This is a genomic window from Paractinoplanes polyasparticus, from assembly GCF_019710575.1.
In the GTDB taxonomy this organism is placed as follows: Bacteria; Actinomycetota; Actinomycetes; order Mycobacteriales; family Micromonosporaceae; genus Actinoplanes; species Actinoplanes polyasparticus.
This window is the reverse complement of record NZ_JAHWFK010000007.1, coordinates 1-111,536: the sequence shown is the minus strand read 5'-3', so window position 1 is coordinate 111,536 and position 111,536 is coordinate 1. Positions and strand designations below refer to the sequence as shown.

Sequence of the window (111,536 nt, the reverse complement as noted above, 5' to 3'; positions counted from 1 at the left end):
CGGCCCTGATCGGGGTCAACAAGAACTTCTTCCAGACCGCGCTGGGCGGCACCAGGCTCGAGACCAAGACCTTCAATGCCGGCCCGGCCGCGATCGAGGCGCTGTTCTCGGGCGCGATCGACGCCACGTACATCGGCCCGAACCCGGCCATCAACGGCTGGGCCCAGTCCAAGGGCACCGGCCTGAAGATCATCGCGGGCAGCACCTCGGGCGGCGCCGGCCTGGTGGTCAAGGAGGGCATCAACTCCCCGGCCGACCTCAAGGGCAAGAAGATCGCCACGCCGCAGCTGGGCAACACGCAGGACGTCGCGCTGCGGGCCTGGCTCAAGGAGAACGGCCTCAACGCCGACCAGCAGGGCGGCGGCGACGTGTCGGTGCTGCCGCAGGACAACGCGACCGCGCTGCAGGCCTTCGCCCAGGGCGCAATCGACGGCGCCTGGGTTCCCGAGCCCAACTTCAGCCGGCTGATCCTCGAGTCGAAGGGCAAGGTGCTGGTCAACGAGAAGGACCTGTGGCCGAGCGGGCTCTTCGTCACCACCCACCTGATCGTCACCCAGGAGTTCCTCAAGAAGTACCCGGCCACGGTCAAGAAGCTCCTGCAGGGCCACCTCGAGTCGCTCGACTACATCGAGAAGAACAACGCCGAGGCCCAGACCGCGGCCAACGCCCAGCTCGAGGCGCTCAGCGGCAAGCCGCTCAAGGACGAAGTGCTCAAGTCGTCGTTCAAGAACCTCACCTTCACCGCCGACCCGGTCGCCTCGTCGCTGTTCACCAGCGCGAAGCACGCCGAGGATGTCGGCCTGCTCAAGCCGGTCGACCTCAAGGGCATCTACGACCTCGGGCCGCTCAACGAGCTGCTCAAGGCCGCGGGCAAGCCCGAGGTCAGCGACTCGGCCGCCTGAAGGGCCTGAGCTCATGAGCCTCCTGCAACAGAAGACCGGATCGGTCGTACGGCTGGAGAACGTCTCCAAGAGCTACGGCGATCTGCTGGCCCTCGACCGGGTCTCGCTCACGGTCGCCCCGGGCGAGTTCGTCTGCCTGCTGGGCGCGTCCGGCTGCGGCAAGAGCACGCTGCTCTCGCTGGTGGCCGGGCTGGACGGGATCACCGGCGGCACGCTCGACACGGGCGGCCGCAAGGTGTCGCTGATGTTCCAGGAGGCCGCGCTCTTCCCGTGGCTCTCGGTCCGGGGCAACGTCGAGCTGCCGCTGCGGCTCCAGGGCGTGTCCCGGTCCGAGCGCCGGCAACGGGCCGAGGACCTGCTCGGCATCGTGCGGCTCACCGGCTTCGCCGACAAGCGGCCGCACGAGCTCTCCGGCGGCATGCGCCAGCGCGTGGCCCTGGCCCGCGCGCTCGCCCAGGACGCCGACATCCTGCTGATGGACGAGCCGTTCGGCGCGCTCGACGCGATGACCCGCGACATCCTGCACGACGAGCTCGAGCGGATCTGGCGCGAGCAGCAGCTGACCGTCCTGTTCGTCACGCACAACGTGCGGGAGGCGGTACGGCTGGGCGACCGGGTGATCCTGCTCAGCAGCCGCCCGGGCCGGGTGATCGAGGACTATGCGATCACGCATGCCCGCCCGCGCCGCATCGACTCCCCCGAGGTGTCCGGCCAGGCGGCCGAGATCACCGACCGTCTCCGTGCGGAGGTCGCCCGTCATGCCCACTGACACCGCGGTCGAGAGCGCCGAGGTCGCCGGCCTCGACGCGCTCGAGCTGCAGCCCAAGCGCGAGAAGGGCGCCCTCGGCAAGCGCGTCTGGCGGAGCGCCTGGCCCAAGTTCCTGGCGATCGCGATCGTGCTGCTGATCTGGCAGGCCGCGGTCTGGTCGGAGTGGAAGCCGATCTACGTGCTGCCCTCGCCGGCCACGGTCTTCACCGACCTGGGCAACGTGATCACGACGGCCGATTTCTGGGACGGCGTACGGGTGACGATGACCCGCGCGTTCACCGGCTTCCTGCTGGCCGTGGTCATCGGCACGATCATCGGCGCCCTGGTGTCCCAGTTCGCGCCGCTGCGGGCGGCCATCGGCTCGCTGATCACCGGCCTCCAGACGATGCCCTCGATCATGTGGTTCCCGCTGGCCATCCTGCTCTTCCAGCTCAGCGAGAGCGCCATCCTGTTCGTGGTCGTGCTCGGCGCCGCCCCCTCGGTGGCCAACGGGCTGATCAGCGGCATCGACTACGTGCCGCGCACCTGGCTGCGGGTCGGGCAGGTGCTGGGCATGCGGGGCTTCGCGAAATACCGGCACCTGATCCTGCCGGCGTCGCTGCCCTCGTTCATCTCGGGCCTCAAGCAGGGCTGGGCGTTCTCGTGGCGCAGCCTGATGGCCGGCGAGCTGCTGGTCATCGTGCCGGGCGCTCTCTCGATCGGCGTACGCATGCAGCAGGCCCGCGACCTGAGCGACTCGAGCCTGGTGATCTGCTACATCATCGTCGTACTGATCATCGGCATCCTGATCGACGTGCTCTTCAACACCGCCGACAACGCCCTGCGCAAGCGCTGGGGTTTGCTGGGTAGCTGAGCCAGCTGGCTCCGCTTCGCTCCGCGGGCGAGCGCCTCTTCAGCTGGCGCTACATGGGGCGCACAGACGCGAGTACCTCGTCGATGATGTAGTCCCACTGTTTGTGGGTGCCCGGGATCGAGATGTAGAGGACGGCCGCGGTCGTCTTGCCGACGTCGATGACCGCCACCGCGGAGAGCTCCTCGGTGGCGGTCAGCCCGGGCGCCTGGAAGCGCAGGCGGAACTCGCTCACCCAGGCCGGTCGGCCGCCCAGCTTCGTCAGCTCGTCGCGGATCGGGTCCATCGTGTTCGGTTGCGGGTAGTACTCGGCCCGCACGTCCGCGGCCACCTGCCGTCCCACGCATTCGAGATTCAGCGTCACCGCGTCGTTGTCGGCCGCCGGCACCGCGGCCGACAGGATCGAGGCGTGATAGCTGCCCCCGCTGTACTGCTCGGTGACGAAGTGCTGCCCCTTGCGGTAGGGCACCTCGAGCGTCCCGGCCCGCCACACGTCGGTCCAGGGCACCCAGGGCGCGCCGTAGGCCTTGTACGAGATGCCGGCCTCGTCGTCGGTCGTGCGCGCGCCGGACGGGGGCGGCGGAACGCTGGGCGTCCGGGTCGGGCCCGCGCTCGGCGAGCCGGTGGGCGCCGGGCAGGCCTGGGCCAGCGGCGGGCGCACGTCGGTCGGCGCCGACTCTTTCGAGCCGAACGGGTCGCCCTCGGACGAGAACACGAGGATCAGCACAACGGTCAGACCGATGGCCAGGATCGCACCGGCGATGCCACCGAAGATCTGCATCTGCCGCCGGCGCCGCTGCGGCCCGTCAGGCGGCGGGGCGGCCGGGTCCGGCGGGGGCGGCGGCTTGACCGGAGGACCGCCGGGAGCGGTCGTGACCAGCCCGGAGCCGATTCGGCCGCCCGCCTGCTGCCAGGAGAACGGTTCCGGGGTCTGCTCGGACATGAAACCCAGTGAACACCACGATGGTGGCGATCACGTCACGGCAGGGGCGCGGTGTTCTCCACAACCCCGCTGAGCAGGGCACTCACCTGCTGCCAGAGCGAGGGACTGACCTCGGCCGGATGGGCGCCGACCCCCGGGTACCACGGCGCGAAGGCCACCACGAGCACGAGCGCGACGCCGAAGACGGCAACCGCGAAGACAAAACCGAACTCCCGGCGGGCGGATGGTCCGCGCATGCCGGTACCTCCAAAGTCACGTCCGAGAGAAAAGGGCCGATAGTTCTTAGACGCGCCAAGCGGCCCGGACGTTGCACCGTCCCAGGAGAAGTTCAGCGACTTCGGCTACCGTCTTGCCATGGAACTCGTGTATCCGCCGGTCGTCACCCTCGCCAAGACGATGTTCCGGGTGCTCGACCTCAAGATCGAAATCGATGGCGCCGAGCACATTCCGGCCACTGGCGGGGCCGTGCTCGCGAGCAACCACGTGAGCTACCTCGACTTCATCTTCTGCGGTCTCGGTGCTCAGCCGGCCAAGCGCCTGGTGCGCTTCATGGCGAAGAAGGCCGTGTTCGACCACCGGATCAGCGGCCCGCTGATGCGCGGCATGCGGCACATCCCGGTCGACCGGGACGCCGGCGCCGCCTCCTTCCGCGCCGCCACCGAGGCGTTGCGCAAGGGCGAGGTGGTCGGCGTCTTCCCCGAGGCGACGATCAGCGAGTCCTTCACGGTCAAGGAGCTCAAGTCGGGTGCCGTCCGGCTGGCCCGCACGGCCAAGGTGCCACTGATCCCGATGGCCGTCTGGGGTCCCCACCGGCTCTGGACCAAGGGCCACAAGAAGGAGCTGACCAAGCGGCACGTGCCGGTGCTCATCAAGATCGGCCAAGCCATCGAGATGCCCAAGGGCACGTCGCCCGACGCCCTCACGGCCATCCTCAAGGAACGCCTGAGCGGCCTGCTCGACGCGGCCCAGCGCGCCTATCCCAACAAGCCCGCGGGCCCCGACGACCGCTGGTGGCTGCCGGCCCACCTGGGCGGCACGGCACCGCTGCCCGAGGCTGCCCCGGTCTGAGAAACGGCCGCGTCCCCGTCGGCCGCTGACGCAGAAGCGCCGCACCCTTACGGGTACGGCGCTTCCGACAGGTACTTCAGATCCGACTAGTTACTTCAGAGCGGACGGATGTTCGCGGCCTGCGGGCCCTTCTGGCCCTGCGTCACCTCGAACTCGACCCGCTGGTTCTCGTCCAGGCTGCGGTAGCCCGAGGTCTGAATAGCGGAGAAGTGGGCGAAGACGTCGGCGCCGCCGTCGTCCGGGGTGATGAACCCGAAGCCCTTGTCCGCGTTAAACCACTTCACAACGCCGGTAACCATGATCGTCTCCTCGACGGTCGATCGCTCCGACCCAACATGGGCGGAACGAGGTAGTAAGACCCACACTTCGTGAGTCTCGTGTCGCCGTACTGATCGCCCGTACCGGAGGAATCCGGGTTACGACAAAGAGCGCCTGGGGCAGACTTCCCCACAGGCGCTCCTGAGTACTTGGGAACCAAACTGACAACGGGCAGAGCTTAACACGTCGAAGGAGGTTCGCCGGTGATCGGCGTTCAACTGGCTCAGCAGCTCAGAGAGGCCGGACTGACCTGGAAACCGGCCCTCGGCGACCGTTTCGCCATCCCCGACCGGGACCTCGACGACGAGGTGTTCGTGCTGAGCAACATGACGGTCGAGGTGTATGCGATGCCGGAGGGCCGGGTGATCGGCTTCAACGGCACCACCGAGTGGGCCCTGGACGACGTGGAGCTCGACGAGACGGTCTGGTTGCCCCGGGAGGACCAGCTGCGCGAGTTGCTGGGCGGCACCTTCCGGACGCTGCGGCGCGGACCGGCCGGCTACGAGGTGACCATCGACCTGCTCGGCGAGGAACGCGCCTTCGCCGACGGAACGACGGAGGGCGCGTACGCGGCGGCCCTGCTGCACCTTCTCGCGGCGGCGGGCGCGGACGAGGTCTAGTTCACCCGTTCGGGCAGTCGCTCGATGAGCGCGGCCAGCTGCGCGGCGTCGAGCAGGTCGACCGGCCGCACGGTCACCTGCTCGCGTACGTAATGGAAGCCCGCCCGCACCCGGTTGAGCGGCACGCCGGCCAGCGAAGCCCAGGCGAGCCGGTAGGCGGCCAGCTGCACGGCGGCCGCCTCGGCGTCGGCGCCCTCGGGCCGCCGGCCGGTCTTCCAGTCCATGACGTCGTAGCGGTTGGCCGTGTCGGCGTAGACCGCGTCCATCCGCCCGCGCACGACCACCCCGGCGATCGTGGTCGCGAACGGCACCTCGACCTCGATCGGGGTGCGGTCGGCCCACTCGCCGGCCAGGAACGCCTCCTGCAGGGCGAGCAGCTCGGCGTCGTCGGCCGCGTCGTCGTCGGCGGCGCCGGGCAGCTCGTCGATGTCGATCAGCCGGACGGCGCCGAACCGCTGCTCGAGCCAGGCATGGAACGCCGTGCCCCTTCGGGCATGCGGCAGCGGGCGATGGGGCAACGGACGGCGCAGTGAACGGGCCAGGGCCTGGGGGTCGCGGCGCAGCACCACCAGCTGCGAGACCGACAGGTGGGCGGGCAGCGCCACCTCGATCGGGCCGTCCCGGCGGCTCCGCTCGTCCCGTTCGGCCAGCAGCAGGGCGGCCTCGCGCCGCCAGCGCTCGATGTCCGGATCGCGGCCGGCGGGGATGCCGACCAGCTCGGCGGCCAGTCCGGCGCGCTCGGCGACCTCGGGCTCGGCCCCGGCCAGCTCGGCGAAGGCCTCGGCGGCCTCCGCGTCGGGAGCGGCGATCATGCGGCGGATCAGGTCGGCCGCGGTGGCCATGGCCGGGCGGCGCAGACCCAGCGGGTCGAACGGCCACTGCGCGGACGGCACCACCTCGGCCGCCGGGTTGGTCGCACCGGGGGCCGGCTCAGGCGTCCACGCGTCGACCACGCCGGCGCCCTCGTCACAGGCCGCGCGGATCTCGGTCAGGAAGACGGACGGGCCCCGTGGGCGCTTGACGCCGTCACCCCACCAGTAACCGGAGGCCAGCAGCAGACGCCGGGGACGGGTCACGGCGACGTACGCCAGCCGGCGCTCCTCCCGTTCGTCGTGCTCGCGCCAGGCCGTGCCGAACGCGTTGACCGCGGCGAGCACGCCCTTCTGGTCGGCCGCCTGCGAAAGGTCGAGCCGGGGCAGGCCGTCGGAGTCGCCCCGCAGCGGGAACGGCAGCACGCCGATGCCCATCAGGTAGTGGTCGGAGTTGCGCGAGATGCCCGGCCAGACGCCCTTGCTCAGACCGGCGACCGAGACGACGTCCCACTCCAGGCCCTTCGCGGCGTGCGCGGTGAGGATCTGGACCGCGCCCTCGACCACGTCGATCTGGCCCGGTTCGAGGCCGCGTTCCTCCTCCTCGGCCGCGGTGAGGAAGGCCAGGAAGCCGGCCAGCGTGCCTCCGTCGGTCTCGGCGCCGTAGCGGGCCGCGGTGTCGGCCAGCGCGTCCAGGTGACCCCGGGCCAGACCGGCGTCCCCGGCCGCCCAGCCCCGCACGGCCACCTCGACGTCCAGGCCGATCGTCCGCTCGATGTCGGCCACCAGGTCGGGCAGCGGCTGGTCGAGGCGCTGCCGCAGGGCACTGAGTTCCCGGCTGTACGCATGCAGACGCCCGTAACCCTCGGCCGAGTACTGCTGCGGGGCGCCCAGATCGGCCATCGCCTCGACCAGGGTGGCGTCGTCGAGCCGGTCGGCGACGATGTCGTCGGGCTCGACGCCGGCCACCACGGCGGCCCGGGCCGCGGCCAGCCCACGGGCGCGGCGGTGCAGGGCCACCAGGTCACGCGGGCCTATCCGCCAGCGGGCGCCGGTCAGCAGGCGCAGCAGCGACGCGCCGTCGGTCGGGTCGGCCAGCACCCGCAGCGTGCAGACCACATCGCGTACCTCGGGGGTGTCGAGCAGACCGCCCAGGCCGACCACCTCGACCGGCAGGCCGCGGGCGCGCAGCGCCTCCTCAATGGCCGGGATCTGACTGCGTACACGAACCAGGACGGCGCTGGTGGGGCGCTTCTCGACCGGGATCTCGCCGGGTGTGGCGCCCGGCATTCCGGCCGTGATCCGCCACGCGGTGAGCATCGAGTCGCCGATCCAGGCGGCCTCGTCGGCGAAGGTGGGCAGCAGGGCGCAGGCCACCGTGCGGCCGCCGACCGCGCCGGAGACCCTTTCGGCCGCCCGCAGCTCGGTGACGCGGGCGCCGAAAGCACGCAGCGGGGCGGAGAGCGTGTTGGCGACCCGCAGGATCTCGGGCCGGTTGCGCCAGCTGCGGGTCAGGCTGCCCGTCCGCGCCGCCTCCCCGCCGGGCCGGACGAACTCCTCCGGGAAGCGGTCGAGGGTGCCCGCCGAGGCTCCGCGCCAGCCGTAGATCGACTGGCACGGGTCGCCGACCGCGGTGACCGGGTGGCCGCCGCCGAAGAGCGCGTTCAGCATGGTCACCTGGGCGTGGCTGGTGTCCTGGTACTCGTCGAGGAGCACGATCCGGAAGCGGCCGCGCTCGATCTCGCCGACCTCGGGATGGTCGCGGGCCACCAGCGCCGCCCGGGCCATCTGGTCGCCGAAGTCCATCGCCTCCAGGTCGAGTTTGCGCTGCTCGTACAGGCGCACCAGGGGCAGCAGGGTGAGCCGCTGCCGTTGCCGGGCGAGCACGTCGGCCACGTCCTTGTAGACCTTGCCCGGCAGCTCCTGCACGTCGGCGAAGAAGCGGCCGGTCCAGGCGGCCAGCTCGTCCGGGGTGACGAGGTGCTCGGCCAGCTCGCCGGCCAGCGCCAGCACGTCGTCGGTGACCGTGGTCGGCGCGCGGTTCACGCCGGTCATCTCGCCGGTGTACGAGCGGACCAGCGAGTCGACGATCTGCCAGCGGGCGGCCTCGGTGAGCAGGCGGGCCGACGGCTCGTAGCCGGCGCGCAGCCCGTGTTCGGTGACGACCCGGGCCGCGTACGAGTGATAGGTCGAGATGGTGGCCTCGCCGGCGAACGCGTCGTCCCGGCCGAGCCGGCGCACCAGCTGGCCGAGCCGGGTGCGCACCCGGTGGGCCAGCTCGCCGGCCGCCTTGCGGGTGAACGTGAGACCGAGGATCTCGTCGGGGTGGGCGTAGCTGTTGGCGACCAGCCACACGACCCGCGACGCCATCGTCTCGGTCTTGCCCGAGCCGGCCCCGGCCACGACCAGCAGCGGCTCCACCGGGGCGGAGATGATCTCGGACTGCTCGGCGGTCGGCCGGGGCAGGCGCAACAGCCGGGCCAGTTCCTCCGGGGTGTAGCGGGGCCCGGAATCGGCACGGCGGCGAGGCGTCGCCGACTCGTCGGCGAAGAGGCTCGGTTGGGTCACTGGCCCTGCTCTACGACTTGACGTCCCTTGCCCGAGACCGGGCAGCTGGTGCGTACCGGGCACACCCGGCAACGGCTGTTGGCGACGGCCGAGAAGGTGGCGGCGGCCATCGTGTCGGCGGTGCGACGGACCATCTCGTACGCCCATTGCGGGTCGGCCGCCTCGGCCAGCGGCAGCTGCATCTGCTCGCGGGCGTCCTTGCCCGGGCCGAGCTGCACCAGCGCGGCCCCGCCGCTCTCGGCGCCGTGGTCGGCGAACGCGCCGGCCTGGACGGCGGTCTGGTAGCCGGCCAGCTGGGCGTGCTCCTCGACCTCGGCCGCGGCGACTGCGGTGCTCTTGCCGGTCTTGAGGTCGATGACCACCAGACGGCCGTCCTCGTCGATCTCGAGGCGGTCGACCCGGCCGGTGAGCTGGATCGGGCGGGACGGGTCTTCGAGCCGGACGCTGAACTCGTGCTCGATCGCCAGCAGCCGCCGCGGGTTGACGGCGAGCCAGCGCAGCAGTTTGTCCACCATGGCCTGGGCGCGGTCCTGTTCCGGGCCGGCCAGCCAGCGGGCGGCCAGCTCGATCGCGTCGAACCGCGCGCTGACGTACTCGACCAGCTTCTCGCGGTCGGCGTTGGCGTCCTCGGCGAGCATGGCGGCCGCGTGCACCAGGTTGCCGACCCCCTGCGCGGGCCCGGCCGGGGCCGCGCCGCCGTGCCGTTCGAGCAGCCAGCGCAGGCTGCAGCGCAGCACGCTCTCCATCGACGAGGGCGTGACCTTGACGGCTTCCCCCTCGTCGACCAGCGGCCGGTCGTCGGACAGTGGGCGCAGCCCCCACCACTCGTCCGGGTGGGCCCCCGGCACTCCGGCTGCGGCCAGCCGGGCCAGTTCCGCCGCGGCGGCATGCCGTCGCTCCGGCGTCTGGTCGGCGCCGACGACGACCGTACGGAGTTCGGCCACCAGGGCCGGCAGCGTCAGAGCACGCGGCGGCCGCCCGACCGGAATCTCCGCCGGATCGTCCACCGGCTCGGCCTCGCCCGGGTCCTCATCGGGCGGCTCCTCGCTCGGCCACTCCGCGGGGTCGTCGCTGACGAGCACTCCCTGGATTCCCGCGGCTTCAGTGGCCGGCGAAGCGGCGGCGGCAGCACCGGGGCTTCCCGCGCGAAGGTCCTCCTCGGCGACGACCGTCCCCTCGCCGCCGGCCGCGTCCTCGCCTCCTGCCGCGTTTTCGTTGCCTGCCGCGTTTTCGTTGCCGGCCGCGCCGGGGTCGTGTGGGCCTCGGGGGTCGGTGTCCGGCCGGTCGGGGCCGGATGGGGGCGGCCCGGGGGGTGGGGGTGGGCCGGGGTCGTCGTCCGGGATGCCGAGTTCGGTGAGGAAGCGGCTGGGCTGTTCCTCGCCCTGGGAACCGCCGACGCCGGCCGAGGCGATCGCGGTCACGATGAGCTTGCGGCGGGCGCGGGTGGTGGCCACGTAGAACAGCCGCCGCTCCTCGTCGAGCAGGGCGGACGTCTCACCCACGACGGCTGCCTGCCCCGACGCGGCCCGGCCGGCCAGCACGTCGACCAGTCGCTCGGAGCCGAGCAGGCTGCCGCGCAGCCGCAGGTCGGGCCAGATGCCCTCCTGCACGCCGGCCAGCACGACCACATCCCACTCGAGGCCCTTGGCGGCATGGGCGGTGAGCAGGCGCACGGCCTCGCCCCGGTCGGCGCTGGGTGCGATCGAGTCAGCCGGCAGGTCCTGGGCGAGCACGTGGTCGAGGAACACCTCGACGCGTGCGCCGGGCAGCCGGTCGACGAATCGGGCGGCGGCGTCGAACAGCACGACCATCGAGTCGAGATCCCGGTCGGCGGCCTCGGCACGCCACTGCCGGGCCCGGCCGACATCAGTGTTCTCGGGGGCGGGCCCGGAGCGGGTGCTCATCGCGTACCACCGGTCGGCGAGCCCGCTGGCCCGCCAGATCGTCCACAACACCTGCTCAGCGGTGGCCCCCGGCGCTGCGGCGGCCTCGCGCGCGGTGGCCAGCAACCGGGCGACATTCTGGGCCGGCTGGGCCCATCGCCGCTCGACCATGTCGAGGCCCGCTGGGTCGCGCACCGCGTCGACCAGCAGCTCGCCGGAGGGCCGCCTGTCCCCCGCGGCCAGCGCCAAGGCCCGCAGCCCCTGCCGGAGGCGGCGCTCGGCCAGCGGGTCAGCTCCGCCCAGCGAGGAGTGCAGCAGCGCCACAGCGGTCTCTTCGTTCAGCGCCTGGGGGTCGAGCGCACACCGCAGCAGCAACAGGAAGGGCGCCACCGCCGGCTGGAGGTGCAGCGGCAGGTCTTCGGCGTGCGTCACCGTCGGCACGCCGGCCGCGGCCAGCGCTCGCTGCAACGACGGCAGCTGCAACGACGTGCTGCGCAGCATGACCGCCATCCGCGACCACGGCACGCCGTGCAGCAGGTGCGCCTCGCGCAGCGCATGAGCGACGTAGGCCGCCTCAGCGGTAGCGGCCCGGAAGATCCGGACGACGGTCTCAGCGCCCAGCTCACTCCGCCTCTGAGCCGGATCTGCTGCGGGCAGGCCAGGCGCTGCCGCAGCGCCGGCCGAGCCGGCGGTGGCCTCGGCCGAGACGGAAGCGGCCCCAGCCGACGCGGGGGCGGCCCCAGCCGACGCAGGACCGGCCCCAGCCGGGGCGGGAGCAGCGCTGGCCGGGGCGGGAGCGGCGCTGGTCGGGGCGGGGGTATCCGGTTTGGGTGAGCCCGCGGCGGCCGGTGCGGGTGGGGGTTCGGGACCCAGCACCGGGGGCGGCGGATGCATCGGGCGGTGCCGGATCGGGCCACGCATGCGGCGGGACACCCGAGAGGTGGCAGAGAGCAGCGGTAGCTCGGCGCGGTAGTTGGTGTGGAGGGTCAGCGTCTCGGCCAGGGCGCCCGACGCCGTGCGGAAGCGGGTGGGGAAGCCGGCGACCGCGCCCGGGTCGGCGCCGCGGAAGCCGTAGATGGAGGAGTCGGGGTCGCCGAACGCGACCAGGGGCTTGCCGCCGCCGGCGACCTGGGCGAGGAGGTCGATCTGGGCCGGGTCGGTGTCGGCCAGCTCGTCGACGTAGACGTAGGCCAAGCGGCGGCGCTCGGCTTCGAGCAGGTCGGCGTTGTCGGCCAGCAGGCCCGAGGCGGCGCGCACCAGTTCGGCCGGGTCGTAGGCCGACGAGCCGCGGGTGGTGACGTCGCGCAGGGCCAGGACGGCGACGTACTCGCGCAGGAAGCGGGCGGCGGCGGGCCAGTCGTCGCGGCCCAGGCGCTCGCCCAGGCGGGCCAGTTCGACCGGGCCGACGCCGCGCTCGGCGGCCCGCTGCATGAGGTCGCGCAGCTGCTGGGCGAAGGCGCGGGTGGGCAGCGCGGGGCGCAGCGCGGCCGGCCAGCCGATCGGGTCGGGCGCGTCGACCTCGCCCGAGGCCTCGAGCAGCTCGCGGATGATGAGGTCTTGCTCGGGGCCGGTGAGCAGCCGCGGGGACGGCTCACCACGGTCGGCTGCGGCCCGCCTGAGCAGGCCGAACGCGTACGCGTGGAAGGTGCGCACCAGCGGCTCGTGCACGATGCGGCCCGGGTCGGCCGCGATGCGCGCCTCGATACGGTCACGCAGGGCCGTGGCGCCACGCCGGCCGAACGTGAGGACGAGGATGCGCTCGGGGTCGACGCCCTCGGCGATGCGCGCGGCCACCGACTCGACCAGCGTGGTGGTCTTGCCCGTGCCGGGGCCGCCGACCACCAGCAGCGGGCCGTCGACGTGGCCGGCCGCGTAGCTCTGGAGGGGGTCGTCGAGCAGCGCCGGCTGCACTGCGGCGGGACGCCGGACCAGGCGGTACGCCGGGCGGCGCACCGCGGCGGGGGAAGAGGCCGGCGTGCTCACGGCAACAAGGAAACCACGAGGGTCCGACGTTAACTAACGGGTGGTTTGGCCATCGAGGCCCGGCGCCGCACCGGCATGGGCAGGCGCAGCACCGCGGGGTCGGACTGCGGGCCGAGCAGCTTCTCCACCGCCTGCCACCCGAGCTGGTAGTGCGGCAGCGAGATGCTGGTGAGCTGTGGCCGCAGCCACGCCGCCAGGTCGGAGTCGTCGAACGAGAGCACCGACACGTCGTCCGGAATGCGCCGGCCGGCCTCGCGCAGGGCCTGGTAGGCGCCGAGGGCGATGCGGTCGTTGAGGCAGATCAGCGCCCGCGGTCGCAGCCCGGCGGCGAGGCTGGCGGCCACCGCCTCGTATGCCGAATCGGGCCACCAGTCGCAGGCGACCGTCCCGGCCAGGCCCGTGCCGGCGGCCCGCAGCCCCTCGTGGATGCCGGCCATCCGCTCCCGGCCGGCGAAGACCTGCTCGTCGGGAGTACCCACCAGGTAGATGTCGCTGCGGTGGCCGGCCTCGAGCACGGTGGTGGCCGCGCTCCACCCGGCGGCCAGCTCGTCGGGGATGATCTGGTGGTGCGCCGGCCGGGCCCCGCGGGTGAGGCAGTTGAGCAGCACGACCGGGTGCCCCTTGAGCTGCTTGGGAAGCCGCACGTAGCGGGTGAACATGCTCGCGTAGACGAACGCGTCGACCTGCCGGTCGAGGAAGTCGGCGATCAGCCTCTCCTCGACGACCGGGTCCCCCTCGGTCTCGCCGATGAAGAGCAGATGGCCGTGGGCGACGGCGGCCGCCAGCGCGCCGTTGATCGCCTTGCCGGCGTAGGGGTCGGAGGCGAGGGTGTCGGAGACGAGGGCGATGGTGCGGGTCACCTTGGTACGCAGGCTCCGCGCCATGAGGTTGGGCCGGTAGTCCAGCTCCTGGGCCGCCCGGAGCACCCGTTGCCGGGCGTCCTCCGAGATCCTCATGTCCAGATGGCGTCCAGCGAGGACGAAGGAGGCCGTGCTGCGGGACACGCCGGCCCGCTGTGCGACCTGAAGGAGAGTCGCCCGTTGCGGGGGCATGACCGCAGTCTTCCACGATCCCCCGAACGGGCACCATGCGAATGTTCGCAGATGCCACGTTGACGTCCGGCGATCTCCCGGCGCACTGTCGGCGCAACCGATCCAGCGCGTGCCCCGGCGGGCGCGACGCCGCCGGACGGCCGGAAGGTGTGCACCGGCGTGTCCCGGTGAGAGCGCGTTCGGCGCGCCCCCGAGCCGGCCGGCGGGCCCGCCGGGGCTTCCGGTCACGCCGGGTGGGTGTGGTGACACCCACCCGGCGTGACACCTCAGGTCCCGGTTACCCGTTCCTCGATGGCGTCCAACGCCGAGCCGATCGACTTGACCACGATCACCCGATCGAGCGCCGACGAGCGGACGAAGGCGGTGTCGGCGAGCTGGCCCAGCCAGGCCAGCAGGCCGTCGTAGAAGCCGTCGGGGTCGAGCAGCACGATCGGCTTGTCGTGCAGGTCGAGTGTTGCCGTGGTCCACACCTCGAACAGCTCGTCGAGGGTGCCGAGCCCGCCCGGCAGCGTGAGGAACGCGTCCGACCGGTCGATCATGATGTTCTTGCGCGAGCCCATGTCGCCGGTGACGATCAGCTCGTCGGAGGCACGGTCGGCCACCTCGAGGTCGACCAGCGACTGCGGGATCACGCCGAGGGTGTGCGCGCCGCCGGCCCGGGCCCCGTCAGCCACCGCGCCCATCATGCCGACGCAGCCGCCGCCCGAGACCAGGGTGTGCCCGCGGGCGCCGATCTCTTCACCGGTGCGGGTGGCGAGATCGAGCCACTTCTGGTCGAGGGTGCTCGAGGAGGCGCAGAAAACACAGATGGCGGCCACGTCACCCCTTGCCGTGGGAGTCGGCGAGCGCCGCGTCGGCGTCCACGATGATCTGCACGGCCTCGTCGACGTCGTCGGTGATCTGGATCAGATCCAGGTCGCTCTCGCTGATCTTGCCGTCGGCCAGCAGGGTTCCCTTGATCCAGTCGAACAGGCCGGACCAGTACGCCGTGCCCATCAGGATCACCGGGAAGCGGGTGACCTTCTTCGTCTGCACCAGCGTGACCGCCTCGAACAGCTCGTCGAGCGTGCCGAAGCCGCCGGGCAGAACCACGAACGCCTGGGCGTACTTGACGAACATGGTCTTGCGGACGAAGAAGTAGCGGAAGTCGATGCCGATGTCGACCCAGTCGTTGAGGCCCTGTTCGAAGGGGAGTTCGATGCCGAGCCCGACCGACATGCCGCCGGCCTCGGTCGCGCCGCGGTTGGCCGCCTCCATCACGCCCGGACCGCCCCCGGTGATCACCGCGTAGCCGGCTTCGGCCAGCGCAGCCCCCAGCGCCGCGGCCAGCTCGCACTCGGGGCTGTCGGGATGGCTGCGCGCCGAGCCGAAGACGCTCACCGCCGGCGGCAGGTCGGCCAGGGTGTCGAAGCCCTCGACAAACTCGGAGAGGATGCGCAGGGCCCGCCAGGCGTCCTTGGTCTTCCACTCCCGCCGGTGGTGCGAGTCGAGCAGTTTCTCGTCGGCCGTGCTCGGCGGGATCGACTCGCGGCGAAGCGTGACCGCGCCGCGATGACGCTCCGGCGCACCGTCGCGTCGTCCGTTGGTGCTGTCCGTCATGCCTAAAAGGTAGTGCGGACGGTCAGTCACCCGGTGAACAACCGGGTGGGTTTCGGTAAGAGGATTGCGGGTCCGCGACCTTTTTGCCAGATTGAAGCAACGGACGGTAGCTCTGGAGCGTCTTCTCAGTTACCAACTCGCGGCACGCACGCACTGCGCCCGGCATGGCGGCCGGGTTTAAGGAGCCACCGTGACGACCCGATACGAGCGCTTGAAGATGCAGCGTCGCATGCAGCGACGGATCCGACTGGTGGTCGAGGAACGCCGGATGGCGTTCGGGCCGCGGCCGGAGACCCGTGGTGAGGTCCCGGCCGATCCCGAGGCCACGATGGAGATCGAGCCGATGACCATCCGGGCCATCGGCCGCGTCGCGGTGCGCCCCGCCCTCTGAGCTGCGCGGCCTTACGAGGCCAGCCAGCGGTGCAGCGTCGTCGCCCCGTCACGGATCTTGCCGATCTCGACGTGCTCGTCGGGGGCGTGGGCCAGCAGCGGGTCGCCGGGCCCGTAGTTGAGGGCCGGGATGCCGAGCGCCGCGAACCGGGCCACGTCGGTCCAGCCCAGCTTGGCCGCCGGTTCGGCGCCGACCGCGGTGAGGAACTCGCGGGCCGGCGCCGCGCTCAGACCGGGCATTGCGCCCGGCGCCGAATCGGTCAGCTCGACCTCGTACCCCTCGAAGACCTCGTGGACGTGTTCGAGCGCCTGCTTCTCGGTACGGTCCGGGGCGAAGCGCATGTTGACTTCGATCACACATTCGTCGGGCACGACGTTTCCGGCCACGCCACCGTGGATCTTGACCGCGTTGAGGCCCTCACGGTACGTACAGCCGTCGATCGTGACCGTCCGCGCCCGATAGTCCGAGAGCCGCCGCAGCACATCGCCCGCCGCGTGGATCGCGTTGACCCCCCGCCAGGCGCGGGCGGTGTGGGCCCGCCGGCCGGTGGTGCGCACCAGCGCGCGCAGGGTGCCCTGGCAGCCGGCCTCGACCACCCCGTACGTCGGTTCGAGCAGAACCGCGAAGTCGGCCAGCAGCCACTCGGGGCGGGACTCGGCAACCAGGCGCAGGCCGTTGTACTTCGAGTCGATCTCTTCCGCCTCGTAGAACAGGAACGTGAGGTCGTAGCGCGGGTCGGGCAGCGTCGCCGCCAGGTGCAGGGCCAGCGCGACGCCGCTCTTCATGTCCGAGGTGCCGCAGCCGTAGATCAGGTCGTCGACGACGGTCGACGGGAAGTTGTCGTTGATCGGCACGGTGTCGAGGTGCCCGGCGAGCACTACCCGCTGGCCGCGCCCCAGGTTCGTACGGGCCATGACGGTGTTGCCGAGTCTGTCCACGCTGAGGTGGGACGCCAGGCGGAGCACCTCTTCCACGTTGTCGGCGATCGCCTGCTCCTGGCGGGAGACGGACTCGATGTCGACCAGGGTGCGGGTGAGCTCCACCGGGTCGACCAACACGTCCGGGGTAAGCGGGTTGGCCATAGGCCGCACGATACCGGCCGATGGTGAATCACGACCCTGCTCACTGCTTTAGTAGGGTTCGGGCCGTGGATACTGCGATCTCGACCTCCCCCGCCTGGGGCATCGGCCTCGCCACCGTCACCGCCGAGGGTCAGGTGCTCGACACCTGGTATCCCGAGGGCTTCCTGGGCCTGGGCGAGCTGCCCGCCGAGGCGCCGGCGCTGCCGGCCGGGCTGACCGGGCCCAAGGCCCTGCCCGGCCTGTCGACGGTCGAGGTCCGCACCACGATCGCCTCGCTGGCCGACCCGATCAAGGACGCCGCGGACGCCTACCTGCGGCTCCACCTGCTCTCGCACCGCTTCGTGGTGCCGAACTCGCTCAACCTCGACGGCATCTTCGGCGCGCTGGCCAACGTCGCCTGGACGTCGGCCGGCCCGTGCCCGCCCGACCGGGTCGACGAGCTGCGCTTCCTCGAGCGCGCGGCCGGCCGTCACCTGGCCGTCTTCGGGGTCGACAAGTTCCCCCGCATGACCGACTACGTGGTGCCGTCGGGCGTCCGGATCGCCGACGCCGACCGGGTGCGCCTCGGCGCCCATCTGGCCTCGGGCACGACGGTCATGCACGAGGGCTTCACCAACTTCAACGCGGGCACGCTGGGCACGTCGATGGTCGAGGGCCGCATCGTGCAGGGCGTCGTGGTCGGCGACAGCTCCGACGTCGGCGCTGGGTCGTCCATCATGGGCACGCTCTCCGGCGGCGGTAAGGACAAGGTGCGCATCGGCGAGCGCAGCCTGCTCGGCGCGAACGCGGGCATCGGCATCTCGCTCGGCGACGACTGCGTGGTCGAGGCGGGCTGCTACATCACGGCCGGGTCGAAGATCACGCTGCCCGACGGCCGGGTCGTCAAGGCGCGCGAGCTATCCGGGGTCAACGGCTTGCTCTTCTGGCGCAACTCGGTGACCGGGGCGCTGGAGGCCAAGCCGCGCAAGGGCACGGGCATCGAGTTGAACGCGGCCCTGCACGCTAACTCCTGAGGAAGGGCGCGGCCGCCGCCTTGACGGCGGCCGTCAGCTCGTCCAGCACCGCCGAGCCGATCCGCCAGTACTGCCAGTGGAGCGGCACGTCGAGGTGCCGGCCCGGGTGCAGGTCGACGTACCGGCCTTCGCTGATGTCGTCGCGCGCTATCCACTCGGGCACCAGGCCCCAGCCGAGCCCCATGCGGACGGCCTCGATGAAGGCCGACGCCGACGGTACGAAGTGCTCCTCGAACATTTCTGACCTGCCGGTCAGGAAGCGGTGCTGCAGGTGGTCCTTGCGGTTGTAGCGCACCATCGCCCGGTCGTCGGGCCGGCCGACCGCGAGGTAGCGCATCGCCCCCAGCCGTTCGATCCGGCAGCCCTGGACGGCGGTGTCGTCGGCGGTCACGGCGGCCATCGCGGTTCCCGATCGCAGCAGGTCGGCGGTGTAGTACTCGTCGTCGGTGTGCAGCTCGTACTGCGGGCCGGGCACGGCGGCCAGCGCCGGCAGGAACCACGTGTGCAGCGAGTCGGCGTTCACCACGATCGAGACCCGGGTGCCGCCACGCGCCTGCCCGATGGCTTCCCTTTCGAGCAGCGCCACCTGCCCCGCGAAGCGGACGAGGGCCTCTCCGGCCGGGGTGGCCACGCAGGGTTTCGTACGCCGGACCAGCACCTGCCCGACCGAGCGCTCCAGCGCCTTGATCCGTTGACTCACGGCCGAGGGCGTCACATGCAGCTCACGCGCCGCCGCGTCGAAGCTGCCCGATTCGATGACGGCCTGGAACGTGGCCAGTTGCGCGAAGTCCACGTAAGCGATGCTAATGCAACGTCAAAATCTTTAGTTTGAGTACGGGTTGCCGTCCGCTTAGCGTCGAAGCCGTGCTCACCTCCGTCGCCACCGGCTTCCTCGCCTCCGCCGTACTGATCATCGCCATCGGCGCCCAGAATGCTTTCGTGCTGCGCCAGGGCCTGCGCCGCGAACACGTGCTCGCGGTCGTGCTGGTCTGCGCCCTCTCCGACCTGTTCCTGATCCTCGCGGGCATCGGCGGCCTGGGCGCGGTGGTCACGGCCAGCCCCGACGCGGTCACGGTGATCAAGTGGGTCGGCGGCGCCTTTCTCATCACGTACGCCGTGATGGCCGCGCGCCGCGCGCTGCGACCCGCCGCCCTGCAGGCCGCCGGCCGAGCCCCGGCCACCCTGCGGGCGACGATTTTGACCTGTCTGGCCCTGACCTACCTGAACCCGCACGTCTACCTCGACACGGTTCTGCTGCTGGGCTCGGTTGCCCAGCAGCACCCACACCGCTGGCTCTTCGGCGTGGGCGCGGCCACAGCCAGCCTGGTCTGGTTCACCGCCTTGGGCGCCGGGGCGCATCGCCTGGCGCCGCTGCTGGCCCGCCCGTCGGCTTGGCGTGTGCTCGACGGCCTGATCGCCGTGGTCATGCTCGGCGTGGCCGGGATGCTGCTGCTCAGTTAGGCGAGCAGCCGGTCGCCCCTGTGGACAACGGGACGACCTCAGCTTGACAAGGCGTAAGTTGCACCCCACAACGCCCCGAGGTGGGAGGGGGTTCGGGATGGGCGTGCGGGTTTCAGCAAGATCATCACAGGCTTGACTCTCGACCTGGTTGAGGCGGAAGGGTCGGTGACGTGCGAGGAGACATGCGCAGCATCGGTGCGGTGGCCCGGGCCAGCGGCCTCAGCGTCAGCGCGCTGCGGTTCTATGACGGCGCCGGCGTGCTGGCGCCGGCCGAGGTCGACGCGGCGACGGGTTACCGCCGCTACAGCAGCGAGCAGGTGCGGGCGGCCCGGCTTATCGCGGGGCTGCGGCGCATCGGCGTGCCGGTGGCTGAGATCGCCGAGTGCGTCCGCGAGCTGGACGACCCGGCCGCCGTACGCCGTCGGCTCGACGCGCATCGGCGGCGTCTCGAGGACGGGCTGGCCGACGCCAAGCGTGAACTCCTCCGCATCCACACCCTGCTCGACCTGGAGGAGAAACTCATGACCCGAGTCAGCCTGCCCGCCGCCGCCCTGGCTGCCACGATCGACGCCGTCCGCTTCGCCGCGGGGGCCGATCCGGAGCTGCCGATGCTGCAGTGCGTGCTGCTCGACGTCACCGGCGGCGTGCTCACCCTGGTTGCGACCGACCGCTTCCGGATGGCCGTGGCGTCGGCGTCGGCCGAGGTCGAGGGGCCGCCGATCCGGTCGGTGCTGCCTCTCACGTTCGTCGACGGCCTGCGCCCCACGCTCACCGGGGGCCGGGCCGTGCTCGATCTCGCGCTTGATCGCGTACGGGCGGAACCGGCCTCGCTCGATGCCGAGCCCCTCGACATCGACTACCCGGACCATCGCCGCCTGCTCGACGGCCTCGCGACCCCGACCACCCGGGTCACGGTCGACACGGCTGCGCTGCGCGACCGGGTCACCGCCGCGCCGGTCGTCACGAGAGAGCACGACGGAACGCCGTACGAGGTGGCCGTTCTGGGGTTTGACGCGGGCGCCGTCAGCGTGGTGCCGGAGGCCGAGTGGAACGGCGACGCGCATCTGGCGGTGAACCGCGAATTCCTGCTGCAGGCCCTCGACGCGGGCGGCAGCGGCCAGCTCGTGCTGGAACTCGACGGGCCGATCAAGCCACTCGCCGTACGGGTCCCGGGCGACGGCTCCCGCTTCTCGATCCTGATGCCGGTGCGCGCTTGACGTGTCGGGAGGCTCCCCGGCCGAGCCTCCTGCGCCGAATCGAGGTCGCGGCGGCGTAACAATTTACGGTCCCGTCACGTGTCTGGGCTTGAGCCACGTCACACCGGGTGCTTGGCCCCCCGAAGGAGTGGCTACCGTCGTCGAGTGCGCATCGGGCAGCAGTACGGGGAAACCGCCGGCGAGCGCGCCACCGGCTGGGAGTTCGCCTGGCTGGACGGGCGCGACGTCGGCTCCGAGCCGTCGTGGTCCTACCCCGCCATGGCCCGTACGCTGCTGCGCCGCGCTTCCTCGGCCCTGGATCTCGACACCGGCAGTGGCGAGTTGCTGGCCGAGCTGGTCCCGCTGCCGCCGCACACCGTCGCGGTCGAGAGCTGGGCCCGCAACATCCCCGTCGCCCGCGACCGGCTCGCGCCGCTCACCGTCGAGGTGCTCACCGAGCTCCCCGGCGGCGAGGACGAGTTCGACGTCGTGCTCAGCCGCCACGGCCGGCTTCCGGCGGCCGACATCGTGCGCCTGCTACGCCGCGGCGGCACCGTGCTGAGCCAGCAGGTCGGCAGCGACGACCTGGCCGAGCTGAACGTGGCGTTGGGGGCGCCGCCGGCTCACCGCCAGCCTTGGAACGCCGACGTCGCGGTCTCGGCGCTGACCGCCGCCGGCCTCGAGGTCATCGACGTGCGCGAGGAACGCCCGCCGGTGACCTTCCACGACGTCGGCGCCGTGATCCGCCAGCTGCGGGACCTCCCCTGGCAGATCCGCGACTTCACCCCGAGGCACTACCAGCAGCCGCTGGAACGCCTCGACACCTACATCCGCCTGCACGGCGGTTTCACCGTCACCGCCCACCGTTTCCTGGTCGAAGCCGTCCGTCCCTAACCACACCCCCCGCAGAAAGATCGGCCCATGCGCTCGTTGGTCATCGCCGTAGCCCAACCGCCCGTCCACGCGCTCGACATCGCCGCCAACGTGACCCGGCACGCGGCCGCGGTCCGTGCGTCCGCCGCCCGGCTGGTCGTCTTTCCCGAACTTTCCCTCACCGGGTACGACCTCGACGCGCCCCTGCTGTCACCGGACGACCCGCGTCTGCACCCGCTGATCGAGGCCTGCGCCGCCACCGACACGGTCGCACTGGCCGGTGCCCCCGTCGCCGGTCCCCACATCGCGACGCTGCTGATCGACGGCGCGGGCGCCCGGGTCGTCTACCGCAAGGTCAACCCGCACCACACCGAGTCGCGCTTCCAGCCCGGTCCCGGCCCCGAGGTGATCGAGGTCGACGGCTGGCGCCTGGGCCTGGGCATCTGCCGCGACACCGGCGTCGAGGAACACGCGGCGGCCACGGCGGCGCTCGGCATGGACGCCTACATCGCCGGCGTCGTCGACGTTCCCGCCGACGACGTGGTGGTCGCCGAGCGGGCCCGCAGGATCAGCCAGACGTACGGGGTGTGGGTGGCGGTCTCGTCCTGCGCGGGCGCGACCGGCCCCGACTACCCCGAAACTGCGGGCCGCTCGGGCATCTGGGCGCCCGACGGATCGGTGGCCGCACGGGCGAGCCGGGCCGTCGGCGAGATCGCCCGGGCCACCCTCTTCGCCGAGCAGCCGGCCCCGGTTTAGGCCCGGCGGGCCAGCACCAGGCTCGTACGCAATTCCAGGCGCACGGTTCCGCCGAAGCCGTCGATCGCCGCGTCCAGCCCCTCGAGGGTGCGCCGCTGCTCGTCGGCCGTGTGCCGGCGGAACGGTGCGAACGTCTGCATCAGCTGCAGATACCGCCGCTTCGCCAGGACCGGGTACGAGGTGAAGCGGCGCTCCACGACGTCGGACCACGCTCCGGAGGCGACCACGACGTCGCGCACCCAGTGATCGGCGCGGTCCGCCACCGTCGGATCGACCGAGCGCAGCACGTCGCCGATCACCCGATCCTGCACCGGGTCGGCGTAGGCGTATTTGTGCCCGAACACCGCGAGGGCGCCGCCCGGAGCGAGCGTGTCGAAGGCTCGTCGGTTGCGTGTCGCGGCATCCATCCAGTGCCAGGCCAGCGCGCAGGCGACCAGTCCGGGCCGGCGCTCCGGCGGCGACCACTGCTCGAAGGTCGCCTCCACCACGTCGACCTGCGCGAATTTCGTACGCAGCACAGCCGCCATCCGCGGGTCGGGTTCCAGGGCGGTGAGCCACGTGCCGAACCCGACCAGCAGTTCGGTGCCCTTCCCGGTGCCCGCACCGAGCTCGACGATGCCGTCGGGCCGCCCGCTGTAGTCGAGAATGCCCCGGCGCACCTCGTCCGGATAGCCGGGCCGGACGTCGTCGTAGAGGGCTGCCACCTCGCCGAAGACCTGCGCCATGGGCCCGACCGTAACGGTTAGGCTCGATGCATGCAGCACCATGTCCGACCGGCGGGGTCGCCGCCCACCAACAACTACAGCCACGCGGTCGCCTTCACCGGCACGACGATCGTGGTGTCCGGGCAGGTGCCGCTCGACGCCGAGGGCCGGCTGGTCGGCGAGGACGACGCGCTCGAACAGACCCGCCAGGTGTTCCGCAACATCGAGTCAGCGCTGGCCGCGGCCGGCGCCGGGCTGTCCGACGTGGTCAAGCTGACGGTCTTCCTGACCAACCTCGCCGACCTGGCCGACTTCCGTACGGCGCGCGACGAGGTCATCAACCTGGACCGGCCACCGGCAAGCTCGCTGGTGCAAGTGGCCGGACTGGTCAACCCGGACTTCCGCGTCGAAGTCGAAGCTATCGCGGTTCTCCCCGCCGGTTGAACCCGGCCGGTCCCGGTGGCCACCCGCCCGACAGAAGCGTCGCCGGTAAGCATCTTTCAGGTGAGCGACCCGGCAATTTCGCTTAACCCATTCGGGGAAAGCTGCCCTTGCAGCACGGCAAGCATCGCGATTAAAGCTCGCCTTCACTCACATTGGCGGCCCCTTTTCCGGGTTACGGCCCACAATGGATCTTTCAGCCGCTTGAGAAGGTGGCGCCCGGCTGATACGCCGCCGTTTGCCCTGCCTGACGCCACGACCAGCAGGTATTGGTGATCACGAGCACGCGGGACGCGCTCGATGTCTCGCGCTCTCGTCAGCCTTGCGGGTTAATCCGATCATCGGCAATCGACTGACTTCGCGTTCCGGATAGGACGGGCAAAAGCACTATCGCCCAACCCTTCTCGATCCGCCATCTTTGTCCCAGCGCCGGAACGCTTCGAGCCCCGGCCACACCGAATTCGAGCACCGAACGAATTACCGAAACGTTCCAGGAGGAACTTCCCCATGCGTCAGTTCACCAAGCGTTCCGCCGCCATCATCACCGGCTCCGTTCTCGCCGTCGCCGGCGGAACGGCGGCGTTCGCTTACGCAAGCGGCTGGTTCCAGGGCAGCAGCACCACCCAGGTGACGACCTCGACGATCAAGAACGTCACTGCCACGGTCAACCTGCGCGGCAACGCGGACAACAACTTCTTCCCGGGCAAGGCGGTGGAGATCACCAACGCGTCGGTGTCGAACCCCAACGACTTCCCGGTCCAGATCACCGGGCTTTCCAACATCGCCGTCACGGGCAAGGACGGCTGCGACCAGTCGAAGGCCGGCTTCACCCTCACCGATCTGACCAACCAGACGTTCGGCAAGAGCGCGGCTCCCATCACCAACGTCGCGCTCGGCACCCTCACGATGTCCCGGACTGCCGACCCGGCGTGCGCCGGAGGCAACCTCATCATCACCGCGACCCTCGCGGGCGGCATCGCCGACGCCGCCCCCGCCCCAACTGATGGCTGACGTTTCCGTGGGGCGGGCGCGCGGCGCCCGCCCCGGCTTGAAAGCTGCGTAGATGCGAGTGAGGGTTTCGTGAAGGCATGGCGATCGGCGATCATCGCCACAGCGACGCTCATCACGAGGTTCGCCGTGACCGCCAGCGGTCGGCAGAGCGAGCCGGCCGAGCAGGCGATGGTACTGACAAATGGCGACCAAAGCCTCTACGGCGGCGTGCGCTTCAACCTGAAGTGCCAGTCGGTGACCGGTCTCTACCCAGACGCGACTCGGCCAATCAAGATTCCGCTGGTTGACCCGTTCAGCTTCCCGCTTTCCCTTCGCAGCCTGGAGAGCCACCTCATCAGCATCGCTCTCGCCGGCACCGGCAGGAAGGCCGGCTAATGAGAAGACGAATGAGGTATCTCCTGATCGTCACAACTGTCGCTGCAGTTGTGACGGCCGGCACTGTCGTTGCAAACGCCGAGTGGGCCGTATCCGGCGCCGCTCAGGCGAAGATCCATAACCTGAAGATGCCCGCCGGCACCAAGCCGAGTGTCGAGGATCAATCCAACTCAGCGGTCGTGAGCTGGAGCGCCCAGGAAATCGTGCCCGGCGTGAAAATGGATCGCTACACGGTCACCGCGCACAGCCAGGACACTCCACCCAGGGCGGCGATCGTCCGCGAGGTCGAGGCGTCGGGCGGCGTCAGCGAAACGATCACGTTCGCCGCCGCCGAGGTAGCGGGCGGCAAGTGGAGGTGGGCCGTCATCCCGCACTATGCCAAGTGGGTCGGCGCTGAGAGCGGCCTCAGCGGGGCCCTCACCTTTCCCGACGCTGCGGTCTCCAAAGTCGCAGGGACGCCGCCCGCCAAGACGGTCGTGCCCACGATCCCACCGACCGCGGCGCCGGTTCCGACGCCCACCGCCAAGACCACCAAGAAGCCGGCCGCCGAGCCCGTCACCACGACGCCGGCTCCCCCATCGCCTGAGAAGGCCGAAGACACTGCACCCCCGCCCGCGTCCTCACCCGCGGAGGCTAAGCCTGCGACCACGGCTGCGGAACCGTCCGCCAGCGGTTCGGCCGACGAAGGCATTCCGGAATAGGTGGGGTAATGATCGAGCCCGCGGCGGGGTCCCACGCCGCGGGCTCGATCGATTTTGCGCCTCGGACGGATTAGGCGGAAGACTCGAATTACGACCGTACATTCGGCGGATGGCGGTTCGGCCGGACCGTTCAGAAATGGCGGGGCCGGCTTCGGGCGTGAGGCCGGTGGCCGTACGCCGGGAAGGATCTTTGTGTCTCTTCCGTGCCTCGACAAGCGTGAATATTGCCGGGCCAGGGCTTCGTCGCGAGGCGCCGGAATGCCGGTTGGCCGCGGCATCGGTGGACGATGCGTTGACGGCCATTTGCCGCGCCGATCCCTCTTTGGGGTTAAGCCGGACAGCCTCAACTGTGCGATTTATGCGCGCAGAACCGGGGACGGAATCCCGATCACACGACCCAGCGTCGTCGGCGACCGTTATTACACAAGTAGTCCCCACCCACCGCTGAAGGAGGAAGGCGCCGCATGCGTAAGACGGAGGCACGGTCATGATGCGGCGGGATCTTCTGCTCACTCGGCTCCGGGAGGGTGGCGGCTTGAACGACCGCGTCCACGACGGCAACAGGATCACGGATATGCACATCGAACTGGATGCGGCCGACCACGAGGAGCCGACGTGGGAGGTCCGGCACCCGGGGGTGTCGGCGCGTAAGAAGCGCCTGGACCGGCGTACGCGGATGATCCTCGGCATCGCCGCGGCGCTCGCCGTCGTGGTCAACGCGGGTGCGGCCTGGGCGTACTGGCAGATCACCGATTCGGAGGTCGCGCACGCGGTCGACGGCCCACCGGTCGCGATGTCGCTGCGGGCCCGCTCCGACCTCAACGAGTCGCTGCGGCCCGGCGCCACCGGCGACCTGATCGTCACGGTGATCAACGACAACTCGTTCCCGATCAAGATCACATCTGTGACCGCGGGCGGGACGGTCTTCGCCGACGCGGAGCACGAGAAAACCGGCTGCAAGGCCACCGGCGTGAAGCTGAGCCGGTCCGAGTTCGAGGTGCTGTGGGAGGTGGGCAGCAACTCGATCGGCGCGTTCAACGTGCCCGCCGGCCTCGCCATGCGCCCCGACTCGCCGGCTGCCTGCCGGGGGGCCACCTTCACGGTGCCGGTGCGGGTTTCCGGCGTACGCCGGGAAAGCTGACCGCCCAAGCCGGCTGGCCCGCGCGTCTCGCTACTCGGTCTCGGCCGCGGTGGGGTGCTGGTGCCGGGCTCGGTGGCCGTTGAGCAGTTCAGCTGCGAAAGGGCGGTGGTGCCGGCCGGGGTGGGCGGTGAGCTCGCGGATCTCGGGCGGCACGACCACCGACGTCCGCAGAACCGCGCTGGCCCGCTCGGCCGAGTCGCGCACCACGTCCTCGTCGTGGCTGGCCGTTTCGATGCCGTCGGCCACCACGCGGGCCATCGCCGCCCCGTACGTCCGGGCGTCCTGGATCTCCCGCTCGTGGATCAGACTCGCCTCGTGCTCGCAGCGGCGGGCGAGGCGGGCCTCGTTGCGTTCGTAGCCGTTGCCGCGCGACGCGAACTTGAGTCCCACCGCGGCGCAGTCGAGCGCGACCAGCAGCAGCGTGATCCCCAGATAGAAGACTCCGACGCCCCAGAAATCGCTGGTCACCAGGTGCCACATCGCGGCCGTCCGGGCGCCGAAGCCGGAGTCGGCCTCGACCGCCTTCTCGTTGGCCTCGCGCTGTTCGCCGATCTGCCGGGTCAGGCCGGCCTTCTCGTCGGCCCGCGCCTCGCGGGCGGTCCGCTGCGTGTCGAGCAGCCGGCCGGCCCGCACGTCGAGCGCGGTCGCCTCGTCGTCCAGCGCCCGCGACCGCCGTACCAGCTGATCGCAGTAGCCGCCGGACGGGCAGCCGGCCGCCCGGGTCACCCCGTCGCCGGCCGAGTCGTCGACCGCCTGCTGATAGAGCGTGCGGGCGTCCGCCCGTTTCTGGGCCGCCCGGTCGCTGAGCGCGCGCACGGCAGCGTCGTCCCCGGCCGTCTCCCGGTCGAGCTGGGCCAGCCGAGCCGTCCACGTGCCGACCGCGCCGTCCCGGTCGATGCGGCTCAGCTGCTGGTTGTGCACCTCGTTGAGCCGCGCGTCGATCTCCCCCTGATAGCGGGCAAGCATCAGCGGCTCGGTGATGAGCACGGCGAACAGCAGCGCCAGCCCGAGCCGCCCGGCGTACAGGCCGACCGTCGGCTTCTTCAGCAGGTGCTTCGGATCGGTGGAGTCGACCTGCTCATAGCTGATGGCGACCCGCCCGACCACCGCCCGGTCATAGGCGACGACGCCGGCCGCGACCAGCGGCCCGACCAGCCACCGGTACCAGGGGTGCTCGTAGTTGGAGCTGGCGTCGATGAACGCGGCGCCGCCGAGCGTGGCGTACAAGAAGTACAGGAGGATGAAGACGCCGATCGCGGAGTACAGCACCCGGTCGGTGTGGGTGGTCACGCTGGCCGGGTTGACGTTCGCCACCCGCAGCAGCACGTCTCGGCGGCCCTTCGGCATGCAGCCGAGTCTTACTGATCATGCCGCCCGGCGCGCCCGAAACGGCGTTATCCGGACACACCGACTCTCCGCGCCGTTCGAATGGCGAGCCGCCGCGGCTCGGCTCGGCTCGGCTCGGCTCGGCTCGGCTCGGCTCGGCTCGGCAGACGATATGGAACAGCGTGCGGCAGGCAGTGCGTGGGGCCGCGCAGCCTCGGACCCGGCGGGACTCCAGGGCGAGTGTCAGGGAGCCAGATCGGGCTGGGTGATCGTCACGCGTACCGTCACCGAGGCCTGGACGGTCTGGGGCTGCGGGTCGATCTCGAAACCGGCCGATTCGGGCGCGCCGGCGTCGAACGCCATCGCCCGCATCATCGGGCCACCGCCGCTCGTGCCGTCGTCGGCGATCTCGACCAGCTTGTCGATGCCGGCGCCGACCGCGGCCGCGTACTCGCGGGCGCGGGACAGCGCGTCGGCGATCGCCTCGCGCCGGACGTCGGCGCCGGCCCGGCTGCCCGGCCGCAGCTGCCACCACGGGCCGGCCACCGCCGCGTGCTCAAGCGCGGCCAGCCGCAGCAGGAGCTGACCCAGAGGTTCGAAATCGGTCACGGTCACGGTGGTGCCGACGCTTCCGGTGTACGCCACCACGCGCTCACTGCCCCGCTTGAGCTCCGGAAACACGCGTACGCCGCCGGTCTCACGCCGCTCGATGGCGTCGCCCGCCCCGGCCAGCAGGGCGTGCAACTCGTTGGAGCGCTCGAGGAGCCGCGACACCACGGTCTCGCGGTCGCGGTCGCGCGCCGACAGCGTGACGGAGACAACCGCCTGCTCGGGCGGCACCTCGCGGAACGCCTCGCCCCGGACCACGATCGTGGGTTGATCGGCCATGCCCCGACGCTACCCGGCCGGTGCACGTTCCGCGCCGGCCGCGGGACGGGCCAGTTCGGTCAGGCAGTCGCGGGCGTCGGCGCCGAGCCGGTCGGCGTCGGCCGGTGTGAGTGGACCGGTCTCGGCGCTGTCGATGCGGCCGCCGCGCGCATGCAGGCGGAACAGCCCGCGTGGACCGATGATCACCCGGAGCGCCGGCTGTTCGCGGCCCTCGTCGATCAGTCGGTAGGCCTCGGTGATGCGGCCCCGGGCTGCATCGAGGATCTCGCCGCGTGCGACGAGCGGCGCCGTGGCCGCGATCATGCGAGCCGATTCCACGGCCTCGAGAAGGCCCGCGGCGACCCGGGCCGGGCCCAGTGCGGGCCACCAGCCGGGCTGCAGGCCGATGTCGACAAGACGGCCGACCGGGTCGACGACCGCGAAGGCCGTGCCGGTACGGTCCGATCCCGTTATCCGATTTGGACGATATGAAGTCACCGGTGCTCCCCCGATCTCCGGTACGACTGAGGGTAGCGCACAATTTTGCCCGGACGAATGCCATACCGAGCCGGGTCAGACGGCGCTGATCAGGAACTACGCCGTGCCCGAAGCACCATGACGACGGAGAGGCCGGCGATCAGCACGAGCACGCCGACGCCCACGATCACTGACGGCGACGGGCCGCTGTCGCCTGTGGACGATGCCACGGCCGGGGCTCCCACGGGATTCGGTGCGGGATCCGAACTGGCCTTCGGCGCGGCGCGGGGTGCGGTCAGGGCGGCCATCAGGTCGAGCTGGCCGGCGCCGTAACGGTCGTCGCGACCCGTTGGACCCCGGTCGACCGCGGTGGACATCAGCCGGTCGACGACCTCGGGCGCGCGCATGTCGGGATAACGCGCCCGGATCAGTGCCACCGCGCCCGTCACCAGGGCGGACGAGACGCTGGAGCCGTTGGTGACGTCGTACTTGTTGCCGGGCCGGGCCACCGGGATGCCGACCCCGTAGGTCACCAGGTCCATTTCGGGGCCCCGGTTCGAGAAGGACGCGACGCGGTTGCTGCGACCGACCGAGCCGACCGCCACGACGTGTGGGAACGAGGCCGGTTCGACGACCCCGCCGCCGCCGTTGCCGGCCGAGCCGACCAGCACGACGTCGTTCGCGTAGGCCTCGGCGATCGCGTCCTCGAGCACCTGATCGGACGGCAGCTCGAAAGACATGTTGATCACCGTGGCGCCGTGCTCGACCGCCCACCGGATGCCGTTGGAGATCAGCAGGTCGTCGTTGACCGGCCGGATCGGCATGACTTTGCTGCGCGGGGCGACCCCGAGCAGCCCGGCGCCGTCGCCGTGCCCGCGGCCCGCAATCAGCGCGGCCATCCCGGTGCCGTGCGGTCCGGTGTCCACATTGTCGGACGGCTCTTCCCGCGTGACGACCCAGCCCGGCACGGTCGCGCCCCGAAGGTCGCGGTGCCCGGTGTCCACTCCCGTGTCGATCACCGCAACGGTGACCCCGGCGCCGCCCTTGCCCAGTTCCTGGGCCTGGGCCAGGCGCATCGGCCCGAAGTACCACTGCCGATCACGCCAGGAGTCGGCCCGAGCCGGCACCCCGGTGAGCAGCACGACGAGCACCACGACACCCACCGCAGCGACCATCCGCCCGACAGGTCCCGTAGCAGGGCGCCGAGCCGCAGCCACAACCCCACACCGGGCTGCAGCCTCTGCCGCAGCCCGGACATAGAGCGGGGCGGACCGGGTCACCCGCGGCGGCCGATCACATTCGGGCCGGGGTCGTGCCAGTCGTCGTCAATGCCGGGGCTGATCACCGGGGTCACTCCCTCGGTAACCCGCCACAGGTTGTCCGGGTCGAAGCCGGTCGGCTCATCGCCGCGCGATCGACTCTGTCCGCGGCTGCCCGGTCCGGCCGACGCGAGATGCCGGTCGGGACCTACCGGGTCGTCGGGCAGCCACGCCGGACGTGGCGCCCGCGCGAGACCACGGCCGCCACTACCCCGGCCGCCACCGGCTGGACCGGCCACGGGCCCACCAACGCCGCCGACGCCGGCACCGCCCGCGAAACCGTCCACGGATGCGCCGCCGGAACGGACGTCGTCCCGGTCATCGTCGGGACCACGCCGGCCTCCGGCCCGTCCCCGCGCAGCTCCCGGACCACGTAGACCACCGGCAGCGCCACGGCCGAGCCCCGCTCCGGGACCACCGACCCCGTTCAACTGCGGCCCACCGGCACCCCGCCCGACACCACCTCGACCCGGCTCGCCGCCGCGACCCCCCGCGGCCCCCGGGCTGCCGACACCACCCACGCCACGGCCGGACACAGAACCCGGCCCCCCGACGCCTGGACCCCCCACAGCACGGCCACCGCCGCCAGGACCGCCCACACCGCGACCGCCGGCCGGGCCGGGACTGCCTACGCCGCGGCCCCCGGGACCGCCGATCGATCCCGGACCGCCGATGACAGCGCCCGAGGGCAGCGTCCGACCGCCAACCGGACCGCGACCGGGCGCCCCGATCGGCGGCCGCCCCGCACCTCCACCGACGACGGGCCCTCCACCAGGCAGAACACCAGGCACGCCGGCCAACGGGGGTGGCGTCGCCGGTGCAGGAGCGCCGCCGGGCACAGGCCCGACCCCGCCACCCTCGCCCAGACCCGGAAGCGGCGGATTGATCACTCCGGCCAGGTCGGGACCACCGGGGCGCAGCACAGCGCCCGGCCCGGCAGACCCGCCACCCGGACCGGAGGCGTCGGGCGCGATCGGGTCGAGGCCCGGCAACGGCGGCACCGGGTCGTGGGGAACGCTCGTGCTGATGCCCCCGGACCCCAGCCGTCCCGACCCCGGCTCTCCCGGCTCCGGCCGCGGCGGCCATTCCCGAGGGCCCTCGACGGTGAACTGGAACGGATCGGGCACCCTGAGGTCGGCGACCGCGTCCGAGACGGCTCGCTCCATCGCGATCATGTGGTTGCGGGCCTCGACGTCGATCTCGTCCTCGGCGCTGTCGAACCAGCGCGGCAGCAGGTCGTCGCTCTTGTCCTTGTACTTCTCCCAGAGCGGCTCGACACCCTTCTTCGCGCTGTCCAGCGCGTTCAGGATCCGGTCGAGCCCGTTGGCCGTGGTGTCGGCATCGTCCGAGGCCGCTTCGAGCCGCACCATCAGCCGGTCGAGCTCGTTGAGGAATGCCTCGGCCGACGCGTTCTGGTCGGGCGGCCACGCGGCCATCAGGTCGGTCTTCGCCGTCGACAGGGCCTGGTGCTGGCTGCGGATCGACGACGCGAGCCGTCGCCAGCCGAGCACCTGCTCGCGGGCCAGCGCGTCGTCCTCGTTCATCACCATCGACCAGATGCGGGGCGTGTTGAAGGAGTCCCACGCCGTGCAGTAGCTGCTGGTCAGCACCGGGTCGCTCATATCGCCCGCGCCGTTCCGGGCGCGATCCGCTGCTCGGCGGCCAGCCGGCGTTCCTGGGCCTCGCTCGCGGCGGCGGCCAGGGCGCCGGTGATCCAGTCGGTGCGTTCGGCCGAACGGCTGTCGGAGGCGTCGAGGGCCGCGGCGACCTTGGCCGCCGCGTCGGCCAGGACGCGGGCCGCGGCCATGTATTCCTCGACGTTGGCGGTCGAGGCCTCCACACTGGCCGCGTAGCGGGCCTTGGCGGCGTGCACGCTGCCGCTGGCGTTGTTCACCCCGAAGCGCACACCCGTACCGAGGGAGACCCGGGCGTCGGAATAGCCGGGCTCCAGGGTGCGGGACGTGTCGTCCTGCACCTGGGTGGAGAACTTGTTCAATCCGTCGGTGTCGACCCGAATGCCGTCACTCACGACCGCCTCCCCGTAGCTACGTCGTCTCGCAACGCACCGAGGGTACTGACCGCTGTCGACATGTCAACGCCGTCAGCGACGGCATGATCACCTACGGTCAGGCGAGGCGGGCCACTGCGGCCGCGACCCTCTCGTCGGTGGCGGTGAGGGCGATTCGCACGTGCTGTTCGGCGGCGGGGCCGTAGAAAGCGCCCGGAGCAGCCAGAATGCCGCGGTCGGCCAGCCACTCGACGGTCTTCCAGCTGTCCTCGCCGCGCGACGACCACAGGTACAGGCCGGCCTCGGAGTGGCTGATCTCGAAGCCCGCCCCGGTCAGCGCGGCCCGCAGCTGGTCGCGTCGCGCCGCGTACCGCTCCCGCTGGGCGGTGACGTGGTCCTCGTCGCCGAGCGCGGCGATCATGGCGGCCTGCACGGGCGCCGGCACGATCATGCCCGCGTGCTTGCGTACGGCCAGCAGCTCCCGCACCAGAGCCGGGTCACCACCGACGAAACCGGCGCGGTAGCCGGCGAGGTTGGACCGCTTCGAGAGCGAATGCAGGGCGAGCACGCCGGTGTAATCACCCCCGGTGACCCGGTCGTCGAGCACCGAGACCGGCTGCGTCTCCCAGCCCAGCGACAGGTAGCACTCGTCGCTGACCACGATCGCGCCCCGCTCGCGAGCCCAGGTGACCACCTTGCGCAGGTGCTCGACCGGCAGCACCCGGCCCGTGGGGTTGGACGGCGAGTTCACCCACACCAGGCGTACGCGGGAATCCGGCCCGACGGCAGTCAGAGAGTCCGACCGTACTGCCGTAGCGCCGGCCAGCCGCACGCCGACCTCATAGGTGGGGTAGCAGACCGACGGGATCACGACCTTGTCGCCCGCCCCGATCCCGAGCAGCGTGGGCAGCCAGGCGACCATCTCCTTGGAGCCGATGGTCGGCAGCACACCGGGATCACCCGAGGCGCCACCGGCCCGGGCGATCCACTCGGTGATGGCGGCCCGCAGCGCCGGCGTACCCGCGGTCTGCGGGTAGCCGGGCGCGTCGGAAGCGTCAGCCAGCGCACGCCGGATGACCGGCGGCACCGGGTCGACGGGAGTGCCGACCGAGAGATCGACGATGCCGTCGGGATGCGCGGCGGCCCGGGCCTTGGCCGGCTCCAGCAGATCCCACGGGAAGTCCGGCAGAGCCGAGGACAGCGCGCTCAGTGCGCGTCACCCCGGGGCGGCTGACCGACGATGAACGGCGTGTCCTTGTCGATCTTGCCGACCTTGGCCGCGCCACCGGGCGAACCGAGATCCTCGAAGAACTCGTAGTTCGCGGTCGTGTAGTCCTTCCACTGGTCGGGGACGTCATCCTCGTAGAAGATCGCCTCGACCGGGCAGACCGGCTCGCATGCCCCGCAGTCGACACACTCATCGGGGTGGATGTAGAGCATCCGATTGCCTTCGTAGATGCAGTCGACGGGGCATTCCTCGATGCATGCCTTGTCGAGCACATCGACGCATGGCTCAGCGATGATGTAGGTCACGGGTCTTTCCCTCCAAAGCCACGCCTGCGGGGACCGCCGGCGACAGTTGCAGAGCCTAGTATCTCCGCCGGAGGAGGTGACACGTGCTCCGTCGGCAGGATGTGGGACACCGGGTGGTGGTACGCCGAATTGTAGGCGTTGCCCAGAATCGGACGCTCTACACGGATGCCCTGGGTGAGCTGGTCGACCTCACGGAGACCGATCTCACCATCGCCACCGCCAAGGGCACGCTCCGGGTGCCGCTGCGCGAGGTGCACCGGGCCAAGCGGGTGCCTGCTGCCCGCCGCCCGCCCGCGGCCGAGGTGATCGCCCTCGAGCTGGCCGCGAACGAAGCCTGGCCGGCCCCGGTTCAGGGCCGCCTCGGCCACTGGATCCTGCGCGCCGCCGAGAATTGGACCGGCCGGGCGAATTCGGCCCTGGCCGTCGGCGACCCGGACCGTCCGCTCGAGGCCGCCATCGACGCCGTCACCGAGTGGTATTCCGCACACGGTCAGCGCGCGCTGATCAACGCGCCGCTGCCGTTGGCCGCCCCGGTCAACGCCGCCCTCGACGCCCGTGGCTGGGGCGCCCGCCCGCTCACGCTGGTGCAGACGGCATCTGTGGCCGCGCTGGCCGGCGCCCTGCCGACGCAGGACCTGCCGCCGGTCGAGCTGGCCGACGATCCCGGCGACGACTGGTACGCCCTGGTGGCCGAGCACAAGGGCACGCTGCCGGCCACCGCCGTCGGCATCGTCACCGGCCCCGCCGAGGTGGCGTTCGCCCAGGTGCGCGACGCCGACGGCGACCTGCTCGCGGTCGGCCGGGGCGCGGTGACCGGTCCGGACCGCTGGCTGGGCGTCTCGCTGCTCCAGACCACACCGCCGGCCCGCCGCCGAGGTCTGGCCCGGCACGTGCTGGGGGCGCTGGCGCAGTGGGGCGCGCAACACGGCAGCAGCCGCGTCTACCTGCAGGTCGAGGAGCGCAACACGGGTGCGGTCACGCTCTACGGCCGGGTGGGCTTCACCACGCACCACACGTATCTGACCCGGGAAGAGCCGGCAGGCTAGCGGCGCACGACCCGGCGCGGCTTGGCCTGGCGCTGCTCCGAGAAGGCCTTCAGCGAGCGCGACCGGTAGTCGCGTGCCATGGCCACCGAGATCCAGTAGCCGACCAGGGTGCCGCCGCCGGCGAAGGCCAGATAGAGGGCGAACTGCGCGAAGAAGGCGTCGGAGCCGTTGCCGAACGGCTGGTCGCCGCTGACGAACGGTCCCACCAGGAGGGTCAGCAGCATGGCGCCGCCCACGCCGAGCACCCAGTCGGGGACGAGCCACTCCGACGGGCGGCGGTTGTGCGAGGCCATGAACGCGTAGACGGCGAGCACGACGCCGATCACCGAGAACATGACGATCGTGGTGCGGGTCTCGGCCGCGTCGTTGTCGGTGAACGCGAACCGGGTGACCAGGCGGGCCACCACGTTGATCGCGAACAGGCCGACCGCGAGCGCCGCGATCGGGAACCAGCGCTGCTGCCTCATGTGCCCTCCCCGGGGCTTACTCGGCGGGGTTCACTCACCGCCGCAGACGAACCGTGGCTCGGGATCGTAACGCCAAGTGAACTTCTTGCGCTCGACCTCCCGGCCATCCTTGCGGATGACGCGCCACGCGTCCTGGGTGAAGCCTGGCAGTCCGCTGGAAGTTATGCAGCGGGGGCCCGGTTCGCGATGCACGGTGGACGGGCTCGTCACGTTGCGCCGGGGCCCGTACACGGTCTTGACGCTGTCGTAGACCTTGGTGCTCCACATCGAGACGGTCACCGAGCGCCCGGTCGTGGCGGTGTCGATCAGAATTCCGTACGGCGTGGTGTTCTTGAACTTGAGGTCCAGGGTCGGATAGAAGATCGTCGACTCGATGACCGACGGGTAGCGCGAGAAGTAGAACGAGTGCGGCTTGTGCTCGACGTCCTCGAGACCCGCGTAGTAGGCGGCGTTGAACAGCGTCGTGGTGAACTGCGACGCGCCACCGCCGACGCCCGGCTCGAGCACGCCGTTCACGATGACCGGCGCGTCCTTGTAGCCCTTGGCGTAGTTGCGCTCGCCGGTGTGCCCGTTGAGCGAGAACGTCGCGCCCGGCCGCACGATCGCGCCGTCCACCGCCTTGGCCACGGTGATGATGTTCTGGCTGCGCGGCGAGCTGCGGCCGCCGGTGAAGTAGGTGGTGAAGGTCGAGACCCTTTGCTTGATGCCGAGCTTGGCCACGTCGGCCACGCTGGTGTCGGAGCCGGCCTCGACCAGGACGCCGGTGACCTCGCGCGGGGCCGGGCCGGTCAGCACACCGAGCAGCGCCGGCCCGAGCTTCGCCACGTCGACCAGGCGGCCGGGCGCACCGGCCACGATCTGCGGCTTGCCGTTCCGCAGCCGCACGGTGGCCGGCTTGGCCGCGGTCTCGACCTTGCTGAACTGGGCCCGGCCGGCCGCACGCAACTTCGGGCCGTCGATCGCCGGAGTCAGCACACCCTTGGCGTCGGCCCGGAAGACCAGGCCCTTGGCGAGCGTGGCCGGGGCGAGCCGGAAGGATTCGGCGCCGACGGTCACGGTCACCGGCGCGGCCACGGCGGGCTCGGCGACGTCGGTGATGAGCGCGTCGACCTGCTCCCTGGTCATCGCCGGGGCACGGGTGGTCAGCGGCACGTCGGCCACCTGACCGGTCGGCCACGCGCCCGTCACGCGTTCGGCGGCGACGGCGCCGTCCAGGTCAAGACCGGCTTGCGGGTACGTGGCCACGGGCGCGACGCCCTTGAAGGTGATCGCCGGCCGGCGCACGGTCACGCGCTCGGTGTTCACGTGCTTGCGGAGCGCCGCCTCGAGTTTGGCCTGCTCCACGCGTACGACCGGGGCAACGACTTCGACCCCGAAGAGCCGGCGGCCGCTCTTCGCCGCGGCGTCGACCGTAGCCGGCACGTCGAACGCCAGCCCGACCGCCTCGGGCTTGACCGTCACGTCCTTGCCGTCGAGGCGGATCCGGGCCGGCTGGGCCGACCGCGTCGCCACGTGGTCGCCGAGCGCCTTCTCGGCGGCGGACCGGCTGAGCGCGCCCAGGTCGAGGCCGAGCACCTCGGTGCCGCGCGGGATGTCCCCGGCCGTGGCGTAGGCCCCGGCGCCGCCCGCGCCCACCACCAGCACGCCGGCGACCGCGGCCGCGACCAGCACGCCACGACGGGAACGCGGGCGTTCCGGAGCCGGCGGCGGCGGAAGCTGCTCTTCCTCCGGGGCGCCGCGCTGGGCCGGCATCACGACGGTGTTCGAGCTCATCGGCAACGGGACTGTGGCGTCGGCCTCATCGGGGGCCGTAACGCTGCCGTCCGGACCGGCGTTGAGGATGACGGTGTCGTCCGGTGTCGCGCCCTCAGGCCTGGAAGTCACGTGCTCACCTCACCGGTCGGGAACGCCGCTAGGGCAGCGTGCGCTTCAAGATCAGGCGATAGGAATAGACAGCATAGGCCAGGCTCCCGACCAGGATCGTGACCAGCGCGACCCAGTTCTCGCCGCCCAGCAGGTAGTCGCCCTCGCTGGTGCGCACGCCGGCCGCGAACAGCATCAGCAGGGTCCACAGCGCCCAGGGCGGTGCCAGCGACCAGCGGCGCCGGGTCGTGGTGACCGCGAACCACGCGATGGCCCAGTTGAACGCCGCGGACAGCGGGACGGCCAGCCACAGCAGGGGGCCGCCGCCCGAGCCGATCGCGTCGCCGCTCCAGACCGAGACCACGTCACCAGCGCGCAGCGTGCTCAGGAAGATCTCGAGGAGACCGGTGACGAGCGCGGCCACGACGGCGACCACCACCCCGGCGACGCGGATCACCGGCTCCCAGCCGGCCCACGGCTGACGCGCCCGCTCTTCGTACGTCTCGGGGGAAGGCTCCTGGGATTGCACCTCGGCCGCGCTCTCGGTCTTCACCGCGCGGCCGAGTCTGATATGGCCGCCTGTTCCAGGTCGAGACCGCCGAACAGGTCAGCCTCCCAGTTGTGGGGGCCCTCGCCCGGGCCGCGCTTGCCCTTGGCGATGGTGAAGTATTCGACGCCCATGAACTCGCCGCCGAAGTCGCCGGCGATGCCGTAGAGCCACGAGTCGTCGGGGATCTGGGTGGCGTGGGCCTTCATCGCCGCCACCTTCTGCTGGTAGTAGTCGGTGCCGTCGATGCGCGCGGCGATCTCGTCGTCGGGGTGACCGAACGGCAGATCCTCGACCCTCTCCACGTCGGCGAACGGGTTGTCGGAGAGCTCGCGGAACGCCTCCATGCCGTCGCGCAGCACGCTCAGCGGCATCGCCGTCCAGTAGATCTTCTGCGGGCCGTCGTCGCCGGCCAGCTCGGCGGCGCGCATGGCGACCCGGTGGGCCTGGATGTGGTCGGGATGACCGTAGAAGCCGTTGGGGTCGTACGTGATCATGACCTGGGGCCGGACCTCACGGATCACCTCGAGCAGCAGGGCGGCGGCCGCGTCGACGTCGGCCCGCCAGAAGGCGCGCTCGTGGTCGTTGGTGGGCAGGCCCATCATGCCGGAGTCACGGAAGCGGCCGGCGCCGCCGAGGAACCGGTGGTCGGCGACGCCCAGCGCGGCACACGCGCGGGACAGCTCGACCAGGCGGTAGCCGCCGAGCTGGTCGGCCTGTGCGGCCTCGAGCTGGGCCAGCGCGGGGACGTGTATCTCGCCCTCTTCGCCGAGTGTGCAGGTCACGAGCGTCACGTGGGCGCCGGAGGCGGCGTAGTGGGCCATGGTGGCGCCGGTGCCGGTGACCTCGTCGTCGGGGTGAGCGTGCACCAGCAGGAGCCGGCGTGCGGGCAGGGCGTCAGTCACGCGGCAACTGTACGCGGGAGCACCGGCAGTCTTCTGTTGCGCCGTGCCCGGTTTGGGGCGCGCGGGAGGGCCTTGATCGGCGATGCTGTCCGGGTGGACTTCCCCAGGCTCGCGGAGCGCACCGGTCACTTCCGCCACGGCGCGCCGCATGCGGTGACGGTCGGCGCGGACGGCCGGCGGGTGGTGTTCCTGCGCTCGGCCGGTCCGGAGGATCCGATCTCGTCCCTCTGGGTGCTCAACGTCGCCACCGCCACCGAGTCCCTGGTCGCCGCGGGACCGGTCGACTCGTACGCCATCGACCGCGACGCCTGCGTGGCCGCCTTCGCCCGCGAGGGCCGGCTGTTCCGGGCCGACCTGCCCCGGGGCACGGTGGCCGAGGTGCCGACCGGCGAGCCGGCCGAGGATCCGCGGCCCGACCCCGGCGGCATCAACATCGGCTACATCAGCCGGGTCGGCGGCTCGCCCTCGCTGCGCGTCGTCGGGCCGGACGGCGACCGCCTGCTGGCCGGCGAGTCCGGCAACGCGTGGCGCGAACGGGGTGGCGCGATCGGCTGGGGCCTGGCCGACGAGCCGGCCCGCCGGTTCGGGCGCGACCGGGGCTGGTGGTGGGCGCCCGACGGCAGCCAGATCCTGGCCGCGCGCACGGCCGCGACGACCAGCCTGCACCTGCTCGACCTCGACTTCGGCTGGGTCGACGTGCACTGGGACCGCGAGACCTATCCGCACGTGGTCGGCGTGCGGTGGGCCGACGGCGGCGGGCCGCTGATCACCGTGCTGCGCCGCATGCAGCAGCACGGCCTGGTGCTGGCGGTCGATCCGCGTACGGGGGAAACCCAGGTGCACGCCGAACTGGCCGATGCCCGGTGGGTGGAGCCGGTCGCCGGGACGCCCCGGCACCTGCCCGACGGAAGAGTGCTGGTCGGCGGCGAACTGGCCCACGACGGCTTCGACGCGCGGTGCCTGTTCGCCGACGGCAGCCTGCTCACGCCGCCCAACCTGTACGTGCGGCGCGTGGTCGGCACGGTTCCCCGGCCGGGCGGCCCCAGCGGCTTCCCCGATCTGATCGTCGAGGGCACCGACGACGACCCGGCCGTCCAGTCGGTCTTCCGGGTACGGACGTCGCTGGGCGGCGGCGGAGCGGAAGCCCGCAAGATCACCGAGGCTCCCGGCTGGCACCACGCTGTCGCCGACGGCGGCGTGCTGGTCATCGACGACGTGGTGTGGCGCGGCGAGGCCCGGGTGGCGGCCCTGGGCAACCAGTCGGCGCCGCTGCCCTACTCGCCGAAGCCGGTCTTCGAACGCGTCACCGATCGGCGGCTGCCGGCCGCGGTCCTCTATCCGGACGGCTTCGTCGCCGGCGCCAAGCTGCCGGTGCTGCTGGCGCTGGGCGAGGGCCCGGGCCGCCAGCAGGTGGTGAACGACCGCAAGGCCTGGCAGGAGAGGCAGTGGTGGGCCGACGCGGGCTTCGCTGTCGTGTCGATCGACGGCCGCGGAACGCCCGGGGTGGCCCCGAGCTTCGAGAAGGTGGTGCACCGGCGCCTGGTCGACGTGGCCCTGTCCGACCTGACCGACGCCCTGCAGGCCCTGCTCGGCAAGCACCCCGACCTCGACCTGACTTCGGTTTCCGTACGAGGAACAGGCGTCGGCGGCTGGCTGGCCGCCATGGCCGTCCTGCGCCGCCCGGAAACCTTCCACCGCGCCGTGGCCCGCCACCCGATCGTCGACTGGCGCGACGCGCCGCCCGCGGTGGCCGAGCGCTACCTGGGCGACCCCCGCGACTCAGCCGACGTCTACAGCCACCACAGCCTGCTGGACGCCGACCCCACCGACGCGCTGCTCCTGATCGGCGCAGCCGCTCCCGGCCTCCCTTCAGCAGAGTCCGCCACCCTTGACGAGGAGCTAGCCTTCCTGCAGGGACGCGGCACGGCTGCTCGGTGACGAAAGGGTAGTCGCGAGGAGAGTTGTCATGAGACTAGTCTTTGTGGGAGAGTCCGACCCCGACAGCTCGGGAGACGCTATGACCACGGTTTTCACTGCGGACAAACCGTCCGCGAACGGGATGATCTTCGCCGATGGTCGGCCGATGACCGGTGAAGATTATCTGGCGCTTGGCGTGACCTCCCCCCGAGTCGAACTCCTCGACGGGAGCCTGCTCGTGACACCCAATCCCACCCGCGCCCTCCAGAAAATCGCCCGGCACCTGGCCAATACCCTGGAAGCGAACGCCGATCCGGCCCTCCTGGAAGTCGGCGACGCGGTGAACGTCCAGCTCGGACCGGACCGGATGGTGATCCCGGACGTCGTTGTCTTCGCGGCTGACGACGAGGTCGACGACCTGATCATCGACTCGACGTTCGTCGTACTCGTCTGCGAGATCCACTCCCCTTCCAACGCAACCACTGACAAGGTGCTGAAAAAGCACTACTACGCGGTGGCCGGGATCCCGTGGTATTTGATGGTCGATCCCGAGGCCGGGACCTTCACCCTCTACCAGTTGGCCGGGTCGGCATACAAGGAGCACTCGGTGACCAAGGTGGGCGAAATCCTGCGGCTCACGGAGCCGGTCACTGTCGACCTGGATCCCGCGACGCTGTTGCCGGACTGATTTCTGTCGTACCCGTCGCCTAGGGTCGGGCCATGAGTCACTTCGATGAGGCTTCGGCGGCGGTGCAGGCCGCTCTCGAAGCCGGGGCGCGCTATGCCGACTGCCGCGTCATGGTGCGGCGCACCGAGTCGATGTCCGCCCGCGACGGTGACATCGAAGAGGTCGACTCGGACGAGAGCGCCGGCCTCGGCGTCCGGGCCCTGGTCGGGTCCTCGTGGGGTTTCTACGCCGTGCCCGACCTTTCCGATCCGGCCGCCCGCGCCGCCGGCCGCCGGGCCGCGCAGATCGCCGCGGCCAGCGCCACCGTGCCGGGGCCACCGGTCGAGCTGGCGCCTTCGTCCGCCGTCGAGGCGAGCTGGGCCAACGAGTGCGAGATCGACCCGCTCGGGGTGTCCCTGTCGACCAAGGGTGACCTGCTGGTGGCGGCAACCGCCGCGGCCGGAGCAGCCGGCGCCGATCTCGCCCAGGGCGCTCTCTCCGTGTGGGACACGCGCAAGTGGTTCGTCTCGAGCGAGGGCCACCGTATCGACCAGCACACCCGCGAGTGCGGCGCCGGCGTCTGGGCCAGCGCCTTCGGCGACGGCGAGATCCAGCGGCGCTCCTGGCCCTCGTACGGCGGCCAGTACGGCACACGCGGCTGGGAACTGGTCGAGAGCCTCGACCTGGTCGGCAACGCCCCCCGCATGGCAGAAGAAGCGCGTGCCCTGCTCACCGCCCCGCTCTGCCCCACCGGCGAGACGACGCTGGTGCTCGGCGGCGAGCAGCTCGCCCTCCAGATCCACGAGTCGGTCGGGCACGCCATCGAGCTCGACCGCATCCTGGGGTGGGAGGCCGCCTTCGCCGGCACCAGCTGGCTCGACCTGCGCAAGCTGGGCTCGTTGCGCTACGGCTCGGAACTGATGAACATCACCATCGATCCCGGCATCCCGGGTGCGCTGGGCAGCTTCGGCTACGACGACGAGGGCACCCCCGCCGCCCGGCGCGACGCGGTGCGCGACGGCATCTGGGTCGGCGTGCTGGCCGGGCGCGACTCGGCCGCCGTGGCCGGGCTCGACTACGCGGGCAGCGTCCGCTCCGACGGCTGGGCGCGGCTGCCGATGGTGCGTATGACCAATGTGGGCCTGGAGCCGGGCCCGCACACGCTCGACGAGATCATCGCGGCCACCGACGACGGCGTGTTCATGGATGTCAACCGCTCCTGGTCGATCGACGACCGCCGGCTCAACTTCCAGTTCGGCTGCGAGATCGGCTACGAGATCAAGAACGGCAAGCTCGGCCGCATGCTGCGCAACCCGACCTATACCGGCATCGGTCCCAAGTTCTGGCAGTCGATGGACATGCTCTCGTCCGAGACCGTCGCCTGGGGCACGCCCAACTGCGGCAAGGGCCAGCCCGGCCAGGTGGGTCACACAGGTCATCCGGCGGCGCCGGCCAGGTTCACCGACGTACGCGTGGGGGTGCGGGGATGAGTCTCGAGAGCATCCGGGCCGGGGTCGAGCTCGATCTCGCCGCCCGGGTCGTCGAACTGGTGCGGCAGGCAGCCGGGCCGTCGGCCGAGGCCGAGGTCATGGTGCGTCACGACGCCCAGGCGCTGACCCGGTTCGCCGTCTCCATGATCCATCAGAACGTGGCCGACGCGGTCACCACCGTCGGCCTGCGGCTGCACCTCGACGGACGGACGGCGTCGGGCGCCACCACGATCGTCGACGCCGCCGGGCTGCGCGGGCTGGTCGAGCGCACGCTCGCGGCGACCCGGCTGAGCCCGCCCGACGTGACGTGGCCCGGGCTCACCCCGCCCAGCCCGCTGCACCACTCGGCGGGCTACCACGGTTCGGGCGAGCACTCCCGGCTCGACTTCGGCTTCGACGAGGCGACCGCGCGGGCGACCCCGGCCGAACGGGCCGAGCGCGTCCGCGATTTCGTCCGCGCCGCCGGGGGCCTCGAGACGGCGGGTTACTGCCGCACGGTCTATACGTCGGCGGCGTTCGCGAACAGTGCTGGGCAGTCCGTCGAGGGGCGCACGGCCGAGGCCGCGATGGACGGCATCGCCCGCTCCGACGGCGCCGACGGCGTGGCCCGGCAGGCCAGTGGCCGCCTGGCCGACCTCGACGGCGGCGCGCTCGGGGCCCGCGCGGCGGCCAAGGCCCGGGCGGCGCAGAACCCGGTCGAGCTGCCGCCGGGACGCTACGAGGTGGTGCTCGAGCCCGAGGCGGTCGCCGACCTGCTCGACAACTTCTCGGTCTTCGGGTTCAACGGCAAGTCGTACGCCCAGAAACAGTCCTTTGCCGAACTCGGCGCCGACCAGTTCGACCCGTCGGTGACCCTGATCGACGAGCCGCTGGGCAGTCGCGACGAACACGCGCCGGGCCTGCCGTTCGACGACGAGGGCACGCCCCGCGAGTCGCTGGTGCTGGTGCGCGAGGGGGTCACCAAGGCAGTGGCTCACGACCGCACGTCGGCCGCCGAGGCGGGCACGGTGTCCACCGGTCACGCCTCGGGCGCGTCCCGCACGTGGGGTCCCTGTCCCACCCACGTACGGCTGGAGGCCTCGTCCGCCGCGACCCCGTCGCCCGCGACCGGCTCGGCCGGGCCGGTGGCCGAATCCGCCCGCCCGCTGGTGGCCCGCATGGAACGCGGCCTGCTGATCTCCGACCTCTGGTACACCCGCGTGCTCGACCCGAAGACGCTGGTCGTCACCGGCCTGACCCGCAACGGCGTCTGGCTGATCGAGAACGGCGAGGTGACCGCGGCGGTCGGCAACATGCGGTTCACCCAGTCCTACCCGCAGGCGCTGGGGGCCGGCATGGTGCTGGGCATCGGCAGCGAGTCGATCCTGCTGCCCGACCGCTGGTCCGGCACCCGCTACGCGGCCCCCGCCCTGCACCTGGCCAGCTGGAACCTCACCGGCAACGCCTCCGGCTGATCGGCCGCGCATTGACCGGCGTGTTTCACTGGGCCGGTGAGCGATTCGCCGCGCGACCCTGACCAGGACGACGACGCCACCGCCCGCCTGCCCAGACCCAATCGCGCTGATCCCACTGCCCGACCGCCCGACACCTCCCCGGACCATCCGACCGAGGCGCCATCGAGCACCGCGGATCCCGCCGGTGCGGACTCGTTCGCGGCCGGACGCGCGACGTCGACCACACCCGGCAGCCCTTCCGCAGCCGGGAGCGGGCCGGCGGACGGCACCGAACCGGCACGTGGCAGACGGGCGGCAAGCGGAGGGGTGACGGTCAGTGCGCGGCCCGCGTGGTGGCGGCGACTGGCGGGCTCCGGCGTGCACGACGCCCGGCAGCGACGCCGGCGGCAATGGTTCGTGGCGGGCATCTCGATCGGTGCGGCCCTGATTGTGATCGCCCTCTGCGCCGGCGCGCTCGCCGTCGTCGATGCCGTCTCCGACGTGCGCGACACCGCCTCCGAGGCGCGCGAGACCCGCGTGCTGCGCGACCAGAACTGCCTCGAACTCGAGCGCCGGCTCAATCGGCTCAATCCGCCCGGCGCCGCCTCGAGCCCGGCCGGCCGCGCGGTGGCGATCCGCGATGAGAACTCGGCCGTCCGCATCTACGTCGGCGAGATCAGCGACGCCCGCGCCCAGGACGGCTGGCGCCAGTTGCTCGACTCCCGCGCCGTCTACGCCGATGCCCTCGACCGCCAGGCGAAGGCCCGCACACCCGCCTTCTACGTTCCCCCGAAGAACGCGGACAACGAGCCCGTCGCCGACGATCTGATCGAAGGGTCGCCCGCACCGTGCGCCGGCCCGGTCCGCCGCCTGGCCGCCCCCGACCTCTGAGCGGGCGCCCTGCCCGGCTGCTACCCGAGCGTCCGTTTCGGATCAGCCTCGGCAAGATCCACTAGCGTGTGCGAACGTATCGATGCGATGAGGGTCGACATTTGTGATCCATCCCCCATCCCTGGACGCGAAACTGTCCGACCCTCGGCGTAACGTGTGCCCCACATCACGCAAGCATGGCGGCTGCCGGGCTCCCCCTCGCTCGCCGGCCGGGTCACTGGGACAGGCACGTCAGGAGATCGAATGACGACGACGGCAACGAAGCCGGGCGTGGGACCCTCCGGTCCACACAACCCACGCGCGGCGATCACGGCCAAGACGCTGCGCACCGACCGGTGGTGGCTCGCCCCGCTCATCACCTTCGTCGGGCTGGGGGCGTGGGTCACCTACGCGACCGTCCGCGTCTTCATGCACGACTATTACTTCGTCGAGGCTTACCACTACCTCACGCCGTTCTACTCGCCCTGCCTGACCGACCGGTGCGTCGAGGGTTCAGCGCTGTTCGGCACGCCCCTGCCGAGCTGGTGGATTCTGCCCGAGGCCGCCTTCACGCTGCCGTTCCTGCTGCTCTTCCGGCTCACTTGCTACTACTACCGCAAGGCCTACTACCGGGCCTTCTGGCTCTCCCCGCCGGCCTGCGCGGTCCCCGACGGTCACGCCAAATACACCGGCGAGACCCGGTTCCCGCTGATCTTCCAGAACGCCCACCGCTACGCGTTCTACGCCGCGATGGTCATCTCGCTGATCAACACGTACGACGCGATCATCGCGTTCCGCAGCGGCGATTCGTTCGGCTTCGGGCTGGGCAACATCATCCTGGTCGGCAACGTGGTGATGCTCTGGCTCTACACGCTGTCGTGCCACTCGTGCCGTCACATCGCCGGCGGCCGCCTCAAGCACTTCTCGAAGCACCCGGTGCGCTACCGCATCTGGACCTTCGTGTCGAAGCTGAACGTCCGCCACATGCAGCTGGCCTGGATCACGCTCGGCACGCTGGCGCTGACCGACTTCTACATCATGGCGCTGGAGCTCGGCTGGTTCTCCGATCTTCGGTTCGTCGGCTGAGGGGCACGCACACCATGACTACTGCACGAATCGAACGACACCACTACGACGTCGTCGTGATCGGGGCCGGCGGCGCCGGTCTGCGTGCGGCCATCGAGGCCCGGCTGGCCGGCAAGCGTACGGCGATCATCTCGAAGTCGCTGTTCGGCAAGGCCCACACGGTGATGGCCGAGGGCGGCGCCGCCGCCGCGATGGGCAACGTCAACTCGCGCGACAACTGGATGGTCCACTTCCGCGACACCATGCGCGGTGGCAAGTTCCTCAACAACTTCCGCATGGCCGAACTGCACGCCAAGGAAGCTCCGGAACGCATCTGGGAGCTCGAGACGTACGGGGCGCTCTTCGACCGTACGAAGGACGGCAAGATCTCCCAGCGGAACTTCGGCGGCCACGAATATCCCCGGCTCGCGCACGTCGGCGACCGCACCGGCCTCGAGCTGATCCGCACCCTGCAGCAAAAGATCGTCTCGCTCCAGCAGGAAGACTTCGCCGAGACCGGCAACTACGACGCCCGCATCCGGGTCTTCTCCGAGACCACGATCACCGAGCTGCTGCTCGACGGGAACCGCGTGGCCGGCGCGTTCGGCTACTACCGCGAATCCGGCGAGTTCATCCTGCTCGAGGCGCCCGCGGTGATCCTGGCGACCGGCGGGGTCGGCCGCAGCTACAAGGTCACCTCGAACTCGTGGGAGTACACCGGCGACGGCCACGCCCTGGCGCTGCGGGCGGGCGCGACGCTGATCAACATGGAGTTCCTCCAGTTCCACCCGACCGGCATGGTGTGGCCGCCCAGCGTCAAGGGCATCCTGGTCACCGAGTCGGTCCGGGGCGACGGCGGCGTGCTGCGCAACAGCGAGGGCAAGCGCTTCATGTTCGACTACGTCCCCGACGTGTTCCGCAAGCAGTACGCGGACACGGAGGAAGAGGCCGACCGCTGGTACAACGACCCCGACAACAACCGCCGCCCACCCGAGCTGCTGCCGCGCGACGAGGTCGCCCGTGCGATCAACTCCGAGGTCAAGGCGGGCCGGGGCACCAAGGCGGGCGGCGTCCTGCTCGACGTCTCCACCCGCATGCCGGCCGAGACGATCACCAAGCGGCTCCCGTCGATGTATCACCAGTTCAAGGAGCTGGCCGACGTCGACATCACCAAGGAGCCGATGGAGGTCGGGCCCACCTGCCACTACGTCATGGGCGGGGTCGAGGTCGAACCCGACAGCACGGCTGCGATGGGCACGGTCGAGGGTTTGTTCGCCGCGGGCGAGGTGTCCGGCGGCATGCACGGCTCCAACCGGCTCGGCGGCAACTCGCTGTCCGACCTGCTGGTCTTCGGCAAGCGGGCCGGCGAGCACGCCGCGGCCTACACCGACTCGCTGACCAAGCGGCCCAAGGTCACCACGTCCGACGTGGAATCCGCGGTGCTCACGGCCCTCGCGCCCCTGGAGAGGCCGGGCGGCGAGAATCCGTACACCCTGCAGCAGGATCTTCAGGCCGTGATGGGCGACCTGGTCGGCATCATCCGGCGCGAGGGCGAGCTGACCGACGCGCTCAAGCGGCTCCAGCAGCTCAAGCTGCGCGTCGCCCAGGTCGGCGCGATCGGCGGCCGGCGCTACAACCCGGGCTGGCACCTCGCGCTCGACCTGCGCAACATGCTGATCGTCTCGGAGTGCACGGCCAAGGCGGCGCTCGAGCGTGAGGAGTCCCGCGGCGGTCACACGCGCGAGGACTTCCCGCAGATGAACCCGCAGTGGCGACTGATCAACCTGGTCTGCTCGCTCGACGGTTCCGGCGACGTGCATCTCGAGCGCAAACCCGTGCCCCGCATGCGGGACGAGTTGATCCAGCTGTTCGAGCGCTCCGAGCTGTCGAAATACCTGACCGAGGGCGAGATCACCCAGTTCGACGCGATCGAGGGCCCGACGGGCGACGCCGCCATCCCCGGCGCGAAGAGCAAGACGGAGGCGAAGTAATGGGCACCAAGCGCCACTTCCGCGTCTGGCGGGGCGATTCGGCCGGCGGCGACATCGAGGACTTCGATGTCGAGGTCAACGAGGGTGAGGTCGTGCTCGACATCATCCACCGGCTGCAGGCGACCCAGACGCCCGATCTGGCCTGCCGGTGGAACTGCAAGGCCGGCAAGTGCGGCTCGTGCTCGATGGAGATCAACGGCAAGCCCCGGCTGGGTTGCATGACCCGCATGTCGACGTTCGAAGAGGACGAGACGGTCACCATCACGCCCCTGCGCACGTTCCCGGTCATCCGCGACCTGGTCACCGACGTCTCCTTCAACTACGACAAGGCCCGCGAGACCCCGGCCTTCGCGCCGCCGCCCGGGGTGGCGCCGGGCGACTACCGCATGCAGCAGGTCGACGTCGAGCGCAGCCAAGAATTCCGCAAGTGCATCGAGTGCTTCCTCTGCCAGAACACCTGTCACGTCGTCCGCGACCACGAAGAGAACAAGGCCGCGTTCTCCGGTCCGCGCTACTTCATCCGCGCCGCCGAGCTCGACATGCACCCGCTCGACGACCGGACGGACCGCAAGGAGTACGCCCAGTCCCACCAGGGCATGGGCTTGTGCAACATCACCAAGTGCTGCACCGAGGTCTGCCCCGAGCACATCAAGATCACCGACAACGCGATCATCCCGATGAAGGAGCGTGTCGTCGACCGCCGCTACGACCCGTTGGTCTGGCTCGGTCGCAAGATCTTCCGCCGTGACCAGCTCGACGGCGACGGCGAGAACATGGCGCCGAGCAGCTCGGTCGGGGTGACCGACGTGGCCAAGGGCGCGCCGTTCACCACCAACCGGGGCCCCGAGGGCCCCGAGGTGCGCGAGGACGGCCGGATGGACGTCACCGAGGTCACGCTGCCCACCCAGGGCGGCCCGTCCCCGTTCGGCGATCAGCAGTTCCCGCTGCCGTCCGGCCGGGTGGCCTACCAGCCGCCCGCTCCGCAGTACGGCGTTCACGACGACGGCCAGGACGGCGACCACGGCACCGACGGTCACCACCAGGGCCACTGAGCCAACGACTCCGGCTGCCGGCGCATTGCCGGCGGCCGGGGTCGCACCCGCTGTTCATCAGGCCGGCGGCGGCTTCCCGTCGTTTCTCGTCAGCCAGATCTCCAGTCCGTCGAGCAGGCGTTCCAGGCCGAAGGCGTACGTCTCTTCCAGCACCTGTTCGGGGTCTTTGCGCAGCGGCCCGGTCTCTTTTCGCCACTTCTCGTAGTTCGGGTTGTCGGGCGCGAGCCGTTCCAGATAGGGCTCGACGTCCTCGGCAACCTCTTCCCACGTCTTCCCCGTGCGCTTCAGGGCCGACTTGACCGCCGCCTCGGAGGTCGCCGAGCCGATCGCGTGGGCGTTGAGCGTCGCGGTCGCGTGTGACAGCGGCATGCCGGTGAAGCCGGCCGCCGTGAAGAGCGCCACGAGCCGCTCACCGAGTCGCATCGCGTTGGGGCCGAGAGTGGGGTGCAGGCCGAGCAGACCGATCACCCAGGGATGCCGCAGCAGCGCCGAGCGCATGCCGTTCGCGCTGATCGACGCGCCGACCCGCCAGTGGGTGTCGCCCGGCTCAGGCACGTAGACCTCGCCCAGCACCTCGTCGACCGCGAGCTCGAGCAGCTCATCCTTGTTCGCGACGTGCCAGTAGAGCGACGTCGCCCCCGCACCCAGCCTGGTGCCCAGCCGGCGCATGCTGAGCCCGGCCGGCCCTTCGGCGTCGAGCAATTCCATCGCCGCGCGGACGATCTGCTCGCGACTCAGCGAGGGCTGACCGGTCCGGGCGCGTGGCGGCCGCAGCCAGACGGAGCCGGTGAACCCTTCGGTGCTTCTCACCAGCCCATCCTAAAGCCACTCGCACAGTGTTCGAGCCTACTGGTACGGTGTTCGAGCCAATCGAACGCCGTACGAGAGAGGCCGTCATGACGGAGCGCAACCCTCGGCGCTGGTTGATCCTCGGTGTGCTCTGCCTGAGCCTGCTGGTGGTCGTCGTCGACAACATGGTGCTGAACATCGCGATCCCGTCGCTGATCCGCGACCTCGGCGCCGGCACCGCCCAGATTCAGTGGATCATCGACGCCTACATCCTGGTCTTCGCCGGGCTGCTGCTCACCGCGGGCAGCCTGTCGGACCGCCACGGCCGCCGTCGCGGCCTGGTGATCGGGCTCGTCGTCTTCGGCAGCGCCTCGGTGCTCGCCACGCTCTGTCAGACCCCGGCACAGCTCATCGCCGTCCGCGGCCTGATGGGTGTCGGCGCCGCTTTCCTGATGCCGGGCACCCTGTCGATCCTCACCACCGTCTTCGCCGAGGACGAGCGCAAGAAGGCCATAGCCATCTGGAGCTCGGTGCTCATGCTGGGCGCTCTGGGCGGGCCCAGCCTCGGCGGACTGCTGCTCGAGCACTTCTGGTGGGGTTCGATCTTCCTGCTCAACGTGCCGATCGCGATCCTCGGCATCGTGGCCGCGCTGGCCGTCATTCCCGAGTCCCGGGGCGCGGCCACCCGGCCCGATCTGCTCGGCGCGCTGCTCTCCATGGTCGGCATGACGGCCCTGGTCTGGGGCGTGATCCATTCGGCGCAGGGCGGCCTGGGCTCGGCCCCCACCCTTGGCGGCTTCGCCGTCGCAGTCATCGCGCTCACCGCATTCGCCCTGTGGGAGCGCAAGGTCGCCGAGCCGATGCTGCCGTTGAAGCTCTTCCGCAACCGCAACTTCGCGGGAGCCAGCCTCTCGATCGTCCTTCTCTCGTTCTCGGCGGGCGGCGTGCTGCTCGCCCTCACGCAATACCTGCAGTTCGTGCTCGGATACGAGCCGCTCAAGGCCGGCACGGCGTTCATCCCGATGATCGTCACCGCCATGGTCTTCAACGGCGTGGGCGTGGTCGTCGACAAGAAGTTCGGCACGCGGACCGCCCTGGCCGCCGGCCTGCTGCTCATGGCGGCCGGCTTCGGCATCCTCTCGTCGCTCGCGCCCGGGGACGGCTATCTCAAGCTCGCGTTCGCGCTGGTCGTCATGGGCATGGGCAGCGGCACGGCCGGACCCGCGGCCTACGGAACCCTGATGGCCTCGCTGCCACCGGAGCGGGTCGGCGTCGGCTCGGCCGTGAACGACACCGTGCAACAGGTCGGCACGGCGCTGAGCGTCGCCGTGCTCGGCAGCGTGCTCACCGCGACCTATCGGGCCGCCATGCCCACCGACGTGGCCGACCGGGCCCGCGACTCGATCGGCGACGCGCTGCAGATCGCTGCCGCCACCGGCGATGCGGCCCTGGCCCGGGTCGCGCAGGACTCCTTCGTCTCGGCGATCGCCTCGACCTCCCTCATCGGCGTGGTCGGTGGCATCGTGGCGGCCGTGGTCGCCGTAGCCGTCCTGCGGCCGGCACCGCGGGCAACCACACCCGAAGATGCTGCCCCGGAGCCGGAGTCGCAACTGGCCGGCTGACACCTGTGGACAACTGACAGCCCTGTGGACAACCGGCCGATCTTCGAACGTCCGTACTAACATGGCGGCATGACCAGCACTTACCAGCCATCGATGTTCGACCTGAGCGGCGACGCCAGGGGCGGCTCCGCCCCCGGCGCCGGCGAGCTGGCCGGCCGCATCGAGCGCCACCAGCTCACCGCCGGGGCCTGGGTCGACGTGCTGCCCGGCTGGCTGCACGGGTCCGACGCGGTCTTCGAGGCGCTGCTCGGCATCGACTGGCGGGCCGACCGCCGCCAGATGTACGACAGCGTCGTCGACGTCCCCCGCCTGCTGCGCTGGTTCGGCGCCGACGAGCCCCTGCCACACCCCGCCCTGATCGAGGCGAAGGCCCGGCTCAACTCCCACTACGCCGACGAGCTGGGCGAAGAGTTCGTCACCGCCGGCATGTGCCTCTACCGCGACGGCAAAGACAGCGTCGCCTGGCACGGCGACACGATCGGCCGCTCCGCCCGCCACGACACGATGGTCGCCATCGTCTCCGTGGGCTCCCCGCGCCATCTCTCCCTGCGGCCGCGCGCCGGCGGCCACGAGACGCTGCGCTTCCCGCTCGGCCACGGCGACCTGATCGTCATGGGCGGCTCCTGCCAGCGCACGTGGGAACACGCCGTCCTCAAGACGGCCAAACCCGTGGGCCCGCGCATCAGCATCCAGTTCCGCCCGGCCGGCGTGGCCTGACCGCAAGGCGGCACGCCCGGTTCCGCGCCCTTCGCAAAGCGGACTTCAGATGCCCCCGGACAGCCCGGCGGCATGCGATAAACGTCGATGGAAACAACTTGGAAACAGGCGGTTGACGTGCACGCGGAGAAAGTTACACTGCGAGTGTAAATAGTTTGACGGCAACGATCCACACAGGACGGGCCGCGTCGTGTCCGGGCGCGCTTGGCGTTCGTCCGGCCACTCCGCCGCATCGAGCCGAGGTGACCATGGCAACGGAACCGCTCAACGACGCCGAGGGTTTGACCCTGGACCACATCACCGTTCGCTTCGGGGGGTTGCTCGCCCTCGACGACGTCTCCCTGCGGGTCACGCCGGGCCGCACCGTCGGGATCATCGGGCCCAACGGCGCGGGCAAGACCACCCTCTTCAACGTCGTCTGCGGATTCGTGGCGCCGCAGTCCGGCGCTCTCACGCTCGACGGCAAGCCGTTCCGGCCGAAGCCGCACCACCTCACCCGCCGGGGCATCGCCCGCACGCTGCAGGGGGTCGGTCAGTTCAACGGCATGACCGTCCTCGAGAACGTGCTGGTCGGCGCCCGTTCGGGCAAACCCGAGGCCGACGCGTGGGAGGCACTGGAACGCTGCGGCGTCGCGGAGCACGCCCGGGCGCTGCCAGGGTCGCTGCCGTACGCCAAGCGCAAACGCGTCGAACTGGCCCGCGCGCTCGCCGCCCGGCCCCGCATCCTGATGCTCGACGAGCCGGCCGGCGGCCTCGACGCCGACGAGATCCGCTGGCTGGCCGACCTGATCCAGGGGGCGGAGACGACCGTCCTGCTCGTCGAGCACCACATGGAACTGGTCATGTCGGTCTGCGACGAGATTCTCGTTCTCGATTTCGGCAGGCCGATCGCGCTGGGCAGTCCGGCCGAGATCCGGACGAACGACAAGGTCGCCGAGGCCTACCTGGGCGCGGCCGCATGAGCGCGCTGCTCGAGGTCGAGGGGCTCACCGCCGGCTACGGCGCCGCACCCGTGCTGCACGACGTCAGCCTGTCCGTCCAACCCGGACAGATCGTCGCCGTCCTGGGCGCCAACGGCGCCGGCAAGTCGACCCTCCTGCGAACGCTGTCGGGCCTGCTGCCCGCCACGAGCGGCCGCGTGACCTTCGACGGCCAAGATCTGCGCGGCATCCGGGTCGAGCGGATGGTGCACCTCGGCATCGCCCACGTACCCGAGGGCCGCGGTGTCGTCACCGAGCTGACGGTCGACGAGAATCTGCGCCTGGGCGGGCTCTGGCGCAAGCCGCAGCCGTCCCTCGAGCCGATCTACGAGCTGTTTCCCCGGCTGGCCGAGCGCCGCGGCCACCTCGGCCACCAGCTTTCCGGCGGCGAGCGCCAGATGCTCGCGATCGGCCGCGCCCTGGCCGCCCAGCCCCGGCTGCTGCTGCTCGACGAGCCATCGCTGGGTCTCGCTCCCAAGATCACTGCCCAGATCATGGGGCTGCTGCGCGATCTGCGCGACCGCACCGGGCTGGCCGTCCTGCTGGTCGAGCAGAACGTCCGCAGCGCGCTCTCGATCGCCGACCAGGGTGTCGTGCTGTCGCTGGGCCGCATCGTCACCCGGCACGACGCCGCGACGCTCGTCGACGACGCCGACCTCCGGCACGCCTACCTGGGGTTCTGACATGGACCGTTTCCTGTTCCTCACCTTCGACGGCCTCAGCCGGGGCGCCGTCTACGCGGCGTTCGCGCTGGCCCTGGTGCTGATCTGGCGGGCCACGCGCATCGTCAACTTCGCCCAGGGCGCGATGGCGGTGGCGACGGCGTACGTGGCGTACTCGGTGGCCGACGCGACCGGCTCGTACTGGCTCGGCTTCGTCGTCGCGCTGGTCGCGGGCCTGCTGCTGGGCGCGGGGGTCGAGCGCGTGGTGATGCGCTTCGTCGACCACTCCTCGCCGCTCAACGGGGTGGTCGTCGCGCTCGGGCTGGTGCTGATCATTCAGGGCGTGCTCGGCATGATCTACGGCAACGAGTTCCGGCCGGCCACGGCCCCGTTCAGCCGCGACGCGTTCGAGATCGGCGGCGTCGCCCTGCTGTCGCGCTACGACCTGTTCGTCTTCGCCGCGGTGGGGGCGGTGGTCGTCCTTCTCACGCTCCTGTTCACCCGTACGCCCACCGGCCTGCGTATGCGGGCGGCCGCCTTCGCCCCGGACGTCTCGCGGCTGCTCGGCGTCCCGGTCGGCGGCATGCTGACGCTGGGCTGGGCGCTCGCCGCCGCCGTGGGCTCGCTCGCCGGCATGCTCGTCATCCCCACCGAACTGGGCCTGCACCCGACCGCGATGGACATCGTCTTCATCTCGGCGTTCACCGCCGCCGTGCTCGGCGGGCTCGACAGCCCGATCGGCTCGGTGCTCGGCGGCCTGCTCGTCGGCCTGCTGCTCTCGTACATCAGCGGTTACCTCGGCGCCACGGTCGCCCCGATGGCCGTCCTGGCCCTGCTCGTCGTCGTTCTCCTGAGCCGTCCCGACGGCCTCTTCTCCCGATCGAAAGCGAGGACGGCATGACCGACTGCACCGGAGTCAGCGCGGCGTCAGTAGGGCCAGAAGGGCATGCCACAGGAGGCTCAGCATGACCGTCGTCCGGGATCGCGTCACCACGCGGATCACCTCGCCGCCGATGCGGCGGCGGTTCAGCCCTCTGCTCGTCGTCGTCATCGGCGCCGCGATCGTGGTGGCGCTCACCTACACCCTGCCGCCGTTCCGCACCTACCAGTTGGCGACCGTCGGAGCCTATCTCTGCGTCACCGCCGGCCTTACCGTGCTGACCGGCCTCAATGGACAGCTGTCGCTCGGCCACGGCGCCCTGATGGCGACCGGCGCATACACGCTGGCGCTCTGGCAGAACAAGTTCAACCTGCTCGCCGTCGGCATCGTGGTGGCGATCCTGGTGACCACCGCCGTCGGCGCCGTCATCGGCCTGGCCGCGGCCCGCCTGCGAGGGCCCTATCTGGCCGGTCTCACCCTGGCCGTCGCGGTGGTCGTTCCCTCGATCACCAGCACGTTCGACGAGACCTTCAACAGCGATCAGGGCCTGTCGGTGATCCTGAACCCGCCGCCGGAGTCGATGACGGTCGAGCAGTGGCAGGCCTGGGTGTGCTGGGGTGGCGCCCTGATCACCGTGCTGGCGTTGGCCCTGCTCACCCGGGGCCGGTTCGGCCGGGACATGCGGGCCGTGCGTGACGACGAGACAGCAGCCCGTCTCGCCGGCATCAGCATCGCCCGTACGCAGGTCGCCGCGTTCGTCGTCTCCGCCGCCTGCGCCGGTCTCGCCGGCGCTCTGTTCGCGGTGATCGCGCAGAGCGTCTCCCCCGGCGCGTTCCCGCTCACCCTGTCTCTATTCCTGCTGATGGCGATCGTCATCGGCGGCCTCGGCCGGCTCTCCGGCGCGCTGATCGGCGCGCTGCTGCTGGTCGCGCTGCCCGCGGTCGCGCACGAGATCGGCGAGGCGGCCGGCTCGCAGCGGCTCGAGGGCAACCTCGCGCTCACCTTCTTCGGCGTCGTTCTCGTCGTCGTCATGCTCGCCGCTCCCGGCGGCCTGGCCTCCCTACGGATTCCTCGCCGGTGGCAGTTCCGCACCAAGAAGCACTGAAAGGCACGCGCACAACCACTTCCTGGATTCCGCGCAGAAAGGCCGATGATGAAACGCACCGCGACCGTCCTCGCCGCCGTGCTGCTGGCCGCGGCCGGCTGCAGCAACTCCGACAGTGGCGGCGGCAGCAGCAGCGCCGACACTCCCGGGGTGACCGACACCGAGATCGTGGTGGGCACGCACATGCCCCTCACGGGCCCCGCCGCCGCCGGTTATTCCAAGATTGCCCCGGCCACCAAGGCCTACTTCGACTATGTGAACGCGAACGGCGGCGTGCACGGCCGCAAGATCACCTACAAGATCATGGACGACGGCTACAACCCGGCGAACACCCAGCAGGTCGTGCGCCAGCTGGTCCTGCAGGACAAGGTCTTCGCCATCCTCAACGGCCTGGGCACGCCCACGCACAGCGGTGTGCTCGACTTCCTCAAGACCAACCGGGTGCCCGACCTCTTCGTGGCCAGCGGCAGCCGCAGCTGGAACCAGCCCGACAAGTATCCCGGCACGTTCGGCTTCAACCCCGACTACACCGTCGAGGGCAAGATCCTGGCCACCCACGTGAAGACGGAGCACGCCGGCAAGAAGGTCTGCTTCCTCGGTCAGGACGACGACTTCGGCCGGGACAGCCTGGCCGGCATCGAGAAGGTGCTCGGCCCGGTCGCCGCCAAGCAGTCGTACGTGACCAGCAACCCGAACGTCGGACCGCAGATCGGCGCGCTCAAGGCGGCCGGCTGCCAGGTCGTCATGCTCGCGACCGTGCCCGGGTTCACCGCGCTGTCGATCGGCACGGCGGCGAAGATCGGGTTCAAGCCGCAGTTCGTGGTGAGCAACGTCGGCTCCGACCCGACCACGCTCGCCAAGACCCTGGGGGCAGCCGCGCCGCTGCTCGAAGGGGTCGTGGCGGCGAACTACCTGCCGCTGGTCAACGACACCGCGAACCCGTGGATCCAGCTGTACACCAAGGTCAACAAGGAGTACAACGCCGGCGCCGAGATGGACAACAACGTCGTGTACGGCATGTCCGTCGCCTACCTGTTCGTCCAGTCGCTGCAGTCCGCCGGCAAGGATCTGACCCGGGACGGCATCATCGAGGCGGTCAAGAAGGGCGGCTTCACCGGGCCCGGCCTGGTGCCGACGCGCTACTCGGCGACCGACCACTCCGGCTACGGCGGCGAGCAGCTCACCGTCATCGAGGGCGGCCAGGCCAAGTGGATCGGCAAGCCGTTCAGGACCGACGACGGCGACGGCGCGGTCGAGGTCTACGAGCAGCCGGCGGTGGCCCCGCCAGCGAACGGCATCCCCGCTGCCTAAGGTGGGCTGCGGGACATCTGTTGATCAGGACTGACGAGGGAGCGGCCATGGCGGACCAAGTGGCGATCGTGACGGGAGCCAGCAGGGGGATCGGTTTCGCCATCGCGCAACGCTTCGTGGCCGACGGGTACAAGGTCTGCATCACCGGCCGGGACGCGGCCGCGCTCGACTCGGCGGCCAAGGATCTGGGCGGCGCCGCGGTCGCGATCGGGGTCGCCGGCAAGGGCGACGACCCCGATCACCGGGCCGCCGTGGTCGACACCGTGCTCGGCCAGTTCGGCCCGGTCACGGCGCTCGTCAACAACATCGGCATCAACCCGGTCTACGGGCCGCTGGCCTCGCTCGACCTGAGCGCGGCCCGCAAGATCTTCGAGGTCAACGTCCTCGGCACGCTCGGCTGGGTGCAGGAAGCCCTGCGCGGCGGGCTGGCCGAGGGCGGCGGCTCGATCGTCAACATCTCGTCGGTCTCGGGCGTGCGCCCGGCGCCCGGCATCGGCTTCTACGGGGTCACCAAGGCCGCGCTGATCCACCTCACCGAGGAGCTGGCCGTCGAGCTGGCACCCAAGGTGCGGGTCAACGCGGTCGCCCCGGCCGTGGTCAAGACCAAGTTCGCGTCCGCGCTCTTCGAAGGCCGGGAGGAACAGGTGTCGTCCGGCTATCCGATGGCCCGGCTGGGCGTCCCCGAGGACGTGGCCGGCGCGGTCGCATTCCTCAGCTCGGCCGACGCGGGCTGGATAACCGGCCAGACCCTCGTCATCGACGGCGGCGTCACCCTGACCGGGAAGATGCAGTGAAGCGGGTCGTCGTCACCGGCGCCGGCGGCGGGATCGGCGCGGCGCTGGCCCGCCGGTTCGCGGCCGAGGGGGCCGAGGTCGTCGTCAACGACGTCGACCAGGCCGCGGCCGAGGCCGTGGCCAGCGACATCGGCGGTCTGCCGGTGCCCGGCGACGCGGCCGACGAGCAGGACACCCGCCGCCTGATCGACACGGCCTGGGCCGAGCTGGGCGGCATCGACCTGTTCTGCGCCAACGCCGGCGTGCTCACAGCGGGCGACGAGAGCACGCCCGACGACGTGTGGATCCGGGACTGGAACGTCAACGTGATGTCGCATGTCTACGTCACCCGGGCGCTGCTCCCCCGGTGGCTCGACACGAACGAGCCCAAGCGCCTCGTGATGACGGTCAGCGCGGCCGGCCTGCTCACCCTGCTCGGAAGCGCGCCGTACGCGGTCACCAAACACGCCGCCCTGGCGTACGCGGAATGGCTGCGCGCCACCTACCACCACCGCGGCATCACCGTGCAGGCGTTGTGCCCGCAGGGTGTCCGCACCGACATGCTGACCCGGGGCAGCGCCCGCGGCAGTGCCAGCGCCGCCCTGCTGGCCGAGAGCGCGCTCGAACCCGACGTGGTGGCGGCCAAGGTCGGCGAGGCGCTGCAGGGCGACAGCTTCCTGATCCTGCCGCACCCCGAGGTGGCCGACTTCTATCGGCTGCGGGCCGCCGACCCCGACCGATGGCTCGGCGGCATGAACAAGATGCAGCGCGCCTTCGAGGGCGACGCCCGATGAGGGGACTCGACCTCGAACGTCTCCAGGCGTACCTCGGCAGCCCGCGGGAGCTGACGGGCCGCATGTTCGCCGGCGGCCGGTCGAACCTGACGTACGCCGTGACCGACGGCGAGCAGCGCTGGGTGCTGCGCCGCCCGCCGCTCGGTCACGTGCTGCCCACGGCGCACGACATGACCCGCGAGCACCGGGTGCTCGAGGCGTTGTCGAAGGCCGGGTTCCCCGCCCCGCGCCCGGTGCTGCTCTGCACCGACACCGAGGTCATCGGCGCCCCGTTCTATTTGATGGAACATGTCGACGGCACCATCTACCGGGACGTGGCCCAGCTCGAGGCGCTCGGCCCGGAAGCGATGCGGACGCTTGGTCTGTCGCTCGTGGACACCTTGGCCGACCTGCACGCCCTCGACCCGGCGGCGATCGGGCTGGACGGCTTCGGCCGCCCCGAAGGGTTCAACCAGCGCCAGGTCAGCCGGTGGAAGAAGCAGCTCGACGCGTCCCGCAGCCGCGACGTGGCCGGGATCGACGAGCTGCACGCCCGGCTGGCGGTCGACATCCCGGCCGGCGGACCGGGCGCCGTGGTGCACGGCGACTTCCGCCTCGACAACGTGCTGATCGGCGACGAGTTGCAGGTCAACGCCGTGCTCGACTGGGAGATGTCGACGCTGGGCGACCCGCTCAGCGACGTCGCCCTGATGCTCGTCTACGCCGACCTTCCGCTCAGTCCCGGCGCCGGTGGACGGCCGTCCGCGCCGCTGCGGGTGCCCGGGCATCCGAGCCTGGCCGAGCTGAGCGCGCGCTACGCCGAACGCAGCCGGCGCGACGTCAGCGATCTGCACTGGTACGTGGGATTCGCCGCATTCAAGCTCGCCGTCATTCTCGAGGGCGTGCACTATCGATACGTTCAGGGGCAGACCGTCGGCGACGGCTTCGAGACGATCGGTCAGATGGTCGGCCCCCTGGTCATGCGCGGTCACGAGGCGCTGGAGGGACACTGATGGACTTCGGCTTCGACGAGCGGACCGAGGACTACCGCAAGCGGCTCCTGTCCTTCATGGACGAACACGTCTATCCGGCCGAGGCCGGGTTCCACAGCGAGGGCTGGGAACCGCCACCCATCGTGGCGCGGCTCCAGGCCCAGGCACGCCTGGCCGGCCTGTGGAACCTCTTCCTGCCCGGTGCGCACGGCGCCGGCCTGAGCAATCTGCAGTACGCGCCGCTGGCCGAGATCACCGGCCGCAGCCCGCACATCGCTCCGCCCGCGCTGAACTGCGCCGCGCCCGACACGGGCAACATGGAGGTGCTGGCCGAGTTCGGCACCGAGGAACAGAAACAACAGTGGTTGCAGCCGTTGCTCGACGGGACCATCCGCTCGGCCTTCGCGATGACCGAGCCGCAGGTCGCCTCGTCCGACGCCACGAACATCGGCACCCGCATCGAGCGCGACGGAGACGACTACGTCATCACGGGCCGCAAGTTCTACATCACCGGCGCGATGAACCCGAACTGCCGCATCTTCATCGTGATGGGCAAGACCGACCCGTCGGCCGCGCGGCACGTCCAGCAGAGCATGGTGCTGGTCCCGCGGGACACGCCCGGCGTGACCGTGAAGCGCGGGATGACGGTCTTCGGCTACACCGACGGCGACCACGGCGGCCATGCCGAGGTGCTCTTCGAGGGCGCCCGGGTGCCGGTGTCGAACCTGATCGGCGAGGAGGGCGGCGGCTTCGCCATCTCGCAGGCGCGCCTCGGGCCGGGTCGCATCCACCACTGCATGCGGCTGATCGGGATGGCCGAGCGCGCGCTGGAACTGATGTGCACCCGGGCGCTCAGCCGCACGCCGTTCGGCAAGCCGCTGGCCGAGCAGGGTGTCGTGCAGGACTGGATCGCCGAATCGCGGGTACGGATCGAACAGGCCCGGCTGCTGGTGCTCAAGGCGGCCTGGCTGATGGACACGGTCGGCAACAAGGGCGCCCACACCGAGATCCAGGCCATCAAAATCATCGTGCCGGCCACCGTCGAGTGGATCGTCGACAAGGCCATCCAGACCCACGGCGCGGCCGGCGTCGGGCAGGACACGCCGCTCGCGGGGTTGTGGGCGGCGGCCCGTACGCTCCGCCTCGCCGACGGACCGGACGAGGTGCACAAGCGCTCGCTGGCCCGGCGGGAGTTGAGCCGCCACCGGAGCGCCGCCTCGTGAGCCCGGCCCAGCAGCGCGTCGACGGGCGCACCGCCCGGTCCGAGCGCACCCGCAACGCCATCGTCGACGCGCACCTCCGGCTCATCGGCGAGGGTGACCTGCGCCCGACCGCCGACCGCATCGCCAAGACGGCGGGCGTCTCGCTGCGCGCGCTGTGGAGCCACTTCGCCGACATGGAGGCCCTGTTCACCGCGAGCGGCAAGCGGGTCCTCGAGCTGCGGGACTCCTCGCACCGGCCGATCTCGCCCGAGCTGCCGCTGGCCGAGCGCATCGAGGCCTACTGCCGCCAGCGGGCCCGCCTGCTGGAGCAGATCGGCCCGACGGCCAAGGCGGCGGCGATCAAGGAGCCGTTCAGCGAGACGCTGCGCCGCTACCGGCGGATGCATGTGCAGCGCGTACGGGACGAGCTCGCCGCCCTCTTCGCGGCCGAGCTGGACGGCAACGAGGAACTGCTCGACGCGTTGACCGCGGTCAGCATGTGGCCCACCTGGTCGACGTGGCGCGAGAACATGGACCTGTCGGTCATCGCGGCCCGGGCGCGGCTGTCCCGGACGATCACTGCACTGCTGGCCGCGGCCTAGCGTTGCGCAGGCGGATGCCGCTGAAGCCGAGCGTGCTCTCGACAACCTGATCCCAGAAGGGCCACAGGTTGTCGAGAACGCGCAACTGGATGCCGGCCTCGGCATGGCACGCGATCAGGTCCCCCACGGGGACGGCCGGGCCCAGCGGCTCGACCGGCTCGGTGGCGACCATGGCGTGCGGCTCGGACCCCGGCGCGGCGATCGGCTGGAACGGCCCCGCCGGGAGCCGGTAGGCGTAGACCCTGGTCGTACGCAACGCTTCCAGCCACCCGTACTCGATGGCATGCACCCGCACCCCGCTACCGGCCCCGACGATGCGCTCGCGATCCACATCGGACGTCCCGTCGACCACCCACGCCATCGCCCGCGGGCACTGACGCGGGAACCAGTAGTCGGGCGCCCGGTCGTGCCCGACCGCCCACACGTACGCCTCCGCCTCCCGCGACGTGGGCGCGACGTGCGGCACGAAGCGGGCGATCGTCGGGTCTTCGCTGAAGTGCAGCACTTCGCCGGGCCGGGGACGCATCCGCCCAGTCTCCCAGGGTAGGAACGTGGGCAGGTGGTGGCTGTGCTGGCCGAGGGGCGTTCGCGCGGCACGGAAGTCGTGATCAGCGCACTCACCATCATCGAGGCCGTTCACGCCCGCACGAACCAGTCTCGCCTGAGCCGGCTGCTGTCCGGGCTACGCGTGATCCCGGTGGGCGATGAGGAGGCCAGGGCCGCGTCGAGGCTGCCGGCGATTGTCGGCTTGCACGGGCACAAATACGCGATCGACGCGGCGGTCGCCGAGGCTGCGTTGCGTCAGCATCGCCCTGTGGTCATGTTGACCTCCGACATCGACGACATGGTCAAGCTCTGTGGCGATCGCGTCCGACTCGTGGCGGTGTGAGGCCGGCGGGCACCAACTAGAGCGTCCGTTCGTAGCAGCGGGAGATCTCGGAGCCCGCGTACGGCCCGAAGAGCGGGATCTCGGTGTAGCCCTCGCGTTCGTAGAAGCGGATCGCCTCGGGCTGTTCCGTGCCGGTTTCGAGGCGCAGAGTCGTCCAGCCGCGGCTGACTGCAGCCGCTTCCAGGGCGCGCAGCACGGCCGTGGCCACGCCGCTGCCGCGGCTGGTGGGGACGACGTACATGCGCTTGATCTCGGCGCTTGTCCCGGTCAGGCGGCGGAGGGCGCCGCAGGCGACGGGCGTGCCGTCGGGGACCGAGGCGACCAGGAACAGGTCGATGTCGGCGGCGGTCGGCGCTGTGCCGGGCTCGTGGTCGTCGCTGCCGTAGCGCTCGTCGAGTTCGGCCCGCTGGGCCTTTCGCAGGGCGGCGCCGGCCGGATCGTCCCAGGGCCGTTCCTCAATGGTCGTCATCGCAGGTCCGCATCGGTGGCCATCTTGTTCAGGGCGGCGGCCAGATCGTCGAGGTCGAGGCCGTCGAGGTGGTCGAAGATGTGACGGCGGACGCTGGCCAGGTGGGTGGGCCAGGCCTCGCGCAGGCGGGCCAGTCCCTCGTCGGTCAGGACGGCGTTCCAGCCCCGGGCGTCCTCGTCGCACTTGACCCGGTTCAGGTAGCCCTGCGATTCCAGTTTGGCGGCCAGGCGGGTCATGCCACTGAGGGACATGTCACACGACTGGGCCAGCTCGCTCATGCGCATCCGGTGGTTCGGGTCCTCGGAGAGGTGGCGCAGCACGTTGTACTCGCTCGCCGTCATGCGCTGCTCGGCCTCGAGGTCGGCGTTCATGGCCCGAGGTAGCACGAGCAGGAGCCGGCCGAGCGCCCGCATGACCGTCTCTTCCTCAGCGGAGAGGGCGGTGAGACCCGGTGGCAGTACCGGATCGGGTGATGTGGCGGACATGACGTTGATCGTAAGCCGCGATTGCAGGAATAGTTGCTTGACGCAGCAAGTTAGAGCGCGAGGACACACCGACCAACGCCAGGCAAGGGAAAAACAGCGATGACCAAGATCGGCATTATCCTCGGCAGCACCCGCCCCGGCCGCAACGGTGAAGCCGTGGCCAAGTGGGTCTACGACGTCGCCGCCAAGCGCACCGACGCCGAGTTCGAGCTCGTCGACCTTCTCGACTACAACCTGCCCCACCTCGACGAGGCGATCCCGCCGTCGATGGGCCAGTACAGCCAGCCGCACACCATCGAGTGGGCCAAGAAGATCGACTCCTTCGACGGCTTCATCTTCGTGACCCCGGAGTACAACCACTCGACGTCGGGCGCCCTGAAGAACGCGATCGACTTCCTCTTCAAGGAGTGGAACAACAAGGCCGCCGGCTTCGTCGGCTACGGCTCGGTCGGTGGCGCCCGCGCGGTCGAGCACCTGCGCCTGATCGCCGGCGAGCTCATGCTGGCCGACGTGCGCGCGCAGGTTCTGCTGTCGCTCGCGACCGACTTCGAGAACTACAGCAAGTTCCTGCCGAGCGAGCGTCAGGAGCAGGCCCTCAGCCTGGTCCTCGACCAGACCGTGACCTGGAGCAAGGCTCTCGAGACGGTTCGCAACGCCGCCTGAGCAGACAAGAGATCAAAAACGCCACGAGGCCTCGGATGCTTGCGTCCGGGGCCTCGCGCCGCACAATGCATGGGTGCAAAACCAGACAACTAGTGACTCATTGCAGCAATTGCTCGAAATGCCACGAAAGTCTTGGTGGGCCCGGCTGCCTTTCGGCGTAAGGATGACGGCCGGCACCAGTGCGTTGCTCATGGTGATCGGCGCGGCCGTGGGCGGCGTCGCCGTGCTGACCAAAGACGGCCCCGACGCGCCGCGCATCGTCACCGCTGTCGGCCAGGCCGCTGCCCCACAGGCCGATGCCGAACTTCAGGCGCCCACGCCGCCCCCGTACGTTCCGGCCAAGCCCGGCCTCGACCCGGCGGCAACCCTTTCCCGTACGACCGATCAGGCCGACCGGACAGGCCCGCGCGAGCCACGCCGCGCGGCCGAGGCCCCGCCCAGGACCGCCGCGGCCCAGGCCCCCGTACGCACCCAGCCGGACCAGCCGCAGGCGCCGGTCAGCGCCGCCCCGGCGCAGCCGTCGATCACCACCCGCACCGACGTCGAGAAGCGCGAGGTGCCCTTCCAGACCCGTTTCGTCCGCGACCCGTCGTTGCCGCGCGGCACCCGCAAGGTCACTGCGGCCGGCGTGCCCGGCGAGGAGGCGCTGCGCTACCTGGTGACCCTGACCGACGGCCAGGAGACCGACCGCAAGCTGATGGACATCACCGTCACCCGCGAGCCCCAGGATCGTGTGATCACCTTCGGCTCGCGCCGCGGCTTCGGCCGTCCGCACGGCGGCCGCGACCGGGAGTGCCGTCGCAAGCTCGATCTCTGCGTGCCGCTGGGTCGCCAGGCCAAGGCGTACTGCCCGGACGACCAGAACGAGCTGACCGTGCTCGACCAGGACATCGAGCTGCTCGACCCGGACGCGCTGGGTGGCGAGCCGCCGCAAATGGATTGCGCCGCCAAGCCGGAGATCCCCACACTGCCGCAGTGAAGGACTTCGACGCCCTGCTCGACGAGGCCGCGGCCGTTCCGCTCGCGGGCTGGGACTTCTCGTGGTTCGAGGGCCGCGCGACCGAGCAGCGGCCCTCGTGGGGGTACGCCGACCTGGTCGCCGAGCGGCTCACCGCGGCCGCGGCCGCGCTCGACCTGCAGACCGGGGGCGGCGAGGTCTTCGCGTACGCCATGGCGAAAGCCGGCACCGCCGGGCAACGCGTCGCCACCGAGGCCTGGCCGCCGAACATCCCGGTGGCCAAGACCAGGATTCCGCAGCTGGTCGCGACCGACGGGCTGCCGTTCCGCGACGGCTCGTTCGACCTGGTGGTGAGCCGCCACCCGGTCACCACGGACTGGGCCGGGATCGCGCGCGTGCTCCGGGACGGTGGCACCTTCCTGTCCCAGCAGATCGGCGCCGGCAGCAATCGCGAGCTCTCCGAGGCCATGATGGGGCCGCTGCCGCCGCCGGCCCACCAGCACCCCGAGCAGATCGCGGCGGCCGCGGTGGCCGCCGGTTTCGAGGTCCTGCGCGTACGCGGTGAGCGCCTGCGCTCCGAGTTCTACGACATCGCCGCGGTGGCGCATTTCCTGCGGAAAGTCGTGTGGACCGTGCCCGATTTCACGATCGGGAAGTACCGCGCCCAGTTGCGAGCCGTCCATGACGAGATCACCGTGAAGGGCATGTTCGTGTCCCACGCCACCCGCGTCCTTATCGAGGCACGCCGATGATCCTGAGCGACACGCGGCTGGCCGAGATCGCCGCTGAGGTCGCCCGCGTCCCCGGCGTGGTCGGCGTCGTGCTGGGCGGCAGCCGGGCCCGCGGCACGCACACCCCGGAGTCCGACACCGACCTGGGCATCTATTACCGCGCCCCGCTCGACGTCGACCGCCTCGGAGCGGTCGCCCGGTCCCTGTCCGGGGCCTCGGCCCGTGTCACCGAGCCCGGTGGCTGGGGTCCGTGGGTCGACGGCGGCGGCTGGCTCGAGGTCGACGGCGGCGCGCTCGACTTCATCTATCGCGACCTCGACCGCGTACGCGGGGTGTGCGCCGACGTCGAGCTGGGCCGCTACGCCTTCCACCAGCAGGGTGGCCACCCGCTCGGGTTCGCCGATCACGCGTACGCCGGGGAATTGGCCCTGGGCCGGATCCTGAGTGACCCGACCGGCGAGCTGGCCCGCCTGCGGAGCAGTCTGCAGCCCTACCCGCCGGCGTTGTCCCAGGCCCTGGTCGCCGGCCTGTGGGAAGCCGACTTCCTGGTCGCGATCGCGCGCAAGGGCCTGCCGCGCACCGACACCGCCTTCGTCGCCGGCTGCCTGTTCCGGCTGGTCGGCGTGTGTGCGCACGCCCTGCACGGCGCGGCCGGCCGCTGGCTGATCAACGAGAAGGGCGCCGTGGCCGCCACCGCGGCCCTGCCCGGCGCCCCCGAGCGTTTCGCCGAGCGGGTCGATCAGGCCTTCGCCGCGGTCGAAGGCGACCCGCTGCGGTTGCGGCTGGCCATCGACATCGCCGCCGATCTGGTGCTCGACACCACCGATGCCTGCACGATGATGGTGCGGTGACTGCCGACGAGCCCACGATCCTGGCCACCAGCGCGTTCTTCGAGGTCGGCCCGTTCGGCGACTTCGCCTGGCGGCCCGGCCGCATCCACCGTCTCGCCGCCGAGCTGGCCCGGGCGCCGCGACCGCGGATCTGCTTCCTGACCCAGGCCAGCGGCGACCCGGCGGCCACCATCGGCGCGCACTACGCGGCCTTCGCCGGCACCGAGTTCGTCCCGTCGCACCTGCAGCTCTTTCCCATGCCGAACGTCGCCGACATCCGCGCCCACCTGCTCGAGCAGGACATCATCTGGGTGCACGGCGGCAGCGTGGCCAACCTGTGCGCGGTGTGGCGGGCGCACGGCGTCGACGAGATCCTGCACGAGGCCTGGCAGTCGGGCGTGGTGCTCGGCGGCGTCTCGGCCGGCTCGATCTGCTGGCATCAGGGCGGCAGCACCGACAGCTACGGTCCCGACCTGCGCGGCTTCACCGACGGGCTGGGCTGGCTGCCGTACTCGAACGGCGTGCACTACGACGCCGAGGCGCAGCGGCGGCCCAAGATGCACGAGCTGATCGGCGACGGCACGCTCGGCGACGGCTACGCGACCGACGACGGCGCCGGGCTGGTCTATCGCGGCACCACACTGAGCGAGGTGGTGGCCGACCGGCCGGGCCCGCTGGGCTACGAGCTCAAGCGCGCGGCCGACGGTTCGGTGACCGAGACGCCGCTGCCGACGCGGGTCCTCGTCTAGCTGGCGTAGTGCAGGATCACGTTGTGCACGTGGTGGGTCTTCTCCGAGCCGCGGAACTCGACCTCGTAGACGTGCTGGCCGACCGTGATCGCGATCGTGCCGGTGGAGAAGAACTGGCCGGCCCAGCTCTTGTTGCTGACCACGCTGACGCTGCTGACCTTCGAGTACGGGATGCTGGTGAGCGCGACGCGCTTTCCGACGAACGACTTGTCCTGGATGATCACGCGCCGGTTGGTCAGACCGATGAAGCCCGTGCCGGCGCCCACCGCGTCGTACACGGCGATGATCTGCTCGCCGTCCAGCAGGCCGCTCTCGATCTGCTGGAACTGGCCCTTGCTGTCGTAAATCACTCCGCTCATGGCCCGAGGGTAGCGATCAGGGGCCATGCGGAGCGGTGACCGTACGGTAGAAGTCCTCGATCCGAGCCGCCAGGGCAACCTCACCGTCCGTGAGCGTGTCGCCGTCGCGGTCGCCCAGACAGATCTGAGTGTGACCGTCGGTTCGCCGGATGCTGGGGCGTATGCGCAATGTGTCCGCCGCCACCTTGATCCGTTCCGTCAATGCGGCATGCTGACTGTCGTCGCACGCCAGTTCGCGCTTGAGCTGAACGCCGTCCTGCGTCCAGCCGCTCAGCAGCGTCAGAGCGTCGCTGAGGTAATCGGAGCGGTTCACCCGTTGTCTTCTGGCCCGCATCGCCGCACCCCCTAGGCGTCGTTGCCGGCTTGTGGCCAAACTGTCGCCGTGTCGTCATGGTCGGTGCCACAAGTGTTGCTTCCTTGGGCAACCATGTCCACGCCCACATATACGTGTTTGCGTGACGATCGGGACGCCTCGGGCAACCTGAACGATAAAGTTTTGTGGGAAGCTCTTGATTCATGCCGCCGAAACAGCACGTCAAGGAAGCGCTGTCACATTCAGTAGCGCCACGAAAAGTAATCGTGGCTGCGGTGATCATCACGGATGGCCGAGTCCTGGCGTGCGAGCGTTCCGCGCCGGTCGAGGTCGCCGGTCGCTGGGAGTTTCCCGGCGGAAAGGTCGAACCGGGCGAAACTGACGAGCAGGCGCTGGCCCGCGAGTGTGCGGAGGAACTGGGCGTCCGCGTCGAGGTCGGCGACCGGGTCGGGCCCGATGTCTCGCTGGCGCACGGCCGGGCTGTGCTGCGGGTCTTCGCCGTACGCCTGCTGGAAGGCGACGTGCCGCGGGCGCTGGAGCACACGTCCATGCGCTGGCTCGCCAAGGACGAGCTGGACAGCGTGCACTGGCTGCCCGCGGACAAGCCGATCGTCGCCGAGCTTCCGGCCCTACTGGGCTGAGGGCTCCGACCCGTACGTCTTGCGCAGTTCCCGCTTCAGCACCTTGAAGCTGGGCCCGAGCGGGAGCTGCTCGGCGAACCGGATCTGCCGGGGGTACTTGTGCTTGCCGAGCTTCTCGCGCGACCACTCGATCAGTTCCTCGGCCGTGACGCCGCCCGGGTCGGGCACCACCACCGCGCAGATCTCCTCGCCGTGCACCGGGTCGGGCACGCCGATCACCGCCACCTGCTGCACGGCCGGGTGCCGGGCCAGCGCCTCCTCCACCTCGCGCGGATAGACGTTGAAGCCACCCCGGATGACCAGGTCCTTCTTGCGGTCGACGATCGTGATGAAGCCGTCCGCGTCCTTGGTGCCGAGGTCGCCGGTGCGGAACCAGCCGTCCACCATCGCCTCGGCCGTCGCCGACGGGTTGTCGAGATAGCCGGCGAAGACGTTGTGGCCGCGGATGACGATCTCGCCCAGCTCGCCGTCGTCCATCAGCTCGATGCGCTCGTCGACCTCGGGCCGGGCGATCTCGACCTCGACGCCCCAGATCGGGTGGCCGACTGTGCCCGGCTTCGCGCCGAACGCGGGCTGGTTGGTGGTCGCGGTCGGTGAGGTCTCCGAGAGCCCGTACCCCTCATAGATGGTGGCGTGGAACGTGTCGTTGAACTTCTCGAGCACCGCGACCGGCAGGGACGCGCCGCCCGAGACGCAGAGCCGCAGGTCGGGCAGCTTGTCCGCCTTCGCTGCGGCCTCGAGCAGGCCGATGTACATGGTCGGCACGCCGTGGAAGATCGTGACGTTCTCGCGGACCATGAGCTGAATCGCGGCCTCGCCGGTGAAGCGGGCCATCAGCACCATGGTGCCGCCCAGCCGGAACGTCCCGTTCATGCCCACGGTCTGGCCGAATGTGTGGAACAGCGGCAGGCAGCCCATGACGATGTCGTCGTCGTTCAGGTCGTGGATGTCGAAGACGTTGACCATCGTGTTCATCACGAGGTTGAGGTGAGTGAGCAGGGCGCCCTTGGGCTTGCCGGTGGTGCCGCTCGTATAGAAGACGACCGCCACGTCTTCGGCCTCGCGGCTCACGTACGTACGCAGCGGTGCTCCGGTGGCTTCTTCCAGCCTGTTCACGCCCGGTACGGCGGGACCGACCGACACGACCGGGATATCGGCGATCTTGGCCGCGGCCGCTGCGTTCTCGAGCTGGCTGGCGTGGGCCACCAGCAGTTTCGCCCGGCTGTCCTGCAGGACGTACGCGTTCTCCTCGGGGGTGAGGAGAAGGTGCATCGGGACGATCGTGGCCCCGGCCGCCAGAACGGCGTAATACACGCGCGGGAAATCGGCGAGGTTGGGAATCTGGACGGCGACCACGTCACCCGGCCCGATGCCCAGACTCTTCAGGCCACCCGCGTACGCCAGGGTCTGTCGCCAGAGGTCACGGTACGTGATGCGTTCGGTGGTCAGACTGTCGATCACTGCGACTTTGTCGGGATACTTCCGGGCCGACTCCGCCAGGACGGTGGCGAGCGACAACTGGGTCATGCCAAGTGCCCTCCGATCTTGGTGTACCCGCGGAGCAGGTCGCGGGAGATGATCAGACGCTGCATCTCATCGGTACCCTCATAGATACGCATGAGTCGCACCTGGCGGTACCACCGTTCGATCGGAAGCTCGCGGGTGTAGCCCATTCCACCGTGGATCTGCATGACACGGTCTACCACGTTGTTGACCATCTGGGCGCCGTAGAGCTTGGCCATGGAGGACGCGTGGCGGGGGTCCTCGCCCTGGTCGACCGTCCACGCGGCGCGCAGAATGAGCCAGCGGGCGGCCTCCAGCTCGACCTCGGAGTCGGCGATCATCCACTGGATGGCCTGGTTCTCCCCGATCTTGCGGCCGAAGGTCTCGCGGGTGTTCGCGTACTCGATCGCCATGCCCAGCGACCGCTCGGCGATGCCGAGGGCGTTGGAGGGGATGAGGTAGCGACCCTTGCCGATCCATTTCATGCCCAGTTCGAAGCCCTGGCCGATCTCGCCCAGGATGTTGCGCGCGGGCACCCGGACGTCGTCGAAGATCAGCGCGGCCGGGCCGCCCTCGCCCATGGTCTGGATGAACTCGGAGCGCCAGCCCATCTCGCGGTCGACCAGGAAGGCCGTGGTGCCGCCGCCGCGCACACCCTTCTCGCGATCGGTGACCGCGACGACGATCACGAAGTCGGCGTCGTTGCCGTTGGTGATGAACGTCTTCTCGCCGTTGAGAATCCAGTCGTCGCCGTCCTGGCGGGCGCTGAGCTTGATGTTCGCCGCGTCCGAGCCGGCGCCGGGCTCGGTGATGGCGAAGCAGGAGATCCGGTCGCCCTCGATCGTGGGCACCAGAAATTCCTGTTTCTGCTGCTCGTTGGCGTAGTAGAGGATGTTGTCGGCCTCGCCGCCGAACTTGAACTGCACGAAGGTGCGGCCCACCTCGGTCCAGATCAGCGACTGCAGGACGGCCGGCAGGTCCATCCCGCCGTATTCCTCCGGTGTGGACAGGCCCCAGAAGCCGAACTTCTTGGCCTTCTGTTGCAACTCGCGCAGCTCACTGCGGTCGAGGCCCGGCTCGTGGCGGCGCTCCCGCAGCAGCGCCTCCTGTTCGAGCGGCATGACCTCGCGGGTGATGAACTGGCGGGCGGTGTCGCGAATCGCGCGTTCCTCGTCGGTGAGCGAGAAGTCCATGCCGTTAAACTAGCGGTGTAAGTTTTTACACGTCCAGTGCTTCTTTTCGCTGCGGGTGGGGAGATTCGAATGGCGCGGCCCCGGCAGGCCCTGCTGACCAGGGAACGGATCGTCGAGGCGGCCGCGGCCCTGGTCGACGCGGAGGGCCTGGACGCGCTCTCGACCCGCCGCCTCGCCACCGAGCTGGGCGTGCAGGGGCCCTCGCTCTACAACCACTTCGCGACCAAGGCTTCGATCGTGGACGCGGTCGCCGACGCCGTGATCGACCAGGTCGACGTGTCGGCCTTCGGGACCTTCCCGTGGGACGAGGCGCTGCGACGCTGGGCACGCTCCTACCATGCGGTGCTCGCGGCGCATCCGAATGTCGTGCCGGTGCTCGCCCAGGGGCCGGGCCGCCGGCCCGCCTCGCTGGCGATGGCCGAGGCCGTGTACGGCGCGCTCGTGGACGCCGGGTGGAGCTATGCACAGGCCACGCACATCGGCGCGCTCATGAGATACCTGGTCACGGGCTCGTCGCTGGGGTCGTTCGCGCTCGGCTTCGACGTCGATCCCGATCTCTACCACCGTTATCCACACCTTCGGCACGCACCCCGTCTGGCGGAGCATCATGAAGCCGTGGACGAGGGCGCCTTCGAACTCGGACTGGACCTGCTGATCACCGGCCTCACGGCCCGATACGAGATGGGGACCCGCTGATGACATCGCTCGACCGGCCACACCTCTACATCGGCGGAGAGTGGGTCACACCCGCCTCCGCCGACACCATCGCGGTGGAAAATCCCGCCACCGAAGAGGTGCTGGGTCACGTGCCGGCGGGCACCACGGCCGACGTCGATCGCGCGGTGGCGGCGGCCCAGGCCGCTTTCGCGGGTTGGGCCGCCGCCACCGACCGTGCGGCCGTGCTCGATCGCCTGCACACCTCGTTGGCTTCGCGTGCCGCCAAGATCGCCGAGACTGTCGGGCTCGAACTGGGCGCACCCCTCAAAATCGCCAAGGCGGTCCAGGCGGGTCTGCCGCTGGCGGTCCTTCGGTCGTACGCCGACCTGGCCGCGCAGCCGCCGGCTGCGCGGACGATCGGCAACTCGTCGATCGAGCACGAGCCGATCGGTGTCGTCGGTGCGATCACCCCCTGGAACTACCCGTTGCACCAGGTGGTGGCCAAGGTGGCGGCGGCCCTGGCAGCCGGCTGCACGGTTGTGCTCAAGCCCAGCGAGCTGACCCCGCTGGTGGCGTTCCTGCTGGTCGACGCGGCCGAAGAAGCGGGCGTCCCGGCCGGCGTGCTCAACGTGGTGACCGGCACCGGCCCGGTGGTCGGCGCCGCGATCGCCGGTCACCCGGGGGTCGACATGGTGTCGTTCACCGGCTCGACGGCCACCGGCCGGGCCATCACCCACGCCGCCGCCGACCGCATCGCGCGCGTGGCGCTCGAGCTCGGGGGCAAGTCGGCCAACATCATCCTCGAAGACGCCGATGTGGTGCGCGCCGTGAAGATGGGCGTGGGCAACGCATTCCTGAACTCGGGCCAGACCTGCACGGCCTGGACCAGGATGTTGGTGCACCGCAGTCACTACGACGAGGCTGTTGCGCTGGCAGCCAAGACCACCGACGGCTACACCGTTGGTGACCCCTTCTCTCCGGAGACGCGGCTCGGCCCGCTGGTCTCCCGGGCCCAACGCGACCGTGTGCTCGGCTTTATCGAGCGGGCCACCGCCCGCCGTGTCACCGGCAACTCTCCGGTTCCCCAGGTCGGACATTTCGTCGCCCCAACCGTCTTCGCCGACGTCGACCCGGACAGCGAACTCGCCCAGGAAGAGATCTTCGGCCCGGTGCTGTCGATCATCCCCTTCTCGTCCGACGACGAGGCCGTCGCGATCGCCAACAACTCCAAGTACGGCCTGGCCGGCGGCGTCTGGGGTTCCGACGAGCGGGCCCTGTCGGTGGCGCGGCGGCTGCGCACGGGCCAGGTCGACCTCAACGGCGGTTCGTTCAACCCGGTCGCGCCGTTCGGCGGCTACAAGCAGTCCGGTGTCGGGCGTGAACTGGGTGAGTTCGGTCTGTCCGAGTTCCAACAGGTGAAGGCGATTCAGCGATGACGGCTTACTTCGACGGCCTGGTCCTCCACTCGTCCGGCACGCGGCCCGCGGTGGCCGAGCTGCACCGGCCCGAGGTGGGTCCGGGCCAGGTTCGCGTCAAGGTGCGCGCGGCCGGCGTGTGCCATTCCGACCTTTCCATGGTGAACGGCACCATCCGCCCGTCGTTCCCGCTGGTGCTCGGGCATGAGGCGGCCGGCGAGGTCGTCGAGGTGGGCGAGCACGTCACCCGGGCCGCAGTCGGCGATCACGTCGTGCTCAACTGGCAGCCTGCCTGCCGCAACTGCTGGTTCTGCGCGAACGACCAACCGTGGCTGTGCTCGACGTCGTCCGGCGTGGCCTCGCTCGAGAACGGCGTGACCCTCGACGGCGTGCCGGTGCACGTGGCGCTGGGCTTGGGCGCCTTCGCCGACCAGGTGGTGGCGCCCGAGAACGCGGTGATCCCGGTGCCCTCGGCGCTCGACTTCGAAGTCGCGGCGCTGCTCAGCTGCGGCGTGCTGACCGGGGCGGGCGCGGTGCGCAACACGGCCCAGGTGCAGCCCGGCCAGTCGGTCGTGGTGATCGGGCTCGGCGGCGTCGGCCTGTCGGTGGTCGCGGCAGCCCGGGCCGCCGGCGCCTCCGACGTGATCGCGGTCGACGTGTCCGAGGCCAAGAAGGGGCTGGCCGAGGCGGCCGGGGCGACCGACTTCGTGGTCTCGTCGGACGCGCTGTCGAAAGAAATTCGTGGCCGCACCTCCGGCCGTGGGGCCGACCACGCCTTCGAGTGTGTGGGCCGGGCCGCGACGATCCGGGCCGCCTGGCGAGCCACCCGCCGCGGCGGCCAGGTCACCGTCGTCGGCATGGGGTCCAACGACGACCAGGTGTCGCTGTCCGCATTGGACATCTTCTCGTCGGCGCGCATCCTGCGGTCGTCGGTCTACGGCTCGGCCGACTTCGACATCGAGATCCCCCGCCTGGCCGACGACGTCCTGTCGGGCCGTCTGTCCCTCGACCACCTGATCACCGACCGCATCACCCTGGCCGATATCCCCGAGGCTTTCGACCTCATGTCCCGAGGTGAGGGTGCCCGCTCCCTGGTCATCCTCTGAGCCCACCATGACGACGATCCCCGACTGGATGCGGCCACCCCAACCCGAGATCACTCCGGAGTCGGCCTACCGCGATCGGACCGTCAAACTACGCAAATACGCTGAAGCCGGCATTCCGAACTATTGGCGCATCGAGCACGAGGAGTGGGAACCGGAAATCCACACCTACGAACTGGACGAGCCCACTCGCATGTACGCGCCGACCGGAATCCATCGCGACGAGCTGCACGCCACCAAGCCGTTCACGATCAGGCTTGACCTGGAACGGCTGGTGGGCGACTACCGGAGCTGAGCGACTAGACGTTGAAGCGGAACTCGACGACGTCGCCGTCCTTCATGATGTAGTCCTTGCCTTCCATGCGGACCTTGCCGGCCGCCTTGGCGGCGGACATGGAGCCGGCGGCCATCAGGTCGTCGAAGCTGACGATCTCGGCCTTGATGAAGCCGCGCTGGAAGTCGCTGTGGATGACGCCGGCGGCCTCGGGAGCGGTGGCGCCGGTCGGGATGACCCAGGCGCGGGCCTCCTTGGGGCCGGCCGTCAGGTAGGTCTGCAGGCCGAGCGTGTTGAAGCCGATGCGGATCAGCTGGTCGAGGCCGGGCTCGGTCTGGCCGGTGGACTCGAGCAGCTCCTGCGCCTCGTCCGGCGGGAGGTCGATCAGCTCGGACTCGATCTTCGCGTCCATGAAGACGGCCTCGGCCGGGGCGACCAGGGCGCGCAGCTCGTCGAGGAACGCCGCGTTGTTCAGCTCGGCCTCGTCGACGTTGAAGACGTACAGGAAGGGCTTGGTCGTCAGCAGGTGCAGCTCGCCCAGCAGCGACACGTCGACGCCCGCCGCGGTGGCGCCCGCGTGCAGGGTGATGCCGTCGTTGAGCAGCTTGAACGCGCCCTCGGCGGCGGCCACAGTGGCGGCCCGCTCCTTCTTGAGCTTCGCCTCTTTCTGCAGGCGGGGCAGCGCCTTCTCGACCGTCTGCAGGTCGGCCAGGATCAGCTCGGTGTTGATCGTCTCGATGTCGTCGGCGGGTGAGACCTTGCCGTCGACGTGCAGCACGTTGGGGTCGCTGAAGGCGCGCACCACCTGGCAGATCGCCGAGGCGTCGCGGATGTTGGCGAGGAACGCGTTGCCGCGGCCCTGGCCCTTCGACGCGCCGCGCACCAGGCCGGCGATGTCGACGAAGCTCACCGGGGCCGGGATTATCTTTTCGCTGCTGAACAGCTCGGCCAGCTTGCCCAGCCGCTCGTCGGGCAGCCCGACCACGCCGACGTTCGGCTCGATCGTCGCGAACGGATAGTTCGCGGCGAGCACGTCGTTCTTGGTCAGGGCGTTGAACAGGGTGCTCTTGCCGACGTTGGGCAGGCCGACGATGCCGATGGTGAGGCTCACGGAACGCTAGTCTACGCAGCGCCTACCGGAAGAACTTCCGCAGTTCCGCCGCAACCCGCTCGGGCTTGCCGCTGTTGTCGGCGGCGACGTGGCCCACACCGCCGAGCGTGACCCGCCGCACCCGGGGCAGCACCGGTTCCAAACCGTTCAAAACCCTTGTCAGGTACGCCGGGGAGCGCTCGCCACCGAGCAGGAGCGTCTCGGCGGTGACCGCGGCGTAGCGGTTCAGCGGCCCGCTCGCCTGCGCGACCACGGCAGCGTCCCCGCGCATCGTGGGCACCAGCTCGCGCACCTGCGGATCCGACCGGATCCAGAGCCGGACGAACGGGGTCAGCGCGGCCCTCGGCACGTGCCGGAAATCGCCGGTGCCCTTGCTGACGGTGATCATCGCCGCCGCCGTACGCCCGGCCGCCAGCTCTTTCTCGAAGCGGGGCAGCCAGGCCAGCGGGTCGCCGTCGCCGTAGCTCAGCGGCGGCTCGTAGAGCGCGAGCCGTTCGATCCGCGGCAGTTCGAGGGCGCCGTGCAGCGCGACGACCGCGCCCGAGCTCAGCCCGAACACGTTGGCCGCGCCGGTCTCGTCGAGCACCGCCGCGAGGTCGTCGACCTCGGATCGCAGGCCGAGGCGGCGGCGGTCGAGCACGTACACGGTGAACGTGCCGGCCAGAGCCGCCGCGAGCCGCGTGAAGTTGGCCGAGGTCTGCATCCCGCCGTGCAGCAGCACGACCTTGGGACCGCCCGATCCGAAGGTGCGGTAGCGAATGTCAGTCGCCGCTTTCGTCTCCATGTGTCAACCGTAGTTGACGCATCGGCCGCCGTCAACCAAGGTTGACAGGTGACGCTGATGTCCGAATCCCGCCAGCCAACCCGGCCCTCCGGAGAGCAGACTTCATCGCATGGAACTGGACTTCGAGCGGTGCTACCGAGCCGTGGACAGCCGGGACCAGCGCTTCGACGGCTGGTTCTGCACCGCGGTGACCAGCACTGGCATCTACTGCAGGCCGTCCTGCCCGGCCATGACCCCGAAGCGGGAGAACGTCCGCTTCTATCCGAGCGCGGCGGCCGCCCAGCGGTCCGGCTTCCGCGCCTGCAAGCGCTGCCGGCCGGACGCCGCGCCCGGCTCCCCCGAGTGGGACGTGCGTGCCGACCTGGTCGGGCGGGCCATGCGGCTGATCGGCGACGGCGTCGTCGACCGCGAGGGGGTGCCCGGGCTGGCGAGCCGCCTCGGCTACACCGAGCGCCACCTCAACCGGCTGCTCACCGCGGAACTCGGCGCCGGCCCGCTCGCCCTGGCCCGGGCGCAGCGCGCGCAGACCGCCCGCATCCTCATCGAGACCACCGACCTGGGTCTGGCCGAGATCGCGTTCGCCGCCGGTTTCGGCAGCGTGCGGCAGTTCAACGACACGATCCTCGAGGTCTACGCGCAGGCGCCGGGCACGCTGCGCGAACGCCGGAAGGTCACCGCCGGCGAGCCGGGCACGATCAACCTGCGACTGGCCTACCGGTCGCCGCTGCACGCGCCGGCCATGCTCGACTTCCTCGGCACGAGGGCGTTGCCCGGCGTGGAGGAGCGCGACGGGAACACGTACCGCCGGGGTCTGACCCTGCCCCACGGGAGCGCGACCGTCTCGCTCCGCCCGGCCGACCGCTGGGTGTCGGCCACGTTGCGCCTCAGCGACGTGCGCGACCTCGCGCCGGCTGTGGCCCGCTGCCGGCGGCTCTTCGACCTCGACGCCGACCCCGAGGCCGTCGACGCGACCCTGGGCGAGGACCCCGCGCTGGCGGCGATGGTGAGCGCGGAGCCGGGCGTACGGGTGCCGCGCGCGGTGGACGGCTTCGAGATGGCCGTCCGCGCGATCGTCGGGCAGCAGGTCAGCGTAGCCGGCGCGCGCACGACAATGAGCCGTCTGATCCGTCCGTTCGCCCAGCCGGACGCGCTCGTCGGCTTTCCCACGGCGGCCGCAGTGGCCGACCTGCCGGACAGCGCGTTCGGGATGCCGGTGGCCCGGCGCGAGACCATCAGGCAACTGGCGAACGCGGTGGCCGACGGGAAGCTCGATCTGAACCCCGGCGCCGATCGCGAAGAGACCGTAGCGCGCCTGACCGACATTCCCGGGATAGGCCTGTGGACAGCCGGTTACGTCGCGATGCGAGCAATCGGCGATCCCGACGTCTTCCTCGAGACCGATCTCGCCGCCCGCCGCGGCGCCCGCGCGCTGGGCCTTCCCGACCAGGCCAAAGCCCTGTCGGCGTACGCCGGGAGGTGGCGTCCGTGGCGAAGCTACGCCCTCGTCCGGCTCTGGCGCGCGGCGTAGTTGTCCACAGCTCAGCAAGATCTTTCCCATGGCCGCCCGCGACGGGCCAGGCTGTGTCGCAACCCTGGAGGACGCGATGTTGACGTACCGAACCCTCGACACCAAGGCCGGCCCGCTGACCGTGGTCGTCACCGGCGCCGGCGCGGTCCGCGCGGCCGGCTTCACGGCCGACGTGGGCGAGCTCACCGACCTGATCCACCCCCGGCTGCGCGAGCCGGTCGAGCCGGCCGACGACGTGGGCCCGGTCACCGGGCACGTGCGGTCCTACTTCGACGGTGACCGCTCCGCCCTCGACGCCGTGGTGGTCGAGCAGTACAACGGCGGCGAATACATGCGCCACGCCTGGCAGGTGATGCGCGAGATCAAGCCGGGCGCCCCGGTGACCTATTCGGATTTCGCCCGTCTCAGCGGCCGTCCGGCGGCGATCCGGGCGGCGGCCTCGGCCTGCGCGCGCAATCCGGTCGCGCTCTTCACCCCGTGCCACCGGGTGCTGCGTCTCGACGGGTCGCTCGGCGGCTACCGCTGGGGGCTGCCGGTCAAGCGCTTCCTGCTCGACCACGAGGCGGCGTGAGCCTTATTGAGGGGTCGATGCCCGGTCGCCGCCGTAGCATTCAGCCATGACTGATACGGGAACGACCGGGCGCGCCGGTCTGCCCGAGCGGCCGTCGCTCGACGGCCTCGAGGACAAGTGGGCGCGCACCTGGCAGGAGGAGGGCACGTATACGTTCGACCGCTCGAAGGAGCGGGCGGATGTATACGCGATCGACACGCCTCCGCCGACCGTATCGGGCGAGCTGCACATGGGGCACGTCTTCTCTTACACGCACACCGACACCGTCGCGCGGTTCCAGCGCATGCGCGGCAAGACCGTCTTCTACCCGATGGGCTGGGACGACAACGGCCTCCCGACCGAGCGACGGGTCCAGAATGTGTACGGGGTCCGCTGCGACCCGGCCCTGCCCTACGACCCGCAGTGGGAACCGCCGGCCACCGCCCCCAAGCAGCCACTCTCGATCTCCCGGCGCAACTTCGTCGAGCTCTGCGGCCGGCTGACAGCTGAGGACGAGAAGGCGTTCGAGGCGCTGTGGCGGCGGCTCGGGCTCTCGGTCGACTGGGCTCTGCAGTACACGACGATCGGGCGGCGGTCCCAGGCCGTCTCGCAGCGCGCCTTCCTCAACAACCTGGCGCGGGGTGAGGCCTACACGGCCGAGGCGCCGACCCTGTGGGACGTCGGCTTCCGCACCGCGGTCGCCCAGGCCGAGCTCGAAGACCGGGAACGCCCCGGCGCCTACCACCGGCTGCGGTTCCACGGCCCCGACGGCCCGGTCGAGATCGAGACGACCCGGCCCGAGCTGTTGCCGGCCTGCGTCGCCCTGGTCTATCACCCCGGCGACGAGCGCTACGAGGGCCTGACCACTGTCCGCACGCCGTATTTCGATGTCGAGGTCCCCGTCCTGGCCCATCCGATGGCCGCCAGGGACAAGGGCACCGGCATTGCGATGGTCTGCACCTTCGGCGACCTGACCGACGTCATCTGGTGGCGCGACCTGCAGCTCGACACGCGGGTTGTGCTCGGGCGCGACGGCCGGTTCCTGCCCGACCGCCCGGCCGGGGTCTCCGACGCGGCCTACCGCGACTTCGCCGGGCTGACCGTCAACGCGGCCCGCCGCGAGATCGTCCGGATCCTCACCGAGACCGGCGACCTGCTGGGCGAGCCCCGGCCGATCACGCACCCGGTCAAGTTCTACGAGAAGGGTGACTCGCCGCTCGAGATCGTCACGAGCCGGCAGTGGTTCTTCCGCAACGGCGGCCGGGATGCCAACCTTCGGGAACGGATGATCGAGCGCGGGCGTGAGCTGCGGTGGTTCCCCGAGCACATGCGGCACCGCTACGAGCACTGGGTGAACGGCCTGACCGGCGACTGGCTGGTCAGCCGGCAGAGGTTCTTCGGCGTGCCCATCCCGATCTGGTACCGGCTCGACGACGCTGGCGAACCGGACTACGACAAGTTTCTCATACCGGATGAATCAGCATTGCCGGTCGACCCGTCATCGGAGTGTCCGCCCGGCTTCGACGAGTCCCAGCGCGACGTCCCGGGCGGCTTCGCGGCCGACCCCGACGTCATGGACACCTGGGCCACATCGTCGCTGACCCCGCAGATCGTGGGCGGCTGGCACGACGACGAGGACCTGTTCCGCCGGGTCTTCCCGATGGACCATCGGCCCCAGGCCCACGAGATCATCCGCACCTGGCTGTTCTCCACCGTTCTGCGGGCCGACCTCGAGAACGACGTCCTGCCCTGGCGCGCGGCGGTCCTCTCGGGCTGGATCCTCGACCCCGACCGCAAGAAGATGGCGAAGTCCAAGGGCAACGTCGTCACGCCGATGGGGCTGCTCGAGCAGAACGGGTCCGACGCCGTCCGCTACTGGGCGGCGAACGGCCGGCCCGGCGCCGACCTCGCCTTCGACCCGGCCCAGATCAAGGTCGGCCGGCGGCTGGCGACCAAGATCCTGAACGCGTCGAAGTTCGCGCTCGGCCTGGGCGCGGCCGACTCTCTGCGGCAGCCGGTCACCGAGCCGCTCGACCGAGCGATGCTGGCCCGGCTGGCCACCGTCGTGACCGCGGCCACCGAGGCGTTCGACCGCTACGACCACACCGACGCGCTGCAGGCGACCGAGGCGTTCTTCTGGACGTTCTGCGACGACTACATCGAGCTGGTCAAGGAGCGGGCGTACGCGACCGGTCCGGCCGCCGAATCGGCCCGAGCGGCCCTGGCGTCCGGACTGTCGGTGCTGCTGCGGCTGTTCGCGCCGTTCGTTCCGTACGTCACGGAGGAGGTCTGGTCGTGGTGGCGGTACGGCTCGGTGCACCAGGCGACGTGGCCGACGACGTACGAGCTGACCCGGGTCGCCGGCGAGGGGGACGCCTCGCTGCTCGATCTGGCCGGTGACGCGCTGCGCCAGGTCCGGCGGGCCAAGTCCGACCGGAAGTTGTCGATGAAGGCCGAGGTGCCGCTGGCCGAGGCGCTGGGCCCGGTCGAGGTGCTCGAACGGCTGGCCCTGGTCGAGGGCGACCTCAAGGCGGCCGGCCGAATCGCCAAGCTCGACACCCTGCCCGGCCGCACGCCCGAGCTGGTGATCGCCAGCGCCTTCTGACCCGGTCCGCTCCCGCCCCTGCCCGCACGGACGACGCCGGCTCGCTCTCGGCCGTGCCCGCACGGACGACGCCGGCCCGCTCTCGGCCGTGCCCGCACGGACGACGCCGGCCCGCTCTCGGCCGTGCCCGCACGGACGATTGCCGGCTGACTCTCGGCCGTGCTCTGCGCGGCTGCGGCAGGGCGAGGGGGCGCGGGACGTTCAGTGGTCTCGGCTCTGGCGAAATCGCCGGAGCCGGGGCCGCCGGCAGGGCAGCATGAAGGCATGTCGATCGCGCCCGAGCAGGTCGAGGCGCCCGCCCGCGACGCCGTGCTGTTCAAGTCGTCGCCGGTGCGGACGTTCCTCGCGCTCTTTCTGCTGTTGATGGTGTCGTTCGCCCTGGTGGCGCCGCTGGCGGGACTGCTCGGCGCGGACGGTTCGGGCCAACGGTGGTGGCAGACCGCGGCTCAGGCCGCAGTGGTCGCGGCGCTGGCGGCCGGCGCCTACGTCTTTTCGACGCGCGGCTCACTGCGGACGTGGGTGCGGGTCTCGTCGGGCGGGCTCGAACTGGCCGCCCAGGAAAGCGACCCGATCATGCTGGCCTGGGCCGACATCAAGCATGTGACCGTGCGCCGCGAGGGCCTGAAGAACCTGCTCGAGGTGACCCCGGTCGACCTGGACCGGGTGCACCCGGTGCAGGGCGAGGAGGCCGGCCCGCCGGCCCTGGCCGAAACCCCGGACGGGCAGTCGTTCACCGCCGACCTCAGCGAGGTCTGGCCCAGCCCGCGCCGCCTGCGCCGCGAGCTGGCCAAACACCTGCCGCCCGACGGTCCCGCAACCGCCGCGAGCTAGTCGTCGCCCGGCGGGTGCCGGCCGCGGAGGTCAGAAGTCGAAGTCGCCGCCGCCCCAGCCGCCACCCATGTCGCCGCCCAAGTCGCCACCGCCCATGTCGCCGCCCGCGTCGCCGCCACCCATGTCGCCGCCGCCGAAGTCTTGAGCGGCGTCGGCGTAGCCGTCGGCGTAACCCATGTCGCCGAAGCCGGGCGAGAGCAGCGCGTCGAAGATCAGCATGCCGCCCAGCACGCCGGCGCCGGCGCCGAGCGCCGTCTTCCAGACCGGGGTCGAATACCAGCCGGCGGGCACGGGGCGACCCTGCACGCGGCCGCCGGGGTAGTAGTAGGGCGTGTCGGCGCCGGGCTGAGGGCCCGCCTTGTAGTGGTGGCCCTGCACGCTGACCTCACGCTCCTTGGTCAGCTGGCCGACGCCCTGTGCCGCGGCGAGCGCGGGCAGGTCGGGGCCGGGGTCGATGCCCATCGCGACGCGCGCGGCCCGGACGTACTGCAAGCCCTCGAGCGCCGACTCGCGCGCCAACTCGAACTGCCGCACGGTGTTGGCCTGCTGCAACTGGCCGCCGGCCGCGTTGTAACGCTCGCCGGCGTCGGAGAGCGCCTGCCGGGCCGCGTCGTCGTTGCCGTGCAGGTTCATCAGCTGACCGCCGAGCCGCTCGTACCACCGCTGGGCCTCGGCCCGCGCGTCCTCCAGCCGGGTCTGCTGGGAGGCGGCGCCGCTGCGCCGGACCAGGAGGATCACGAGAAGGACGACGATGACGATGCCCAGTATCAGCAACACGCTCATGTTTCAACGGTACCCTCGCGATTCACCGATCCGCGGTCTGGCAACCTCCCCTGTGTGACTGTTTCGACGCTGGTCGTAGTGCTTGTCTGCCTCGCTGCCGGGGGAGCTCTCGGCTGGCTCACAGCCCGGTTACGGGCGGCGGCCGACATCGCACGGCTCGAGGCGACCGTGCAGGCCCGCGCCGACGGTGAGGACCGCCTCGAGCAGTCACTGCGCTCGCTGTCGTACGAGGCCACGGCCCAGTCGCAGGAGGCGGTGGCGCGGGCGGTGGCGCCGCTGCACGAGACGCTGCGCCGCTACGAGGAAAGGGTGGCCGACCTGGAGCGGGACCGCGTCGACGCGTACGCGGAACTCCGCGAGCAGGTGCGGGCCATGAGCGCCGTCTCGGGCGAGCTGCGCACTGAGACCAAGCAGTTGGTGGCGGCCCTGCGCACACCGCAGACGAGGGGCCGATGGGGCGAGCACCAGCTGCGCCGCATCGTCGAAGCGGCCGGCCTGCTGGAACACTGTGACTTCGCTGAGCAGGTCACGGCGGCAACCGACAATTCCGGCGTACGCCCCGATCTGATCGTCCGTCTGCACGGCGGCCGCACGGTGGTCGTCGACGCGAAGGCGCCCCTGGAGGCCTACCTGTCGGCGCTGGAGGCCCGGGACGAGCGCAGCCGCGACGGCTTCCTCGACCAGCACGCCCGCCACCTGCGGGGCCACATCGACGCGCTGGCGGCCAAGCAGTACTGGACCGCTTTCGAGTCGGCGCCCGACTTCGTGGTGCTGTTCGTGCCGGCCGACCCCTTCCTGGACGTCGCCCTGCGGCACGACCCGACGCTGATGGAGCACTCCTTCCGCCGCAACGTCGTGCTCGCCACCCCGGCCACGCTGATCGCGCTGCTGCGCACGGTGGCCTTCTCGTGGCGGCAGGAGGAACTGGCACGCAACGCGGTCGAGGTGCACAGCGTCGCCCGTGAGCTCTACGCGCGACTCTCCACGCTCGGCGACCACGTCGGCAAGCTGGGCGCCTCGCTCGGCGGGGCCGTCACCGCGTACAACAAAGCCGTGGGATCGCTGGAATCCCGCGTGCTCGTCAGCGCGCGCCGGCTGGCCGAGATGGGCGTCTCGGACGACGAGATCCCCACACCGGCCCAGCTCGAGGTCGCCCCGCGCCAGCCCCAGGCCCCGGAACTGCTGGAACCGCGTTAGAGCTTGGCGGCGGCAGCGGCTTTCATGTCGCGGCGGAGCTCTTGCGGGAGCGAGAACGTCAGGCGTTCCTCGGCGGTGGTGAACTCGGTCACCTCGCCGAAGCCGCGCTCGGCCAGGAAGGCCAGCACCTCCATGACCAGGTCGTCGGGCACGCTGGCGCCGGACGAGACGCCGACCGTGGTGGCGCCCTCGAGCCATTCCTCCTGGATCTCGGAGGCGTAGTCGACCAGGTGCCCGGCGCGGGCCCCGGCGCTGAGCGCGACCTCGACCAGGCGTACGGAATTGGAGGAATTTGTCGAGCCGACGACGATCACGACGTCACACTCGGGCGCGATCTCTTTGACCACATGCTGGCGGTTCGACGTGGCGTAGCAGATGTCGTCGCTCGGAGGCGACTGCAGGAGCGGCAGCCGGGTCTTGAGGCGGGCCACAGTCTCCATCGTCTCGTCGACCGAGAGGGTGGTCTGCGACAGCCACACGACCTTGGAAGGGTCGCGCACGACGACGCTGTCGACCGAATCGGGGCCGTCGACGAGCTGGATGTGCGCGGGCGCTTCGCCGGCCGTGCCGATGACCTCTTCGTGGCCCTCGTGGCCGATGAGCAGAATGTCGTAGTCGTCCTGGGCGAAGCGCTTGGCCTCGTGGTGCACCTTGGTGACCAGCGGGCAGGTGGCGTCGATGGCCTTGAGGTTGCGAGCCTTGGCCTGCTCGTGCACCTCGGGGGCGACGCCGTGGGCCGAGAAGACGACGGTCGAGCCCTCGGGAACCTCTTCGTTCTCTTCGACGAAGATGGCACCCAGGCCCTCGAGCGTGTTGACCACGTGTTTGTTGTGCACGATCTGCTTGCGGACGTAGACCGGAGCGCCGTAGAGCTTCAACGCCTCTTCGACGGTCTGGACAGCACGGTCGACACCCGCGCAGTAACCGCGCGGCTTGGCCAGCAGGACACGCTTCCGGGGATCGCTCACCCGGCCATGGTACGTGGCCCCGGCCCGCCCCGGCCGGGCTGCGATCAGTGCCACAGCGGGTCATCCACAGGCTACGCACAAGGGGCTCGACCGGACGGCGGCCGCTCGGGATACTCGTCGGATGCTTGAGGAGCAGCAGCGCGACAAGACGGTCGAACTGGCGCCCTGGTGGGTGGTCACCGGCCGGGCCCTGCGGTTCGTTCTCGGTGCGTTGTCGCTGGTCGGCGGGCTGACCTGGATCCTGCTCAACCTGCACGTCTCGACCGCGGCGCTCGACGCCGGGGTTGGCGCGGTGCTCGCGGCCGGCGGCCTGGTGCTGCTCATGCCCCACCGCATCCGCCTGCCCCGGCTGGCGACCGCGCTCGTCATGAGCGGGTTCGCGCTGGCCGGCACTGCGGCCGGGCTGCTGGTCGAGTCGTCCCGCGAGTGCTGCATGTTCGCGTACGTCTCGGAACGCGGCTGGCCCTTCCACTGGGTCAGCCGGGGTGGTGTCGCCGACGACCCCGAGACGGCGTTCCGGCTGGCCCAGTCGTCGGGGTGGTCGGCCGACGTCGTCTCGCTGGCCACGAACCTGCTGGTCTGGTCGTATGTCGGCCTGGTGCTGGTGGTGATCGCCGTCCTGGTCCGCCGGGCCCGGCCCGTCCGGGCGGAAGAAGCCGAATCACCGGTGATGTGACGTTTTTGCCGAGATACTCGGACGCATGCCTGAGGCAGCGGAGGACGACGAACCGGGCTTTCTCGCCTCGGCGGGGGCGACCTTCCGGCTGATCGTGGGGTGGGCCTTCGTCGCGCTGGGCGTGCTCGACCTGGCCATGGGTCTCACCGATGCCTCCTACGTCGCGTTCCACGTCGTGCTGCTGGTCACCGGACTGCTCCTGCTGGGCGCGAGCCGGGTCGAGGGGTGGACGTCCCGCGTCGCCTGGCTGACCGGCGGGCTGGTGGCGGGGCTCGGGCTGGTGCTCAGCACGATTCCGGCGCTGGCGGTGGCGTGTTGCTCGCGCGGGTACGCCGTACGGCACGGTTTTCCGTTCACGATGCTCGCCCGCGATCCCGGCGGATGGCGCTTCGATCTCGCCCGTTCGCTCGCCGACCTGCTCTTCTGGCTCTGCGCCGGCCTGATCGTGCTGGTCGCCGCCGGCCGGTTCCTGCCCACCCGCCGCGCGGCGGAGCCTCCGGCGGGAGCCGCGCCGCCTGCGGGTCACGCCGAGGCCCGCAACGCCGGTGACAGCATCGGGAACCACCGGTCTCAGAGCTACGGCGACGGCGCCGGGGACCGCAACGTCCGGGGCTGAGGCCTCGCGGGGATTGTCGTAGGGCTTCCGTAGTCTGGCCGGGTGAGTGAGCCAGAGCCGAGCGCGGCGCCGCCGAAGAGTTCCCCCGAGGAACCCTGGCCGGTCCGCGTCGTCAGTCAGAAGATCGGCGCCTGGATCGCCAAGCTGGGCTGGGTCTGGGTCGATGGCCAGGTCGCCCAGATCAGCCGCCGGCCCGGCTCCACCGTGGTGTTCCTGACCCTGCGTGATCCGTCGGCCGATCTCAGCCTAACCGTCACCGCCCACCGCGACGTGCTTGATTCGGGCGCGCCCGAGCTGGCCGAGGGCGCCCGCGTCACGCTGCACGCCAAGCCCGAGTTCTACCCGGCCCGCGGCTCGCTCAGCCTGCGGGCCGACGAGATCCGCCAGGTCGGGCTGGGCGAGCTGCTGGCCCGGCTCGAAAGGCTGAAAAAGCTGCTCGGCGCCGAGGGGCTGTTCGCCCGCGAGCGCAAGCGCCGGCTCCCGTTCCTGCCGCAGCGCATCGGCCTGATCACCGGCCGGGCCAGCGCCGCCGAGCGCGACGTGCTGATGAACACGCGCCGCCGGTGGCCGTCGGTCGACTTCCGGGTGATCAACGTGCCCGTCCAGGGCCCGACCGCGGTGCCCCAGATCATCGACGCGCTCAAGGTCCTCGACAACGACGACACGATCGACGTCATCGTGATCGCCCGCGGCGGCGGCAGCGTCGAAGATCTGCTGCCGTTCTCCGACGAGGCGCTGTGCCGGGCCGTCTTCGGCGCCCGCACGCCCGTGGTCAGCGCCATCGGCCACGAGACCGACGCGCCCCTGCTCGACTACGTGGCCGACGTGCGCGCCTCCACCCCCACCGACGCGGCCAAGCGCCTGGTGCCCGACCTCGGCGAAGAGACGCAACTCATCGACGTGGCCCGCCGCCGGCTCGAACGCGCCGTGCTCACCCTGGTCGAGCGCGAGACCCACCGCATCGAGTCCTGGCGGTCGCGCCCGTCCCTGGCCCGCCCCGAGCTGCTGGTCGATCAGCGCGCCGCCGACGTGACCGCCCTGCGCGACAGGGCCGTGCGCAGCCTCGACCATCGCCTACGCCGCGCCGACGACGAGCTCCGCCACACGGTCGCCCGGCTGCGGGCGCTGTCGCCCGCGGCCACCCTCCAGCGCGGTTATGCGATCGTGCAACGCGCCGACGGCCACGTGGTCCGCGCCGCCGGCGAGGTGCAGCCGGGCGACGCCCTCCGCCTTCGCCTCGCCGAGGGCGAGCGGCGGGCAGTCGTGAGCGACGACGAATGACCGGCCTCGCGGCATGCGGGGCGAGGTGAGCAGAGCGGCGGGTTGACCGGTGGCGAAGAAAACGAGCACGGGAGACGCAGTGAGCGACGAGAAGTTGAGCTACGAGCAGGCGCGCACCGAGCTGGCCGGCGTCGTCGAGCGGCTGGAGCAGGGCGGCAGCTCGCTGGAGGAGTCGCTGGCCCTGTGGGAGCGCGGCGAGAAGCTGGCCGACGTCTGCCAGCGCTGGCTCGACGGCGCCCGCGAGCGCATCGAGGCAGCCCGCGCCGCCCGATCCGACAGCTGATCGTCGCCGGCCGCTGACGCGTCAGCGCAGAGCGCCGGCCAGCGATTCGAGGTTGTCGGTGTCGGTCTTGCCGACGATGACGACCGTGCGGCTCTGATCGGCCAGCACCAGCGCGCGCTCGCCGGGGCGGGCGTTGTAGAGGCGCCACACACCGGTCTGGGCGCGGAAGTTGCCGATCGGCTCGGCGTCCTTGCTCAGCTCCTGCGGCAGCAGGGTGGCCGCGGGCACGTTGCTCTGCACCAGCTGGATCGGGTCCTTGTCGGGGTCGACATAGCCGATCCGCAGGGTCGCGCCGTTCTCGGCCCGGCGGAAGGTGGCGCTGGAGGTGTGCCAGTCGTCGCCGAGGCCCTGCGCCACCAGCACCGGGAACAGCTTCGACTGCTGCGCCTCCTGCACGGTCGGAGCCGGGTCGATCGCGATCGGCTTGTCGCCGTCGAGCACGAGGCGATAGAAGGTCAGCAGCAGCGCGATCGGGATCAGCAGGACGGCCAGCGACATCGCCATGTCCTTGGGTGACCGCTCCGAACCCCGCGCGAGCCGCACCGGCGCCTGCGGCCCAGGCTCAGGAGCGGGCGAAGCGTCGGCGTCGGTGGGGGGTGCGGCGCCGGCGTCCGCCTCGGGCTTGGCGGACGCTGCGGAGTTGGCCGGTGCGGGCGATGCGGGTTCCACTCACCCATTGTTAACCATGTCGCTGAGCCGAGACTTCGCGCGTCCGCGCGTGTGAGGATCGGTGGACTACACCCCGCAACGTCGCGAGGAGGCGCCCATGCCCGCACGGGTCCCGCAGGATCTCGACCGCAACATCGCTCTCGATCTGGTTCGCGTCACCGAGGCCGCCGCCATGGCGGCCGGCCGCTGGGTCGGGCGCGGCGACAAGAACGGCGGTGACGGCGCCGCCGTCGACGCCATGCGCAAGCTGATCAATTCGATTCAGATGCGCGGCACCGTGGTGATCGGTGAGGGCGAGAAGGACGAGGCGCCCATGCTCTTCAACGGGGAGCGGGTCGGCGACGGCACCGGCCCCGAGGTCGACGTGGCCGTGGACCCGATCGACGGCACGACGCTGATGAGCAAGGGCATGCCGGGCGCCGTCGCGGTGCTGGCCGTGGCCGAGCGCGGCGCCATGTTCGACCCGAGCGCCGTCTTCTACATGGAGAAGATCGCCGTCGGCCCGGACTGCGCCGACGTCATCGACATCAACGCCGGCACGGCTGAGAACCTGCGCCGCATCGCCAAGGCCAAACGGTCGAGCATCAACGACGTGACCGTCTGCATCCTCGACCGGCCGCGGCATGCCACGCTGGTCGAAGAGGTGCGCCAGGCCGGCGCGAACATCAAGTTCATCTCCGACGGCGACATCGCCGGCGCGATCTCGGCGGCGCGGTCCGAGTCCGACGTGGACGTGCTGATGGGCATCGGCGGCACCCCCGAGGGCATCACCGCGGCCTGCGCGCTCAAGTGCCTGGGCGGCATGATCCAGGCCAAGCTGTGGCCGCAGGACGCCGCCGAGCGCGAGAAGGCCCTGGCCGCCGGGCACGACCTCGACCGCGTGCTGACCACCGACGACCTGGTCACCGGCGACAACTGCTTCTTCGTGGCGACCGGCGTGACCTCGGGCGACCTGCTCAAGGGCGTGCGTTACCGCTCCGGCGGCGCGCACACCCAGTCGATGGTCATGCGCTCCAAGAGCGGCACCATCCGGGTGATCGACTCGTACCACCGGCTCGAGAAGCTGGCCCTGTACTCGGCCGTCGACTTCGACGGCCACCTGCCGACCGTCCCGCTGGGCGACGGCGACCCGGTCATCTGAGAACTGGACCGCGATCCGGTTGTCTGAGAACTGGACGGCGATCCGGTTGTCTGAGAACTAGCTGATGGCAGGGTCCGCCCATTGGCGGGCCCTGCCATTGCCTGGAACTATCGAAAGATGAGTTACGGGGCGCAAGCGCGAGCGGACGCAGAGGCGAAGTTCGGCACGGACGCTTTCTACGCGTCCCTGGGACGGGCATTCGTCACCATGTGCGCCGTCATCCCGGTGCTCTTCCTGGTCGAGGCGATCGACGTCGGCATCGGCTCGGGCCAGCTCGACGTGGCCGGCGGCATCATCCCCCACCGCATCGACGGGCTCGACGGCGTGCTGTTCAGCCCGTTCCTGCACGCCGGGTGGGACCACCTCTACGGCAACGCCGTGCCGCTGATCCTGGTCGGCACGTTCGCGCTGGCCGGCGGCACGAAACGGTTCATCTGGTCGACCTTCGTGATCATGCTGGTGAGCGGTCTCGGCGTCTGGTTCGTGGGCGACCCTCAGAGCGTGGTCGTGGGGGCCAGCGGCGTCGTCTTCGGCTACCTGGGCCTGCTGCTCACCCGCGGCCTGGTCGAGCGCTCGTGGTGGAACCTCGGCGTCGCCGCCTTCATCGGCCTCCTGTACTGGTACCAGCTCTACAACATCCTGCCGACCGACCAGCCGATCTCGTGGCAGGGACACCTGCTGGGCCTGCTGGGCGGCGCGATCGCGGCCGTCATCTTCCGCCGCAAGCGGGTGCGCCCGGCCCCCTCCACCAGCAGCACGTCGACGTTGGAGTTCTGATCAGCGCAGCTTGCGCACGGCGGCCTTGATCGCCGGGCGGAAGGTCGAGATCTGGGTGTAGACGCCCGGGTAGCCGTCCCGCGCGCAGCCCAGGCCCCAGCTCACGATGCCGACCTGCACCCATTCGCCGTGCCGGCCGTGGCCGATGATCGGTCCGCCGCTGTCACCCTGACACGTGTCGACGCCGGGCGAGCCGGCACAGAACTGCTCATCGGGCACAAGAGCCACTCCCGCTTTCTTGTACGCGGTGGCGCATCTCTCATCCGGCACGGTCAGCACGGTCGCGTAGTGCAGCCGATCCTCCTGCTGGATCGAGTCCTCCCGAGTCTGGCCCCAGCCCATCACCACGTACCGCCCCTCGCCGATCGACTCCCGGCCGATCGGCAGGGTCGGCAGGTGCAGTGGCTTGTCGAGCCGGACGACCGCCCAGTCGTCGCCGCGGACCTCGTTGACGAAGCCCTCGGCCCGGATCACCCGCTCCGACTGCGCGGTCTGGGCCCGCCGGGATTTGAGGTCGGTGACACCGGCGGTGACGACGATGCTGCTGTTCTTCCCGGTGCCGTCCACGCAGTGTCCGGCGGTCAGCACCACTCGGGGCTCGACCAGGGTCCCGCCGCAGCCCATCGAGAGCCGTACCGCCCACGGGAACTTGCCCTGCGGCGCCACCAGCCCACCGACCACGTCACGGGCCGGGCGCGTGTCGCTGACAGCCTGAGCGGACTGCCCACCGAGCAGCAGGACCGTGGCCAGCGCCAGCAAAGCGGCTTTTCGGACCATGCAGACATTTGATCACAATGAAACGGGCCGCGCGGTTAGCCGCGCGGCCCGTCACCAAGCTCGTCTACTTAGTACCAACCCACGTCCTGCGAGTGTCCCCACGCGCTGCACGGGGTGCCGTAGCGACCCTCGATGTAGCCGAGGCCCCACTCGATCTGGGTGGCCGGGTTGGTCTCCCAGTCGCTGCCGGCCGACTTCATCTTCTCGCCCGGCAGGGCCTGCGGGATGCCGTACGCCCCCGAGCTGCGGTTCTCGGCCTTGTGGTTCCAGCCGCTTTCCTTCTTCCACAGCTTCTCGAGGCAGGAGAACTGGGAGATCTTGAAACCGGCGTCGAGCATCAGCGTGCAGCCGATGGCCCGGTTGCCACTGAACTCGTCGCAGGAGGCCGGGATGTCGCCGGTGAACTCCGGCGTGCTGCCCGAGCCCTCGTCGCTGTCCTTCTTGGCCGCTTCTTCCTCGGCCTTCTTCCTCGCGGCAGCGGCCTCGGCCTTCTTCTGCGCGATGACCCTCTTCTCGAGCTGGTGAGCCTTGCCGGCGGCGGCCTTGGCGGCGCTCGCGGCCTTGGCGGCGGCGTCACCGGCGGCCTCGCGCTGAGACGCGCGGGCGGCGGCGTGCTCGGCCTGACGTTGCTTCAGCAGCTGCACGTCGTCGACGGCGACCTGCGCGACGACGCTCGCTTCGGCTGACTGCTGGACTTCGCGGTCTTGTCCGAGGTAGATGCCGGTGGCCGCACCCGCAACCAGCAGGCTGACCGAGGCAACTCGTACTCCGACCCGGCTCCAGAGCCGATTCACGAAGTTTCCCTTCGTCGGGGGCAATGACGCGGCATCCGGCCACCAGGTCGATCAGTGGCTGAACACGCCGCGAGCGCCCGGCCCGGAATCGGGTCGGCGCGGGGTCTGAAGTCGATCTCCGACGACGGTGACCCCGCATGGCGCTCGTCAGACACCATGGCCCACGGTGAAGTGGATGTGAAATGACGACGCGGTCTTGTGAACTTGCTCACATAAATTTCACGCTCATACCGGGTGAAATACCCCGGAAATTGCATCACTCCGAAGGGGAATCCGTGATCACGCCACGGATTCCCCTCACCACTCAGAGTGGAATTTCCTCCAGCAGGTCGGTGACCACTTCGGCGATCGGCGAACGCTCGGATCGGGTGAGCGTGACGTGGGCGAAGATCGGGTGGCCCTTCAGCGCCTCGATCACCGCCGTGACGCCGTCATGCCGGCCGACGCGCAGATTGTCGCGCTGGGCCACGTCGTGGGTGAGCACCACCCGCGAGCCCTGCCCGATGCGGGAGAGCACCGTGAGCAGGACGTTGCGTTCCAGCGACTGCGCCTCGTCGACGATCACGAAGGCGTCGTGCAGGCTGCGCCCGCGGATGTGGGTCAGCGGGAGCACCTCGAGCATGCCGCGGGCCATCACCTCTTCGACCACGTTGGCGTGCACCACGGCGCCCAGCGTGTCGAACACGGCCTGGGCCCACGGCGACATCTTCTCGTTCTCGGTGCCGGGCAGGTAGCCCAGCTCCTGGCCGCCCACGGCATAGAGCGGACGGAAGACGATCACCTTTTTGTGGCGGTTGCGCTCCATGGTGGCTTCGAGCCCAGCGCACAGCGCCAGCGCCGACTTCCCGGTGCCGGCCCTGCCACCCAGCGAGACGATGCCGATCGACTCGTCCAGCAGGATGTCCAGGGCGACGCGCTGCTCGGCCGACCGGCCGCGGAGGCCGAACGCCTCCCGGTCACCGCGTACCAGCCGCACGGTCTTGTCGGGGTTGACCCGGCCCAGCGCCGACCCGCGTGGCGAGTGCACCACCAGACCCGTGTGGCAGGGCAGGTGGTCGACCTCCTCGAGTTCCAGCTCCTCGCCGCTGTAGAGCGCGTTGACCTCTTCCTCGCCCAGCTTCAGGTCGGCCATGCCCGTCCAGGTCGGGTCGCTGGCCTGACCGTGGCGGTATTCATCGGCCGTGAGGCCCACCGACGCCGCCTTGACCCGCAGCGGCATGTCCTTGCTGACCAGCGTGACCTCGCGGCCCTCGGCGGCCAGCCCGAGGGCGACCGAGAGGATCCGGGTGTCGTTCGAGTCGTTGCGGAAGCCCTGCGGCAACACGCTCTGGTCGGCGTGGTTGAGCTCGACGCGCAGCGTGCCGCCCTCGTCGTTGCAGAGAACGGGCTGGTCGAGCCGCCCGTACTTGATCCGCAGTTCGTCGAGAAGACGCAGCGACTGCCGCGCGAACCACCCGAGCTCGGGATGGTGACGCTTGCCCTCCAACTCGCTGATGACCACGAGGGGAATGACCACCTCGTGATCGGTGAAGCGGCGGAACGCCGCCGGGTCGGACAGCAGGACCGAAGTGTCCAGAACGAAAACACGGCCCGCGGGGGCCGGTTCTGCGTCAGCGTGCCTGTCCCGGGACTTGCGCCCGGTGCGCGCTGTGCTGGGGGAGACTTCGGCGGCCGAGTCGCGGGCGACGTCGGCGTCTGATCGGCGAGATGTCACAGGCCTGCTCCAGCGGCGGGCGTGCAACCCGGTACGCCCGCGGTCCGCCACCTCCGGCGCCCGTCTCATGCACGGGGTCGGATTGCGGGCCCCGTGGCGCACTTGTCGCTGGTCCGGGCCGGCCGGCTGGCTCGGGATGACCCCGTGCCATGACTCAAACGCTAGCGGTCAACTGCGCAACGCGGTAGTACGCAAAAACGGGTGACGGGCGACGTCCAGGCAAATTTCTCCGGCATGAAACGTCACCTCAGGCGGGTAATCTGACGACGTGGCACAGACTCCGCGTCCGACCCATCCGCCGAGCATCGCCGAGGCCTGGGCGTTCACCGCCGCCCACGCATCGGCGACCACCTTCTTCTTCGACTTCGACGGCGTGCTCTCACCCGTCACCGACGACCCCGACGCGTCCCAGCCCGCGGCGGCCGTCCTCGGCACCCTCGAACGCCTGGCCGAGGTGGTCCAGCGCGTCGCGATCGTGTCGGCCCGCCCCGTGAGCTTCCTGCGCTCCCGGTTCGCCTCGCTCGATCACGTCGACCTCTACGGCTTGTACGGCCTCGAGGTGTGGCACGACGGCAAGGTCGTCACCAACCCCGCTGCCGAGCCCTGGGTGCCCGCGATGGCCGAGCTGGCCGATCGGGCCCGGGCCGAGCTGCCCGCGTCAACCCTGGTCGAATACAAGCGCCTCTCCGTGGCCCTGCACTACCGCACCGCCCCGCACGAGGCGCCCGCGGTCGAGCGTTGGGGTCACGAGCAGGCCGAACAGCTCGGGCTGCGCATCCAGGCCGGCCGCATGGTGGTCGAGCTGAAGCCCCCCGTCGACCAGGACAAGGGCATGGTAATCACCGAGGGCGTCCGCAACGCCGGGTCCGCGTGGTATTTCGGGGACGACATGTCCGACATCAAGGCGTTCGACGCGCTGCGCGCCCGCGAGGCCGTCGACCCGTCGTTCTTCGGGGTCGCGGTCGCCGTGGCCAACCCCGAGACGGGCGCCGAGGTGTCCAGCGCAGCCGACCTCACGCTCGAGTCGCCCGACGCGGTCGCGGCCTTCCTCAACGAGGGCCTGCGGAACTTCTAGGCGCCGTAGCGGCGCTGCCTGCTTCCGTACGACCGAAGGGCCCGCAGGAAGTCGATGCGGCGGAAGTCGGGCCAGTTGGCGTCGTGGAAATAGAACTCCGAGTGCGCCGACTGCCACAGCAGGAAGCCGGAGAGGCGCTGTTCCCCGCTGGTGCGAATGACCAGGTCGGGGTCGGGTTGCCCGCGGGTGTAGAGGTGCTCGGCGATGTGCTCGACGTCGAGGATCTCGGCCATCTCCTCGATCGTGCGCCCGGCCGCGGCCTGCTCGTGCAGCAGTGACCGCACCGCGTCGGCGATCTCGCGGCGACCGCCGTAGCCGACCGCCAGGTTGACCTCGACGCCGATCGTACGGTCGCGGGTCTTCTCCTGTGCCGCCTTCAAGGTCGCCGCGGTGGCGGCGGGCAGCACGTCGAGCGCGCCCACCATGCGCAGCCGCCACGGGTTGCCGTCCTCGGCCAATTCGGTGGCCAGATCTTCGATGATCTTCACCAGCGGGTCGAGCTCGGCGGCCGGGCGTTGCAGGTTGTCGGTGGCCAGCAGATAGAGCGTGACGTGCTTGATGCCGGCCTGGTCGCACCAGGTCAGCAGCTCCTTGATCCGGGTCGCGCCGACGCGGTGGCCGTCGTTGGGGTCGACGAAGCCCATCTCGCGGGCCCAGCGGCGGTTGCCGTCGCACATGACGCCGACGTGCTGGGGCACGGGCTTACCGGCCAGCTTGCCGGCCAGCCGACGTTCATACACGCGGTAGAACGGAGTTGAAATCAACGACCGCAGACTCATCGCTTAAAACCCTAGCCCTTGTCGGCGACGACTCAAGGGGCGGCCGGGTGACGCCGGCCCAACCGGGACGCGATGCGACCGATCGTGCGGAGGTCGAAAACTCCGTCACCGAGGCCAAGCTCCACCATCCGGTCGAAGACCTCACCATCTCGGGCAGCCGCCGCCACCGCGGCGTCGACGACCCACGACTGACGGGTGAGTGACGCCGCAAAGCCGGAGTGCCGCAGATGCCGGCCGAGCCGGTGACGAAGAGCACGCCCGTACCGTTCGGCGACCCGCTCCGAACCGGCCGCGGCCACTTCGCCGGCCAGGGCTCCGGAGAGGACGGCGTAGAAGATGCCCTCCCCCGTGAACGGGTTGATCAGCGACAACGCGTCCCCCGCGAGCAGCACCCGCCCCCGCGCCGGCGGCGGCCGGTGGGTGGACAACGGCAGGTGGTGCCCGCGCAGCCCGGTCGGCTCACGGCCCGGCAACAGGTGCTGAAGGCGTTCCACCAGGTACGCCCGGGACAGCGCGCTCCCCCGCAGGACTTCCCCGTAGCCGACGTTGGCGGTGCCGTCGCCGAGCGGAAACTCCCACGCGTACGCCGGCCAACGCGCCCGGGTCGTGATGATGATCTGCTCGGTGGTGTTGGTGGTGCGCGCGTAGCCCCGCAGCGCCACGGCCAGGTGCCCCGGCGGGTTCACCGGGAACCCGAGCGCCCGCCGCACCACCGAGCCCGCCCCGTCGGCCCCGATGAGCACTCCCGCCCGCCACCGCCCGTCGATGACAACGCCGCCGGCCGTGGCGCGAACCGACCGTACGGTGTGTCTGCGCAGTTCCGCGCCGGCCGCCACCGCCGCCCGCACCAGCCGTTCATCGAAGATCCGTCGCGGCACAGTGTGCGCCACCCGGGGCAGCGGCCGCGCGACCGCCGAACCACCCGGCCCGACCAGCCGCAGGCGCTCGATCGCCGGGTAGCCGGCGGTGACGCCGTGCACGCCGAGTCCTTCCAGGACCGTGACCGCGTCGGCCGCGATGCCGTCACCGCACGGCTTGTCGCGAGGAAACTCGGCCCGGTCGAGCAGCACCACCGAAGCGCCCACCCGCCGGGCCGCCAGCGCGGCCGCCGACCCGGCCGGGCCGGCTCCGACGATCGCGACATCGAACTCCCGCATACGAGAATCCTCGGTGATGAGCAGCGCCGGGGCATCCCGTGTCCCGCGTCAGAAGGCGATGTCACCGTCCCGATCGACGAACCGCCCGGAGCCGTGACCGGGGCCTTCGGTGGCGAGCGCGACAACGGCGTCGGTGCCCTCGGTGACGGTCTGCGGGCCGGAGTGGCCGTTGAAGTCGGTCGCGGTGTAGCCCGGGTCGGCGGCGTTGATCCGGATGTCCGGCATCGCCTTGGCGTACTGGGTCGTCAGCATGGTCAGCGCCGCCTTGGACGACGTGTAGGCCGGGAAGACCGCTTTCGACTCGGCCCGGGCCGGGTCGTGGGTGGCCGCCAGCGAACCCATCCCGCTGCTCACGTTGACCACGACCGGGTCGGCCGAACGCCGGAGCAACGGCAGGAAGGCCTCGGTGGCACGCACCACGCCGACGACGTTGACGTCGAGCACCTCGCGGATGTCGGTGACGCTGGTCGAGCCGTACGTGCCGGGGATGCCCGCGTTGTTGATCAGGACGTCGACACGTCCCTCGTGCCGCTCGACGTCGGCGGCGGCCGCGGCGACCGACTCGTCGTCGGTGACGTCGATGCGGACGAACCGGGCGCCGAGCGCCTCGGCGGCGGCCGCGCCCCTCCCGGCGTCGCGGGCGCCCAGCAGGACGGTGTGGCCGAGCTCGACGAGCCGGCGGGCGGTCTCGTAGCCGAGGCCCTTGTTGGCCCCGGTGATGAAGGTGATCGTCATGCGTCCCATCGTTCGTCGTCGCCGACGGCGCAACCAGGGAAGACTGTTACCACGCTGGACCGCCGCCGGCGCGTCACAATCGGCCTATGACCTCGGAACTCGGCTCCTCTCTGCGCGCCTGGCGCGACCGTCTCGCCCCCGCCGACGTGGGGCTGCCGGGCGGCCGCGGGCGACGGGCGGCCGGGTTGCGCCGGGAGGAACTGGCCGGCCTGGCCGGCATCTCGGTCGACTACGTCGTGCGCCTCGAACAGGGCCGGTTCCGCACCCCGTCGGCGCAGGTCGTCGCCGCGCTGGCCCGGGCGTTGCAGCTCACCGCGGCCGAACGCGACCACCTGTACCGACTGGCCGGCATCGCACCGCCGGCGCACATCTCCGACCACATCCCACCCGGTCTGCAGCGGATGCTGGGGCGGCTGGGCGACACCGCCGCGGTCGCCGTGTTCGCGGCCGACTGGCAGCTCATCCAGTGGAACCGGGGCTGGGCGGCGCTGCTGGGCGACCCCTCCCCGACGCCACCCGCGCTGCGCAACTTCGCTCGCGACAGCTTCCCCGTCGAGGGCGCCGTCCCGCAGCTGTCGCATTGGCCGGTGACCTCGCTGTCCCGGCCCGCGACCGAGGCCGCCATCGTCTCGGACCTGCGGCGGGCGACGGGCCGCTTCCCGGACGACCGCCGTCTCGCCACGCTGGTCCGCGACCTCGTCCGCGGGAACCGCCGCTTCGCCGAGCTGTGGGCCGGGGGTGCGGTGGGCGCCCACCGTGAGGACCACAAAATCGTCGATCACCCCTCGGTCGGGCCGATCGCCGTCGACTGCGACGTGCTGAGCGACGGCGACGCCGAGCTCAAGCTGGTGATCCTCACCGCCGCGGCAGGCAGCGACGACGAGATCAAGCTGCGTCTGGCTCTGCTGTCCGGTGTCCTCTGAGGAGCCCATACCAGGTGAGCAGGGCGGCAGCCAGGAGCGGGGCGCCGTCCCGGACGAGGCCGTCGAGGCCCAGCAGGAAGTAGCAGAGCGGCAGGTCCCAGGCCAGCACGAACAGGGTCAGCCAGGCCAGGTAGCGCCGGGCGCCGGCCTTGCCGCGCATCAGGAAGAAGGTGCCGAGGAGCACCGCATAGCTGACACCGATGCCCGCGGCCAGCCAGAACAGGACGGCGAGCAGCCATTCCGGGCGGTCGCGCAGCTCGCCGAACGAGATCAGGCACGGCACGAGCATGAGCGGGCTGTAGGTGAACGCCGCGATGCGGGCCGTCAGCAGCCAACCGGTCACCGGGGCCTGGCGTGGGGTGGCCTCTTGCATGCGGAGGCCCTCGCGGGTGAACACGAGGCGGTTCGGGTGGCGCACCAGGTGTTCGCGGACGACCGGGTGGCGGTAGAGCATGGCGACCACGGCCCCGCACAGGAGGACCAGCGCCGCGAAGCCGATCACGCCGGGGAGCGGGGGCAAGCCGGAGCGCGGCACGACCAGACGGCCCACGGCGAAGATCGTGGTGACGGCCAGGATCAGGCCCAGCGGTCGAGCGACGGCCCGGTTCCGCCGCACCTGGCGGACGAGCAGGAGCCAGCCGAGGGTGCGCAGCAACGCCCAGCCGGTGCGCACCGCCAATCCGAAGCCGTGCGATGGCGCGTACAAGTAGTTGAGGACCTCGACCACGACGGTGGCCGCGGCCGTGGCCAGCAGGAGGGCGGTCAGCGCGCTCAGCGCACGTGGCCGCCGCTCCGCATCGATCGTCACCACCGGGTCTTACCCGGTGGCCGCCGAAATCAGGCCAGGCGGGCCTTCAGCGCGTCCAACTCGGCCCACAGCACGGTCGGCAGTTTGTCGCCGAACTTCTCGAACCACTCGGTGACCTGCGGGATCTCGGCCAGCCACTCGTCGCGGTCAACGCGCAGCGCCGCTTCCAACTGCTCGTCGGTGAGGTCGAGGCCGGTACGGTCGATGGCCGCCACGGTCGGCACGTGGCCGATCGCCGTCTCGACCGCTTCGCCCCGGCCGTCGAGCCGCTCGACGATCCACTTGAGCACGCGGCTGTTCTCGCCGAAGCCGGGCCACAGGAACCCGCCGTCCTCGTCGCGCCGGAACCAGTTGACATAGAAGATCTTCGGCAGCCGGGCCGCGTCGCCCGAGGCGCCCTTGGCCATGTCGATCCAGTGCTGGAAGTAGTCGCCGGCGTGGTAGCCGATGAACGGAAGCATCGCCATCGGGTCGCGGCGGACGACACCGACCTGGCCGACCGCGGCCGCCGTGGTCTCGCTCGACAGGGTCGCGCCGAGGTAGACGCCGTGCACCCAGTCGCGGGCCTCGGCGACCAGCGGGACCGTGGTCTTGCGGCGCCCGCCGAACAGGATGGCGTCGATGGGCACGCCGCGGGGGTCGTGGTATTCGTCGGCCAGGATCGGGCACTGCTCGATGGGCGTGCAGAATCGGCTGTTGGGGTGGCTCGAGGGCGCGTCCGAGTCGGGGGTCCAGTCCTCGCCCTTCCACGACACGAGGTGCTCCGGGGGCGTGCCCATGCCCTCCCACCAGATGTCGCCGTCGTCGGTCAGGGCCACGTTGGTGAAGACCGAGTTGCCGCGGGCCAGCGTGCGCATCGCGTTGGGATTGGTGTGGAAGTCGGTGCCGGGAGCGACACCGAACAGGCCGTACTCGGGGTTGGTCGCCCAGAGCCGGCCATCTTCGCCGAAGCGCATCCAGGCGATGTCGTCGCCGACGGTCTCGACCTTCCAGCCGGGCAGCGTCGGTTCGAGCATGGCCAGGTTGGTCTTGCCGCAGGCCGACGGGAACGCGCCGGCGATGTAGCGGACCTGACCCTCGGGCGACGTCAGCTTCATGATCAGCATGTGCTCGGCCAGCCAGCCCTCGTCGCGGGCGGCCACGCTGGCGATCCGCAGCGCGTAGCACTTCTTGCCGAGCAGCGAGTTTCCCCCGTACCCGGAGCCGAAGGACCAGATCTCGCGGGTCTCCGGGAAATGGGAGATGTACTTGGTCTCGTTGCACGGCCAGGCCACGTCTTCCTGGCCCGGCTCGAGCGGAGCGCCCACCGAGTGCAGCGCCGGCACGAAGTCGGCGTCGGAACCCATCGCCTCGAGCACTGCCGAGCCCATCCGCGTCATGATCCGCATGCTGGCCACGACGTATGGGCTGTCGGTCAGTTCCACCCCGAACATGGGCTTCACATTGGTTTGCATCGGTTTTCCGCCGCGGGAAGGCGCAGTGTCGAGCGGGCCCATGCAGAACGGCACGACGTACATCGTTCGACCGCGCATGCAGCCGCGGTAGAGCTCGGTCATCGTCGACTTCATCTCGGCCGGGTCCATCCAGTTGTTGGTGGGACCGGCGTCGGCCTCGTCGGCCGAGCAGATGAAGGTGCGTTCCTCGACGCGGGCGACGTCATTGGGGTCGGTGCGGGCCCAGAACGAGTTCGGCTTCCGGGCCGGATCGAGGCGGACCAACGCGCCCGACTCGACGAGCGCGTCGGTGAGCGTCGCCCACTCCTGCTCGGAGCCGTCGCACCAGACGATGCGGTCGGGGGTCGTCAGTGCGGCAACCTCGTCGATCCAGGCGGCCAGGCGGGCGTGCGCTTTCACAGCGGTCAAGACGTGCTCCTTCGGTCGGCGCTGACCAATGACCGCAGGGCCGGTCAGCGCCGGCCCGGGTCTTGGGGAGTTGGCTCAGCCTAAGCCGCGGACACGTTGAGTTCATCGGCCGTTGCTGTGGATAACCGCACAATCCTCGGCCGTGGTGCTCGTACGCGATCGATCCTTCGACCAAGGGCGCAGTTCCGCGCAACATCGCCGGAACGGCCGGGCACGCCCAGCCAAAGGTCGACTTTCGCAAAACGGACGTAACCGCCTAAGCTGGTCGTCATCGGGCTTTCCTCTTACTCCCGCCGCAGGAGGCAGGAATGACGATCCCGGGCAGTCCGCCGGACACCGAGCTGCTGGCCGCCGTCCGGGCCGGGGACACGGCGGCGTACGGGACGCTTTACGAACGCCACCGCGCAGCCGCACGCCAGTTGGCGTGGGGCCTGACGAGCGACCCGGCCGACGTCGACGACCTGGTCGCCGAGACGTTCGCCAAGGTGTTCGCCTCGCTGCGAGCCGGGCGGGGCCCTCTCGTCGCCTTCCGCGCCTACTTGCACACGACCATGCGGCACGTCTGCTACCACCGGGCCCAACGCGATCGCCGGCTCGAGTTCACCGACGACCTGACCCGGTACGACGAGGGCCAGCCCTACGTCGACCCGGCGCTCGACCGGCTGGAGCGCACGTACGCCGCGGCCGCCTTCCGCCAGCTGCCCGAGCGCTGGCGTGACGTGTTGTGGCAGACCGCCGTTGAAGGGAACAGCCCGGCCGAGGTGGCCGGAATGCTGGGCATGACGCCCAATGCGGTGGCCGTGTTGGCCCACCGCGCCCGGGAGGGGCTGCGCAGCCTCTACCTCCAACAACATGTGACCACCGCCGACCACCCTGAGTGCCGGTGGGCGGGTGACCGGCTCGGTGTCCACCTGCGCGGGCGGCTCGCCCCGCGGGACGGCAACCGGATGCGCGTCCATCTGGGGTGGTGCGCCGAGTGCCGGAAGAGAGTGGCCGAGATTGCCGAAATCAGCGAGATCCACCCTCCGTACCGGCAGCGTCACCATGCGGGATCAAGCGGTTAAGACTCGCCAACGAAAACAGCGGTCCGTGACTGCCCCCGGTACTCTCGGGACCGTGCCCGCATCCTCGTCGCCGCAGCCGTCCGGCTTGCGCTACCGGCTCCGGGCACTCATTCGCGAGCTGGGCAAGTTCGGCACGGTCGGCGGCGTCGCGTTCGCCATCGACGTGGCGATCTTCAACGTGCTGCTCCAGGCCGGCTTCGAGACGCTGATCGCCAAGACCATCTCGACGGTGATCGCCACCACGTTCGCCTTCCTCGGCAACCGGTTCTGGACGTGGCGTCACCGCGCCCACGCCAACATGGCCCGGCAGTACACGGTCTTCTTCGTGCTCAACGCCATAGGCCTGGGGATCGGTCTCGCCTGCCTGGCGATCAGCCACTACGGTCTCGGGCAGCTCTCACCCGTCTTCCAGACCCAGCTCGCGGACAACATCTCGGGCCAGCTGGTCGGCACCGCCGCCGGCTCGCTGTTCCGATTCTGGTCCTACCGCCGGTTCGTCTTCCCGGCCTCGACCCCGCCGGGCACGCCACCACGACACGAGAACAGCGCGGCCGGGCCAACCCCGCCGCCAGCCCCCGTTCGTGACACGGCGTAATTGCCCTCTCTCCCGTAAGGTTGCTCAATGCCCTCAGCTCGTGCGCTGACGGAACACCTGCGCCGTCTTGCCCCGGAAGTCCTGGCATTCGGCGTGATCGGTGCCGGAAACACTCTGCTCTACCTGGTGATCACGTGGGTCGCACTGCCCATCGGCGCCGTCAAGGCCAGCGTCATCGCCACGGTGGTGACGACCACCCTGGCGTACATCGCCAACCGGTACTGGACCTACCGCAAACACAGCCGCACCGCCCTGCGCCGGGAGTACACGCTCTTCTTCGGCTTCAACCTGGTCGGCATGGTCATCCAGTCCGGGTCGATCGCCGTCGGCAAGTACGGCTTCGGCCTGACCGAGGCGAACGACGCGCACGCGTTCATGGCCGTCACCGCGGCCGGCATCGTGATCGCCACGGTGTTCCGCTTCTGGGCCTACCGCACCTTCGTCTTCCTCAAGCCGCCGGTCGACGGTCACGAGGGTGACCTCGCCGAGCTGGACGCGGTGGCCGGCCTGGCCGAGCTGAGCGCCGAGGACGAGCCGGGCAGCGTCGCGCAGCTCGACGCTCGACGCTAGCCGCGCTGCTTCTTGAACAGAAACCCTTTTCGTTGTACGGGGACCTCGCGCTCGTCCTCGTCGGCGTCATCGTCATCGGGGCGCAACAGACGGTCCTGCTCGATCAGCTCGTAGAGCAGCGTCTGCACCTGCTGGGCCCGCGGCACGGCGGTCAGCACCACGGCCCGCTCACCGATTGAGTCGATCTTGAGGGTGCCCGTGCCGAACAGCCGGTCGAGCACCGACTGGGTCACCACGTGGTCGTTGACCCGGTTGAGCGGCAGGTCCCGCCGCTCCCGCGCGATCACGCCGTCCTGCAGCAGGATCCGCTCGTCGGTCAGCACGTAGTGGGTGCACCGCCAGACCACCAGGGGCGCCACGCCGTACCGGACGCCCTGATAGACCATGATGGCCGCGACCACCAGGAACGCGATGCGGCCGCCCTCGGTGACGGGCAGCATCACCCAGGCCACGGCGGTCACGACGACGGCGATCAGCACGAGCAGGCCGGGACCCAGGGCCGTCTTCCAGTGCGGATGCAGGTGGAGGACGAGCTCCTCCTCCTCGGCGAGAACTTCAGCGGGGAACGCCACGCGGTCAGCGTACGTGCAGCACGTCACCCGCCGAGACACGATGCTCGGCGCCGTCCGCCGTCCGGACGACCAACTGGCCGGCCGCGTCCACCTCGGTCGCCTCGCCGGTCAGCGTCTCGCCCGCCGGCAGCAGCACCCGCACCTGCCGGCCGATCGTCGAGCAGCTCCGGCGGTACGCCGCGAGCAGCCCGGACATCTCCGCGTCGCCGCCCGCCTCGCGCCACCCCGCGTACCACGAGGCGAAGCCGCGCAGCAGTGCCCGCAGCAGCGGGTCGCGGTCGGTCACGGCGGCGCCGGCCACCCGCAGCGAGGTGGCGGGCAGCCCATTGGTCTCGGGAAGTTCCTCGGCGCGGGTCGTCACGTTGAGCCCGAGCCCGACCACGACCGCGTCGCCGGACACCTCGGCCAGGATTCCGGCGCACTTGCGCTCGCCCACGAGCAGGTCGTTCGGCCACTTCAGGGTCGCCTCGACCTCGGCCACCCGCTCGACCGCGTCGCGCAACGCCACGCCCGCCAGCAGCGGCAGCCAGCCGAACGTGGCCGGCGACAGGGTGCGCCACTCGTGCTCACGGTCGGGGCGGCCCGGTCGCAACAGGACACTCAGGGTAAGACCGGCCCGGGCCGGAGAGACCCACTGCCGGTCGCGGCGGCCCCGGCCCGCGGTCTGCTGTTCGGCCACGACGACCAGGCCCTCGGGTTCGCCCTTGGCGACGGCGGCGCCGACGTCGGCGTTCGTGGAGGCCGTCTCGGCGACGACCTCGACCCGCGTCCACAGGCTGCCCGGGGTCACCAGGGCGCGTTCGAGCGAGCGCGGTGACAGCGGAGGTCGGTCGAGGTCCGTGAACGGCGAGGACATTCGCCGAGCCTAACCTCTATCTGGGCGGGGGCTCGGCGGCGTGACGGCTGACATATACGCGGGTGCTGCGGTCGGGGGGTTCGACGGACGGGCGAGGGCGGGGGCGCGGGCGGCGACGGCGGGCGGGCGGCTGGTCGTCGGAGACGGCGGCGAAGAGCTGGGTGGTGGGGAGCGCTTCGTTCTCCGTACGCCACTCGCGTCTTTCCCGGCGGTCGCTGCGGCTCTCCTGCTTCTCCGCGCGGCCTGCCCGCTTCTCGTTGCGGGCGGACCAGCTGCGCGGCAGCCCGAACCGTTGCTCGTCGGACCGGGCCGAGACCACCTCGGTCGGCTCGTGCTCGACCGGGGCCAGGTCGAAGCCGGTGGCCGGTTCGTAGTCGGGGACGGAAGGGAGGCGCTCGACGGGTGACGGCCAGCCGTAGCCCTTGGCCGAGGGCTCGGGGTCCGGGTCGAGATCGACCGGGATCGGCGTCCAGTACTCGCCGGACGGGGGCTCCTCGGGGACGTGCCGGTAGTCGGGGCGGACCCAGCCCTGGATGCGGTGGCCGTAGCGCTCGCCCGCATAGTCCGGCTCGTCGTCGTCGAGGTCGTCGAAGCCGGGAACCGGGTCGAGCTCCAGGTCGGGCACGAGCTCGAGTCCGACCAGCTCAGCGAGCTCGGGGCCGTGATCGACGGGCTCGGGGACGAAATCGAGGGGCTCGGGCGCGAAGTCGTCGGACTCGACGGACTCGGGCGCGAACTCGACGGGTTCGGGCAGGAAGTCGGCGAGCACGCGTTCCGGCTCCGCCGAGGCGGCGCGCGGATCATCCTCGTACGAAAAAGGCTCTTCGCCCTCCTCGGCCAGCCCGATCGACGCCAGCGCTCCCCGCGCCTCCTCCTCGGCCGGCGGGATCAGCGGTTCCGGCGCCCGGCCGCGCCGCCGGCTTCCCCTCGTACCGCGAGGCTTGGCCTGGATGTCGGCCGCCTCGGCAGTGTGCGCATTGCGCCCGGCGCGGCGGCTGCCCCGGCCGAACAGCACGGATCGGAAGCAGATCAGCGTGGCGAGCCCGCCGGCGATGAGGGCGATCCCGGCCGCGGTCATCCAGTTGGTCACGACACAGGTAACGAATGGGGCATTGAGTGCGAAACGCACGCGTAGCGGCGCGAGGCCTGCTACCGCACTACGATCATTACTGACCAGTACACCGCCGCCCGTGGAGAGCGCAGGAAGCCACCGTGACCGACATCCACACCACCGCGGGCAAGCTCGCCGACCTCGCCCGGCGCACCGACGAAGCCGTGCACGCCGGCTCGGTCCGAGCGGTCGAGAAGCAGCACGCCCGCGGCAAGAAGACGGCCCGCGAGCGCATCGAGATGCTGCTCGACGAGGGGTCGTTCGTCGAGCTCGACGCGCTGGCCCGGCACCGGTCCACCAACTTCGGCCTCGAGAGGAACCGCCCGTACGGCGACGGCGTCGTGACCGGCTACGGCACGGTCGACGGCCGGCAGGTCTGCGTCTTCTCCCAGGACTTCACGATCTTCGGTGGCTCGCTCGGCGAGGTCTTCGGCGAGAAGATCGTCAAGGTGCTCGACCTGGCCATGAAGATCGGCTGCCCGATCATCGGGATCAACGACTCCGGCGGCGCCCGCATCCAGGAGGGCGTGGTCGCGCTCGGCCTCTACGCCGACATCTTCTTCCGCAACGTCCGGGCCAGCGGGGTCATCCCGCAGATCTCGCTGATCATGGGCCCGTGCGCGGGCGGCGCCGTCTACTCCCCCGCGATCACCGACTTCACGGTGATGGTCGACCAGACCTCGCACATGTTCATCACCGGCCCCGACGTGATCAAGACGGTGACCGGCGAGGAGGTGGGCTTCGAGGAACTGGGCGGCGCCCGCACCCACAACAGCCGCAGCGGCAACGCCCACTACCTGGCGTCCGACGAGGACGACGCGATCGACTACGTGCGCGCGCTGCTCTCCTACCTGCCGTCGAACAACCTCGACGAGCCGGTCGTGTTCTCGGAGTCCGCGCCGCGCGATCCGGATCTCGAACTGGACACGCTGATCCCCGACTCGGCCAACCAGCCGTACGACATCAAGAAGGTCGTCGAGACGGTGGTCGACGACTTCCTCGAGGTGCAGCCGCTCTACGCGCAGAACATCGTGGTCGGCTTCGGCCGGGTCGAGGGCCGCCCCGTCGGCGTTGTCGCCAACCAGCCGCTGCACCTCGCGGGCACGCTCGACATTGCCGCCTCGGAAAAGGCGGCCCGTTTCGTCCGTACGTGTGACGCCTTCAACATCCCGGTGGTGACCTTCGTCGACGTGCCCGGCTTCCTGCCCGGCACGTCACAGGAATGGGACGGCATCATCCGGCGCGGGGCGAAACTCATCTACGCGTACGCCGAAGCCACCGTCCCCAAGGTCACCGTGATCACCCGCAAGGCCTACGGCGGCGCGTACGACGTGATGGGCTCCAAGCACCTCGGCGCCGACCTCAACTTCGCGTGGCCCACCGCGCAGATCGCCGTGATGGGCGCCCAGGGTGCGGTGAACATCCTCTACCGGGCCGAACTCGCCGAAGCCGAGGATCCGGCCGCCCGTCGCGCCGAACTGATCCAGGAGTACGAGGACACGCTGGCCAACCCGTACATCGCCGCCGAACGCGGCTACGTCGACGCGGTGATCATGCCGTCCCAGACACGCGCCCAGGTCGCCCGCGGCCTGCGCACCCTGCGCACCAAGCGCGAATCCCTGCCGCCCAAGAAGCACGGCAACATTCCCCTCTAAACGGGGTTGGTCAGCAGCAGGACGCCGCCGTAGACCAACGCGACCATCGAGCCCAGCCAGAACAGCGCCACGAAGAACGCATCGGACAGACCGGTCGCCTTGGCCAGCGTGCCGGTGTCCGGTTCGCCGCCGTTCTTCCAGTTGCCGTACAGCTCGGGGATCTGCCGGGTGCCGCCCATCAGCAGAAACCAGATCCAGATGTACGTGAACACGAGCTGGACGTCCGCACTCGCGCGCATCGCGACTGTCCACACGAGCGCGCCGGTCGCCGGCACCGCGATGAACCCGAACACGTTGCGCACCATGACCAGCAGCACGGCCAGCAGCACCAGGGTCATGAGCAGGATCGACCGGGGACTGATGCCGCGCACCAGCATCCACGCGCCGGCCAGCCCGAAGATCGAAGGGCCGAGGTAGCCGGCCAGCCCCGCCGCCAAGGTCTGCAGGACCGACCATTTCTCCTGCCGGTAGGCGGTCGAGCCGCCGCCGCCCCGATCCACCCGCACCTTCTTGACGAACAACCCGGTGAGCGACCCGAACATGGCATGCCCACCCTCATGGGCAATCGTGATGGCGTGCGTGGTGACCCGCCACAGCGGCACAGCCGCGACAAAGGCGAGCACCGCCGTCGTCCACGCCAGCCCCGGATCATCCATGCCCCGGAAGCTAACGCCCCCGACGCACCCGCCCCATCACCCTTTGGTCCGGATACGTGACCTGAAGGTGGCGTTCCGTGATTGCCATTCATGCCTGCGGAGTGCCCACCACTGCCACGCCGGGCACCTTGTCCGGCGCCGTCCTGGCCAGGCACCCTGCCCGCTGCCGCCGTGGTTGACGGCCTGTCCGCGGCCGCTGCGGCCGAGTGCCCCGGCCGCCGCCGTGGTGGTCGGGCCGGACGGTGTCGCCCTGTGCACGACTCCGTTTCCGACCGTCGTCGCCTGTGGACAACGAGCCACCCCGCCGGCCGCCGGCGCCTACTGTCCCTCACATGCCCCTTGGTGGGAGGGGGCTAGGTTCTGTTTCGTAGTTGGGGTGGGAGCGAGGCGCGGTCCAGATTTCGTCTGGTGGTGGCCCGTGGAAGCCCGGCTCCCGGTGTTGGAACCGGGTTTTCACGGGACGCCGCCAGGCGGGATCTGGGCCTCGCCGCAGCCCCGCCTCAACTACGAAACAGAACCTGCGGATGGGGCCGCGAAATGAAGATCAAGAAGTGGTTGCCGGGAGCCACTGGCCGGCGAGCAGGAAGGCGCCTGCGACCAGGGCGGCGAGGTTGACGGCCAGGAAGATGCCGACCCAGAAGATGGCGGGCACGTGGGTGACGTGGGCCAGCTGGTCGGCGTCGGACTCGGGCATGCGGCCGCGCCGGCGCAGGCTCTGGAGTTCGAAGACCGGGCGTACGCCGCCGAAGAGCAGGAACCACACCCCGGCGTACGCGAAAGCGGCTTGCACTTCCGGTGTCGCGTACCACGAGACCGCGAAGACGATGGCGCCCGTGACGACCAGGGAGAGCACGCCGAAGAGGTTCCGGATGTTGATGAGCATGAGCAGCAGGAGCACCACGGCCAGCCAGAGCAGCAGCGTGATGCGATTGCCCCCGAGCAGCCAGGCGCCCAGCAGGCCAACCAGCGACGGCGCTATGTAGCCGCCCAGCAGGGTGAGCATCATCCCGGGGCCAGTCGGGCGGCCCGACGACAGCGTCAGGCCGGAAGTGTCGAACTCGAGCCGGATGCCGCGCAGTCTGCGCCCGGTGAGCAGGGCGAACAAAGCGTGCCCGCCCTCATGGGCGATCGTCACGGCGTTGCGGGCGATCCGCCACACCGGGCGGAAGGCCACCGCGAGCAGGCCGGCCAGCGCGGTGAGCAGCACCAGCAGACCGGGCGGGTCCGGTTGGGCACCGAGCAGCTTGTCCCAGAAGTCAGTCACGCCTTCGATCGACACAGCGCGGAACTGTATCCGATCTCGCTATGCGGGTCCTGGTACGCGCGGGACTTCTGTTGCGCGGCGACCTTTGTCAGGCGACGACCGTTGTCAGGCGACGACCGTTGTCAGGCGGCGGCTCTTGTCATGCAGCGGCTTTTGTCATGCAGCGGCTTTTGTCATGCAGCGGCTTTGTCAGGCGGCGGCTTTGTCAGGCGGCGGCTTTGTCAGGCGCGGCGACGGATCACGGATTCTGCGGCTACGGGGGTCGCACGCCTCGTGAGCAACGGACGGGCGGCGACGAAGCCCCCGGCCAGCACCGCCAGCGCGACGAGCACCGAGATCGTGACCAGAACACCCGCCGCGGCGGCGAGAATGGCCAGGTCAGCCAGGGCGACCAGCATCCACAGGGCCATCGTGGGCTTCCTGCCGTGTCGTCGGCAGTTCATGTCGTACCTCCCGATCGTGATGCGACATGAACTACCCATTCATTCGCGTCATCACTCACCGGAGTTACTTTTTGGGCTGAAACCCCTGGTAAACACGCTTGAGATCGGCCTGCGAGGCGTCCCAGTCGTCGGGTGAGACATACCAGGAGATCGAGTACGCCTGGCTGTCGCTGACGATGATGTTGCGCTTCACCGCGTGCTGGGGGTTGCCGCTGCTGGTGGTGTAGAAGAACTCCCAGTCAGCGGCCTGCTTGAAGTAGTTGCTGACCGGGACCAGCTTCACCTTCTGGTAGTCCCGGTAGTCCCGGCCCGCGCGGTCCCGCTCCTGCTGCTTCCAGTCGGCGAGCGCGTCGGGCTTCGGCTCGTCGGTCTGGTCGATCAGCAGCAGGCGGTTGTTCCACTCGATGCGGGTCTCGCTGCCGGACTGCCTGATCGAGGCGCTCTTGGGCAGCGGCACCTTGTAGCCGGAGCCGTCCGAGTACACACGCCAGGTGCTGGGCAGGGCCAGCCCGGCCGGGCTGGACGGCGCCGTGGGCTTCGGCGTGGACGGGGCGTTGCTGGGGGCGCCGGCAGCCGGTTTCTGCGACGCGCCGCCGGCCGAGACGGTGGGGACGACTGGCGGTTGCTGCGACTGGTCGTCGTCGCCGCCGTCGCCGCTGCCGAGGACGCCGATGAGCACGACCACCAGCACGATGATGAGCAGCAGGACGCCGCCGGCGACGGCGGCCTGGCCGTAGGTCAGGCGCGTGCCGAAGACGGTGACGCCGGGCGACTGGCGCACGGGCATGGGAGCCCAGGCCGGGCGGGACGAACGATTGAATGCGGGCGCCGGGCTCAGCGGTTCGGCGTCGTCAATCGAGGTGTGCTTTCGCCGTGCATTGGCCGGCAATTCGGCACGCGTACGGTCCTGAGGCGCCGCGGGTGCGGCCGGGAGATCCTTGGCCTGCGCCTCGGCGGCCTTGGCCTTCGCGTCCGGGGTGTCACTCTTCGCGCTGGTCGTTGGAGCGCTGGCCTGCCCGGCGGAGGAGGGGCTGCCCGTCTTCGTGGTGGCCTCAGCGCTGCTCAGCGCAGCGCTGTCGCCTGCGGCGCTGTCCTGCGCGGCGTCGCTATCCGTGGTGTTGCTCTGAGCGGCGTTGCTCTCCGCAGCGCTGTCTTCCGAACTCGCACTGGCGACCTGGGCACCACTCGTGGCGGCTGCCTCTACGGCACTGTTCTGCGGGGCGCTGCTCTCGGCATCGCCGGCCCGCGAGGTGCTGTTCTCGGCATCGCTGGCCTGCGCGGCGCTGCTCTCGGCATCGCTGGCCTGCGCGGCGCTGCTCTCGGCATCGCTGGCC

The 111,536-nt window shown here is 70.7% G+C and carries 116 protein-coding genes (1 of these 116 running past the window's edge); 65 read left to right on the top strand and 51 right to left on the bottom strand.

The annotated features are described in order from the left end of the window. The 3 genes in view from KXC43_RS09890 to KXC43_RS09880 are tightly spaced (at most 13 nt apart) and all read left to right on the top strand, a layout consistent with a single transcriptional unit that may run on beyond the window. Nucleotides 1–902, top strand: the 3' portion of a protein-coding gene (locus tag KXC43_RS09890) for an ABC transporter substrate-binding protein (protein WP_221375691.1). It extends 166 nt beyond the left edge of the window; only the last 902 of its 1,068 coding nucleotides appear in the window; its start codon lies off the left edge, out of view; it ends in the stop codon at nt 900–902. 13 nt (nt 903–915) lie between these two features. Next, nucleotides 916–1,671, top strand: coding sequence for an ABC transporter ATP-binding protein (locus KXC43_RS09885; protein ID WP_221375690.1), 756 nt, complete (start codon nt 916–918; stop codon nt 1,669–1,671). After that, nucleotides 1,661–2,524, top strand: coding sequence for an ABC transporter permease (locus KXC43_RS09880; RefSeq protein ID WP_221375689.1), 864 nt, complete (start codon nt 1,661–1,663; stop codon nt 2,522–2,524). Before KXC43_RS09885 ends, KXC43_RS09880 begins: the two co-directional genes overlap by 11 nt. 49 nt (nt 2,525–2,573) lie before the next feature. Here the strand turns inward: KXC43_RS09880 and KXC43_RS09875 are convergent, their stop codons facing one another. Then, nucleotides 2,574–3,464 carry a hypothetical protein gene (locus KXC43_RS09875; RefSeq protein ID WP_221375688.1) on the bottom strand — a complete coding sequence of 297 codons (891 nt, stop codon included), beginning with the start codon at nt 3,462–3,464 and terminating at the stop codon, nt 2,574–2,576. 35 nt (nt 3,465–3,499) lie between these two features. Beyond that, on the bottom strand, nt 3,500–3,700 hold the full coding sequence (locus KXC43_RS09870) for a hypothetical protein (protein WP_221375687.1): 201 nt from the start codon (nt 3,698–3,700) through the stop codon (nt 3,500–3,502). A gap of 118 nt (nt 3,701–3,818) precedes the next feature. On the opposite strand from KXC43_RS09870, the gene KXC43_RS09865 reads away from it, so the two are divergent. After that, nucleotides 3,819–4,532: a lysophospholipid acyltransferase family protein gene (locus tag KXC43_RS09865; RefSeq protein ID WP_221375686.1), complete on the top strand. Its 714-nt coding sequence runs from the start codon at nt 3,819–3,821 to the stop codon at nt 4,530–4,532. A gap of 95 nt (nt 4,533–4,627) precedes the next feature. Here the strand turns inward: KXC43_RS09865 and cspE are convergent, their stop codons facing one another. Continuing rightward, entirely contained in the window at nt 4,628–4,831 is a 204-nt protein-coding gene (gene cspE / locus KXC43_RS09860; protein ID WP_015625344.1) for a transcription antiterminator/RNA stability regulator CspE, read from the bottom strand. 222 nt (nt 4,832–5,053) lie between these two features. Between cspE and KXC43_RS09855 the strand changes: the two genes are divergently transcribed. Further along, nucleotides 5,054–5,470: a pilus assembly protein CpaE gene (locus KXC43_RS09855; protein WP_221375685.1), complete on the top strand. Its 417-nt coding sequence runs from the start codon at nt 5,054–5,056 to the stop codon at nt 5,468–5,470. Here the strand turns inward: KXC43_RS09855 and KXC43_RS09850 are convergent. From KXC43_RS09850 to KXC43_RS09830, 5 genes are all read right to left on the bottom strand, one after another. After that, complete coding sequence (locus KXC43_RS09850; RefSeq protein WP_221375684.1) at nt 5,467–8,847, bottom strand: ATP-dependent helicase; 3,381 nt, start codon at nt 8,845–8,847, stop codon at nt 5,467–5,469. The two genes, KXC43_RS09855 and KXC43_RS09850, sit on opposite strands and share 4 nt — an antisense overlap. Then, on the bottom strand, nt 8,844–12,713 hold the full coding sequence (locus KXC43_RS09845) for an ATP-dependent helicase (RefSeq protein WP_221375683.1): 3,870 nt from the start codon (nt 12,711–12,713) through the stop codon (nt 8,844–8,846). The genes KXC43_RS09850 and KXC43_RS09845 overlap by 4 nt, the downstream gene beginning before the upstream one ends. A gap of 29 nt (nt 12,714–12,742) precedes the next feature. After that, complete coding sequence (locus KXC43_RS09840; RefSeq protein WP_221375682.1) at nt 12,743–13,765, bottom strand: LacI family DNA-binding transcriptional regulator; 1,023 nt, start codon at nt 13,763–13,765, stop codon at nt 12,743–12,745. Between the two features lie 266 nt (nt 13,766–14,031). After that, nucleotides 14,032–14,583, bottom strand: coding sequence for an LOG family protein (locus tag KXC43_RS09835; protein WP_221375681.1), 552 nt, complete (start codon nt 14,581–14,583; stop codon nt 14,032–14,034). Nucleotide 14,584: 1 nt separating this feature from the next. Then, nucleotides 14,585–15,364, bottom strand: coding sequence for an LOG family protein (locus tag KXC43_RS09830; protein WP_221375680.1), 780 nt, complete (start codon nt 15,362–15,364; stop codon nt 14,585–14,587). A 190-nt stretch (nt 15,365–15,554) separates the two neighbouring features. Between KXC43_RS09830 and KXC43_RS09825 the strand changes: the two genes are divergently transcribed. Further along, entirely contained in the window at nt 15,555–15,755 is a 201-nt protein-coding gene (locus tag KXC43_RS09825; RefSeq protein ID WP_221376043.1) for a hypothetical protein, read from the top strand. An 11-nt stretch (nt 15,756–15,766) separates the two neighbouring features. Here the strand turns inward: KXC43_RS09825 and dapE are convergent, their stop codons facing one another. After that, nucleotides 15,767–16,837, bottom strand: coding sequence for a succinyl-diaminopimelate desuccinylase (gene dapE, locus KXC43_RS09820; RefSeq protein ID WP_221375679.1), 1,071 nt, complete (start codon nt 16,835–16,837; stop codon nt 15,767–15,769). A 65-nt stretch (nt 16,838–16,902) separates the two neighbouring features. Here dapE and dapD point away from each other — a divergent pair, with 65 nt between their 5' ends. Next, a complete protein-coding gene (gene dapD / locus KXC43_RS09815; RefSeq protein WP_221375678.1) occupies nt 16,903–17,850 on the top strand; it encodes a 2,3,4,5-tetrahydropyridine-2,6-dicarboxylate N-succinyltransferase in 948 nt (315 codons plus the stop codon). Here the strand turns inward: dapD and KXC43_RS09810 are convergent. Next, nucleotides 17,840–18,643 (bottom strand): LysR family transcriptional regulator ArgP, encoded by an 804-nt coding sequence (locus KXC43_RS09810; RefSeq protein WP_221375677.1) that lies wholly within the window; start codon nt 18,641–18,643, stop codon nt 17,840–17,842. The genes dapD and KXC43_RS09810 overlap by 11 nt on opposite strands. Nucleotides 18,644–18,714: 71 nt before the next feature. On the opposite strand from KXC43_RS09810, the gene KXC43_RS09805 reads away from it, so the two are divergent. From KXC43_RS09805 to KXC43_RS09790, 4 genes are all read left to right on the top strand, one after another. After that, nucleotides 18,715–19,311 (top strand): LysE/ArgO family amino acid transporter, encoded by a 597-nt coding sequence (locus KXC43_RS09805; RefSeq protein ID WP_221375676.1) that lies wholly within the window; start codon nt 18,715–18,717, stop codon nt 19,309–19,311. Between the two features lie 182 nt (nt 19,312–19,493). Next, nucleotides 19,494–20,528 carry a DNA polymerase III subunit beta family protein gene (locus tag KXC43_RS09800; RefSeq protein WP_221375675.1) on the top strand — a complete coding sequence of 345 codons (1,035 nt, stop codon included), beginning with the start codon at nt 19,494–19,496 and terminating at the stop codon, nt 20,526–20,528. 144 nt (nt 20,529–20,672) lie between these two features. Beyond that, entirely contained in the window at nt 20,673–21,401 is a 729-nt protein-coding gene (locus tag KXC43_RS09795) for a class I SAM-dependent methyltransferase (protein ID WP_221375674.1), read from the top strand. Nucleotides 21,402–21,428: 27 nt separating this feature from the next. Beyond that, the gene (locus KXC43_RS09790) at nt 21,429–22,136 is read left to right on the top strand and encodes a carbon-nitrogen hydrolase family protein (RefSeq protein WP_221375673.1); all 708 of its coding nucleotides are present in this window, start codon (nt 21,429–21,431) and stop codon (nt 22,134–22,136) included. On the opposite strand, the gene KXC43_RS09785 is transcribed toward KXC43_RS09790, so the two are convergent. Then, on the bottom strand, nt 22,133–22,861 hold the full coding sequence (locus tag KXC43_RS09785; RefSeq protein WP_221375672.1) for a class I SAM-dependent methyltransferase: 729 nt from the start codon (nt 22,859–22,861) through the stop codon (nt 22,133–22,135). The two genes, KXC43_RS09790 and KXC43_RS09785, sit on opposite strands and share 4 nt — an antisense overlap. Before the next feature lie 30 nt (nt 22,862–22,891). Here KXC43_RS09785 and KXC43_RS09780 point away from each other — a divergent pair, with 30 nt between their 5' ends. The 5 genes from KXC43_RS09780 (at nt 22,892) to KXC43_RS09760 (ending at nt 26,509) form a co-directional block, all read left to right on the top strand. Beyond that, nucleotides 22,892–23,284, top strand: coding sequence for a RidA family protein (locus KXC43_RS09780; protein WP_221375671.1), 393 nt, complete (start codon nt 22,892–22,894; stop codon nt 23,282–23,284). A 504-nt stretch (nt 23,285–23,788) separates the two neighbouring features. Continuing rightward, entirely contained in the window at nt 23,789–24,292 is a 504-nt protein-coding gene (locus tag KXC43_RS09775; protein ID WP_221375670.1) for a hypothetical protein, read from the top strand. Between the two features lie 69 nt (nt 24,293–24,361). Then, nucleotides 24,362–24,667 carry a hypothetical protein gene (locus KXC43_RS09770; protein ID WP_221375669.1) on the top strand — a complete coding sequence of 102 codons (306 nt, stop codon included), beginning with the start codon at nt 24,362–24,364 and terminating at the stop codon, nt 24,665–24,667. Between the two features lie 11 nt (nt 24,668–24,678). After that, nucleotides 24,679–25,368 carry a hypothetical protein gene (locus KXC43_RS09765; protein WP_221375668.1) on the top strand — a complete coding sequence of 230 codons (690 nt, stop codon included), beginning with the start codon at nt 24,679–24,681 and terminating at the stop codon, nt 25,366–25,368. A 535-nt stretch (nt 25,369–25,903) separates the two neighbouring features. After that, on the top strand, nt 25,904–26,509 hold the full coding sequence (locus KXC43_RS09760; RefSeq protein WP_255643810.1) for a hypothetical protein: 606 nt from the start codon (nt 25,904–25,906) through the stop codon (nt 26,507–26,509). Between the two features lie 30 nt (nt 26,510–26,539). Here the strand turns inward: KXC43_RS09760 and KXC43_RS09755 are convergent, their stop codons facing one another. From KXC43_RS09755 to fdxA, 8 genes are all read right to left on the bottom strand, one after another. Then, the gene (locus KXC43_RS09755; RefSeq protein WP_221375667.1) at nt 26,540–27,856 is read right to left on the bottom strand and encodes a DUF4407 domain-containing protein; all 1,317 of its coding nucleotides are present in this window, start codon (nt 27,854–27,856) and stop codon (nt 26,540–26,542) included. 222 nt (nt 27,857–28,078) lie between these two features. Continuing rightward, on the bottom strand, nt 28,079–28,723 hold the full coding sequence (locus tag KXC43_RS09750) for an SIMPL domain-containing protein (RefSeq protein WP_221375666.1): 645 nt from the start codon (nt 28,721–28,723) through the stop codon (nt 28,079–28,081). Between the two features lie 9 nt (nt 28,724–28,732). Then, nucleotides 28,733–29,200: a hypothetical protein gene (locus KXC43_RS09745; protein WP_221375665.1), complete on the bottom strand. Its 468-nt coding sequence runs from the start codon at nt 29,198–29,200 to the stop codon at nt 28,733–28,735. A gap of 89 nt (nt 29,201–29,289) precedes the next feature. Continuing rightward, nucleotides 29,290–30,342, bottom strand: a complete 1,053-nt coding sequence (locus tag KXC43_RS09740; RefSeq protein WP_221375664.1) for a S8 family peptidase — start codon at nt 30,340–30,342, stop codon at nt 29,290–29,292. Between the two features lie 113 nt (nt 30,343–30,455). After that, nucleotides 30,456–32,120: a hypothetical protein gene (locus KXC43_RS52330; protein WP_221375663.1), complete on the bottom strand. Its 1,665-nt coding sequence runs from the start codon at nt 32,118–32,120 to the stop codon at nt 30,456–30,458. Beyond that, nucleotides 32,117–32,527, bottom strand: a complete 411-nt coding sequence (locus tag KXC43_RS09730; RefSeq protein ID WP_221375662.1) for a hypothetical protein — start codon at nt 32,525–32,527, stop codon at nt 32,117–32,119. Before KXC43_RS09730 ends, KXC43_RS52330 begins: the two co-directional genes overlap by 4 nt. A 97-nt stretch (nt 32,528–32,624) precedes the next feature. Then, nucleotides 32,625–33,716 carry a succinyldiaminopimelate transaminase gene (gene dapC / locus KXC43_RS09725; RefSeq protein ID WP_221376001.1) on the bottom strand — a complete coding sequence of 364 codons (1,092 nt, stop codon included), beginning with the start codon at nt 33,714–33,716 and terminating at the stop codon, nt 32,625–32,627. After that, nucleotides 33,713–34,039 carry a ferredoxin gene (gene fdxA, locus KXC43_RS09720; protein ID WP_221375661.1) on the bottom strand — a complete coding sequence of 109 codons (327 nt, stop codon included), beginning with the start codon at nt 34,037–34,039 and terminating at the stop codon, nt 33,713–33,715. Before fdxA ends, dapC begins: the two co-directional genes overlap by 4 nt. An 83-nt stretch (nt 34,040–34,122) precedes the next feature. On the opposite strand from fdxA, the gene KXC43_RS09715 reads away from it, so the two are divergent. Beyond that, nucleotides 34,123–35,085, top strand: coding sequence for a GNAT family N-acetyltransferase (locus KXC43_RS09715; RefSeq protein WP_221375660.1), 963 nt, complete (start codon nt 34,123–34,125; stop codon nt 35,083–35,085). Here the strand turns inward: KXC43_RS09715 and KXC43_RS09710 are convergent. The 4 genes from KXC43_RS09710 to mshB are packed head-to-tail and all read right to left on the bottom strand — an operon-like array spanning nt 35,082 to nt 38,867. After that, nucleotides 35,082–35,552, bottom strand: coding sequence for a hypothetical protein (locus KXC43_RS09710; RefSeq protein WP_221375659.1), 471 nt, complete (start codon nt 35,550–35,552; stop codon nt 35,082–35,084). The genes KXC43_RS09715 and KXC43_RS09710 overlap by 4 nt on opposite strands. A gap of 30 nt (nt 35,553–35,582) precedes the next feature. Continuing rightward, nucleotides 35,583–37,436: a VanW family protein gene (locus tag KXC43_RS52645; protein ID WP_221375658.1), complete on the bottom strand. Its 1,854-nt coding sequence runs from the start codon at nt 37,434–37,436 to the stop codon at nt 35,583–35,585. 28 nt (nt 37,437–37,464) lie between these two features. Beyond that, nucleotides 37,465–37,968, bottom strand: coding sequence for a hypothetical protein (locus KXC43_RS09700; protein ID WP_255643809.1), 504 nt, complete (start codon nt 37,966–37,968; stop codon nt 37,465–37,467). Continuing rightward, a complete protein-coding gene (gene mshB, locus KXC43_RS09695) occupies nt 37,965–38,867 on the bottom strand; it encodes an N-acetyl-1-D-myo-inositol-2-amino-2-deoxy-alpha-D-glucopyranoside deacetylase (protein ID WP_308129025.1) in 903 nt (300 codons plus the stop codon). The genes KXC43_RS09700 and mshB overlap by 4 nt, the downstream gene beginning before the upstream one ends. Nucleotides 38,868–39,020: 153 nt before the next feature. On the opposite strand from mshB, the gene KXC43_RS09690 reads away from it, so the two are divergent. From KXC43_RS09690 to KXC43_RS09655, 8 genes are all read left to right on the top strand, one after another. Further along, a complete protein-coding gene (locus tag KXC43_RS09690) occupies nt 39,021–40,805 on the top strand; it encodes a S9 family peptidase (protein WP_438870875.1) in 1,785 nt (594 codons plus the stop codon). 79 nt (nt 40,806–40,884) lie between these two features. Beyond that, a complete protein-coding gene (locus tag KXC43_RS09685; protein WP_255643807.1) occupies nt 40,885–41,472 on the top strand; it encodes a Uma2 family endonuclease in 588 nt (195 codons plus the stop codon). Between the two features lie 32 nt (nt 41,473–41,504). Then, a complete protein-coding gene (locus tag KXC43_RS09680; RefSeq protein WP_221375655.1) occupies nt 41,505–42,941 on the top strand; it encodes a TldD/PmbA family protein in 1,437 nt (478 codons plus the stop codon). Next, nucleotides 42,938–44,395, top strand: coding sequence for a TldD/PmbA family protein (locus KXC43_RS09675; RefSeq protein WP_221375654.1), 1,458 nt, complete (start codon nt 42,938–42,940; stop codon nt 44,393–44,395). The genes KXC43_RS09680 and KXC43_RS09675 overlap by 4 nt, the downstream gene beginning before the upstream one ends. Nucleotides 44,396–44,701: 306 nt before the next feature. Next, nucleotides 44,702–45,265: a hypothetical protein gene (locus KXC43_RS09670; RefSeq protein WP_221375653.1), complete on the top strand. Its 564-nt coding sequence runs from the start codon at nt 44,702–44,704 to the stop codon at nt 45,263–45,265. 243 nt (nt 45,266–45,508) lie between these two features. Continuing rightward, entirely contained in the window at nt 45,509–46,330 is an 822-nt protein-coding gene (gene sdhC, locus KXC43_RS09665) for a succinate dehydrogenase subunit SdhC (RefSeq protein WP_221375652.1), read from the top strand. 14 nt (nt 46,331–46,344) lie between these two features. Beyond that, entirely contained in the window at nt 46,345–48,300 is a 1,956-nt protein-coding gene (locus KXC43_RS09660; protein ID WP_221375651.1) for a fumarate reductase/succinate dehydrogenase flavoprotein subunit, read from the top strand. After that, on the top strand, nt 48,300–49,352 hold the full coding sequence (locus tag KXC43_RS09655; protein ID WP_221375650.1) for a succinate dehydrogenase/fumarate reductase iron-sulfur subunit: 1,053 nt from the start codon (nt 48,300–48,302) through the stop codon (nt 49,350–49,352). The genes KXC43_RS09660 and KXC43_RS09655 overlap by 1 nt, the downstream gene beginning before the upstream one ends. Before the next feature lie 57 nt (nt 49,353–49,409). Here KXC43_RS09655 and KXC43_RS09650 read toward each other — a convergent pair whose 3' ends face one another. Further along, the gene (locus tag KXC43_RS09650; protein WP_221375649.1) at nt 49,410–50,162 is read right to left on the bottom strand and encodes a TetR/AcrR family transcriptional regulator C-terminal domain-containing protein; all 753 of its coding nucleotides are present in this window, start codon (nt 50,160–50,162) and stop codon (nt 49,410–49,412) included. Between the two features lie 86 nt (nt 50,163–50,248). Here KXC43_RS09650 and KXC43_RS09645 point away from each other — a divergent pair, with 86 nt between their 5' ends. From KXC43_RS09645 to KXC43_RS09590, 12 genes are all read left to right on the top strand, one after another. Then, nucleotides 50,249–51,763 carry an MFS transporter gene (locus KXC43_RS09645; protein WP_221375648.1) on the top strand — a complete coding sequence of 505 codons (1,515 nt, stop codon included), beginning with the start codon at nt 50,249–50,251 and terminating at the stop codon, nt 51,761–51,763. Between the two features lie 69 nt (nt 51,764–51,832). Next, complete coding sequence (locus tag KXC43_RS09640) at nt 51,833–52,480, top strand: alpha-ketoglutarate-dependent dioxygenase AlkB (protein ID WP_221375647.1); 648 nt, start codon at nt 51,833–51,835, stop codon at nt 52,478–52,480. 248 nt (nt 52,481–52,728) lie between these two features. Further along, nucleotides 52,729–53,442 (top strand): ABC transporter ATP-binding protein, encoded by a 714-nt coding sequence (locus KXC43_RS09635; RefSeq protein ID WP_221375646.1) that lies wholly within the window; start codon nt 52,729–52,731, stop codon nt 53,440–53,442. Further along, complete coding sequence (locus KXC43_RS09630; protein ID WP_221375645.1) at nt 53,439–54,143, top strand: ABC transporter ATP-binding protein; 705 nt, start codon at nt 53,439–53,441, stop codon at nt 54,141–54,143. Before KXC43_RS09635 ends, KXC43_RS09630 begins: the two co-directional genes overlap by 4 nt. 1 nt (nt 54,144) lies before the next feature. Next, nucleotides 54,145–55,023: a branched-chain amino acid ABC transporter permease gene (locus KXC43_RS09625; protein ID WP_221375644.1), complete on the top strand. Its 879-nt coding sequence runs from the start codon at nt 54,145–54,147 to the stop codon at nt 55,021–55,023. Nucleotides 55,024–55,087: 64 nt separating this feature from the next. Continuing rightward, nucleotides 55,088–56,107, top strand: a complete 1,020-nt coding sequence (locus KXC43_RS09620; RefSeq protein WP_221375643.1) for a branched-chain amino acid ABC transporter permease — start codon at nt 55,088–55,090, stop codon at nt 56,105–56,107. A gap of 48 nt (nt 56,108–56,155) precedes the next feature. After that, complete coding sequence (locus KXC43_RS09615; protein WP_221375998.1) at nt 56,156–57,418, top strand: ABC transporter substrate-binding protein; 1,263 nt, start codon at nt 56,156–56,158, stop codon at nt 57,416–57,418. 47 nt (nt 57,419–57,465) lie between these two features. Beyond that, on the top strand, nt 57,466–58,212 hold the full coding sequence (locus KXC43_RS09610; protein ID WP_221375642.1) for an SDR family oxidoreductase: 747 nt from the start codon (nt 57,466–57,468) through the stop codon (nt 58,210–58,212). Next, nucleotides 58,209–58,985: an SDR family NAD(P)-dependent oxidoreductase gene (locus KXC43_RS09605; protein WP_221375641.1), complete on the top strand. Its 777-nt coding sequence runs from the start codon at nt 58,209–58,211 to the stop codon at nt 58,983–58,985. The genes KXC43_RS09610 and KXC43_RS09605 overlap by 4 nt, the downstream gene beginning before the upstream one ends. Continuing rightward, nucleotides 58,982–59,977 carry a phosphotransferase family protein gene (locus tag KXC43_RS09600; protein WP_221375640.1) on the top strand — a complete coding sequence of 332 codons (996 nt, stop codon included), beginning with the start codon at nt 58,982–58,984 and terminating at the stop codon, nt 59,975–59,977. Before KXC43_RS09605 ends, KXC43_RS09600 begins: the two co-directional genes overlap by 4 nt. After that, nucleotides 59,977–61,179 (top strand): acyl-CoA dehydrogenase family protein, encoded by a 1,203-nt coding sequence (locus KXC43_RS09595; RefSeq protein ID WP_221375639.1) that lies wholly within the window; start codon nt 59,977–59,979, stop codon nt 61,177–61,179. The genes KXC43_RS09600 and KXC43_RS09595 overlap by 1 nt, the downstream gene beginning before the upstream one ends. Then, nucleotides 61,176–61,760: a TetR/AcrR family transcriptional regulator gene (locus tag KXC43_RS09590; protein ID WP_221375638.1), complete on the top strand. Its 585-nt coding sequence runs from the start codon at nt 61,176–61,178 to the stop codon at nt 61,758–61,760. Before KXC43_RS09595 ends, KXC43_RS09590 begins: the two co-directional genes overlap by 4 nt. Here the strand turns inward: KXC43_RS09590 and KXC43_RS09585 are convergent. Next, the gene (locus KXC43_RS09585; protein ID WP_221375637.1) at nt 61,735–62,286 is read right to left on the bottom strand and encodes a DUF6886 family protein; all 552 of its coding nucleotides are present in this window, start codon (nt 62,284–62,286) and stop codon (nt 61,735–61,737) included. The two genes, KXC43_RS09590 and KXC43_RS09585, sit on opposite strands and share 26 nt — an antisense overlap. Nucleotides 62,287–62,319: 33 nt before the next feature. Between KXC43_RS09585 and KXC43_RS09580 the strand changes: the two genes are divergently transcribed. Then, nucleotides 62,320–62,649, top strand: coding sequence for a hypothetical protein (locus KXC43_RS09580; RefSeq protein WP_221375636.1), 330 nt, complete (start codon nt 62,320–62,322; stop codon nt 62,647–62,649). A 16-nt stretch (nt 62,650–62,665) separates the two neighbouring features. Here KXC43_RS09580 and KXC43_RS09575 read toward each other — a convergent pair whose 3' ends face one another. Continuing rightward, nucleotides 62,666–63,118, bottom strand: a complete 453-nt coding sequence (locus KXC43_RS09575) for a GNAT family N-acetyltransferase (RefSeq protein ID WP_221375635.1) — start codon at nt 63,116–63,118, stop codon at nt 62,666–62,668. Next, nucleotides 63,115–63,603: a MarR family winged helix-turn-helix transcriptional regulator gene (locus KXC43_RS09570; protein WP_221375634.1), complete on the bottom strand. Its 489-nt coding sequence runs from the start codon at nt 63,601–63,603 to the stop codon at nt 63,115–63,117. Before KXC43_RS09570 ends, KXC43_RS09575 begins: the two co-directional genes overlap by 4 nt. A 99-nt stretch (nt 63,604–63,702) precedes the next feature. Here KXC43_RS09570 and KXC43_RS09565 point away from each other — a divergent pair, with 99 nt between their 5' ends. From KXC43_RS09565 to KXC43_RS09545, 5 genes are all read left to right on the top strand, one after another. Then, nucleotides 63,703–64,266 carry an NADPH-dependent FMN reductase gene (locus tag KXC43_RS09565; RefSeq protein ID WP_221375633.1) on the top strand — a complete coding sequence of 188 codons (564 nt, stop codon included), beginning with the start codon at nt 63,703–63,705 and terminating at the stop codon, nt 64,264–64,266. A gap of 163 nt (nt 64,267–64,429) precedes the next feature. Further along, complete coding sequence (locus tag KXC43_RS09560; protein WP_221375632.1) at nt 64,430–65,245, top strand: G5 domain-containing protein; 816 nt, start codon at nt 64,430–64,432, stop codon at nt 65,243–65,245. Further along, entirely contained in the window at nt 65,242–65,976 is a 735-nt protein-coding gene (locus tag KXC43_RS09555) for a methyltransferase domain-containing protein (protein WP_221375631.1), read from the top strand. The genes KXC43_RS09560 and KXC43_RS09555 overlap by 4 nt, the downstream gene beginning before the upstream one ends. Beyond that, on the top strand, nt 65,973–66,806 hold the full coding sequence (locus tag KXC43_RS09550; protein WP_221375630.1) for a nucleotidyltransferase domain-containing protein: 834 nt from the start codon (nt 65,973–65,975) through the stop codon (nt 66,804–66,806). The genes KXC43_RS09555 and KXC43_RS09550 overlap by 4 nt, the downstream gene beginning before the upstream one ends. Continuing rightward, a complete protein-coding gene (locus KXC43_RS09545; protein WP_221375629.1) occupies nt 66,803–67,534 on the top strand; it encodes a Type 1 glutamine amidotransferase-like domain-containing protein in 732 nt (243 codons plus the stop codon). The genes KXC43_RS09550 and KXC43_RS09545 overlap by 4 nt, the downstream gene beginning before the upstream one ends. On the opposite strand, the gene KXC43_RS09540 is transcribed toward KXC43_RS09545, so the two are convergent. Further along, a complete protein-coding gene (locus KXC43_RS09540) occupies nt 67,531–67,893 on the bottom strand; it encodes a PH domain-containing protein (protein WP_221375628.1) in 363 nt (120 codons plus the stop codon). The genes KXC43_RS09545 and KXC43_RS09540 overlap by 4 nt on opposite strands. A gap of 16 nt (nt 67,894–67,909) precedes the next feature. Further along, nucleotides 67,910–68,227, bottom strand: coding sequence for a 4a-hydroxytetrahydrobiopterin dehydratase (locus KXC43_RS09535; RefSeq protein ID WP_221375627.1), 318 nt, complete (start codon nt 68,225–68,227; stop codon nt 67,910–67,912). A gap of 182 nt (nt 68,228–68,409) precedes the next feature. Here KXC43_RS09535 and KXC43_RS09530 point away from each other — a divergent pair, with 182 nt between their 5' ends. Beyond that, nucleotides 68,410–68,847, top strand: coding sequence for a (deoxy)nucleoside triphosphate pyrophosphohydrolase (locus KXC43_RS09530; RefSeq protein WP_221375626.1), 438 nt, complete (start codon nt 68,410–68,412; stop codon nt 68,845–68,847). On the opposite strand, the gene KXC43_RS09525 is transcribed toward KXC43_RS09530, so the two are convergent. Then, nucleotides 68,836–70,374, bottom strand: coding sequence for a long-chain-fatty-acid--CoA ligase (locus tag KXC43_RS09525; protein ID WP_221375625.1), 1,539 nt, complete (start codon nt 70,372–70,374; stop codon nt 68,836–68,838). The genes KXC43_RS09530 and KXC43_RS09525 overlap by 12 nt on opposite strands. Continuing rightward, nucleotides 70,371–71,543: an acyl-CoA dehydrogenase family protein gene (locus KXC43_RS09520; RefSeq protein WP_221375624.1), complete on the bottom strand. Its 1,173-nt coding sequence runs from the start codon at nt 71,541–71,543 to the stop codon at nt 70,371–70,373. Before KXC43_RS09520 ends, KXC43_RS09525 begins: the two co-directional genes overlap by 4 nt. Nucleotides 71,544–71,612: 69 nt before the next feature. Here KXC43_RS09520 and KXC43_RS09515 point away from each other — a divergent pair, with 69 nt between their 5' ends. From KXC43_RS09515 to KXC43_RS09500, 4 genes are read left to right on the top strand one after another with little or no spacing between them, the layout of a single operon-like run. Beyond that, nucleotides 71,613–72,239, top strand: a complete 627-nt coding sequence (locus tag KXC43_RS09515) for a TetR/AcrR family transcriptional regulator C-terminal domain-containing protein (protein WP_221375623.1) — start codon at nt 71,613–71,615, stop codon at nt 72,237–72,239. Next, nucleotides 72,239–73,636, top strand: coding sequence for an aldehyde dehydrogenase family protein (locus KXC43_RS09510; protein ID WP_221375622.1), 1,398 nt, complete (start codon nt 72,239–72,241; stop codon nt 73,634–73,636). Before KXC43_RS09515 ends, KXC43_RS09510 begins: the two co-directional genes overlap by 1 nt. Continuing rightward, nucleotides 73,633–74,721, top strand: coding sequence for an alcohol dehydrogenase catalytic domain-containing protein (locus KXC43_RS09505; protein WP_221375621.1), 1,089 nt, complete (start codon nt 73,633–73,635; stop codon nt 74,719–74,721). Before KXC43_RS09510 ends, KXC43_RS09505 begins: the two co-directional genes overlap by 4 nt. 7 nt (nt 74,722–74,728) lie before the next feature. Then, complete coding sequence (locus KXC43_RS09500; protein ID WP_221375620.1) at nt 74,729–75,013, top strand: PDDEXK family nuclease; 285 nt, start codon at nt 74,729–74,731, stop codon at nt 75,011–75,013. A gap of 4 nt (nt 75,014–75,017) precedes the next feature. On the opposite strand, the gene ychF is transcribed toward KXC43_RS09500, so the two are convergent. Then, on the bottom strand, nt 75,018–76,103 hold the full coding sequence (gene ychF, locus KXC43_RS09495; RefSeq protein ID WP_221375619.1) for a redox-regulated ATPase YchF: 1,086 nt from the start codon (nt 76,101–76,103) through the stop codon (nt 75,018–75,020). Between the two features lie 22 nt (nt 76,104–76,125). Then, the gene (locus KXC43_RS09490) at nt 76,126–76,887 is read right to left on the bottom strand and encodes an alpha/beta fold hydrolase (RefSeq protein ID WP_221375618.1); all 762 of its coding nucleotides are present in this window, start codon (nt 76,885–76,887) and stop codon (nt 76,126–76,128) included. Between the two features lie 109 nt (nt 76,888–76,996). On the opposite strand from KXC43_RS09490, the gene KXC43_RS09485 reads away from it, so the two are divergent. The 4 genes from KXC43_RS09485 to KXC43_RS09470 all read left to right on the top strand — a co-directional run bounded on the left by KXC43_RS09485 (nt 76,997) and on the right by KXC43_RS09470 (nt 82,401). Continuing rightward, nucleotides 76,997–78,415, top strand: a complete 1,419-nt coding sequence (locus KXC43_RS09485; RefSeq protein WP_221375617.1) for a DNA-3-methyladenine glycosylase 2 family protein — start codon at nt 76,997–76,999, stop codon at nt 78,413–78,415. Between the two features lie 76 nt (nt 78,416–78,491). After that, nucleotides 78,492–78,986 (top strand): methylated-DNA--[protein]-cysteine S-methyltransferase, encoded by a 495-nt coding sequence (locus tag KXC43_RS09480; protein WP_221375616.1) that lies wholly within the window; start codon nt 78,492–78,494, stop codon nt 78,984–78,986. 46 nt (nt 78,987–79,032) lie between these two features. Continuing rightward, complete coding sequence (gene valS / locus KXC43_RS09475; RefSeq protein WP_221375615.1) at nt 79,033–81,570, top strand: valine--tRNA ligase; 2,538 nt, start codon at nt 79,033–79,035, stop codon at nt 81,568–81,570. A 264-nt stretch (nt 81,571–81,834) separates the two neighbouring features. After that, entirely contained in the window at nt 81,835–82,401 is a 567-nt protein-coding gene (locus KXC43_RS09470; protein WP_221375614.1) for a hypothetical protein, read from the top strand. 30 nt (nt 82,402–82,431) lie between these two features. Here KXC43_RS09470 and KXC43_RS09465 read toward each other — a convergent pair whose 3' ends face one another. Next, nucleotides 82,432–83,184 carry a hypothetical protein gene (locus KXC43_RS09465; protein WP_221375613.1) on the bottom strand — a complete coding sequence of 251 codons (753 nt, stop codon included), beginning with the start codon at nt 83,182–83,184 and terminating at the stop codon, nt 82,432–82,434. Between the two features lie 54 nt (nt 83,185–83,238). Here KXC43_RS09465 and KXC43_RS09460 point away from each other — a divergent pair, with 54 nt between their 5' ends. Beyond that, the gene (locus KXC43_RS09460) at nt 83,239–84,381 is read left to right on the top strand and encodes a DNA recombination protein RmuC (RefSeq protein ID WP_221375612.1); all 1,143 of its coding nucleotides are present in this window, start codon (nt 83,239–83,241) and stop codon (nt 84,379–84,381) included. Here KXC43_RS09460 and KXC43_RS09455 read toward each other — a convergent pair. Continuing rightward, nucleotides 84,378–85,394 (bottom strand): 4-hydroxy-3-methylbut-2-enyl diphosphate reductase, encoded by a 1,017-nt coding sequence (locus KXC43_RS09455; RefSeq protein ID WP_438870874.1) that lies wholly within the window; start codon nt 85,392–85,394, stop codon nt 84,378–84,380. The genes KXC43_RS09460 and KXC43_RS09455 overlap by 4 nt on opposite strands. A 76-nt stretch (nt 85,395–85,470) precedes the next feature. Between KXC43_RS09455 and KXC43_RS09450 the strand changes: the two genes are divergently transcribed. The 4 genes from KXC43_RS09450 (at nt 85,471) to KXC43_RS09435 (ending at nt 88,205) form a co-directional block, all read left to right on the top strand. Beyond that, on the top strand, nt 85,471–86,025 hold the full coding sequence (locus KXC43_RS09450; RefSeq protein WP_221375610.1) for a hypothetical protein: 555 nt from the start codon (nt 85,471–85,473) through the stop codon (nt 86,023–86,025). Between the two features lie 25 nt (nt 86,026–86,050). Then, nucleotides 86,051–86,641 carry a hypothetical protein gene (locus KXC43_RS09445; RefSeq protein WP_221375609.1) on the top strand — a complete coding sequence of 197 codons (591 nt, stop codon included), beginning with the start codon at nt 86,051–86,053 and terminating at the stop codon, nt 86,639–86,641. 42 nt (nt 86,642–86,683) lie between these two features. Beyond that, nucleotides 86,684–87,922 (top strand): exodeoxyribonuclease VII large subunit, encoded by a 1,239-nt coding sequence (xseA, locus tag KXC43_RS09440; protein WP_221375608.1) that lies wholly within the window; start codon nt 86,684–86,686, stop codon nt 87,920–87,922. A gap of 79 nt (nt 87,923–88,001) precedes the next feature. After that, a complete protein-coding gene (locus KXC43_RS09435; protein ID WP_221375607.1) occupies nt 88,002–88,205 on the top strand; it encodes an exodeoxyribonuclease VII small subunit in 204 nt (67 codons plus the stop codon). 21 nt (nt 88,206–88,226) lie between these two features. Here the strand turns inward: KXC43_RS09435 and KXC43_RS09430 are convergent, their stop codons facing one another. Beyond that, on the bottom strand, nt 88,227–88,874 hold the full coding sequence (locus tag KXC43_RS09430; protein ID WP_308129024.1) for a DUF4245 domain-containing protein: 648 nt from the start codon (nt 88,872–88,874) through the stop codon (nt 88,227–88,229). Nucleotides 88,875–88,971: 97 nt separating this feature from the next. On the opposite strand from KXC43_RS09430, the gene glpX reads away from it, so the two are divergent. Beyond that, entirely contained in the window at nt 88,972–90,015 is a 1,044-nt protein-coding gene (gene glpX, locus KXC43_RS09425; protein WP_221375606.1) for a class II fructose-bisphosphatase, read from the top strand. Nucleotides 90,016–90,132: 117 nt separating this feature from the next. After that, nucleotides 90,133–90,792: a rhomboid family intramembrane serine protease gene (locus tag KXC43_RS09420; RefSeq protein ID WP_221375605.1), complete on the top strand. Its 660-nt coding sequence runs from the start codon at nt 90,133–90,135 to the stop codon at nt 90,790–90,792. Here KXC43_RS09420 and KXC43_RS09415 read toward each other — a convergent pair whose 3' ends face one another. From KXC43_RS09415 to phoH2, 3 genes are all read right to left on the bottom strand, one after another. Next, nucleotides 90,793–91,569: a S1 family peptidase gene (locus KXC43_RS09415; RefSeq protein WP_221375604.1), complete on the bottom strand. Its 777-nt coding sequence runs from the start codon at nt 91,567–91,569 to the stop codon at nt 90,793–90,795. A 68-nt stretch (nt 91,570–91,637) separates the two neighbouring features. Beyond that, a complete protein-coding gene (locus KXC43_RS09410; protein WP_221375603.1) occupies nt 91,638–92,363 on the bottom strand; it encodes an aggregation-promoting factor C-terminal-like domain-containing protein in 726 nt (241 codons plus the stop codon). A 304-nt stretch (nt 92,364–92,667) separates the two neighbouring features. After that, nucleotides 92,668–94,077 carry an RNA 5'-3' helicase PhoH2 gene (phoH2, locus tag KXC43_RS09405; RefSeq protein ID WP_221375602.1) on the bottom strand — a complete coding sequence of 470 codons (1,410 nt, stop codon included), beginning with the start codon at nt 94,075–94,077 and terminating at the stop codon, nt 92,668–92,670. Nucleotides 94,078–94,345: 268 nt separating this feature from the next. On the opposite strand from phoH2, the gene otsB reads away from it, so the two are divergent. Then, entirely contained in the window at nt 94,346–95,152 is an 807-nt protein-coding gene (gene otsB / locus KXC43_RS09400) for a trehalose-phosphatase (protein WP_221375601.1), read from the top strand. Here otsB and KXC43_RS09395 read toward each other — a convergent pair. The 3 genes from KXC43_RS09395 to KXC43_RS09385 are packed head-to-tail and all read right to left on the bottom strand — an operon-like array spanning nt 95,149 to nt 97,823. Further along, the gene (locus KXC43_RS09395; RefSeq protein WP_221375600.1) at nt 95,149–95,931 is read right to left on the bottom strand and encodes an isoprenyl transferase; all 783 of its coding nucleotides are present in this window, start codon (nt 95,929–95,931) and stop codon (nt 95,149–95,151) included. The two genes, otsB and KXC43_RS09395, sit on opposite strands and share 4 nt — an antisense overlap. Before the next feature lie 32 nt (nt 95,932–95,963). Further along, entirely contained in the window at nt 95,964–97,088 is a 1,125-nt protein-coding gene (locus KXC43_RS09390; protein WP_221375599.1) for an NAD(P)/FAD-dependent oxidoreductase, read from the bottom strand. Nucleotides 97,089–97,136: 48 nt separating this feature from the next. Next, on the bottom strand, nt 97,137–97,823 hold the full coding sequence (locus tag KXC43_RS09385; protein WP_221375598.1) for an SDR family NAD(P)-dependent oxidoreductase: 687 nt from the start codon (nt 97,821–97,823) through the stop codon (nt 97,137–97,139). An 86-nt stretch (nt 97,824–97,909) separates the two neighbouring features. Here KXC43_RS09385 and KXC43_RS09380 point away from each other — a divergent pair, with 86 nt between their 5' ends. Further along, nucleotides 97,910–98,746 (top strand): helix-turn-helix domain-containing protein, encoded by an 837-nt coding sequence (locus KXC43_RS09380; RefSeq protein WP_221375597.1) that lies wholly within the window; start codon nt 97,910–97,912, stop codon nt 98,744–98,746. Here KXC43_RS09380 and KXC43_RS09375 read toward each other — a convergent pair. Together KXC43_RS09375 and KXC43_RS09370 are read right to left on the bottom strand one after the other, a co-directional pair. Next, nucleotides 98,709–99,554, bottom strand: a complete 846-nt coding sequence (locus KXC43_RS09375; RefSeq protein ID WP_308129023.1) for a hypothetical protein — start codon at nt 99,552–99,554, stop codon at nt 98,709–98,711. The two genes, KXC43_RS09380 and KXC43_RS09375, sit on opposite strands and share 38 nt — an antisense overlap. 29 nt (nt 99,555–99,583) lie before the next feature. Next, complete coding sequence (locus KXC43_RS09370; protein WP_255643804.1) at nt 99,584–101,416, bottom strand: phosphoenolpyruvate carboxykinase (GTP); 1,833 nt, start codon at nt 101,414–101,416, stop codon at nt 99,584–99,586. Nucleotides 101,417–101,724: 308 nt separating this feature from the next. Between KXC43_RS09370 and KXC43_RS09365 the strand changes: the two genes are divergently transcribed. The 3 genes from KXC43_RS09365 to KXC43_RS09355 are packed head-to-tail and all read left to right on the top strand — an operon-like array spanning nt 101,725 to nt 103,645. Continuing rightward, the gene (locus KXC43_RS09365; protein WP_221375595.1) at nt 101,725–102,480 is read left to right on the top strand and encodes a sigma-70 family RNA polymerase sigma factor; all 756 of its coding nucleotides are present in this window, start codon (nt 101,725–101,727) and stop codon (nt 102,478–102,480) included. After that, a complete protein-coding gene (locus KXC43_RS09360; protein WP_221375594.1) occupies nt 102,461–103,075 on the top strand; it encodes a GtrA family protein in 615 nt (204 codons plus the stop codon). Before KXC43_RS09365 ends, KXC43_RS09360 begins: the two co-directional genes overlap by 20 nt. A gap of 27 nt (nt 103,076–103,102) precedes the next feature. Next, entirely contained in the window at nt 103,103–103,645 is a 543-nt protein-coding gene (locus tag KXC43_RS09355; RefSeq protein ID WP_221375593.1) for a GtrA family protein, read from the top strand. On the opposite strand, the gene KXC43_RS09350 is transcribed toward KXC43_RS09355, so the two are convergent. From KXC43_RS09350 to KXC43_RS09340, 3 genes are read right to left on the bottom strand one after another with little or no spacing between them, the layout of a single operon-like run. Then, nucleotides 103,642–104,217, bottom strand: a complete 576-nt coding sequence (locus KXC43_RS09350; protein WP_221375592.1) for a PH domain-containing protein — start codon at nt 104,215–104,217, stop codon at nt 103,642–103,644. The two genes, KXC43_RS09355 and KXC43_RS09350, sit on opposite strands and share 4 nt — an antisense overlap. 4 nt (nt 104,218–104,221) lie before the next feature. Beyond that, complete coding sequence (locus tag KXC43_RS09345) at nt 104,222–105,073, bottom strand: biotin--[acetyl-CoA-carboxylase] ligase (RefSeq protein WP_221375591.1); 852 nt, start codon at nt 105,071–105,073, stop codon at nt 104,222–104,224. A 16-nt stretch (nt 105,074–105,089) separates the two neighbouring features. After that, nucleotides 105,090–106,163 carry a hypothetical protein gene (locus KXC43_RS09340; RefSeq protein WP_221375590.1) on the bottom strand — a complete coding sequence of 358 codons (1,074 nt, stop codon included), beginning with the start codon at nt 106,161–106,163 and terminating at the stop codon, nt 105,090–105,092. A 122-nt stretch (nt 106,164–106,285) separates the two neighbouring features. On the opposite strand from KXC43_RS09340, the gene KXC43_RS09335 reads away from it, so the two are divergent. After that, nucleotides 106,286–107,839: an acyl-CoA carboxylase subunit beta gene (locus KXC43_RS09335; protein WP_221375589.1), complete on the top strand. Its 1,554-nt coding sequence runs from the start codon at nt 106,286–106,288 to the stop codon at nt 107,837–107,839. Here the strand turns inward: KXC43_RS09335 and KXC43_RS09330 are convergent. The 4 genes from KXC43_RS09330 to KXC43_RS09315 all read right to left on the bottom strand — a co-directional run. Beyond that, nucleotides 107,836–108,495, bottom strand: a complete 660-nt coding sequence (locus KXC43_RS09330) for a M50 family metallopeptidase (RefSeq protein ID WP_221375588.1) — start codon at nt 108,493–108,495, stop codon at nt 107,836–107,838. The genes KXC43_RS09335 and KXC43_RS09330 overlap by 4 nt on opposite strands. A 544-nt stretch (nt 108,496–109,039) precedes the next feature. Beyond that, nucleotides 109,040–109,774, bottom strand: a complete 735-nt coding sequence (locus KXC43_RS09325; RefSeq protein WP_221375587.1) for a M50 family metallopeptidase — start codon at nt 109,772–109,774, stop codon at nt 109,040–109,042. Nucleotides 109,775–109,980: 206 nt separating this feature from the next. Further along, entirely contained in the window at nt 109,981–110,169 is a 189-nt protein-coding gene (locus KXC43_RS09320; RefSeq protein WP_255643803.1) for a hypothetical protein, read from the bottom strand. A gap of 97 nt (nt 110,170–110,266) precedes the next feature. Continuing rightward, on the bottom strand, nt 110,267–111,536 hold a 1,270-nt coding region (locus KXC43_RS09315; RefSeq protein WP_498370560.1), incomplete at its 5' end, for a serine/threonine kinase C-terminal domain-containing protein.

Bases quoted from the DNA above. Each gene is read 5' to 3' on its own strand.
- KXC43_RS09655 (WP_221375650.1), top strand. From the start codon at position 48,300: ATGGGCACCAAGCGCCACTTCCGCGTCTGGCGGGGCGATTCGGCCGGC.
- KXC43_RS09575 (WP_221375635.1), bottom strand. From the start codon at position 63,118: ATGACGACCATTGAGGAACGGCCCTGGGACGATCCGGCCGGCGCCGCC.
- KXC43_RS09875 (WP_221375688.1), bottom strand. From the start codon at position 3,464: ATGTCCGAGCAGACCCCGGAACCGTTCTCCTGGCAGCAGGCGGGCGGC.
- sdhC (WP_221375652.1), top strand. From the start codon at position 45,509: ATGACGACGACGGCAACGAAGCCGGGCGTGGGACCCTCCGGTCCACAC.
- KXC43_RS09510 (WP_221375622.1), top strand. From the start codon at position 72,239: ATGACATCGCTCGACCGGCCACACCTCTACATCGGCGGAGAGTGGGTC.
- KXC43_RS09680 (WP_221375655.1), top strand. From the start codon at position 41,505: ATGAGTCACTTCGATGAGGCTTCGGCGGCGGTGCAGGCCGCTCTCGAA.
- KXC43_RS09560 (WP_221375632.1), top strand. From the start codon at position 64,430: ATGACGGCCGGCACCAGTGCGTTGCTCATGGTGATCGGCGCGGCCGTG.
- KXC43_RS09330 (WP_221375588.1), bottom strand. From the start codon at position 108,495: ATGGATGATCCGGGGCTGGCGTGGACGACGGCGGTGCTCGCCTTTGTC.
- KXC43_RS09600 (WP_221375640.1), top strand. From the start codon at position 58,982: ATGAGGGGACTCGACCTCGAACGTCTCCAGGCGTACCTCGGCAGCCCG.
- glpX (WP_221375606.1), top strand. From the start codon at position 88,972: ATGCCCGCACGGGTCCCGCAGGATCTCGACCGCAACATCGCTCTCGAT.
- KXC43_RS09640 (WP_221375647.1), top strand. From the start codon at position 51,833: ATGACCAGCACTTACCAGCCATCGATGTTCGACCTGAGCGGCGACGCC.
- KXC43_RS09630 (WP_221375645.1), top strand. From the start codon at position 53,439: ATGAGCGCGCTGCTCGAGGTCGAGGGGCTCACCGCCGGCTACGGCGCC.
- KXC43_RS09865 (WP_221375686.1), top strand. From the start codon at position 3,819: ATGGAACTCGTGTATCCGCCGGTCGTCACCCTCGCCAAGACGATGTTC.
- KXC43_RS09365 (WP_221375595.1), top strand. From the start codon at position 101,725: ATGACGATCCCGGGCAGTCCGCCGGACACCGAGCTGCTGGCCGCCGTC.
- KXC43_RS09550 (WP_221375630.1), top strand. From the start codon at position 65,973: ATGATCCTGAGCGACACGCGGCTGGCCGAGATCGCCGCTGAGGTCGCC.
- KXC43_RS09565 (WP_221375633.1), top strand. From the start codon at position 63,703: ATGACCAAGATCGGCATTATCCTCGGCAGCACCCGCCCCGGCCGCAAC.
- KXC43_RS09360 (WP_221375594.1), top strand. From the start codon at position 102,461: ATGCGGGATCAAGCGGTTAAGACTCGCCAACGAAAACAGCGGTCCGTG.
- KXC43_RS09380 (WP_221375597.1), top strand. From the start codon at position 97,910: ATGACCTCGGAACTCGGCTCCTCTCTGCGCGCCTGGCGCGACCGTCTC.
- KXC43_RS09540 (WP_221375628.1), bottom strand. From the start codon at position 67,893: ATGAGCGGAGTGATTTACGACAGCAAGGGCCAGTTCCAGCAGATCGAG.
- KXC43_RS09880 (WP_221375689.1), top strand. From the start codon at position 1,661: ATGCCCACTGACACCGCGGTCGAGAGCGCCGAGGTCGCCGGCCTCGAC.
- KXC43_RS09660 (WP_221375651.1), top strand. From the start codon at position 46,345: ATGACTACTGCACGAATCGAACGACACCACTACGACGTCGTCGTGATC.
- KXC43_RS09785 (WP_221375672.1), bottom strand. From the start codon at position 22,861: ATGGCGCAGGTCTTCGGCGAGGTGGCAGCCCTCTACGACGACGTCCGG.
- KXC43_RS09345 (WP_221375591.1), bottom strand. From the start codon at position 105,073: ATGTCCTCGCCGTTCACGGACCTCGACCGACCTCCGCTGTCACCGCGC.
- KXC43_RS09320 (WP_255643803.1), bottom strand. From the start codon at position 110,169: ATGGCCCTGTGGATGCTGGTCGCCCTGGCTGACCTGGCCATTCTCGCC.
- KXC43_RS09840 (WP_221375682.1), bottom strand. From the start codon at position 13,765: ATGCCCCCGCAACGGGCGACTCTCCTTCAGGTCGCACAGCGGGCCGGC.
- KXC43_RS09585 (WP_221375637.1), bottom strand. From the start codon at position 62,286: ATGCGTCCCCGGCCCGGCGAAGTGCTGCACTTCAGCGAAGACCCGACG.
- KXC43_RS09470 (WP_221375614.1), top strand. From the start codon at position 81,835: ATGTCGATCGCGCCCGAGCAGGTCGAGGCGCCCGCCCGCGACGCCGTG.
- KXC43_RS09870 (WP_221375687.1), bottom strand. From the start codon at position 3,700: ATGCGCGGACCATCCGCCCGCCGGGAGTTCGGTTTTGTCTTCGCGGTT.
- KXC43_RS09525 (WP_221375625.1), bottom strand. From the start codon at position 70,374: ATGACCCAGTTGTCGCTCGCCACCGTCCTGGCGGAGTCGGCCCGGAAG.
- cspE (WP_015625344.1), bottom strand. From the start codon at position 4,831: ATGGTTACCGGCGTTGTGAAGTGGTTTAACGCGGACAAGGGCTTCGGG.
- KXC43_RS09645 (WP_221375648.1), top strand. From the start codon at position 50,249: ATGACGGAGCGCAACCCTCGGCGCTGGTTGATCCTCGGTGTGCTCTGC.
- KXC43_RS09685 (WP_255643807.1), top strand. From the start codon at position 40,885: ATGACCACGGTTTTCACTGCGGACAAACCGTCCGCGAACGGGATGATC.
- KXC43_RS09490 (WP_221375618.1), bottom strand. From the start codon at position 76,887: ATGGAGACGAAAGCGGCGACTGACATTCGCTACCGCACCTTCGGATCG.
- valS (WP_221375615.1), top strand. From the start codon at position 79,033: ATGACTGATACGGGAACGACCGGGCGCGCCGGTCTGCCCGAGCGGCCG.
- KXC43_RS09615 (WP_221375998.1), top strand. From the start codon at position 56,156: ATGAAACGCACCGCGACCGTCCTCGCCGCCGTGCTGCTGGCCGCGGCC.
- KXC43_RS09620 (WP_221375643.1), top strand. From the start codon at position 55,088: ATGACCGTCGTCCGGGATCGCGTCACCACGCGGATCACCTCGCCGCCG.
- KXC43_RS09765 (WP_221375668.1), top strand. From the start codon at position 24,679: ATGAGGTATCTCCTGATCGTCACAACTGTCGCTGCAGTTGTGACGGCC.
- KXC43_RS09515 (WP_221375623.1), top strand. From the start codon at position 71,613: ATGGCGCGGCCCCGGCAGGCCCTGCTGACCAGGGAACGGATCGTCGAG.
- KXC43_RS09885 (WP_221375690.1), top strand. From the start codon at position 916: ATGAGCCTCCTGCAACAGAAGACCGGATCGGTCGTACGGCTGGAGAAC.
- KXC43_RS09520 (WP_221375624.1), bottom strand. From the start codon at position 71,543: ATGGACTTCTCGCTCACCGACGAGGAACGCGCGATTCGCGACACCGCC.
- KXC43_RS09710 (WP_221375659.1), bottom strand. From the start codon at position 35,552: ATGAGGCAGCAGCGCTGGTTCCCGATCGCGGCGCTCGCGGTCGGCCTG.
- KXC43_RS09750 (WP_221375666.1), bottom strand. From the start codon at position 28,723: ATGGCCGATCAACCCACGATCGTGGTCCGGGGCGAGGCGTTCCGCGAG.
- KXC43_RS09445 (WP_221375609.1), top strand. From the start codon at position 86,051: ATGCCTGAGGCAGCGGAGGACGACGAACCGGGCTTTCTCGCCTCGGCG.
- KXC43_RS09415 (WP_221375604.1), bottom strand. From the start codon at position 91,569: ATGGTCCGAAAAGCCGCTTTGCTGGCGCTGGCCACGGTCCTGCTGCTC.
- KXC43_RS09480 (WP_221375616.1), top strand. From the start codon at position 78,492: ATGTTGACGTACCGAACCCTCGACACCAAGGCCGGCCCGCTGACCGTG.
- KXC43_RS09595 (WP_221375639.1), top strand. From the start codon at position 59,977: ATGGACTTCGGCTTCGACGAGCGGACCGAGGACTACCGCAAGCGGCTC.
- KXC43_RS09530 (WP_221375626.1), top strand. From the start codon at position 68,410: ATGCCGCCGAAACAGCACGTCAAGGAAGCGCTGTCACATTCAGTAGCG.
- KXC43_RS09610 (WP_221375642.1), top strand. From the start codon at position 57,466: ATGGCGGACCAAGTGGCGATCGTGACGGGAGCCAGCAGGGGGATCGGT.
- KXC43_RS09500 (WP_221375620.1), top strand. From the start codon at position 74,729: ATGACGACGATCCCCGACTGGATGCGGCCACCCCAACCCGAGATCACT.
- KXC43_RS09355 (WP_221375593.1), top strand. From the start codon at position 103,103: ATGCCCTCAGCTCGTGCGCTGACGGAACACCTGCGCCGTCTTGCCCCG.
- dapE (WP_221375679.1), bottom strand. From the start codon at position 16,837: ATGGCCAACCCGCTTACCCCGGACGTGTTGGTCGACCCGGTGGAGCTC.
- KXC43_RS09505 (WP_221375621.1), top strand. From the start codon at position 73,633: ATGACGGCTTACTTCGACGGCCTGGTCCTCCACTCGTCCGGCACGCGG.
- KXC43_RS09790 (WP_221375673.1), top strand. From the start codon at position 21,429: ATGCGCTCGTTGGTCATCGCCGTAGCCCAACCGCCCGTCCACGCGCTC.
- KXC43_RS09570 (WP_221375634.1), bottom strand. From the start codon at position 63,603: ATGTCCGCCACATCACCCGATCCGGTACTGCCACCGGGTCTCACCGCC.
- KXC43_RS09830 (WP_221375680.1), bottom strand. From the start codon at position 15,364: ATGACGGACAGCACCAACGGACGACGCGACGGTGCGCCGGAGCGTCAT.
- KXC43_RS09485 (WP_221375617.1), top strand. From the start codon at position 76,997: ATGGAACTGGACTTCGAGCGGTGCTACCGAGCCGTGGACAGCCGGGAC.
- KXC43_RS09385 (WP_221375598.1), bottom strand. From the start codon at position 97,823: ATGACGATCACCTTCATCACCGGGGCCAACAAGGGCCTCGGCTACGAG.
- KXC43_RS09420 (WP_221375605.1), top strand. From the start codon at position 90,133: ATGAGTTACGGGGCGCAAGCGCGAGCGGACGCAGAGGCGAAGTTCGGC.
- KXC43_RS09390 (WP_221375599.1), bottom strand. From the start codon at position 97,088: ATGCGGGAGTTCGATGTCGCGATCGTCGGAGCCGGCCCGGCCGGGTCG.
- KXC43_RS52330 (WP_221375663.1), bottom strand. From the start codon at position 32,120: ATGAGCGACCCGGTGCTGACCAGCAGCTACTGCACGGCGTGGGACTCC.
- KXC43_RS09755 (WP_221375667.1), bottom strand. From the start codon at position 27,856: ATGCCGAAGGGCCGCCGAGACGTGCTGCTGCGGGTGGCGAACGTCAAC.
- KXC43_RS09780 (WP_221375671.1), top strand. From the start codon at position 22,892: ATGCAGCACCATGTCCGACCGGCGGGGTCGCCGCCCACCAACAACTAC.
- KXC43_RS09465 (WP_221375613.1), bottom strand. From the start codon at position 83,184: ATGAGCGTGTTGCTGATACTGGGCATCGTCATCGTCGTCCTTCTCGTG.
- KXC43_RS09535 (WP_221375627.1), bottom strand. From the start codon at position 68,227: ATGCGGGCCAGAAGACAACGGGTGAACCGCTCCGATTACCTCAGCGAC.
- KXC43_RS09625 (WP_221375644.1), top strand. From the start codon at position 54,145: ATGGACCGTTTCCTGTTCCTCACCTTCGACGGCCTCAGCCGGGGCGCC.
- KXC43_RS09395 (WP_221375600.1), bottom strand. From the start codon at position 95,931: ATGAGTCTGCGGTCGTTGATTTCAACTCCGTTCTACCGCGTGTATGAA.
- KXC43_RS09450 (WP_221375610.1), top strand. From the start codon at position 85,471: ATGCTTGAGGAGCAGCAGCGCGACAAGACGGTCGAACTGGCGCCCTGG.
- KXC43_RS09800 (WP_221375675.1), top strand. From the start codon at position 19,494: ATGCGCAGCATCGGTGCGGTGGCCCGGGCCAGCGGCCTCAGCGTCAGC.
- KXC43_RS09675 (WP_221375654.1), top strand. From the start codon at position 42,938: ATGAGTCTCGAGAGCATCCGGGCCGGGGTCGAGCTCGATCTCGCCGCC.
- KXC43_RS09775 (WP_221375670.1), top strand. From the start codon at position 23,789: ATGCGTCAGTTCACCAAGCGTTCCGCCGCCATCATCACCGGCTCCGTT.
- KXC43_RS09635 (WP_221375646.1), top strand. From the start codon at position 52,729: ATGGCAACGGAACCGCTCAACGACGCCGAGGGTTTGACCCTGGACCAC.